The sequence below is a fragment of the Legionella quateirensis genome (assembly GCF_001467955.1).
In the GTDB taxonomy this organism is placed as follows: domain Bacteria; phylum Pseudomonadota; class Gammaproteobacteria; order Legionellales; family Legionellaceae; genus Legionella; species Legionella quateirensis.
On sequence record NZ_LNYR01000021.1, the window covers coordinates 135,253 to 217,660 of the forward strand.

Here is an 82,408-nt window from a genome sequence, read left to right on the forward strand (position 1 = left end):
CATCACGTGCTTTTTTAGGATTACATTCCATGCATGCTTTATTTAATTCAGCCAAAGCATTCCTGGCTTGTTTTTTATCTGTATGACGTGTACGTTTTTGCCATCCCCACAACACCAACGTTGCTATCCAGGCAAGAGCAAAGAGTATTGCAACAATCCAGGCCCAATTAACTGAAGATTTTGAATAGGTATCAATTCCCCGTCCCGTATTCTCTGTCACCTGATTTACCTTGCTATTCTGAGGTATGATCTTATCAGAGCTGGTTGATAGAGAAGGAGTGATTTCCATGCTGCGAGGAGCCAAAACGGCTACTTCATCCTTGCCTGTTTCAGTATTAAACCAGTGAAGACGTAATTCAGGGATGGTAATTTTTCCCGCTTTATTAAATAAATAGGTCACTTTAAATTCGGTGCTGCCTACCAACTCGCCTTGTTTCACCTGATTTTTATCAGCTCCTTTTTCGGGATACACACTAAACCCATCCCTTTCTTCAAAATCAAGACTGGGCAATAGTTGGGCTGGTATAGACACGCCTTCAAGCGTTACAGTTCGGGTTAAGGTACTTCCTTGTCCAATAGTCTGATTAGAGTTTTCATACTGCTCTGTTAATTTAACCTGTTTTGCAGGCAACCATAATTTACCTTTATATTGAGCTGGAATAGGCTGTACGTTCAACTTGATTGTTTTATCTGCAACTTTAATCCGCTGAGAATTTATATCGTAAATCAAAGCAGTAAACGTTGGAGAAATGATATTTATAATACCGCTTTTTTGTGGGAAAATAGCGTAATCCTGCTCTTCTACAACATAATTAATATTATTTTGTATTGTTTGATAACGCTTGGCATCTCCGAGAGGGATTAATAAAGCATTATCCACTTGAGGGCCTTGATATTCTGCATCCATGAGTCTTTTACTATTATATAATTTGACAGTATAAATTATCTGTTGATTAACATAAGGTTTCTTTTCATTAACACTCGCAGTCAAAACAACATCCTGTTGTTGCGCAGAATTTCCCTGAAAATCCTGATTTGTTTGATTGCTATCCACATTTATAGTAATAGGATTGCTCTTATCCAATCCAAGTTTTATTGCAGGTATAGTCAATATACCTGGCTTTAAGGCTTTTAATGAAATAATCCACTGACTGGCTGTTTGAGCCTGACCATTGATTAGTATGTAGTTAATATGACGTTCTGTCCCGTAAATGGTAAAGTCCTTTTGTAATACGGTCAGATCAGGAACACCTCCATTCTGTGGATTATTATCAGTAATGATTAATTTAAAAACATCTCCCATCGCCACTTGCGAAGGCTCAACCTGCACTTGGATTTCAGCTACAGCAAGTAGTGCATAACACCATAAAAATACCGATACTATTATTTTTTTCATTGGTACCACCCACGTTCTCTTCGTAAATGATCGCGTAAAAACTTTTCTCTCATCAAACCACCTGGATCGTCAGGAATCAATCGTAACCATTGCTGTTTTGCTTGTTGTTTCTCCTGCTCCGCTTCAGACTGAGCATCGCCTTCCTGTTGTTTCTCATTTTTTTTATTTTGATTTTGTTTGTTATTCTGCTGATTTTGTTTTTGTTGATTTTTGTTCTGTTGATCTTTGTTCTGCTGATCTTTGTTCTGTTGATCTTTGTTCTGCTGATCTTTGTTCTGCTGATCTTTGTTCTGCTGATCTTTGTTCTGTTGATCTTTGTTCTGTTGATCTTTGTTTTGTTGATCTTTGTTCTGTTGATCTTTGTTCTGTTGATCTTTGTTCTGTTGATCTTTGTTCTGTTGATCTTTGTTCTGCTGATCCTTGTTCTTCTGATCTTTATTTTTTTGATTCTTATCTTCTTTATCTTTATTCTGTTTTTGTTCTTTATCTTTCTTCAATAGTTCCTCTACCAATTTACGATTATACAATGCATCCTGATTATCAGGATTAATTTTTAAAGCTTTATTATATGCATCTATAGCTTGTTCATATTTTCCCATATGAGCTAAAGCATTTCCTTGATTGTAATACCCCTGCTCATTATTTAATTCTTTAAACAGTTCAGCTGCTCGTTCATAATCACCGGATCGATAAGCAGCTGATGCAATCCAGTCATTTCGCTCAAATGTCTCTTTTGCTTTCTTAAACTGGCCTTTTTCCATTAAATGTTGAGCCTGTTGATCCGGGGTGTACCACAAATCAGCCCAGCTAAAGGCTTGAGATTGCCAGGAGGTAAACGTAATTATTAAAAATATCAAACAGCGGATCATACGGCCACCCTCTGCAACCAGCCCCTTTGAAATACAGGCAATAATAACAATAAGGCAGGAATTAAAAACCATCTGCCCTCATCCCTCCACAGAGGGATGTCATCATCTTTGCTCAATGCATATTCCTCATTTCCAGTACTGTTTAACCATTGGTCCAAATCACTTGAATCAGATGAATACTTTAATAATTGACCCTTACCTGCATTAGCAAAATTCTGAAATAGTGGATTTAAGTTATTATCTGCTCTAACGGGTAAAATCGAGGTAATAATCCCTGATTGAGCCAGTTTTTTAGCTTTATTAATGGCATCTGCTGAAGGTGTATCGGCAGTTAACACTAAAATTTGGCCGTATTGATACCCGGCCTGACTAATCAATTGACTGGCCTCATTCAGAGCACTATCCAGTTGTTGTCCTCCTACCGGCATTACATCCGGAGTCAAAGAGGATAAAAGTGACGAAATGGTTTGCCCATCATCTGTTAGCGGAGATACTACAAACGGTTCCCCGGTAAAAACTATCAGTCCAAATTGCCCAACATCCTTCCGTGTAAATACATCATGCAATTTGAATTTAGCCCTGCTGAGACGGTTTGGGGTCAAATCAGCTGCCATCATATTATCGGACATATCCAATACCAGTACTCTGGGCTCAATGGGCTTATAGGTGGGTACCGGTAACTTAAACCAACTGGGGCCAGCAATGCTGATGATCATGAAAAAAACACTCAAAAATAAAAAGAACAAGGAGAACAGTCTCTTTCCCTGTCGTTTACTCTGGATTAAATGCTCCAGTAAGTGGCTGTCACATACCTCGCCCCAAGCATGCAATCGGGGAGTTTGCCGCCATAAAATAATGATCAAACCAATTAAAGGGAGTATCAACAATAGCCACCATGGCCTTAAAAAATGAAAATCAGCCATCATGACCTAAGTTCCTCTCGAGCGTGAAAAAATGCATTCAGGTTAAGAACTGATGCAGCTTTTCTACCTATCCAATAAAAACTTAATAATAACGCCAAACCCACAAACCAAGGGTAATATTCCTTCTGTGGCCGAACTGTAGCCTGCTCCTGCTTGACAGTTTCCAGTTGATTAATGGTTTGATAGATGGATTGTAATGACTCAGTATCTGTTGCTCGAAAATATCGTCCGCCCGTCATATCAGCCATTTTCTTTAAAGTGTCTTCATCAAGATCTGCTGTAACATTCTGATTAAAAAAGTCCATACTTAAAGCACGGGGATCTGCCTCAGAACCTAATCCAATAGTATAAATCTTGATTCCATCATCACGGGCTAATTCAGCTGCTTTTAATGGAGCAAGAACTCCCGAATTATTGGCACCATCAGTTAAAAGAATGATCACCCTGCCTTCTTTGGGCACTTCATCCAATCGTTTTACAGCCAAGCCCACAGCATCTCCGATTGAAGTCGTTTTTCCTGCTAAACCTGCCGTTGCATCTTCTATACGCATCAATACACTGTGTTTGTCATAAGTTAAAGGGGTTTGCAAATAGGCACGTGTTCCAAAAAGAATTAAGCCAATCCTATCACCGATTCGATCCTGTACAAATTGTTCTGCTGCTCGCTTTACTACCAATAAACGGCTGACTGGACGGCCATGTAATATCATGTCGTTAATTTCCATACTGCCTGATAAATCAAGCACCATCATGATGTTGTAACCTTCTCTGGCCACCGGTTTAGGTTCACCAACCCAACGCGGCCCGGAAAGAGCGAATACAAGCAGTAACCAAATCAAGGCAGGGATGATTAATAATTTTTGGGCAGATACAGAGCGTTTTTCCTGTTCCACTATACCTACCATTGCTTCAAAGAAGGGAACTTTCAATGCCGTCGGTAAGGTAGCTTTTACTCTGGGTAACAGATACCAGATCACCAAAGGTAAAGGCAACGCAATGAGCGCCCAGGGATTCACGAGTTCAAACATGGAGCCCCCCTTTGCCGAATCCATTGCTCTGCGCGAGTAAACAAGGGATTCAGATTCACGGTCTCACCTGTTTTAAATGGCGAATCCAAAAGCATGGCTTTAACCGGTTTAAAATCAATGTTTTTGCTGGTTTTGTTTAAAAACTCGACCCAGTCATCTCCATGGATACTGGCAACCTCTGTTCTCGGGAAATACACTAAAGCAACTCTTCGTAATAACTCTGAAACTCGGGCACTGGCTATTTGGACATTTCGATCCTTCATGTAATTTTCTTTATATATACTCAGTAAATTCAGTGCTTTTTGTTTTGCCAAACCATTAATATGCCGTTTATACACCCAATAGCACAGGCCAATAATGAGCAGAAATAACACGGTCATTACTACATACCATCCTGGGGCCAATGGCCACCAGCTAATGGGTTCTGGCAAATGAATATCTTTTAATTGTGCCAAGGGATCTGTTTTAGCCACGTGACCTCCTCGGAAAAGTCTGGCGAACCAATTGAGTCAAATTGCTCTCGGAAGTGGCCTGCACATATTGAATTTGCAAGCGTTTAAATTGATCGCTCAACTGTTCTATTCTTTGCCGGCAATACTGCTCATAGGCAGTACTTACCGCGGATAAACTGGTATCCAGTATTATTTCATGCTGTCCATTGGTAATCGCATATTGTTCGGGCTTTGGTGGTGCCAATTCAATACGGTCACAGATATGATACGCCAGAATATCATTATGGCCACGCAAGCGATTCAAATGTTTTTCACATTCTGCATCCATCGTATAAAAATCACTGATTAATACCACAATGCTTCCAGGCCTTACTACCCGACGCAATCTCACGAGAGCATCACTTAGCAGTCTGGGTTTTTCTTCCCGTTGGGCTTCAGTCTGAGCAGTATATTGACTGAGCGATGCCAATAAAGGAAGAACACCTGAATCACGACCACGAGGTATAAATTCACTGTGTTCTGTAGCGGAAAAAAAGAAACCGCCAACCCTGTCTCCTTGTTTAATTACAGTCCATGCCAGTATCGCAGCCAATCGTGCGGCAATTACTGATTTAAAGGCGACACGGGTACCAAAAATCATGGATGGATTAAAATCAACAAGAATAACTACGGGTCGTTCACGTTCTTCTTGATAAATTTTTACATGAGGCCTACCCGTTCGAGCAGTAACTCGCCATTCCATATGGCGAATTTCATCACCGGCCTGATAGTTTCTCACCTCGGCAAAATCCATTCCACGACCACGTAATTTGGACAAATGAGAACCAGAACGTAACGCCCTGCCTTCAGGTTTATAGTGAATCGATTGAGCATAACGCCTCAGTTCAATTAATTCATTTAGCTCAGCAACAACACCATCTGCCATATAAACCTCTAAGGAATAGCAACCAAGCGTAATAATGAGTCGATAAAATCATCACTGCTCACTCCTTCAGCCTCAGCTTCATAACTCAGCAGTATTCTATGCCGCAGAACATCATGGGCGATGACATGGATATCATCCGGAATCACATAATCTCGTCCAGCAAGCCAGGCATGTGCCTTCGAACATCGATCCAAAGCTATAGTGGCACGCGGACTAGCTCCAAACCGCAACCAGCGGCCCAGCTCTTCGCTATAGACCCCAGGATTTCGAGTTGCAATCACCAACTGTACCAGATAATTCTCCAATGCTTCGCTGGTATGTACGCGTAATACCTGCTTACGTGCTTCAAAAAGAGTGTTTTGCTGCAATTTAGGGAATTTTTCTTGTTTGACCACAGCCCCCCCCAATGCTTCTTTGCGAGTCAAAGCAAGAATATCGTGCTCTACCTGTGCATCAGGATACCCAATTTTAACGTACATTAAAAATCGATCTAACTGGGCTTCGGGCAGAGGATATGTGCCTTCCTGTTCAATTGGGTTTTGCGTCGCCATGACTAAAAATAACTCCGGCAACGGATAGGTTTTACCACCAATTGTAACCTGCCGCTCAGCCATTGCCTCAAGCAAGGCAGATTGTACTTTGGCGGGAGCACGGTTAATTTCATCCGCCAAAATAAGGTGATGAAATATGGGGCCTGGTTGAAATACAAAAGAACCATTTTGTGGATGATAGACATCCGTCCCTGTTAAATCTCCGGGCAAAAGATCGGGAGTAAATTGTATACGATGAAAATCACCTTCAACTCCGTCGGACAACTCTTTTACAGCCCTTGTTTTAGCTAAACCTGGTGCACCTTCAACTAATAAATGTCCATCTGCAAGCAAGGCAATTAAAAGTCGAGAGATAAGACCTTTTTGTCCTAAAATCCGCGAATTAAGATGATTACTTAATTGCAATATCTGATTTTGAACCGTATCTACACGTTTATCGTCCAGTTGCTCCATTACAATTACCTTTCGAAAAAAATCCTATCCTAACGTGATTCAAGCCAGATGCCAAGTAGTTGTCCATACCATGACATCACCAACCACATCCCCATAACACCACTTTAATGTCACTATGGACAAGCGCCATTCTATTGGCAATAAAATATACTGTAATCATTATTTATTAACAATAATAAACGCTCTAACCAAGATCACTCTCTGCAGCACCTGTCGCGTAATTTTAAATAGGGTCTGTTGACAATTGCTCTATAACCCCTGGTCAGATCTTAACATTTATGGATAAACCATCATTGATAATCACTATGAAGTTCAAGCGGCATCATCGTCTGAACCCGCTCGTATAAAGAAATTATTTTTTCGCAAAAGACATGAAGCTGTTGCTGATTTTCCCATAAATCATAATCTATCCCTTTATTGAACACCTGTTGTCTTGATAAGGTTTTTAACAGAAAAAGTTCCTGAGTAGAAAACCCCAGATGAACATTTAACTCCACCAGTTCCATCAAATTTTTATATTCCTTGATTGGTCGATGATCATGCAAACAATAGGCTTTAAGGGTCAGTTGAAACGCCTGATACATGAGTGAAGTTATAGGAGCCAATGAATCCAGAGACTCTCCATTCCTGATTATTCCCTGTGAAATCTGTTGCAACAAATAATCGGCAGAATAAGCATGTTGAGTTGCTATACTGAGTAATTCCAAAGGCGATAAATAACGCTTGTCCATCTGGAGTCTCTCCTGTTCCAAATAGTACGGATTAATCAAATCCATAAACTTTGATGATGACTACTTCTAAATGTTAGATATATGATAAAATTGAAGCTGATTATATCCTTTAATTTATTGCATGCACACTATTATTAATAGCCCATTACACATTGGCTCCCTTGAACTTCCTCATCGGTTAATTCAAGGCCCATTAGCCGGCTACAGTTGCGCCCCGTTCAGAGAATTGTTTTATCGATACACTCCTCCTGCATATTGCGTATCAGAAATGAGTTCCGCCATTGATGTCTTAAACAAACATGCGAAGAATTCACGTTACATTTATCGATCGCCAAAGGAAAAAATACTGGCTTATCAAATTTCCGGAAATGACCCCGATGTACTGGCTCAAGCTGCCATTAAATTACAAGCATACGGCGCAGACTTAATTGATATAAACTGCGGATGTCCCAAAACTAAAATTCGTAAAAAGGGAGCAGGCAGTGCCTTACTGGAAAATCCGGAAACGCTCATTAAAATCATCCAGAAAGTACGTGCATCAATTTCCATTCCTCTCACGATAAAAATTCGCATTCAAGGTAATGAAACCGATGTACTGCTGGCTCAACAAATTGAAAGAGCCGGCGCCGATGCACTAATCGTACACGGAAGACGATGGATTGATGATTATGATATTCAATGCAATGTACATCAAATCGCGCAAATAAAGCAGAACATCAACATTCCGGTCATAGCCAATGGAGACATCAATTCTCTAAGCAGCTTGCATCATGCACTGCAGATTAGTGGTTGTGATGGCTTCATGATTGCTCGCGCAGGCAGTGGGCGTCCATGGTTGTATCAGGAGTTACTGGAACAACGTGATTTGAATATTAACGCCTCTGAAAAAATACACATCTTTATGGCGCATTTGGAAGGCCTCAAAACCCTTGAAGATGCATATAAGTCGATTCTGCAGAGTAAATCGCTGGTACGTTATTATTTCAAACACCAGCTAGATAAACCTCAATTGAATCAATTTTATCAATTAAATTCGTTACCGGAAATTAATGAATTTTTGCTAGCAAACACCCTCTAAACTCAAAGTACGAACGAATTTTTTGACATCTAAGGAGCTAAAAATATGCGCAGCTCATCTAGCCCATCAGACTCCTTCCCCCATCTACATTTAAAATCTGTCCTGTAATAAAAGGATTTTCAGCCAAGGCCAAAATTGCCTGAGCAATAAACTCGGGATCCCCATGACATTTTAAAGGTGTTTTATCAATGATATTCTGCCGTTCCTTCTCATTTAAACTGTTCGCCTCTTCTGGCCAGGCAATGGCACCAGGAGCTACAGCATTAACCCTGATTGATGGTGCAAATTCGCGTGCCAAACTCCTGGTTTGCATCTCAAGCGCTGCCTTGCTCTGACAATATAATGAATAGCCTTTTAGAGGTTTTTGGGCATGAATATCGGTCACGTTAATTATGACGCCAGAGTGTTTGCTTAATAAGGGGTGCGCTGCGAGACTTAATAAAAATGGGGCTTTAACATTGGTATCAAACAACTTTTGCCAATCCTCTTCGCTGAATGTTTCCGAATCATTTCGGATAAAGACTGATGCGCTATTTACTAATAAATCCAAACGACCAGCCCATTCAGAAACTGTTGAGATCATCTCTACAGCTGCATTTTCTTCAGTTAATTCTCTTTGTAAAACAAAAGCACTATCTACCCGCTTATTATTTAATTCAACAGCTAAGGCATGGGCATCTTTCAGGGAAAAACGACAATGAATCACAACTTTATATCCTGCTCCATGCAGTTTTTTAACAATGGCAGCGCCTACACGTCTTGCGCCTCCGGTGATCAATGCGACCTTTGCTTCTTGTTTGTTGTTCTGATTCACGGTATGGTTTCCATTTTTTTAAACAGTTTAATCGATTATGAGCTTAATACATACACTGCATACTCAGCTTGAGGAGCAACAAGAACTACCGTTTATGGAATTCATGCAAATGGCTTTGTATGCACCAGGTGAGGGTTATTATAGTTCAGGATTACCCAAATTGGGAAAGCAGGGTGATTTTATTACTGCTCCTGAATTAACTCCTTTATTCGGCAAAACGCTGGCCAATCAATGCAAGCAGATTCTAACATCATTAGAAAATCCCGTTCTGTTTGAATTTGGAGCAGGTACTGGCGCCCTGTGTATTGATGTTTTAAATCAGCTCGAACAGCTGAATTGTTTGCCTGAAGCCTATTATATACTGGAAGTCAGTTCTAATTTACGGCATCGCCAACAGGAATTGTTTCAACAAAAAATTCCTCACCTCGCGCACAGGATTTTCTGGCTTGATCGTTGGCCAGAGACTCCATTCAATGGCGTAGTACTGGCTAATGAGGTTTTGGATGCCATGCCAGTAAACCGTTTCATGCTAAAGGACAATAATATACTGGAAAGTTATATAGGTCTGAACAAGGCCGGTGAATTGACGGAACTGTTTAAACCCTGCCAAAACGAACGTTTATCCAATTATATTAAAAAGAATCTACCGCAACAAACAACAGCATACATATCGGAGGTGAATCTATTCATCGAAGATTGGCTGGTCAATATTTATAAAATGATAAACCAGGGCGCCGTTTTTTTAATCGATTATGGCTTTCCACGGCACGAATACTATCACCCCGACCGAAATCAAGGGACATTAATGTGCCACTATCAGCATCATGCTCACCCGGATCCCTTACTTCATCCCGGTGAACAAGATATAACAGCACATGTTGATTTTACCCATGTTGCCGAAGCCGGGCAGCAGGCAGGATTTCATATTGCAGGTTATACTAATCAAGCCTCTTTTTTGCTGGCCAATGGTCTGCTAAGCTTTATCAACTCGCTGGATAATGAAAAAGACCAATTTCGAGCAAAACAGGCCATAAAGCAGTTGACCGATCCCAGTGAGATGGGAGAGTTATTTAAAGTCATCGCCTTAACTAAAAATCTGGACATCGATTTGAATGGATTTCTCCTAAATGATAAACGAGTGAGTTTATAAAATGAAAAAATACCTGACTACGGTGGAATTGCAAAAAGAATCCATGAAATTTTCCGCAGGGCACACCACGATATTCTCAGCTACGGAAAGAGAGCCCTTGCATGGCCATATGTATGGAGTGTATCTGGCTTTGTCTACCTGGGTTGAAGAAAATGGAATGACCTTTGATTACCGTTACTATAAAGAACGCATCCACAAATTATGCCGTCAATTGAATCAGACTTTTCTCATGCCACAATTCTCACCATTTCTGGAATATGCTGAGGATACGGAATACTATTATTTTACTTTTAATGGTAAGAAAATTCCCTTCCTGAAAGAAGATGTCACTCTCATGCCATTAACTAATATTACAGTCGAAGAATTGTCTCGCTGGTTTGTTAATGAGTTGATCAAGGAACATCAAGAACTGGACAAACATCGTATTGATAAGGTTGTTGTCAAAGTATTCTCCGCACCAGGACAATCAGCCAGTCATGAATGGCAAAGAGATTAGATGAAGGCCGTTTATCAAGTGTGTATCCCACATACCAGCCGTGATTTTTTTGACTATACAGCAGAGACGTTCAAGCCATGTATAGGCGCAAGGGTATGGGTACCATTTCGCAATCAAACAAAATTAGGAATAGTTGTTGACAGCAACCCCTCACAACACCCCTCAACTTCATTAAAGAATATCAGTGCAGTTATTGATGAATCTCCGATAATTGATCAGGAGATTCTCGAACTGTGCCGGTGGATAGGAAGTTATTATCAATCGCCTTTATCCGAAGTATTGCCTTTGGCTTTACCCAAAAAATATCGATTAGGTCAAGCCTGTCAACTGCCGACTGGAGATTTTTATCAATTAGCAGTACCGGTTGAACGTGCAAGAAATACAATTTCAGCACGTTCTCGCAAACAACTTGAATTGATCGAATTGCTCAATAAGCACCAAGATCCCGTTTCAAAACAGTATTTAACAAAGAAAGGTTTTAATTCAAGTCAATTATTGGCTTTGGTCGCTGCAGAACTTGTTGCATTATCACAACGCATTATTCTACCGGAGCAATCCGACCAAATGTGCTCACCTCCATTGTCTCTAAACCCCGAGCAAGCCGTTGCAGTTTCGACCCTATCAGATCATCTTCATTCTTTTCAGTGTTTTTTATTGCAGGGAATTACCGGGAGTGGGAAAACCGAGGTTTATTTGCAGGTAATAAAACAAGTCTTGACGCAAGGAAAACAGGTTCTGGTTTTAGTCCCCGAAATCGGATTGACTCCGCAATTATTATCGCGTTTTACGGCACGATTTAAAGAACCTATAGCGGTGATACATTCGAATTTGAATGAAACTGAACGACAAATTGCCTGGCAATTAGCAAAAGAAAATCATGTTAAAATGATTATTGGAACCAGAGCCGCGGTATTTACTCCCATGCCCGAATTGGGATTAATTATTATAGATGAAGAACATGACAGCTCATTAAAACAGATGGAGGGGGTACGTTATTCTGCCCGGGATACCGCATTAATGCGTGCCCATTTAGCCAATATCCCTATTATTCTCGGTTCCGCCACTCCAAGTTTGGAAAGCGTGCATAATTGCAGACAAAATAAATACACCTTACTGCGTTTGAATCATAAAGCTTTATCTACTACGCCCTTACACTATCAATTAATTGATCTGCGCTCTCAGACACTGCAGCATGGATTAGCAACGCCGACATTAAAAATAATTGAAGAACATTTAAATAATAATAATCAGGTTTTGGTATTCATTAATCGCCGAGGATTTGCTCCTGTATTACTGTGTCATGAATGCGGATGGATGGCAGATTGCAAAGCTTGTGACAGTCATCTCACTCTTCATAAACAGTCTGGCCAATTGCTATGTCATCATTGTGGATTAACGCAAAGAATGCCTGTTCAATGCAAAAAGTGTCACAGCAAAGAATTAATTCCCGTTGGTGCCGGCACACAAAGAGTTCACGAATTTCTAAGCTCCTGTTTTCCCAAAATCAATGTGTTACGTATTGATCGTGATGCCATTCGTAAGAAAAATTCTTTGGATGAGCATCTGGATAAAATAGCCAACGGAGAAGTTCAATTGATTGTGGGTACCCAGATGTTAGCTAAAGGTCATCACTTCCCACGCTTATCACTGGTAGTAGTTCTAGATGCTGATGCAGGATTATATAATCAGGATTTCAGGGCGGTGGAACATTTGGGGCAGCTATTAACCCAGGTTTCAGGACGGGCGGGTCGCGCGGAACATCCTGGACAGGTATTGATTCAAACCCATTTACCCAATCATCCGTTACTCAATTTACTCATCAAACAAGGTTACGATCACTTCGCTGATGCCTTACTTACCTCTCGTAAAGAAGCAGAATTACCACCTTTTCACTATCTGGCAGTCATTAGAGCTCAAGGTAAAACAATCAGTAGCGTATTAAAATTTTTACATGCCACTAAAGATCAGATTCAAATCAATCCTGTAACCGTAATGGGGCCAGCGCCGGCGCCGCTTCCTCGTAAAGCCAATCAGCATCGTATGCAATTATTAATTAAGTCTCCATCAAGAAAAGCATTAAAAAGTTCATTGACGCAATTACGCGAGTGGTTAACAATAAATAAACTAAGTAATGGCGTTCGCTGGAATGTGGACGTTGATCCTTTGGACTTATCATGACTGACTCTAAAGTTACTGTGCATAAAAAAACCTTTAATATCGCTTGGGGCGATATGGATGCATTAGGACACGTAAATAATGCCCGTTATTTTGATTATTTTCAGGAAGCACGTATTGAGTGGTTAAGAGACCTGGAAATTAAAATGACGGAGCAAACCGGACCGGTGGTAATACAGGTAGCCTGTACCTTTTTAAAACCCGTCATTTATCCTGCTACTGTCACCATAATCAGCAAGGTACACAGCCTCGGTAATTCCAGCATGATCATGGATCATGATCTGTATCAAGGGGACACTCTCATGGCTCAAGGTATGAGTAAAATAGTTTGGGTCGATTATTCTCTAAATAAATCCATAACCTTACCTGAAATATTCCGTACTTTTTCACGATAAGTCTCTCGAAGCCTTATTGCATAACCAACTGATTTTCTTTGGCGCAAGAGCATTGCATTTGGAAAAAGGAAGGTTAGAATCTCAATTCAGCGTTGGAGTTTGAACGTCTTATCTGTGGCTCTACATTTTGCGTACGTTCAAGGGGTAACGATTTAATGCCTCTACTAAATAGGCTTACATCTCCTGCCTTTGAAGTAAATACTCTATCAGTTGATTTTGTCTTATTTTGCGTTCCAGCCGTTCCTTCAATCTGCTCAATTTCGTGCAAATCCGCCTCAATTTCATCGTTTAGAAGATTTATGTTTTCAAGAGACAAATTGAGTGACGGTTCTATTTCAACAAAATCAGATGCAAATTTTACATCAATTTCCAAAGTTCCCACCTGGCTCTTTAAATGATTAATTTCAGATCGTTTTTGTTCTAAAGTATTATCGAATTTCGCCTCTATACTCCCTTGCAATTGAGTTAACCCATCAGTAAATTTATGAGTAAATAACTGAGTCTGCGACAACAAACCTAAAGTAATCAGTATCAAGCTAATAAAGGCTAATGCGATAGCAAAATATAGGGAAGGAAGCACTATTCCTGAAACAATAATAACTGCAGCAACCGCTAAAACAGGCAGTCCCACCATCACCCCGTACACTGCCAATGGTTTTAATATTGTGTAATTGCTCTCAAGACGCTCAAGATCGTGTTCCTGAACCTGTATTTTATTTTTTAAATCACGTATTTTATTATGAATAGTGTATAAAGTGGCATCATTCTGAACTATTTGAAGATATTTATTTTTTGCTTTTTGAATTTTATCACGCTGATTTGTTAAAATTTTTGATAAATTATGTTGTATTTCCTTTATATTTGAAATATTGACATCAAGTTCATCCACCCAATGAGTTAATTCAGACTTTTTTTGTTGGTCTTTTGAAAGTTCAATCTGATTTAATAAATAGTGTTTTAATTTAATCTCTTCTATTAGGGTAATTTTTAATAAGTCTTTTTTGATATGAGTAATCAACTGAGTGGTCTGAAATGGGGCGGGAATTGGAATAATCTCAGTACCAGTCAAATTCAGGAGTGATTTAGAGAGTAGAGACATATTCAGAATAAGATCTAAAAGGTTCTTGGCACTCTTTACAGAATTATGAAATGAGGCATTAGCGTATTGTGTTTTAGCATTCAGGACATCCTCCAATTTACCTAAGGAAGGAAATGGAGATGAAGAATATAAAACTGGATTCATACGCTCCATTAAAAGAACAGGTTCTTTAGACCATTGTAACTCAGTACATAAAGTCAAATCGGACTTAAGTTGAGCCAGAGTCACCTCATTGTTCTGCAAGTCAAAAAATCTTATGCTTGATTGATTTATTGATTCAGGTGATTCTTGTTTAAGGAATTTAAACACATCATCCAAAAAATAAATGTTATTATCATTTGCCTTTAAAAATTTGCTACCTAAATGCGGTGAAGTGGAAGATGTCATTTTTTGAAGGCCGTTATTTGTCTCTATTTCTAACAACCTTGATTTCTGCAAGCGTTTTATAAATTTATAAAAAGACTGGGAATTATTAAAGCGTAGCGGACTTAATATCATCTATAACTCCAGAGTAAAACAGCACTTTTTGCATTACATTAAAGAACTACATAAGTATAAAATGTACAACTTTAATACAATTGTCAAAATAAGTCAAATTTTATTTAGCTTGAGCATGATTGAAACGTAATGCCGATTTATCCATCCAATCGCGCTGGAACGATGAGCATGTTAAAAAACTTCTTTGCGAGCCTGGCGAAGCAATAGGTTTGGAGTAAGGCAGTGGATTACTTCGCTATGCTCGAAAAACGAAGATGGAGCTGTTATTAGGAATTCCATCCACTAAAAATCGACTGTGAACTCAGGAACTGTTTATAACGCTTCAAAATATGATCAGTTAACTCAAAGAATGAATCGAAACAATTTAAATTTGTGACACTCAATTCATCGTTAAATGAAATTAGCGATCATCACAAACGGTATAATATCCATGCTTGTATGGATTAGATCGTCCACGGAACTCATAATCTCGACACTGTTGGCCATGATTATCGGTATAGCGTTGCTGCAATCGAAATACAAAATCGCCGAAATTCATATCTTGCTGCCACTCCTGGGCATCCCTCTGTTTTTGCTCGTTATCCATTTTATTTAAAAATTTACTGAGTTTACTGGTATAACCAGGAGCACAACACATGAAAATTAACAGGATCATCAATATTTTCTTCACGATTTTGATTCTCATATAGTCACAAAAGAAAATATTAAACCATATGTGACAAATAAAATCCAATTATTTGGACAAATAAAAAACAACTTCATTGGACCCTTGTGCCAAGGGTCACCAACTAAACCATCGGACAAATACTTACACCGCAATAGGTGCTTTTATCGCGGGATGAAATTGATAATTCTCAAACTCAAAATCTTCAAACTGGTATTCAAACAAAGACTCTGGTTTCCGTTTAATATTTAAGGAAGGGAGCGGTAAAGGTTCTCTTGCTATTTGAGTGCGTGCTTGTTCCAAATGGTTAAGATATAAATGACAATCGCCGCCTGTCCATACAAAATCACCCACTCCAAGATGGCATTGTTGTGCGACCATGTGAGTTAATAACGCATAAGAAGCGATATTAAAAGGCACGCCTAAAAAGACATCCGCGGAGCGTTGATACAATTGACAGGATAACTTATTATCCGCCACATAAAACTGAAATAAGGCATGGCAAGGCATCAGCGCCATTTTATCCAACTCGCCAACATTCCAGGCACTGACAATTAAACGTCGAGAATCAGGATTGGTTTTAATCTGCTGTACCACTTCACTCAATTGGTCAATAGTCCGACCATCGGCAGTTGGCCAGCTGCGCCATTGTCTGCCATATACAGGACCCAAATCACCATTAGTGTCAGCCCATTCATCCCAAATCGTCACACCATTTTCGTTTAAATAGGCAATATTGGTATCACCTTGCAAAAACCATAATAATTCATGCACTATACTGCGCATATGAAGTTTTTTTGTAGTGACTAAAGGGAAGCCTTGTTGTAAATCAAAACGCATTTGATATCCAAAAACAGACAAAGTACCCGTTCCTGTTCTATCCGTTTTTTCACTACCATGCTGCAAAATATGCTCTAACAACTGTAAATAAGTTCTCATCGTTTAGCCCGCCACCATAACCAAAATCCTAATAATAGCATGGGAATAGATAAAATCTGCCCCATCGTCAACCAGCCAAAGGCTATATAACCCAATTGAGGATCGGGTTGTCGAAAACACTCTGCAATCAAGCGGCACACGGCATAACCCATTAAAAACACCGCAGATACTCGCCCTGTCGGGCGCGGCTTTGATGCATAGCACCATACTAAAATGAATAATCCAACGCCCTCAAGTCCAAACTCATAAATCTCTGATGGATGGCGTGGCTGATTATCTACATGACTGTATACCATAGCCCAAGGAACGTCCGTTACCCGCCCCCAAAGCTCTCCATTTATAAAGTTACCTACTCTTCCAGCTGCTAATCCTACTGGAACCAGAGGAGCGATAAAATCACCTACCTCCAGAAATGTTTTCTTGTATTTATGAGCAAATATCCAGACGGCGATGAATACGCCTATTAAGCCACCATGAAAGGACATTCCTCCTTCCCAAATTTTAAATAATATCCAGGGTTGGTGAATCAATTCCTGTGTATTATAAAAAAGCATATAACCTATTCGTCCACCAAGAATAACACCCAGTGCGCCATAAAATATCAAATCACTAAGCTGATCCGAGGTCCAATTCAGTTTATAGTGCTTTATGCGCCAATATCCCAGTAACCAGGCACTTATAAAACCGATCAGATACATCAATCCGTACCAATGAACTTTTACCGGCCCTAAAGAAAAGGCGACGGGATCAATATTTGGAAATGTGAACATTATTTTTTATATTCCTAGATAAATATCATTTTGATGGCCATTAACATTAATATTACGATAAAACCATACCTTAAGTGTTTCACTGGCAAAACATAATTCAATTTAGCACCAAAAGGTGCGATAAAACTACTGCTTATCCCCACTAATAGCACTGCTGGCCAGTATATATACCCTGTTGTATAAGGAATATCTGCCATTTCATGCTGACCGGTGATTGCCGATACTAAAGCACCTAGCACTCCGACAGTAAGAGTACATAAATTGGACACCGAAGAAATTTTTCGAATGGAGACACCACAATGTTCCAGATAAGGGACGATTAAACCACCACCTCCTATACCCAATGAACCTGAGATCATACCAATTAAATAATTAATTAATCCATTGACCCAATATCCTGGAAATTGTCCTGGCTTTGTTTCATGCTTCTTGGTTAGCATTCTTAAAGTAATAAATAATAAAAAAAAGCCAAATATCATTTTCAACCAACTCGTGGGTACAAAATTGGACGCTATTACTCCGGAAATAACCCCGAGAACCAGACCAGGCCATATCTTGGCGAATACAGACCAAAGGATTTCACCGATTTTATAATGAACCCTCATAGAAGATAAGGAAGCAAATACCATGATAGCTAATGAAGTAGCTGCGGCAACATGCATTATACTATTTTCAGGAATTAAATGATTCAATTGAAAAACTAAAACAAGCCCAGGGACAAGAATGATTCCCCCACCAACACCTAACGCCCCTGACATTAAGCCTGCAAATACACCAATCAAGATATAAACATATCCATATAAAATCATGATTTTCCAGCTCGGATTAAACCCCCTAAACCTTCTTCTTCCAAAGCTTTTTGCAAATGAAATCGTATTTCAGCTGGATGCTCAAACTCCAATACTTCAGCAAGAATCTTGCGGGCATTAGCAATGGCAAAATTCCGAATCACCCACTTTACTCGTGGTAAACTGGCTGAGTTCATACTTAACGTATCAAAACCCATAGCAATTAATAAAATTACAGCCAGAGGATCACTGGCCATTTCGCCACAGATGCTGACTTCGACCCCAGCAGCATGCCCGCCTTCAACCACCTTAAGCAACACTCGCAACATGGCGGGATGCAAGGCATCATATAATCCTGCAACTCGAGCATTATTTCGATCTACTGCCAATAGATATTGAGTCAAATCATTACTGCCGACGGAAATAAAGTCAACTCGCTTGGCCATTTCTCTTGCCAGATAAGCCGCAGCAGGCACCTCTATCATGACGCCCAATTTTGGTTTTTCTATCTCGCATCCTTCCTCTAACAACTCTTCAAAGGCCTGTTCAATCAAATACGTCGCCTCTTCCACTTCACTCAAATTGGTGACCATAGGCAACATAATTCGCAAATTATTCAATTCTTCACTGGCGCGCATCATGGCGCGAACCTGAACCAGAAAAACATCAGGATGATCCAGAGTAATACGAATACCCCGCCATCCCAAATAGGGGTTTTCTTCTTCTACTGGAAAATAGGGGAGCACCTTATCGCCACCGATATCCAAAGTGCGCATGGTTACAGAACGGGGAGCGAAGGCTTTCAGAGTCTGTCTGTAAATAATGGTTTGTTCGTCTTCAGATGGAAAGCGATCACGGCTCATAAAAGGTACTTCAGATCGATACAATCCGACTCCTTCTGCGCCAACGCTCATGGATAAACCTGCATCCATCGCCAAACCCGTATTCACTTGTAGAGAAACGCGATAACTGTCCGTAGTTTCTGCTGGTTTATCTCTTAAACTGACAAGGCTTTGATTTAATTCATGCTCTTCCTGTGCTAACTGTTTAAATTCAGCCAAGATTGCTTTGGACGGAGAGACATAAACATGGCCATAATAACCATCTACAATTAATGCCCGTCGAGAGACCAATTCAACCTTTAAACCACGCAGTCCCATTACGGTTGGAACACCCAAGGCCCGGGCTAAAATGGCTACGTGTGAATTGTTCGAACCTTTTGCAGATACCACCCCAGCCAGTTGCCCCTCAGGAACTTCAGCAAGAGCCGCAGCGGTAACTTCTTCACCAATTAAGACAGTACGTTTTGGATAGACAATTTCTTCTCGTTGAGACCATTGCAATTCAGCCAGTACCCGTCGACCCAAATCTCGGAAATCGCTGGCACGTTCGCGAAGATAATCATCTTCCATGCTTTCAAACTGAGATACATGCTTTTTAATGACTGTCGCCAAAGCGGCCTGAGCACTGATTTTCTCATCACGAATAACATGTTCTACTTCTGCACCCAGGCTGTCTTTGTCCAAAATACGCAAATAGACGTCAAATAAGGCATGTTCTTCTTCAGCAACAGTGGCCTTCATGCGCTTGCTTAACCGTCTCATGTCGTCTCTGGCAGATTCCAGAGCCTCATAAAAAGTGCTCACCTCGTCATCCAATTCCTCCACAGGATTACGAGGAACGGCATCAATATCTGCCTGAGGGTAAACAACTACGGCTGTTCCAATACCAATTCCCGGTACGCTTCCAATTCCAGAGAGCGCGGTCTGATTTACTTCAACCTTGCTCACTGCACCTAACGGTTTAGGCTGGGTCAATTCTGCTAATTCACCGGTTGCCTCTGCATGGGCAATAATTCCGCCAAGTTGCGCAGCCAACGTAATTAAAAAGGATTCCTCGGCATCATCAAAACAACGTTGTTCAACCTGCTGAACAATTAAAACGCCATAGAGTTTCCTGTGTTGGATAATGGGTACACCCAAAAAGGCATTCAGATGTTCTTCGCCTAACAAAGGATTATGATAAAAATCCGGGTGCGTTGGTGCATCTTTCATATTAATCGGCTCTTCACGTCGACCTATTAAACCAATAAGTCCACTATCAAGAGCGATACGCACACGAAATTCAGCCTGTTTATTTAATCCCTCTGTGGCAATTAAAACGTATTCAGCGTGTTTATTATCGATTAGGTAAACGGAAACGGCCTCAGCATTAATGGCTTTATGAATTCGTTGCACCAATATACCAAGAGCCTCGGTTAAATGATGGGCAGCGGTGACGTCTTGAACTATCCGTTTAAGTACTTTTAGCATCTAGGGCCTATGATTACCTCTTTTCCGTTTCATACCGTAAGGTGTACGGCGAATTTTTAATAAGGGTTCCAATTCCTTTAAAGCTTGAATATACACTTGTCTCTTAAAAAAGATAACCTGTTGCTCTGGCTCATGAAAATCAATCCAGCGCCAACTATCAAATTCTGGAGAATCGCTTAAATCCAATCTCACTTTTTGTTCACTGGAAACGAGCTTTAATAAATACCATTTTTGCTTCTGGCCGATAACCAAAGGTTCACTGCCATGCCGCAAGTATTGTTTCGGAAGTCGGTATTTAAGCCAACGCTTGGTTGAACCCATAACTTCTACATCATGCTTATCCAAACCCACTTCTTCATGCAGCTCTCGAAACATCGCCTGTAAAGACGTTTCTCCTGCTGCCAATCCACCTTGTGGAAATTGCCAGGCATCATGCCCGCTCCGTCTACCCCAAAAAACTCTATCCGAACTGTTGACCAGGATAATTCCTACATTCAACCTGTAACCGGCACGATCAATCACCATGATGTCACTGCTTAGACTAAACCGTTAATATCCTGATTTTTCCACAAAGTACAAGACCTTGGCAATTAATTCTGAAAATATTATTGGAGTCCGTAGTCAGAGCGTACATTTTGCACATAAGAATCGCCCCTTTTTTCTTGAAAACTATTAGGATTCGGGTATAGCAGATATAAATTACCACTACCATAATAGGCTGGCTTTTCCTCCGGAACTAAAACGATTTGATGAACTGCAGCCTGCCCCTGAATGTTGCGAATTAAATCGCCTAACTCTACATCAGCGTTCTTTAAAATTGCGAGCTTTAAATGCTCCATTTGATCCTGCATGGTTAATGAAAAAGTAGATAACTCCGTGGTTAAGACAAAAAAATAGTCTTGATTCAAAGACAATGAACCAGCAATCACGTAAGTATAGCTGTAATATCGGGCAACCAGTTCACTAAGCAAACCAATTACAAACGGACTCCAGCCATCACCAAGCCAGGTCTTATCCGGAAAAGCTGTCGTACTTTCAATTAATTTTAATCCTGTACACTTAATCGCTTGGCAAATAACAGCCAAGGCTTTTTGCAATTGATCCGCAAAGGGTTCTTTCCAGGCATTTACTTTGATATGTTGCTCTTTCAGTCTATTTTGAATAGACAATGCGCTCTGATAATATGCTCTTAAGTACTTACTGTAGTCCCCATCGGGTACAGGTCCGGCATAATATTTTTGGGCTAAATCTCTGACCTCAACAAGAAAATCTTCATATTCTTGAGTCTGAACATGTGGGTCTTGCAATAAAGTGCGATAAATTTGCTCCATACCAATACAGATTCTGCAGGCACTCAAGGCAATAGCCAGCTTATTCATGAATTCAACAGTTTCTGGCTTTAAACCCTCTGAATAATTAAATACAAAATAATCGCCATCTTGTTCTAACCCCAGACCTAAGCCACATTCTTGAATGGTTTGGGTAAATTGCACCAAATTATCAAATTTTTTCTGCAAAAATTGATTCATTACAGGTTCCTGCTCTACATTACCGGCTACATAATGTGTCACTTCCAGGATTTTATCTTTATTGGTTTCATTAAAAAAATGATTGGTTATACTCAGTAACATGTTTGCAGTAGCCGTCTTATAATGTTCATGCCTGGCCACTATTGGATCTACCGCTGCTTTTATTTGTTGTTTTAACACTTCCGCGCTTGTTGAATCCCATTTTTGCAGCATCATCATCTCCCTGACATCCACTGGCTTTAATTTCTACATTGCAGCACTAAAGCTGTCAAGTGTTCTAATAGTAAAATACTCAAATTTGTTTTTTTCGCTATCCCTAAGAAAGAGCGATATAATTGAAACAAATAACTTAAATCGATTTCCATGAATAAACGCATATTAATTATCAATACTGGCGGAACCATCAGCAGTGTCAAAACTCCCAATGGCTATGAACCATCACCTGGTTATGTAGAAACAGCCATGGCTCAAATACCCACATTGAAACATAAAGACATGCCCGAATACGTCGTTAAGGAATACCAACCCTTGCTTGACTCCTCCAATATGACCGTCCATGAATGGAATCGTATCGCCAACGATATTGCTCATGAATACGATCACTTCGATGGTTTTGTCGTTTTTCATGGCACCGATACCATGGCTTATACCGCATCTGCTTTGTCGTTCATGCTGGAGCATTTAGGCAAGCCAGTAATCGTAACGGGGTCGCAAATTCCTTTATCCGAAGTACGTAATGATGCCATTGATAACGTCATTACATCTCTATGGTTGTGCGCTCATCAGCCCATCCACGAGGTCTGCATCTATTTTAATCAGCATTTATTGCGTGGTAACCGTTCGCAAAAAATCAGCGCCCAGCGTTTTAATGCCTTTGACTCTCCCAATTTCCCTCACCTGGCGACTATTGGTATAGACATCGAACTGCATCAGCATCTTTTACAAAAACCGCCGCAAAAGCCATTTCGCCTGCAAACCATTACCCCACAATTTATAGCCAACTTTCGATTGTTCCCAGGTTTTGCAACGGATGTTTTAGCCTATATTTTAAATCAACCCTTACGAGGATTGATCCTGGAAACCTATGGCGCAGGAAATGCCCAAAACAATGATCCCCGTTTTTTAAAACTACTTACAGAGGCCTGTGAACGCGGTGTCATCATTATTAACTGCACGCAATGCCAGCAAGGTCATGTAGAAATGAGTCAGTATGCAACGGGACATACTTTAAAACAGGCAGGATTAATCAGCGGCCACGATATGACTCCTGAAGCCGCTCATTGCAAGTTATTGTATTTATTGAGTAAAAAACTCGGTATTCCTCAGGTCAAAGCATTGATGGAAACTGATTTATGCGGAGAATTGCATCATTCTTAACGGTGAAAAAAGAAATAATTAATTTCAAGCACGCGTCAGTACTCCGCATGGCGTAACGTGTCAATAGCCCTATAAAGCAACGCCATCCTGAACATTGCAAGGGATCTCCAAAACCAGACTCAGTACCGCTTCAAGGAGATCCCTCACGATGTTCGGGATGACGTTCCTATGACTAATTGCACATATTGGGTTTAATCCCAATTCTTTCAGCTACTTTCAATTATATCGTTGCTTTACTAATAGCACCTTCATCTAGCTCAGAAGGTCTAAATTCCAACTCGGTCATCTCTTTAACCAAGCTATCTGCTAAATTAAACAGTTTACCAAAACGCCCCTCACTGGGATTAAATAATGTAGTAGGCACTTTAACTGAAAAGATCCCCCCCAAGGACAGAAATGGAATACCAAAACTGGAACTTGATTTTGGAGTGATAATAGACAAATTATCCATGGATAAGTCTTTAAGAGCTTCTTCAGCTCTTTTCCTCCGTTCACTCAATCCATACTCTGGTCGAATTCGCTCGCTTAACGATTGAATTCTTGAAAGAACTGCCGCTTCTTTATCAGTTCGAATCTTTAAATCTATATTATTAGAAGGCTTAAAAATCTCTTCACCTAAATAACCTGCCGCAGTAAAATATATAATATCTTCGGGTGTGTTATAAAATCGATGGTTAATTAACCTTAATTTTCCCGAACTAGCTGACTCAGAACCCTCTGGCTTGTTATATTTATCCAGTTTGGCAAAAAAAGCATTGGTGTGAAAAATTAAATCGCTCATCATTTTCAGGGTTTCACCCTCGTCCCGAGGTTTATCATGTGCTTCTTGTTTGTTTTGAATCTGTACGCGAAAATCCTCTATCAATTTAGTAATGGTTTTAGAGTCGGCCTCATCATCTCCAGTCCCAACAAAGCTGACAATTTTAGTCTCTAGCCCATCAATGATGTATTTTTTCTCTAATGATAATGCTTGATTATAAATACTGGGATGATTCGATTGGTATTCCAATGTACTCGAAATTGAATTTAATTGCTCTTTGATTAATTTTATTAAAACTTTTAGAAATATTGTCATTGCTCTACTCCTTTAACGGCAACTTATTTATTATACTAATCCTGACATCATTAACTTTGAAACAGACTGGTTATTTCAACTCCTATTTATGTAACCTAACCTAGGAAATCACAAATCTCATGAATTTACAAATTATTATTTTAGCTGCAGGGAAAGGCAAAAGAATGTATTCCGATACACCTAAAGTCCTTCATCCGTTAGCGGGTAAAGCAATGCTTGCTCGGGTAGTAGAAACTGCGCAGCAGCTACATCCAGATGCAATCCATATTATTTATGGTCATGGTGGTGAACAAATAAAGAATTCACTCCCTGATTTACCTGTGAATTGGGTTTATCAGGCAGAACAACTGGGCACCGGCCATGCCGTGATGCAAGCTTTGCCTCATATACCACCTCAAGCACAAGTCATTGTGTTATCTGCTGACGTTCCACTCATACAAGTGGATACCCTTCAAGCTCTACTTGAATGCGGCAAATCAACACATTCACATCAATCTGTTCTGGCACTCCTGGTCGCAAACCTCGAAGACCCAAGCGGTCTTGGGCGTATCATTAGAAACAACCAAGGTGAAATTTATGCCATTGTAGAAGAAAAGGATGCAAATGAGCAAGAAAAGAAAATAAAAGAAATATATACGGGCATCTGTTGCGCTAAAGCCGCCGATTTAGAAGTATGGCTTCCGAAATTGGGCAATAATAATGCCCAAGGCGAGTATTATTTAACCGAGATCATCGCTTTGGCAGTACAAAATCAAACCCCTATAACCTCATTAACTGCCCGGAACAATTTTGAAGTCCAGGGTGTTAATAACCGTTTGCAATTACAGCAACTGGAGAGAATATGGCAAAAACGAATTGCTGAACAATTTTTGGAACAAGGTGTTGGGTTGGCAGACGCCAATCGCTTTGACCTGCGTGGTGATCTTGTTTGTGGTAAAGACGTATACATTGACATTAATTGTGTCTTCACAGGCACTGTAGTGCTGGGAGATGGCTGCATTATAGGGCCTAACTGCTGCTTAACGGATGTAACCCTGGGGGCTGGATGTACCGTCTATGCAAACAGTGTACTGGAGGGCTGCCAGATAGCGAATAATTGCGATATTGGACCGTTTGCACGACTTAGAACAGGCACGCAATTAGCAGCAGAGTGTAAAATAGGCAATTTTGTTGAAACTAAAAAAGCCGTATTTGATGAAGGCAGCAAAGCCAGTCATTTAAGTTATCTTGGTGATGTGAACATCGGTAAAAAAGTCAATATTGGAGCAGGGACTATTACTTGTAATTACGATGGGGTAAATAAACATCAAACCGTTATTGAGGATGGTGTTTTTGTTGGCTCTGATACTCAATTGGTTGCGCCTGTTACTGTTGGTAAAAATGCCACTATCGGTGCCGGAAGCACCATTCGCAAAAATGTTCCGCCAGAAGAACTCACTCTAACTGAGTCCAGGCAAAAAACATTGTATGGTTGGAAAAGACCTACGAAAAAAGAACCGTAACGCAGCACATCAGTGCTAAGGTCTCTTTTGCTTTTCAACCCGATAGGCAGTAAAAAACTATAAATAACTTTAGGTTGTGTACCTTCTCAATTTGTTCTGGCAACGTCATCTCGAACGAAGTGAGAGACCTCCTTCAAAGTGGCAGCATAATCACTTGGTGTCACAATCAGGAGATCCCTCGTTTCACTCGGGATGACGGTTGTTTTACTGATGTCAATTAATCCGGTTATCCATCACACGGCAAACGGGCGTAAAATTCTTTTTCAACACGTTACACAACCAAAAAATAAGAGGTAAAGAAATCAGAGTCATCATTAATTTATATTGCCACACGTTAATTGCTAAATTCAAAATCTGTTCATAGGAATAAATACCGCCAAACAACACACTGTAATCAACAAGACACAACAGAGAGCTGGCACAGATATTGGCAATCAAAATTCTTAAAGGACGATTCAGTTCCCATTTTAGGAATTTTAAATAATGCAATAACATGGCATTGCTAAGAAAAGTAACAAATAACGATAAAGATGCAGCAGGTAATCTTCTGGGTAAAATATAATAATAAAATGGATTCAAATTATAAAAGGGCGGCGATGGAAGAGCGACTATTCCCATTAGCAAAGTATCAAATACCAATTGTGCAGCAATCATAGCCAGGGCCAGTTTCAAATTCGCTCTATACCCCCATAGCTCACCAATTACCGTACTGACTATCATCGTTATTGGAAAAAAAATACAACTTGCTGCAAGGATACTGTCTTTCGTAAATGACACAATACGATACTCGCAGGCTAAACACATTAACATGACCGATACAGCAAAACAGAGCAAATAATGATAAACAGGCGAGGATTCATCTGGATTATCATTAATCTGCTCGGATACAGATTGACTCTCATCCAATACAAAAGACAAATAACTCACTCCAATGATCAGCAAAACCAAAGATGAGACCATGAATGAATCAATAAAAATCTGTTTGAAACTATGGGCATGAGGAGCTGAAAATAGCAAATAAAAATCCATAGTAAAAAATCCTACTCCTCCAAATATCGCAAGAATCACGCATTGTTTTGGTGAGTATAAAATGGTGTTCGTTTTAGAACAGAGTAATAAATGCGGCAAATAAAAACTTAAGGCAAAAGAGATTGTGGTTGCAAAAAATTTTTTGGGAATGTCTTCAAATACAATTTGATACACAGGATTATCGTGCATGAACTCCGCTGCGGGCAGATTTACCAGAACATAAACGCCAATACAGTACATGTATAAGGTCATTAAAGAGATGTTCAGCAGGTGACGCTGCTCTTTTAACGTGCAATTTCTTAATGCGAATAAATACAAGCCTGCGATTAAGGGGCAAAGCAAACTGCTAATAGAAAATACCAGTCCCTGAATAATAATTATTTTAAACGATACATTAATTAATAAGATCAGACAGGTAATCACACTGACCGACAGAAACAAGAACCCTGAGGTGTGTTGTGATGACAAGGATTGCTTCATTCTCAGAGTTTTTCCATTATATAACAGCGACCCTATCGTAACGGTCTCAACTGACCATACAGTAATTCATAACCCACTGCATTTACTGATTCCGAGAGGATAACCATAATCTATGTACTATAAAACGATTGCTTTTTATTAAGCTAAGCAGCTCGGCAATATAACACCATAGCCTTTGATATGGCAAGTAGAGCAAATTAAGTAAACTCATCTCCGTTCATTACAGGTCGACTACACCCTAAAAATCCTGCTAAGCTAATCAATACAATTGTAACTGCTCAAAAACCCAGAGAATTTCGTCATCCTGAACGCAGTGAAAGAACTCCAAATGCATGCACCTTGCCAGTTTCTGGAGATCTCTCACTACGTTCGAGATGCCGTTTCCAGGACTTATTGAGACATTACGTAAAATTCCGATATTTGCTAAACATTTTCTAAAGAGAGCATTACATGCGTCATCACAAAAAACATGCATCTTCAAAAACAGGATTATTACCAGGCACTGCAGTTTATGTAGGCGAACATCCACCGAAACCGACTCACATTAGTGTTCATATCTATGATACCCAGAGTTATGAAATGCTCAATAATTTTCATATTGAGAAAATCAATTCGGCTCTTAGTGATGGAAAGCACATCTGGATCGATGTGGCAGGTCTGGGAGACAGTAATAAAATTACCAAAATATGTAGTGAATACAAAATTCACCCCCTGGTTATTGAGGATTTACTCAATACCCGACAAAGACCCAAACTCGATATTATAGAAGATTATCTGTTCATTGTTTTTAAATTATTGGAAACACCATTAGACCAATTGACCTATTCAACAGAACAGTTCAGTTTAATAATCAAACACAATTTGTTAATCACTTTCAGAGAATCCGATAGTTATGACTTATCCCCCATCTACAAACGACTCAACGCGGAACACTCTCTGGTTCGTGAACACGGAAGTGATTATCTGACTTATCTTTTAATGGATTATATCGTTGATGATTATTTCAATTTTGTTGAAGAAACGTCAATTTTATTGGAAAAAATAGAAGATCAATTGATTAAAAAACCTGAAACCATAGAACTACAATCACTATATACCACCAAAAGACGCACCATCACCCTCAGAAAAACTATAGCTCCATTACGCGATATAGTGCATCTCTTGTTAACAGATGATGGTGGACTAATAAACGACCGCTATAATCTTTATTTCCGTGATCTCTATGATCATTGTATTCGGCTAGTAGAGTCTATTGACCTGCATCGTGAAATGTCGGCCAGTATGCTGGATATATACCTCTCTACTTTAAATAATCGAATGAATGAGACCATGAAAATTCTCACCATGTTTGCCAGTATCTTTATCCCATTAACTTTTATCGTTGGGGTCTATGGAATGAATTTCCAATTCATGCCAGAACTGGGGTGGCGCTATGGTTATCCGATGGTCATGACGGGAATGACTGTTTTGGCTGTTTTAATGTTGTATTATTTCAAACGTAAAAAATTATTTTGAAGCAGACTGCCCATTGCATTCTGCTTCAAACGACTAATCCAGGCGCTACATATAGTAGCCTACTGGTTGCACCTCGACTCGTGCATGATCTCCGCGACCTCTTCTAGAAAATAAACTTTCAGCAGATAGAGGTGTATTGGATGGAGTTTTTGCTTGTTTATTGGTAAGTAATTGCTCGGCAGGAATCACTTCCTGATGTTGTGATCGTGTCGAGATAAGTTGTTCTGAAGGCTCACTCGGCGGTAACTCCTGTTCTACTGGAGTAGGCTCCAGTTTTTTCTCTCCGGGTAAATCAACACCATTATGCGGGACCAATACTACTTCGCCCTTAATATTGTTCCGTTCCAACCAGGATTTTAAAGCTTCTACAAATTCCCAAAAATCGTCTTCTTTACTTAACATGATCAAGAATTGAGTTAATTTTTTAGGTATTCCAAATTTAAGATTAATAGCAACAGCCACTGCTTTGGGTGGAACCCATCCTAATGTTGTTTTAGTTTTACTTTCCTTATAGCTCAATATTATTTTGACCGTGTTTAAACTGCCCTGTTGAATTCCATGCCAATACGTTGAAATTATTGGGTCATTAATAAAATCGCGCCAACTCTTAAAAATAGGTGGCGCAGCCCAGGAGAGAGCCATATTAAATGATTTATTAAAGAATCCTGGAGCAGTTTTAATTTCACGCTCTTTATCGCTATTTAATAATTCAGTTCCAAATTTCAGCGCGGGGGATAAAGGTATTAAAGGAGGCGCGCCTTTCACTGGCTTAAAATCAATAGGTATTCTTTTCATTAACCCAGCAAAGATCACATCGGCTATAAAACGACAAACCCGCTCATAAATATTTAAAGGATCGATGATCAAAGTCGCATCTTTATCTTCTACTAGAGGTATGCTCATATGAGCCGCGAGATTAACATGTAATAAAAGCAATAAATGTTTCAAGGTTCTATGAAACAAAAAAGGGGGAAGTCCAACCGTGGATTCAAGTATGTAGTCCATAATCATCGTTGATGCTTCATAGGTCAAACCTAAAGCTAAAACAGACTCCTGCATCATGGCCTTGTGTCGTTCACAACGCTCCGGTGTTACCAGTCGAGTAATATAACGTCCATTAAAAAATATTCTAATTCCTTGGGCTGTTGTTTCTCCTACATAAGGAATAAAACTAATAGCCCAGGCAATTAAATCATTGGCGGCCAGTATAAAAGGTTCTCGTAACATACCTTTTGTTTTTCTCTTGAAATTGCAGTCTAAATCTTTACATAAAGTAGGTGGGGTAACTACCTTATTTGAATTGAACGCAGAAGGCCCCACTGAATCAAGAACGGTAATGCGCATCAAGGATTGCACCCCTTGACGGTAGGTATAGGCTTTAACTCCATAATGCACTAATGTTAATCCCGCTAAAAATGCGGAATAAGGAGCAAGCCAGGGATCAGCTTCATGACCTTCTCGAAAATAGCTTTGAACTGAATTATTTGCATAATTCAGGGCAACTATGGGGAGTACTTCGTTTTTAGCAATATAAGCCATTCCATTAACAATGTTCCTGGCCTGTACATTATTGATTAAGGTTGGAACTGCTTTACGCCAGGCCAGACCTTGTTCCAATACCTGAAAAAATGTGTTTGCTGGGTAGGTAAATAAACTTGTTGTAATTTTTGTTAAGGAAGCATTGTTCCAAACCCACTTAGCTCCATTACTTAATTTAGTACCTACTGACTTAACTCCATCTACTACCGATGACCACCAGCTCATAACGCTCTCCTTGCTACAGCAGAATTTCATTCTAGGGCTAATAAATCAGAAATACCAGAGTTTTAAAAGGACATTATGATGATAATTCAAAAAAAAAAGACTGCCCCACGAAGAAACACTCTATAAAAATCTTTTTCACTTTATAGAGTTCCCGTGGTTAAACAGGAATTAAGAAAGAACCAGGGTCTGTTGACAGTACAACTGCCATTTATGTGCCGCGGCTTGTCACTGAGAAATCACCTCATAATTCTAGCGAGGATAATTATCTACTATTCAGTATAAACGTTCGTCTTTGCGAGCAACGCGAAGCAATCCAGAACACAGCTCCAATAAGGCTCCGTTATGGATTGCTTCGCGTTGCTCGCAAAGACGGGTATTTATAGGACCATTGAGACGTAAATCAATACATTTTCGGTGTTATAAATTATGAGGGGATACATCAGGGCCTGTCTGCGGTACGTGGGCCTTTAAGGATAATTAAAAAAATGAATTATCAACAGACCATAGATGGTGTTAACAATTCACCACTTTATTTTCAACATCCCTCAAATCATTCAAACTGTCTTCTACGACACATTGACTGCGTGTTTTCTGCGTAGTAAATAATCGATTTTGACTTAATAAATGAGATCCCGATTCATCAATCAGCTGTTTATGCCATTGATGCATTGTTTTACTATAAGCTGTTTTGGTTTCAGGAGTTCGCGATAGTTGATTTGCCAAAATTTTAAATGCTTTTTGTTTTGGTGTCCTATCATCACTGATTAAGGGCCATGAACCTTTTGAGTGAATTTCCTGATTTATCGTTTTTCTTACTTTCTGACAGGTAAAAAAATTATCCAGATAATCACTGGGAGTCACACCTTTATTGATGTCCAGTAACCATTTGGTGTAATGAATAATACTCTGCATGTGCCCAAATCGATTCAAAGGCTGCATGTCATGTTCCATACGCTGTACTAGTGCCTCTAAGTCCACATCATTACTTTTTAATTCATTCAAATAGGGAGATAAGTTTCTGAATGAACGGGAAAAAAGGGAGTGCCATGGTTTATTATAGTGATCTAAAGCAGTAATCAAAAACAGCCGAAGGTTGATTTGTTCCTCTTTAGCTGCCAATGATTTTGATACTAAATCCTGTGTGATGTGATCTAGTTCAACCAAAGCTCGTTTATTAAGAATCAGATTACGCTTGGTTGCATCCTGTTTTACTTCTGAACTTAAGGTCAGACGTTGACCTATTTTGGGAATAACAACGGAATGAAGAATCATATCGCGCAGATTTTCATTGGATAAAGTCTCTCCGTTGGAGAATACCATGGTTCCAACTGTCGTTTTTATATTCGTGAACACTTCGTATTCATAGGGGGTCAGTTGAGTTTTCTGCCATTCGTCCCCTTCTCCAAGAGCAGCAATGATTCGATTAACACTGTAAAAAGTATCTCTAAGCCTCAAATTACCGAGTTTAAAAGTTGATGTATGATTATAAATGGTCTTAAAGGCTTTGCTGCGTTCAAGAAATTGCTCTAAATCCGGTTTCACATCCTGGGTATTCTGTTTTTGATACCATGCTAAAAGCATTTTAAAATGCATGAATAACGCATCAGCAGATGACTGATGGGTTGATTGCATGTCTTCCCTGACTTCATCGGGACCACCAGGCTGGATGGATGTTTGAACGTTAAAGAGTTCAAAAATGGGCGCTGAAATTTCTTCATCCATCAACGCAGTATCACCAGCAAAATAAATATCGCTGCTCATTGATGGTGCCTGCAGTACATAACCATTAAACGCAGAGCGATGGGCATCAGTTAAACCCCTGCCCGACCAATGCCTCGTAGGCACAGCCGTAATACGTAAAATTTCCTGATTTTTTTCTAAAATAGTAGCCTGTTCCCACCATTTAAGTTCCACGATCCGTTTAAAACCAAGGCGATTAAATAATGCAAAATCTCCTTCAGGAATCACGATCAATGGTTGTTGATTCACTAATCGTTTAAGTGTTTGGGTATCAACATGATCACGGTGATTATGAGAAATAATAATCACATCAACTTTGGGTAACATACTTTCATCCTGATTATTAACCGGGTTGGCAACCTTCGTCATACGCGGATAAAAAAGGGGATTTAAATCGCCTTCAACAGGATCTGTTAAAACAGTTAATGCGTTGTGTTCTGTAGGGATGGCAATCAAATTGGTAGCATGGCCATCAAAAAAATAACTGGCTTCCGCGGGCTGAAATGGATCAATAGCGAAGTCGTTCGCATAAATATCGGTGTGAATATAATCATGTTCTTCGTAGGGAGCATTTTCAAAGACGTAAATGCCTATAGTCGCCAACAACCGGTGAATAAATCCTTTAAGGCGCTCCCATTGTGTGGATATAAAGATTCGTAGCGCTTCGGTACCGTGTTGATGAGCCAAGTGATCGTCAGGTGAGGTATAAAGACCTGTACGTGGATCAAAATCTATGGAAACAAGATGATTATGCTGGCGCAAACTATTCTCTGTATCTGTCTGATACATTTTGGCAAAGGTAAGTTCTTTGCGTTTTAGCAGGTCTGGAATAGTTAAATTGAGATGTTCAATCAATCCATTTGGATTTAAATGAATGAATTTCAGTAATACTATAGGTAAATGAGGAGTATATTGCCTCTCATTTGATGCAGTCTGCAAATCCTGTGCAACACTGTTGATCAGGTTTTGTAACAAGTCTTTTAGTTTATGCGTCGTTCTGGATTTAAAAAACCAGTTAAGAGATAACTTTGCTTCTGAAGAACACTCAATAAAATCAATTGAAATACCCGAATGAGCTATTAAAAAATTCAGTTGCTCTATTGCTCTTTTTTCTACCCGACTAACGCTCATAACATGCCATAGCTGACTAAAAGTCGTACAATTATGCCATATTGTCAAATTTTATACAACATGAACCAATAGGAAACGATATGCTAGGATATATTTTTATCTTTATATTCACACAGATCATAAATAGGACAAATGCTGCATTGAGGATTACGGGCAGTACAGATGTAGCGACCATGTAAAATCAGCCAATGGTGTGCATCATGTAAGAACTCAGGATCAATATTTTTTAATAACCCCAATTCTACTGCCAAAGGAGTTTTACCCTTAGCCAAACCAGTTCGATTCGCTACTCTGAATATATGCGTATCTACTGCCATGGTCGGTTGTCCAAAAGCAGTATTAAGCACCACATTGGCGGTCTTACGACCCACTCCAGGTAATGACTCCAAGGCTTCTCGCTGATTTGGCACTTCACCTTGATATTGATTGATGAGTATGTCACAAGTTTTGATTATATTCTGCGCTTTACTGTTATATAACCCTATGGATTTGATATAACTTTTCAATTGCTCCAAGCCTAAATCAAAAATGGCCTGCGGCGTATTGGCCACAGAATATAACTGTTCTGTCGCTTTGTTCACGCTCACATCAGTCGCTTGGGCTGAAAGAATCACGGCAATTAATAATTCAAAGGGAGAATGATAATTCAGTTCTGTTGTTGGATGAGGATTTAAACTGCGAAAACGTTCAAAAATTTCACGTCGTTTTTGTTTATTCATCACATTCTTTTCGCTTTAACACGAGCCAGGGCCTGTTGAATATAATCCTGTTTCGCCTGAACATCATCCATACGATCCTTTGATTGCATAGCTAATTGGCGTTTTTCTCTGTACATTTGTTGCTGTTCATGCTCTTCTCGCAACAAACGTGCTTGCCGGGCATTATATCGATCCCGAGCTAAATCCTTATTGTATGCAGGCTCTTCCAACGGCATCATTTCAATACAGTCCACAGGACAGGGTTCAACACATAATCCACATCCTGTACATTCATGAGTAATCACCGCGTGCATTAATTTGCCACTACCAATAATTGCATCTACCGGACAAGCCTTGATGCATTTAGTGCAGCCAATACATTCTGCCTCACGAATCACCGCAACAGAAGGTTGGCGTGTACGTTCAATAGCCTCACCTAAATAAGGAGCAGGATCAACACGCAACAACGCGCCTAGTGCCTTGACTGTTTCGACACCTCCCGGGGGACATTTATTAATCAGAGCAGTGCCTTGGACCAAAGCTTCAGCATAAGGCATACACCCAGGATAATTGCACTCACCGCATTGCGTTTGTGGTAAAAGCGCATCAACCTCCTTTACTGTTGCCATCATTTCACCTTCATGCCTGGAAGCGCTCCTGCGTCGGGTTGTAATAAGAAAATCCCTTTACCATCACCTGCTGCCAAAACCATCCCTTCTGAAACACCAAACCGCATGGTTCGTGGTGCTAAATTAGCAACCATAACCGTCAATCGCCCAACTAAATCTTCGGGGTTATAAGCACTTTTTATCCCTGCAAAAACTTGTTTCTGGCAATCACCCAGATCAAGTTTCAAACACAGTAATTTATCTGCACCTTCAACAGGCTCTGCTGAGATTATTTTGGCTATCCGCAGATCTACTTTAGCAAACTCATCAATACTGATCGTATTCTCTTCCGCCACCTGCTTTTGTTCAACGACTGGTGTAGTCATCAAAGACTCCTTATTTTGCGCAAACATAGCGTCAATTTTTTCTTTCTCTACTCGAACCATCAATGGCTGGAACGTATTGATCCGATGATCCAATAATGGCTGATTAATGGATTCCCAGGTCAATGCGTCACAATTTAAAAACTGTTCTGCGGCCTGTGCCATCATCGGTACTACTGGTTTTAAATAAGTGATTAAAATACGGAACAAATTAATACCCATGGTGCAAATCGCGTGAACTTCCGACAAACGATCGTCTTCTTTAGCTAAAACCCAGGGTTTATTTGCATCAATGTATTGGTTGACTTTATCCGCGCAATCCATAATCTGTCTGATGGCACGTGCGTAATCTCTGGCAACAAAAGAATCAATCACTGACTCTCTGACTGCGACCAAATCGGCATATAACTGAGGTTCAGCCAAAGAATGACTTAAACAGTTATCAAAACGTTTATTGATAAACCCTGCACAACGGCTTGCAATATTGACCACTTTGCCGACCAAATCTGCATTGACTCTGTTAGTAAAATCATCAAAATTCAAATCCAGATCATCAACTCGTCCATTCAACTTTGCAGCAAAATAATACCGTAAATATTCGGGATGCAAATGCGTAAGATAAGTGCGGGCTTCCAGGAATGTTCCACGAGACTTGGACATTTTCTGTCCATCAACGGTTAAAAATCCATGTGTATAAACCGCTGTAGGCATACGGTGACCACTGGCAGCCAACATGGCGGGCCAGAACAGGGCATGAAAATAAACAATGTCCTTACCCACAAAATGATATAATTCGGTCTTAGAGTCTTTATCCCAGAACTCGTCAAAGGAAACACCTTGCTCATCACAATATTTTTTAAAACTGGCCATATATCCTATAGGCGCATCCAGCCAAACATAAAAATACTTATCTTGAGTTCCCGGGATAGGAAAGCCAAAATAAGGCGCGTCACGAGAGATATCCCATTGTTTTAAGCCAGCTGCAAACCATTCTTCCAGCTTATTGGCTACCTCTGTCTGCAAATGCCCATTAGCAGTCCAATCTTTTAATAGTGTTTCATATTTCGGCAAATCAAAAAAATAATGTTCTGAATCTTTTTCTATTGGTTTTGCACCGGAAATAGCCGATACGGCATCAATCAAATCGGTTGGGGAGTAGGTTGCACCACACACTTCACAGTTATCGCCATATTGATCCAGGGCACCGCATTTAGGACAAGTGCCTTTAACATAACGATCAGGTAAAAACATTTTTTTCTCAGGATCAAAAGCCTGACGAATCGTTTTTTTTATAATATCACCGCCGGCCTGTAGCTGTTCATAAATGGCTGAAGCCAGCATTTGATTTTCAGGAGAATGAGTGGTGTGATAACAATCGTAATCTATAGCAAAGGCTTTAAAATCGCGTTCATGACTTAACTTGATCTGGGCAGTCAATTCCTCTGGGGTAATGCCCATTTGCTCCGCTTTAAGCATGATAGGAGTCCCATGTGCATCATCGCCACAGACACTGATACACTGAACACCCAGCATTTTATGGGTACGCACCCAAATATCCGTTTGAATATGCTCTACCAAATGACCCAGATGTAAATGTCCATTAGCATAAGGAAGAGCGCTGGTCACCAGCATTTTGCGTTGTGTTAGCATAGATATAGAATACTCATAAGTAGAAAAACGGATAATTATAACGCAAAGACAGATTAAATGCTGCATACAAATAAGCAACAATGCAGGACTTCCGAAAAATTTCTTTTAATGAAAGACAGGTATTTTTAATAAGTCCTGTGAGTATGAATCTCATTAAGCAGACCGCTCGGAACGGGTTTTATTTTCAATAATTTGCTAATATCAAACTAATTTATTATGTAAAGTGACCTACCATGACCAATAAACCCCGCCTTATTATAGGAATCAGCGGTTCTTCCGGGATTATCTATGGCATCAGACTACTTCAGGTATTGCAAAAATTATCCATAGAAACCCATTTGGTAGTCAGTAAAGCTGGACAGTTAACTCGAGCCTATGAAACAGAACTGAGCTCTGCTGAACTTAAAGCCCTGGCTGATGTCTATCACCCGTGTACCGATATTAGCGCCAGTATTGCCAGCGGGTCATTTAAAACCATGGGGATGATTATCGCACCGTGTTCAATGAAAACCCTGGGAGAAATTGCGCATGGAATTAGCAGTTCGTTGCTCACCCGAGCGGCTGATGTTGTTCTGAAAGAACGCAGAAAATTGGTGCTTATTCCTCGTGAAGCACCTTTGCATCTCGGTCATCTGAACAATATGGTTAGCATTACGCAAATGGGGGGAATCATATACCCACCCGTACCGGCTTTTTATACGAAGCCCCAGAGCATCGCTGATGTGGTGGATGAAACTGTAGGCAGGGTATTGGATTTGTTTGATCTGGATAGTGGCTTGCTCAAACGTTGGGGTGAAGAATAAAAAAACGCGGCTTCAGCCGCGTTTCGTAACTTCTCAACGTTATTGAAAAGTTCCGGTATTTCTTACTCACTACATGATGAAGTATTTAGGGCGTGTTGACAACTGACCCAAATCGCCTACGTACCGCGCTTTAAGCGCGGTATCCAGTTAAACTACAGGTCTTGTGTTGTAATATGTTAATACAAGATGAGTGGATGCCGCGCATAAAGCGCGGCACGTAGGGAGGAGGAGTTGAATTGTCAACAGACACTAGCATCGTGCAATACTATTTGATGCATTATCGTCTCTATGCTCTTCAGTTAACTGAACAGTTGGTTGATCAGCCGTAGCTTCTGTTGTAAATAATGGTTTAGTAAATATTGGTTCTTCCTCAGAAGATGCTACTTTCAGTAAACTGGAATCTTGATTTGGTTGATTAGCCAGTAGACTGGTAAATTGATTGCCATTGGTTCTTTTTGAATCCAGATCAGTTAGTCCTTGATAAGAAGAATCGTCTCCTGGTCCTCTCGGTCCTCTTGTTTTAACAAAAAAATCTCTAATGCCTGTGATTGTATTAATAATGGCGGCACCCACGTAAACAACAGCGCTTGTCGCTACAGCAGCTACGCCACCTATAGCACAAAGTTGAGCAACATAAGCAGTACCCACTAGAGAGGCAATTGAAACACCACCAATAGCAAAATTAGCAACGGCAGAAAGAGCAGCAGGCCAAAACGCAACAGAAAGAACAGCAAGACCAGCGGTGGCTAATGAAGCCCAAAATGCAACAGCTATAGCTTTTTGATGATTACTAATAAAAGTTGAGATTCCTCTCGCGACAGCTTTGATTGCATCAAAAATGAAATTACCCACCATTTTGAATGCATCGATGATCACACTAAATAAGCCAGGGCGTTTTGCTTCTTCGCCATCATCATCTATATAGGTAGATCCTAATAATATGTTGGTCATACCAGAAAAAATACGGGCAGGAAGATAAAAAACCCCAGTTGCAATGTCCTTAAATGTCATTTTGTTACTCCAAAGTTATAAATCCAAACGGATTGTAGCAACCATGCTCTTTGTTGAGAATCTAAAACGCGCAAGATGTTGTAACAAAAGTGTAAATTGAACTGGTTTTTCTTTGATCTAATATTAGATATATTTACCTACAGGACTGAAGAAATTGTTTATAAATAATTTTTATTGGATAAATGATGTTATATACGTATATTTTATGCCATCAAGTACTCCGATGAGATCCCATTAGAAAAAACTTGAAAAAATATGCAGTTATGATTAAGCCGAATAATGTCTGATTTACCCCGGTAATTTCGTGATCGCAAACGTTGTGAACTATCTCCAAATTCAGGCACTATGCCTGTTTTTGGTGATCGCTCACTGTGTTCGATATGACGTCTTCCGAATGTATTAAGTAGCTACCAGGTGTGCTGACGAAAACCAGAATCAATCAACGCATAGTAAGGGGGCTGTTTGTTTCTACAGAATCGATAAATTGAGAATCAAAGGATGGAACACTGTCTTCGTCATCATCAGAAGAACTGTCAGAAACCAGCTCATGAAACTCCTCATCATCATCCTCTTCAACATATTCATACGTTTCTGGTTGAAGATATTTATTAAAATACTCATAAGAACCCGTTGCTAAATCCTCTGCGTCTTGATTTTCTTCACCAGCAAATAAGGAGTACAAATGCATGCCTATAGTAGTCAATTGTTTCACGACCATTATTCCTGATGCGATCACGCCAGCACTTATACCCATCATGATGGCGCTTAGGGTGAAAACGGCTAGCGGGGCATTTAATGTCGCCAAAAAAGCCAAGGGAGCGATGCCAAAGAGAGTAAGCGAGGAAAAGGTGACAATGACAGGTGGAAAGAGAATACTTAAACTGGCTACGAGCAAACCAACAGCCAATGAAGAAAGAAACAGCATCGTCAAATAAGGTTTATTTCTTTTAAACCATTCGTAAATTATGGACCACATAGCCAGACCTCAAAGCAAAATATGGGGGATTATATCATTTTTTTTACCTAAATGAACTAATTATGAACAGATCTTTGATAGATCGTCGGGTCATCTATTCCCGCTCCAGAAAATCCACGTTTTCTAAAGGTACAACTATCGCATGAACCACAAGCCTCACCCTGATTATTTGCCTGATAACAGGATACCGTCAACCGATATTCAACTCCTAATTGCATGCCCAATTGAATGGTTTCAATTTTACTTAAATACTGCAAGGGAGCATTAATACGAAATGAGTCCCCTTCAATACCCGCCTTGGTAGCCAAATTTGCCATATCTTGAAAAGCCTGAATAAATTCGGGCCGGCAGTCCGGGTAATGAGAAAAATCAACTGAACTGGCGCCTATAAAAATATCTCTTGCACCAATTGATTCAGCGAAGCCCAAAGCCATAGACAAAAATATCGTATTTCGAGCGGGAACATAGGTAACTGGTATTTTTGAATTGTCCTGAAAATCAGGAACGTCTATGCTTTGATCAGTAAGCGCAGAACCACCAAATAATTGAGTATCCAGAGTGACTGTCTTATGTTCGACCACACCCAGATGCTGCGCTATCCTCGCCGCAGCGAGTAATTCAGCAGAATGCCTCTGGCCATATGAAAAACTTAGAGCAAAACAGGCAAAGCCTTTGGATTTTGCCAGAGCCAGACAGGTAGTTGAATCCAATCCTCCAGATAACAACACGACTGCTTTTTTCATAAAATAGTACCTCATCTATCTTGAGCATTGCCTGCTCTTAAAATTTCCTGTTAAAATGCTGGCCAATTATGCCACAACTTGGAATGTGATGACGACAACTCTTTTTCCTGTAATTCTTGCCGGAGGCTCTGGTACACGGCTATGGCCACTATCTCGCCAGAACTTCCCAAAACAATTTCTTGCATTAAATGGTGAATATTCTCTGTTGCAACAAACAATGAAAAGAGCCACAAGTTTACACAGTGAGCGCTCAATCATAGTGAGTAACGATGCTCATTACTTTCTGTGCCAGGAACAATTGCAGGATTTTGATACTCAGACCACCTATTTATTGGAGCCTTGTGTACGCAATACCGCCCCTGCTATAGCTTGCGCAGCCCATCACCTGGTCCGTACAGCTGGAAAAGATGCAGTGATGTTGGTATTGCCATCAGATCACTGGATTGCTGATGATCGTGCATGGAAAGAGGCAATGGTTGCGGGAGCACAATATGCACTTGAGCATAAGGCAATAGTCACATTCGGCATAGAACCGGATAGTCCCAAGACTGGTTATGGGTACATCGAATCAGGATTGGAACTAACCCAAAAGGTAAAACAGGTTCTGAGCTTCAGAGAAAAACCAGACGCTCAAACTGCCGCTGAATTTATTGCTGACGGCAATTATTTTTGGAATAGCGGAATGTTTGTCTGTACAGCCGGTGTTTATCTTGATGAATTAAACACATTTGAACAAAGCATCTATCAATACAGTCAACAAGCCTTAATTCACGCCCAGCACCATCATGATTTTTTACGACTGGATCTGGATATGTTTTCGCAGTGCAAGGAAGAGTCTATAGATTATGCCATCATGGAAAAAACAGACAAGGCCGTTGTCATTCCTGTTTCCATGCAATGGAGTGATCTGGGTTGCTGGACTGCTGTTGCAGATGCCAATCAACAAGATGAACACGGAAATACCATTACTGGTAAAGTAATCGCTCAAGACAGCCACAATTGCTTGATTAATAGTGAACACTTATTAGTGACAACTGTTGGAATTCATAATCAAATCATTGTAGCGACCAGTGACGCCGTTCTGGTCGCGGATAAACGATACTCACAGCAAGTAAAAGAATTAGTTAATTCCTTGCGTAAAGATCACCACCACCTGACTCAAGATCACCAACGGGTAACACGACCTTGGGGTTACTACGAAATTTTAGCCGAGGGCGTCGCCTTTAAAGTAAAACGTCTCATGGTAAAGCCAGGAGCCAAATTATCCCTACAAATGCACCAACATCGTGCTGAACACTGGGTTGTTGTCGGTGGAGAAGCAGAAGTGGTCAACGGGAAACATAAAATTCAATTGTCTGTAAACCAATCAACCTATATCCCGCAAAATACGCTACATCGTCTGAGTAATCCTGGTGATGCCCCACTTTATGTAATCGAAGTACAAAGTGGCGCTTATTTGGGTGAAGATGATATAAAACGTTTTGATGATGTTTATTTAAGAAGAGGCGTTGAGCCGGTGCCGGCTTAATAGAGTTCGTGCATGTGATGTAAATAAATTATGTATCTGGCTGATACATATAGCCCCTAAAGGGCATAGTAATCCAATAGGAAGAACTGCCCTTAATGCATGCACAGCGCCACTTTGAGAAGATCCCTCATAATTCTAGCGAGGAACATGATCTACCATTCAGAATAAACGTTTGTCTTTACGAGCAAAGTGAAGTAATCCAGAACACAGTTCTAATAAGGCTCCCTTCTGGATTGTTTCGCGTTGCTCGCAAAGACCGGAATTAAATTGACCGCCAAGACTTAAATAAAAACATTTTTGCGTTATAAATTATGAGGGTATACCTCAGTTCGGGATGACGTCCGAGCTTAATGAGTTAACACGACACCGTATAAAATCCAAACGAACAAATAACCTTTTAAACATATTTGGCCATTGCAAGTCCGATCCATCAATATCGCGCTATTTTATGCAAAATTTAGTATCAATACTGTAAATCTGCAAATAATCACCTTGTTTTTAAATTAAATGCTATGTTATAAAAAAGTACACTTCTGTTCTATTTTTAGTATAATTAACAGGTAGTCACCAAAAAACTCATAATCATAGAGGTGATGTTATGGCAACAAGTAGCTTAATTCTCGAATCTTACCTTCAAACTTTTGATATGGATAAGATGGATGAGCTACGCCGTAACAAAATGGTTGATAACCTGATTGCCTATAATAAAAAACTAAGAGGAGTGGATTTTCTAACTCCACTTGGATATTTCCTTTCCATGCTGGAGAATACTGACGAAGTCATGTTTTTATTCATGAGTCAGGAAAAAAAAGACGTTCTTCTGCGCGATTTGCAAGTCACTTATTTGCTTTTACTCGCTCAAAAAAGGCATGAACAAACTCATCAGAAAACAGAAAATCTTAAATCTTATGACGCCAGCATTGCAAAATGCCAACAATTAATTGATGCCCTCAATTATCAAAAGGTGTGCGAAGAACAACACATCGTTCCATCACCAGAGCACGGGTATGCTACCGATGGCTACCCAATTAAATATGCATTTATTGAGTTAGGGCAATGGTTTGGTGAAAAAATCGAAGAAATTGCCAACCGACAAACCAAAACCATTAAGGAAGCAATGGGCTGGTTTAATGAGAAACGTCTCTACTGGGTATGGGGCGGTGGTCTTTTAAAAACAGTGCTTGATTTATTACCTCCTGATTTTTTTAATGTTACAGATGCTGCAAAACAAGTAAAAGCACCCGATCCTTATACCGGAGCGATTAGTTGGGGCTTATATTATTTTCGCGGCTCGCTTAATTTATTCTTATTGCTAAAACACACCATTCAAGGCCCATGGATGAGCAAAGAGGAGAGCGACACTCCATGGACAGAACGATTTCTTACTCAGTGGAGCCAAAGAAAGTTTACCCTGCTTAATGATTTTGTATGGGCAACAGGGAACTGTCTTTGCTACTTTGTGCTGACCGGAAAAGGAGCCTTGGGAACTTGGGGAGACTTTTTGACTTTAGCCCTGCTGGCTTTTGATATTGGGCTTGCTGTATGGGAATTTGAAGAAAAAAGAACGGAGTTCTTCAAGGAAATGCAGAATTATGATCGAGAAATCGAGGTAGTAAAGGAACTAATTAAAAAAATTGAAGACGATCCTGATGCTGATGAAACGGATAAAAAAAGGTTAAAGGAATGTTATCTGCAATTGCAGAGTTTAGAGAAAGCAAAAAGACAGTGTCAAAAAGACTGGGATTATCAAAATATAGGTTTGGCTACCAATATCAGTTACGCTGTAGGTTTAATGTTGGCCTTCGCATTGGTGGCATTACCTTTCTTGCCTATAACTGGCCCATTGTTAATCGCTTTAAGCGTGACTGGAACCGTGCTCTGCTTCGCATTTACCGTGATTAATAACGCGGTTAAAGGAGGCATTGAAATCTATAAAGCCTATGAATCCAAAAAAGAGGCCCTGCAAGATTACAAAACCAAATTAGCCGAGTTCCATGAATTGATGTTAAATAATCCTGATCTGGATGACAATGAAAAGAAATTATTGTTCCTGGAAATCAAAAAAACCCTGGCGGAAACAGAATATCAAAAACAAATGATCCTTTTTCAGACCATGCATCTTGTTCGATCATTGATCATGGAAACGTTCATTCCAGCCATTATTTTTGTAAATCTGGTATTTTTGCCTCTGGGCATTGGCTTTGCCCTTATTGGAGCAGCAATTGTATTGGCTGTTTGTACTAATTTATTGATCAATAAACTCTTTACACCTGAAAAAATGGCGATTAAAGAGTTTGATGAGCAGGAGTACAAAGCCTTTTGCGCCGATCCTGACCATTGGGGTATAAAATCATCCAAGGGGATGCAAAATTTCTTTAAACCAGCAGAAGCACTACCCCCTACTCCTGAGGTAAGCCAGCAAGATACTGACGAACAACAGGATGATCACACTGCAGAACAACAACCACTCCTGGAACCTCAATCCGGCCCCTGTAATGGCCTTACTTAAATTACAATTGTCCCAGTTAAAAAATGAATTTGGTTGGGACAATTGCTAAAAAAGTGTATAATTGCTCTTTTTGTTACACAATAAATGGTCAGACATGAATCTTCAACAGTTATATGATGTCATTGTAGTAGGTGGCGGACATGCGGGAACTGAAGCAGCTCTCGCTGCAGCACGTATGGGCATGCAAACCTTGTTACTCACACATAATATGGACTTGCTCGGTCAGATGTCATGTAATCCGGCAATTGGCGGAATCGGAAAAGGACATCTGGTTAAAGAAATTGATGCCCTGGATGGAGCGATGGCCAAAGCTGCAGATAAAGCAGGAATTCAATTCCGCATACTCAATGCGTCTAAGGGACCAGCGGTTCGAGCCACTCGTGCTCAGGCTGATCGAGTACTTTATCGACAAGCCATTCGAGAACAATTACAAAGCCAACCCAATCTGATCCTGTTTCAGCAGGCTGTTGACGATTTATTGATAGAAAGCGGAAGAGTAGCCGGAGTGGTAACACAAATGGGCTTTACCCTCCGCGCTCGCGCAGTAGTACTCACCGTAGGAACCTTTTTAGGCGGAAAAATTCATGTTGGGATGAGTCAGTATGCTGGTGGCCGTGCGGGTGATCCTCCATCTATAGAATTGGCAAACAGCTTGCGTGATCTGGATCTTCCTGTTGGCCGATTGAAAACAGGAACTCCTCCACGAATAGACCGACGCTCCCTTGATTTCAGTCAGATGACAGTGCAGCCTGGCGACAGTCCATTACCTGTATTTTCTTATATGGGTTCAATCAGCGATCATCCTCAACAAGTACCTTGTCATATCACACATACCACTGAAGCGACTCATGACATTATTCGTAACAACTTGCACCAATCACCGATGTACGCTGGAGTGATAGAGGGAGTTGGACCACGATATTGCCCTTCAATCGAAGATAAAGTAGTACGCTTTGCTGATAAATTATCACATCAGATTTTTGTCGAACCAGAAGGATTGACTACCGAGGAAATCTATCCAAATGGTATATCAACCAGTCTGCCCTTTGATGTCCAGGTTCAATTCGTAAGAACCATTAAAGGATTTGAAAACGCCCACATTACCAGGCCGGGCTACGCCATAGAATATGATTATTTTGATCCGCGTGGACTTACTTCGTTTTTACAGACTAAAGCCGTACCTAATTTATTTTTTGCAGGACAAATTAATGGGACTACTGGCTATGAGGAAGCGGCAGCTCAAGGTATTATTGCCGGGATGAACGCAGCCTTGCAAGTACAGGGAAAAGATTTATGGTGCCCACGTCGAGATGAGGCCTATATAGGTGTGCTCATTGATGATTTGGTTACTTTAGGTACTCAGGAACCCTATAGAATGTTTACCTCGCGAGCAGAATACCGTCTGCTTCTTCGTGAAGATAATGCGGACTTGCGTTTAACGGCCAAAGGTCGTGAATTAGGATTAGTCGGCGATGCTCGCTGGGAACGCTTTACCAATAAAAGAGAATCAATTGAAGCGACTCAAACTTTATTACATAACACTTGGGTACGTGTAAGTCATTATGACGCATTGAAAAATATTCTCGAAAAACCCATGCAGCATGATAATAGAGCGTCTGAATTTTTAAAACGCCCGGAAATCAATTACCAGCATTTATTGATGCTGGAAGATTTGAACTTACCTCCGTTACCTTTTGACGTATCCGAGCAAATTGAAATTCAAAACAAATACGCCGGATACATTGAACGACAAGAACAGGATATTGAGAAATTACGTAAATATGAACATACTGTTCTGCCTGAACATCTTGATTACACTGCGGTTACCGGCCTCTCAAGTGAAGTGATGCAAAAATTGGCTAAAATAAAACCCACATCATTAGCTCAGGCAGGTCGTATTTCGGGGGTAACTCCTGCGGCTTTATCGCTTTTATTGGTGCATTTGAAAAAGAATCGGCTCAGCGCATGAATGATGATTTGATCCTTAAAAGCATACTGGATAGTGGATTGAAACAATTTGGTTTAAATTCACTTTGTGACCCATTATGGCATTATTTACTTTTATTAAAGAAATGGAATGCGGCGTATAATCTGACTGCCGTTCGCGATCCTGAATCGATGATAAACAAACATCTATTGGATAGTCTGGCAATCATACCCTGGGTAAAAGGAAACCGAATTCTGGATGTCGGAACAGGGGCAGGATTGCCAGGTATCCCTTTAGCTATAGCCAAACCGGATATTCAGTTTGTTCTTTTAGACAGTAATGGCAAAAAAATCCGCTTTTTAAATGAAGTAAAACGCCAACTTGACTTAAAAAATCTTGAAATTGTACAATTTCGAGTCGAAAACTACCACCCGGCTCAAGGTTTTGATACAGTAACAAGTAGAGCGTTCAGCAGCCTGGAACAAATGATTTATTGGACTCAACATCTTATTGCCAATAATGGAATTTGGCTGGCAATGAAAGGACGTTATCCCGATACTGAATTAAACGAGATTCATCAAAAATACCAAGTCGAGAAGTATACTGTTGAAGGTGTTGATGGTGAACGCTGCTGTGTCATTATAGAAAACACAACCAAGGAATAATTATGGCGAAAGTCATAGCCATTGCCAATCAAAAAGGTGGAGTGGGTAAAACCACTACTGCCATTAATTTAGCCGCATCTTTAGCTGCGAATCGTCAGCAGGTATTGCTTATTGATTTAGATCCTCAAGGTAATGCTACTATGGGTAGCGGCGTTGACAAAAATCAATTGGTACATACGACAAATGATGTATTGTTGCGAGATTGTCTGGCAGAGCAAGCTTGCCTCTCCACTACTTGTGGTTATGATTTAATCCCGGGTAATGGCGATTTAACAGTAGCTGAAGTCAGCCTTATGGAACGTAATCATCGAGAAACGTTTTTATATAAAGCCCTGCAACCAATAAAAAGTAATTACGATTTTATACTTATTGACTGCCCACCCGCTTTAAATACATTAACAATAAATGCCTTTGTAGCAGCTGATTCAGTTTTAATTCCCATGCAATGTGAATATTATGCCTTGGAAGGCCTGGCAGCATTATTATCGACTATCGAACAAGTTAAATCTTCAGTAAATCCTCGTTTACATATTGAAGGGGTTCTTCGTACCATGTACGATGCCCGAAACCGCTTATGCGCTGAGGTATCCAAACAATTATTAGAGCACTTCCCGGCTAAAGTCTATAGAACAGTAATACCACGTAATGTCCGGCTGGCAGAAGCGCCAAGCCACGGATTGCCGGCTTTACATTATGATAAATCATCACCAGGCGCAGCAGCCTATATGGTGCTTGCCTCTGAAGTTATTAGTAAACAAACCGTAGCAGGCTAATTTGGGGTAATTTATGACAGTAAAACGCAGTAGCTTAGGACGTAATTTATCCGCATTATTAAGTCAATCTGGCAGTACTCTGCTCAATGACAAGCCGCAAACTGATAATCTTAAGTTAGCAGTTAACTGTCTACAACCTGGTAAATACCAACCTCGTGGTGAAATGGAGCAAGCCCCATTACAAGAATTGGCTGAATCCATAAAAAAGCAAGGTTTATTGCAACCTCTATTAGTGCGTGAATTAAGCAATGGTCGTTATGAGATAATTGCCGGAGAACGACGCTGGCGTGCCAGTCAAATTGCTGGACTTACTGAAGTACCCGTAGTATTAAAGCAGGTTGATGATGAAACCGCTATGGCTATGGCTTTAGTTGAAAACCTGCAACGTGAAGATTTAAATGCAATGGATCAAGCAAGAGCAATGCACCGGCTCACCAGTGAATTTGCTCTGACTCATCAACAAGTTGCAGATCTTCTGTGTAAATCACGAACTGCGGTCAGTAATTTTCTTCGTTTGCTCTCGCTATCGTCTTCGGTAAAAAAACTCCTTGAGCATGGTGATATCGATATGGGACACGCTCGTGCATTACTCATGCTGGACGAAGAACAACAAAGTCAGGTTGCTCAATTAATCATTGCGAAAAATTTATCGGTCCGCGAAACTGAAAAGTTGGTGGAACGAGTAAAAGCAGGAACAGTCGAACAAAAACCAAATGAAGAACCTGCCCCACTTTATAAAGAAAAATTAAGCTCCCTGGCTCAACATCTGCAAACGCAGGTCAAGCTAAAACCAGGTAAGGCAGGTAAAGGTTCATTGGTTATTCATTATGAAAACGCCAATACCTTACAAAAAATATTTGAGCAATTAATGAATTGATGTCATTAATCGTTCTGTGATCATTTTGATAATTGTACAACCCTTAAGAAAGTCAGTTTTCTCAAGGCTTTCCTGATATATCTTTATATTGTATATTCTTCGCATCTAAAATCCCTGATGAATCCACTCATCTAAATAAGCTTTAATATTACCTTAATGATCTACTATTATACTTGTCGGGGTAGTAAACCAACTGTCCTTGTAGGAGTGCTAAATGCCTAAAGTTTATAATTTTTTCCCTAAAACCAAGTTTTTTATTAACCAGAAGACACCGGATCCCAAAAAGAATTTCTTTGAAAATTACTCCGACCATCTTGATTTTCTTATCATGCATTTTGAGCAAAAGTTTAATAAATTAAGAAATTTTGAGGATATTGGCACAGCATTGGAATATATCGGTGACGAGGCTATCAAACGCCTTAAGTTGTTTGATCAACTTCGTGATGGACATGATTTTTTCGATGAAGTCGTTGGAGCAACGGCGCTTCCAGCGCTTGGCATAGTTGCCTCAATTGCCAGTTTGGGAACAGCCATATGGGAAAGTGCGCAAGCATTAGCCATTAAAGCGGGTATTGCACGAAACGATCATGAAGACCATCTGGATGTAGCTGCAGGTTATCTCATCCTTTCAGCGGCATCAATTATTTTAGCTATAGCCAGCTTTTTAAAGTCAGCCATTAGTATAATCACACGACCTATAGTTACTGCCTTGACAGGATTTGCTGAGCAGGATGAAGACCGTTTTCATAATGAAGATACTTTTGTTGGCAGAGCCTTTAGGTAATTTTCTTTATGACGCAGGACATTTTGAGACATCACCTGACTTGAATTAAGGTCAGGTGACAAATGAATAGCTAATACCCCAACTTAAAATATGCATTATTGAAATGTACCCTCTGTTTTATTTTTGGTTAGCACTAAAAAAGCAAAACCTAAAAACGGGATAATAAGATCAGTCCAAAATATAATTCCTGCATTACCAGGAGCAAAATTCCTGGCAACGATCATTTGAACAATGTGGCCACCTGCAGCACCTAAAAGAAACAGGGCGGGTGCTATAAATGCCGCGGCACGAAACGACCACGATGCCTTGAATGCCATCATATTCACCACTGCAAATCCCAAACTGGCAAATCCTACTTCCGTTTGAAAAGGACTATTTGCCCAACCTATAAATTGTGCGGCGAGATCCCCAAAAAATACATGCATCACAAAATTGTAAAACATTGAGAAGCCCATTCCAATCAACAAAAAATAGGCAAATAATGTTTCAGTAATAGTTGCTTTATGTACAGGTTTTCGCGCACACAGTAATGAAATAAAAGCGACCAGGATACCAATCATTAAAAATGTTAAGGTGAAATTACTTAATGCAAAGCGAATTATCTGTTCCATAATCAATTCTTTCCAAAGTCATTGTCAGATTTCATTATGAAATACAGATAGTGAATCTGTAAAGACTTCATCATGGCACAGTTCACCCTGTGCATAACCATACCAACAAGAAGAAAATACAATGTATCTCAATATTTGGTGAGTTCTTATTAAGATTATATGAGTCTATAATAATGATGATGAGTTATTGAATATATTTTATTCTACGTAAGAAGAAGCGTCTCTTCCTTGAGCACTGTATAAATACTGGCTGCACTCTATAACAAAAGATTTAGAGCACTTCTGTACTAGATTAGACGAGGTCCTTGAATCTCACTAGGAGTTCTACATTTACCGCTTGCATCTTGTTCATACGCAATTTGCATTGCATGATTAATATTTTGCATGTATTCCTGAGCTTTGGCCAAATTTCCTTCTGATCGAAATAAACGATACATATTCTGTGCTGTTTTTGCTGCGGATGTTTCAGACAGGGTCGATTGGTTTTTAGAACGAACAATCAGCTCACCGTCATCTGTCATCCAACGCGGTTCAATTTTACGTTGCATAATATACCTCTACTTTAAAAAGAACGCATTATATTTAAATTTGACATAAAGGTCGATATTTAATCTTGTAATACTAATTTTTTTCTATCATGTTGTTTTTTACTTATTTGCTCTATATTTATCTAATGGTCATTAATAAAAATTTTGATGATTACTTACTTTAAAAAAGGGTGGAATGGAGAATTAACTTTTTTCCAAATTATTTTTGGAAAGTACTCTAGCTCCTATCTCCTTGATGGAGGAATCATTTATATTGGTTTTTATGTGCTTCTCATTATTGCATTAGCAAATCATCAAATGAGTCTTAACACTATTTGGCTGTACCCATTATTACTGTATTCAATTTGTTTTTATATATGGCTGTTAAAAGCATTTTGGGGATCAGCGAATCAGACGTCTCATTTGTATAGCGCGATATTGATTCGTGTTTTTACAATTCTGCTTCCCTTATTTTCCATAATTTCATTCTTTGTGATACTCATTTACTATCTTGTTGCTGCTCTTTTGGATTTAATTAATTAAATCGGTAACGCGCAATGAAATGCCATGCACTTTTTAAATCGTTAGGTACCTGATTCGTTATAACTCCGAACAAGTCAATCTCTCATAAAACCAAAAAAATTAAATATAAGCTAGACTTATAGATATGATTAGCGTTTAGACAACTTGTTATTTTAATAACAGGTGCTAAATGAGGATGATAAGTAGTGAGTTGCAGTTAAAATAACTGAATCTATAAACCATCCTTAATATTATCTGGCGGAGATTGCGGTGTTAATTCAACCCGTACAACCTGTAAACGTTACCATCAAAATTGGCAAAAATATTTATGAATGCCAAATGATCAGCTTATCTGATACCGAATTGGTTTTAAACTGCAATGATTATTTAGAAAAGGACACCCAGGCTTTATTTATAGCTCGCTATTTCAGAGGAGTAGCAACTATACGCGAAATTGAATTTATAAAATTCTATTTCACGTATAAATTGGAGATTGAAAACATTCAATTTCAACCGGGATTGCTAATCAACACCCGGTTGTAACGCGAAGGCCGATAAATTAATTTATAGCCAATAGACAAATAGGAATAGAAACAGCCAGACTACGTCTACGAAATGCCAATACCAAGCAACTCCCTCAAATGCAAAATGACGTTCTGGGGTAAAATGACCACGCTTACACCGTACCAAAATAACAATCAACATAATGGTTCCGAGTGTTACGTGTAATCCGTGAAAGCCCGTCAACATAAAGAAGGTTGTACCGTAAATACCAGCAGCCAGAGTTAAGTTCATTTCGGTATAGGCTTCATGATATTCATAACCTTGTAGCAGCAAGAATAAAATACCCAAAGCAATAGTAAGAGACATTCCAACTAATAACTGGGTTCGCTTATTCAATTTTAAAGCCCAGTGAGCCCAGGTAATCGTTACCCCGGAAGTCAAAAGAATAAGGGTGTTGATTGCGGCAAGACCCCACGCACCCATGGCTTCATGAGCGCCTGAAAATATTTGATTATTCGGATTATCCAGTAATGGCCAAGCTGCTTTAAAATCAGACCACAAGGTATAATGAGTAATAGGATGAACCTCTCCACCCAATAGTGGTACAGCCCAGAAACGGGTAAAAAACAGAGCGCCAAAAAATGCCCCGAAAAAACAGACTTCCGAAAAGATGAACCAACACATTCCCCATCGAAAAGATCTATCGACTTGCATGTCATAAAGGCCTTTACCATTTTCGTAAATAACCTGGCCAAACCAGCCGAACATCATAAAGATAACAATACAAAGTCCCGCAGTAAATATGTACGGACCATACCAATCATGGTGAAGCCAGGAGGCGGCTCCTACCAAAGTAGTAGTCAATCCAATTGAGCCCACCAAAGGCCAGTGACTAGGCTTGGGGACATAATAAGTACCTTGTGCTCCCATTGTATTTTTATCTCCTGTGTCAATAAATCAGTCTACAAGTGCTGATTCCCGGGTCTGTTTACATTTCATGATTGCTCTCATTATTACATCCTCAACCAGCGTATTTGCTCCAGAGCGCTTTTTACTGGATTGGATTGACGATAAGCTCAACATGTTCTAATTCATTATTCTTCCTGACACATCAAACAAAGTGTAAGATAGTGTTACTGTCTTAACATTCTCAGGTAAATCCGTATCCAGATGAAATAATAACGGCATATTCATGGCCTCATGCCCATTCAACGTTTGTTGAGTGAAGCAAAAGCATTCCGTTTTTTTTAAGTATTTAGCAGCAATTCCTGGCGTTACACTGGGAATGGCCTGTACGGTCATTCGATGATCCGTTTTGTTTTCAGCATAAAAAGCCAGTTTAACTATTTCACCGGGGTGCACTCTAATCTTGGAAATTTTAGGATAAAACTCCCAAGGCACACCGCTGTTATTAGTCGCAACAAACTCAACCAATACTTCTCTGTTTTTTTCAATTTTTGCTTTACTTACATCATAAGCAATTGCTTCTGGATTTGTTTTGCCATTAATACCTAATGTTTTACATAAACTGTTATAAATAGGTACCAGAGCGAAGCCAAAAGCAAACATTCCTAAAACAACAAGAGTTAATATGATGAGTAATTTTTGTTGCTTTTTTGCATTATTCATTAAACCCCACCTTTAGTGAATCTCAGGTGGAGTTGTAAAGGTATGGTAAGGTGGTGGAGATGGCAATGTCCATTCCAGACCATGCGACCCTTCCCAAACTCTCGAGGTAACAACATCTTTTTTAGTGCCTTTTTTCCTTACAGTTCCAATAACGTTAAATAGAAACAGTAATTGTGAGAAACCAAAGATAAATGCACCAATAGTTGCAACCATATTAAAATTAGCGAACTGCAAGGCATAATCAGGGATTCTTCTTGGCATACCAGCCAATCCAAGGAAATGCATAGGGAAAAACGTTAAATTTACGGAAATAACTGACAACCAGAAATGCCATTTCCCCATACGCTCATTGTACATATGTCCCGTCCATTTGGGCAACCAGTAGTATGTTGCTGCAAGAAGAGCAAAAATCACACCAGGAACTAGTACATAATGGAAATGCGCAACCACAAAGTAACTGTCCTGATATTGATAGTCAGCAGGTACTAAAGCCAGCATCAAACCAGTAAAACCGCCTATGGTAAATAAGAACACAAATGCCAGAGCAAACAGCATGGGGGTTTCAAAAGTCATAGCCCCCTTGAACATGGTACTGACCCAGTTAAATACTTTAATCCCAGTTGGAACTGCAATAAGCATGGTGGTATACATGAAAAACAACTCAGCGCCTAAGGGAACGCCTGTTGTAAACATATGATGCACCCAAACGATGAAGGATAAGAGAGCAATACTGACCGTAGCGTAGACCATGAAATGGTAACCAAATAGAGGTTTACGGCTAAAAGTGGGAATAATTTCGGAAATAACTCCAAATGCGGGCAAGACCAATACATAAACTTCAGGATGTCCGAAAAACCAGAATATATGTTGAAACAGGATCGGGTCACCACCACCTGCCGCACTAAAGAAACTGGTACCAAAATGCCTGTCAGCCAACATCATTGTAACAGCACCAGCTAACACCGGCATAATTGCGATCAACAAAAATGCAGTAATTAGCCAGGTCCAGACAAACATGGGCATTTTCATCAAAGTCATGCCTGGGGCACGTAAATTCAGAATAGTTGCAATGATATTAATAGAACCCATGATCGATGAAAGTCCCATCATATGGATAGAGAAAATCATAAAATCGGTGCTGGGAGGAGCAAACTTTGTAGATAATGGAGCATACATTGTCCAACCAAAATTAGGACCGCCACCTGCATGAAACATAGTAGAAAATAACAGGCAGAATGCAAAAGGTAAAAGCCAAAAACTCCAGTTATTCAACCGGGGCAATGCCATATCAGGGGCACCGATCATCATAGGAATCTGCCAATTCGCCATACCGGTAAATGCTGGCATGACTACCCCAAAAAGCATGATCAGACCATGCATGGTGGTCATTTGGTTGAAAAAATTAGGGTCGACGAACCGATGTCCTGGCTGAAACAGTTCTGCCCTGATAACCAAGGCCATACCACCAGCAACAAAGAAGCTAATCATGGCCAACCATAAATACAGGCTGCCTATATCTTTATGGTTCGTGGTAAACAACCAGCGTTTTGCAAATCCCATCAATCCTTTACCCTGTTCTGGACCATGATCATCATGGGACTCTTCTGCATGCGCTAATGCCTTACTCATTGTAAACCTCCTGCTTTAGCTTTATTAACCATGGTAGGTTTTTGATTATTACTTTGTCGCAGTTTTGCAACATCTGAGGGTTGAATTTCATCGTCAGTATTATTACCCCAGGCATTTCGCTCATAGGTTGTAATTGCCGCAATCTCTTCATCATTCAATTGATTCTTATAAGGCATCATTCCAGCAGATCCCGGGATACCATTTAGAATCAGATCAATATGACGTGAAATAGGTTTTCCTACCGCAACTGAACTGCCTTTTAATGCAGGATACATGGGTGGAAGGCCTGTTCCATCCGCTTTATGACAAGCAGAACAAAACTGATCATATTTTTGTTTACCCAAAGTCATTAGCTCACTTCGGGACATTGTTTTTTGATCACCAGGCAGATTTTCTACTTTTGCATATTGATCTTCAACTTTATTCTGCTTGGCAACCCAGGCATTAAATTCATCTTCAGTTACAGCCTGAACAACAATCGGCATGAAGCCATGATTAATACCGCACAATTCGGCACATTGCCCTCTATATACACCAGGTTTTTCAATTCTCGCCCATGCTTCATACATATACCCGGGTATTGCATCACGTTTAATGCCAAGTTCCGGAACCCACCAGGAATGTATCACATCATTTGAAGTAACCAGAAAACGAATTTTCTTGTTAATTGGCAAAACCAGAGGCTTATCTACTTCTAGCAAATACCATTGTCCTTTTTTCTGTTTATTCTGTATTTGATCATAAGGTGTTGATAAATTACTGAAATAACTAATACCTTGATCGAGGTATTGATATTGCCAGCGCCACTGATAACCCACTACCTTAATTGTAACTTCGGATTCATTGGAATCATCCATTCTTATCAGTACTTGGGTTGCAGGAATTGCCAAACCAACCAGAATTAGAAAAGGTATAATGGACCATACTACTTCCAGGCGAGGATTATCGTGAAAAGATGCTGGCTTATACCCCTTGGATTTTCTATGGTGAATCAGGGAGTAAATCATTACGCCGAATACAATCACACCAATTACGGCGCATACAGCCATACACACCATATGCAAATAATACATATCATGGCTTAAAGGAGTAACTCCTTTATACATGTTTAACTGCCAATTATCTGCAGCTGCCCACACTGATTGTGCCGATGCGATGCTGCATAGCATTAGTACCAATCTACAGATCTTTAACCTGTTTAACATCCCAATCCCTCATCTCGTCAAGTAGTCGGGAGAACCCGACTCATTTTTAATCGATTAAACTATTACTAATTACCTTTCAATCTACCACAGAGAAAAATTTCCATCAGTTTTAGATTGACTGACCATATACTTGATTGCTTCTATCACTTCATCAGTAGTGCATTGCTCACAACCACCGTTTTTTACATGGTCCTTACCATTAACCGTATTTTCTATCAATACATCCATATTTTTTGCAATTAAAGGTGCCCAGACCTGTTTATCACCGATTTTTGGAGCACCCAATTTACCTTCATTATGACAAACAGCGCAATTTTCATTGTACGTATTTTCACCATTTGAAGGATATTTTTCTGCTCCACCAGTTTTCAAATCTATCCATTGAGAACGTGTCAGTGATTCGTTAAGAATATAATCTACAGAGGAGATAATATCGTTATCTGAACAAGTGACACAGGCTCCTTTGACAGGCATGGAGTTGTAACCATGAATCACATGTCGATACAAACCTGTTAAACCGCTGCTTTTTAATCGCATATACCAGTTTGCGGAATCACCAATCACTGGAGCGCTCATCTTATTATCCTGGTGGCAAATGGTACAAGCTTTCAAATAAACCTGTCTTCCTCGTGCCAGCGTGGGAGGCATATCTGAAGGAGAGACGCCATAGCGTTCCTCACTTTCTACTGTCTTAAGATACGTAGCGATAGCCAATCGGTCAGCTTCCGTTAAATGACTTAAACTGTTGTGATTTACTTCAGCCATTGGTCCTGCGACAGGGCCAGCTTTGTTAATCAGCTCATTGTCCTTAAATACGTCAGCAACCTGAGCATGTGAAGCGGACTCCAAACCATATTTAGTAATGTTCGGCGCCCAGTAACCATCAATGAAACTACCCGTTAAATAATATCTGTTTTTTGGTGCACCGAATACATTCAGCGGCGTATGGCACATGCTGCAATGACCTAAGGTGTCCACTATATATTTTCCACGATTCCATTCAGGTGATTGATCTGGTTGATACTCAATGGAGTTCTCTTCGGGAAAGAAAAACAGAATATTCCAGCCCCATAAGGAGAATCGTGCTCCAGGGACTCCGAAAGGAAAAGGTAATGCCTTATTTTTCAGATTGATAGCAGGGATGCTCATAAAATAAGCGTACAAAGCCCGCGCATCATCATCAGTCATCTTGGAAAAGTAAATGTAAGGGAATACAGGAAAGTAATTTCTTCCTTTGGGATCGCGACCATCTTTAAGCGCGCGGATAAAATCCTGCTCAGTCCAGTTACCAATTCCAGTTTCTTTATCTGGTGTGATGTTTGGACTATAGAAAGTACCAAAAGGTGTATCTATGGGTAATCCGCCCGCGTAAGCGCCTGTTCCACCTTTAACATCAGTATGACAGGCGATGCAATCACCCATCTTTGCCAAATATTCACCGCGCTTGATCAAATCCTGCTGCGCGCCAGTTGCCGGAGCAGTAGGAGGATAGCTCGGGTAATATCCATCAATGAGTGGTTCTATCGGTTTATTAGTGGCATCTTCCGCGTGTATCGTTTGACCAATGACACTAAGCATTGCTAATGCAATAGCAACAATAAACTTCTTTCTTAACAAAGAGCCCACGCTCCCTCCTATTTGTTCTTATTTTGTATGCTTCTCTTGAGGAGACAGAATAATTGTCGCATTTTATACTCCTCTATAGCCAAGATGCAATGTATTAAGGTTTTTAAATACCCCTTTATTCAGATAGAATCAATCAGGAAATCCCCTTGCATGTCATTACTTTATCAACATGTTCAAATTACTACCGACAAGAACTGCTGCACGGCAAATTTCTACTAACAGAATACCTACTTCACTGCTATAATGCTCCCTTTTTTAAACAAGGAATATACCCATGGCTTTCAAACCTGCAATGGAACTGACGAAGTTACAACAAGAAAATCGGCATGTAACTACTATTGATGGTCAAAAAATACTGTTCATTTGGCATAATGATCAAGTCCATGCAATCCAATCACAATGTCCTCATCTGAAACTGCCTTTAGTAAAAGGAACCATTACTGAAGATTGCGCTATTGTTTGCCCCTTTCACAAAAGTGAATTTGATTTAAATACCGGTGAAGCTAAATGTTGGTCTCCATGGCCTCCTGTTGTAGGAACGTTATTAGGAAAAATATCAAAAGAAAAACACTTGAAGGTATATCCTACACAAATCGACAATGGACAAATCATGGTTGATCTGTCGTAGGTATTTGTCGGAATTTACTGAATTGGCAATGATATAACATTGAGGAGCTCAGGATGAAAATTTTGAATGCGATGTTCTCCAAAGTTAACGGTGGATTGGAACAAGTATTTTTAAACTATATCCCAGCCCTCACCGCGCAGGGCAACCATGTCATTCCAGTCATTCACCCTAAGGCAGAGATCAAAAGCAATTGTCCCCAGGAGCATTTGATAACAATCCACAACTACAATCAGCATGATCTCGTTGCTATGTACCGACTGCGAAAACTCATTAAACGTGAAAATCCAGACTGCATCATTACCCACAGCTACAGAGCTGCTTATTTATTCAAAAAAACGAGAACCAAAGTTCCGAAAATCGCAGTATGCCATGTTCGTGGTCATTATGATTTTGGAACGGATGCAATCATTGCAATTACGGAACAGATGCGGCAGGACATTATAAACTCAGGAATACCGGCAAATACGGTTTATACTGTTCCCAATATGGTCCATATTCCTGAGGAATTAACGTTTAAAGAGCCAAAAGAATCCAATGTACCGATAATTGGCGTTTGTGCTCGACTGGCTAAAATAAAAGGGATAGACATTTTTATCGACGCTCTGGCTGAATTAAAAAAACGAAATGTTGCCTTCAAAGCAAAAATTGCAGGTGATGGCAAAGATAAGGAACAATACGTCCAATTAATTCAACATCACGGATTAACTGATGATATTGATTTACTAGGATGGATAGAAGACCGACACTCCTTTTACAAGAGTCTGGATATTTTTTGTCTTCCTTCTCGAGAAGAAGCCTTTGGCCTGGTAGTATTAGAAAGTATGATGCACTCTTTGCCCATGGTGCTTTGCAAATTATCTGGACCGATAGAGATTGTGGGTGATTCTCAAAGTGCACTTCTGGTACCACCTGAAGACCCAATCAGTATGGCCGACGCTCTAGAGCAAATTATTGCGGAGAAACATTTGGCAAAGCAGCTGGCATTTAATGCTTTTCAACGCGTACAACGTTATTCCAGCAAGAATGTTGCTCCCATATTGCATAATGTATTAAACACCGTGTGCAATACTTATCAAGCTCAATGACACAATACTGCCCTTAATTTTAGGATTTTTGTTCCTATTTTCCCTTGTTCCGTTCAGAATTCTTAACTGAATTGTAGTGCTTTGATGCGGAGATACCCTATACCGATAGGTAACTGTAAATATTTTTTACAGAGTTCAAATCACGCCCCTTGCCATAATCATGGTCTCATAGTTCAAAATAAAACCATAAGCGCGGGCGCAATTGGCAAATATATGGTATAATCACCTGCCTTTTTACTCTATTTTTCTTTAATTTATGTTTATTTATTTCAATGGATTACTCTTGGGCTTGTCTTTAATCATGGCACTGGGACCTCAGAATGTCTTTCTGATTAAACAAGGTGCGCGCAGGAATCATGCAGCATTATCCGCTATGGTATGTTTTATCTGCGATATTATTCTAGCCTGTGCCAGTGTAGCTGGTTTGCATCAAATACTACTCGTTCACCCCACCCTGCAAATTTGGCTGGTTTGGTTTGGCACCGCGTTTCTACTTTATTATGCAATAAAAGCGTTCCGAAGTGCGTTCACCCATCATAAAAAACAATCAGACAAGACACCTCAACCCCATAACAGAATTCAGATTGTCTTGTTTGCCTTGGGCTTCAGTTTATTGAATCCTCATGCCATTATCGATACGCTGGTCATCATCGGCAGTGGAAGCAGCCAATTTCCAGATCATAAAATGGCCTTTTTATTAGGAGTTATCACCTCAAGCCTGTTATGGTTTAGTTCGTTGACGATGACTACACGTTATTTTTCCAATATCCTGACCAAAACTACCGTATGGCAGGGTATTGAATTATTCAGTGGAGTATTGATGACATTTATTGGAATTAAACTCGCCTTGAGTAGTTTTTAATGGTGGATGGGATATAAATAGAAAGGGCCAATCAGTGTGTCGCCAATTGACCCAGTGGAATGACACATAGCAAGTCCAACCTCGCAGAGAGAATATCTCATATTATACCCAATAATGTCAATATTTTTACCTTATTTACCAAGACTGTCGCAAATCAAGGGTTATTAATTTGAGCTCTGGTTGAGAATTCAGGCCCAATTAGGCTCCCTTCTCCCTTTAAAAAGGGAGAAGGGCTGGGGATGAGGGTTTCTTATTTTCATATAAAAAAAACAGGATTGACTAGACCTTAGTCCAAAGCGATGATGAAAAAATGCAATTGGCTATCGCCTGGGGCGATTTAGAAATAATGAAGTTTTAAAAATATCTTAGATGTCATGGAACACATTATAACTTAATTCGAGATCATGCTATCTGATAAAAACCCTCATCCCCAACCCTTCTCCCTTTTTAAAGGGAGAAGGGAGCTGTCGGTCCGACCCGGACACATCGGTAACACAAATGACCGGACACATAGGTAACAGTTAACATTCATACAGACCAGAAAAAGGAGTGTCTGTAATGACCCGGTTTTATTTTAGGCGAGGAAAAAACATTGGAGTCGTTTTTTGATAATCAATATAAGCCTGGCCTCTTGATTTTATTGATCCCGCTTCAGTCATTGGACCAGTGATTTGAGTCATTATCAAATAGAGGGTTAAAGGCGAGATCAGGCCAATAAATCCGATACTGTGTGTTAATCCAAATAGAGTAAAAGCACACCAGACTAACCATTCAAAAAAATAATTTGGATGCCTGGAATAATACCAAAGGCCAAGAGTGCATACAGGTCCTGATGGGGCATGTTTGTATTTTTGAAGTTGCAGATCCGCCATGCTTTCACCAGTTAACCCTATAACAGCGAGTAAGATACCCAAATAATCAATACTACTTAGTGCATCTACAGCCGAAGCACCGCAAAAATACCATGGAATAACAATGATACCAATTAATAAACCTTGTAATTGGAAATTCAGGAAAAAACCCAAGGGCTTTGCTATTTTCCAATGATCACTTAAATTGATGTAGCGTTTATCCACATGTCCTATTCTGATTCGTGTATACCAAAGATAGAAACCTAAACGTCCTCCCCACAAAAGGAGTAAAGATCCTAAAATAAGAGCGCGTGTCGAAACGGGATTAGCGAACAGATAAATGAGCCCGCTAAGAGTTAATCCTGAGGCCCAGCCAACATCAACTATAGACGGATTTTTTAAATAACGATACAAACACCAAATCAAACACATATGAATAAACAAAATACAATAAACAATGAGTATCAGTGCCATAAAGTTAATCCCGTGTTATTTCATCATGGTTGCCAGGGCAACACTTCCTTTCCCTGCATGAAGACCTAAGGCAGTAGAAACAGATTCGATAAAAGCTGGAGGCTGTCCTAATGCTTCGGTGGTTAATTGGGCGAATGATTTAGCTTTTTCGGAAACGCCTGCATGCACTAAACCATAGGATTCCAAGCTCTGATGTGCACAAAGTGAGTCTACATGACGGATGAGCTTGGTTAACGCTTTGGTTTCACTAAAGGCTTTATCAAACATTGCCGCTTTTCCAGAGCTATCAAGACGAATAATGGGTTTAATATGAGCCAATTGAGCAATTCGTCCACTTATCCTGCCAATTCTTCCGCTACGGATCAATGAGTCAAACTGTTCAACGTAAACCACCATCTCAATTTTAGGTATTTTAAATATCAGCTCTTTTTTAATTTCTTCAATGGATAAACCTGCAGCTACCAATTGAGCAGCAAAACTTACCAGTAATCCTAAGCCTCCGGAAGTCTGACAAGAGTTCACCACATGCACATTATTTAAATGTTCTGTTGCCTTGATTATCGCATCATGAGTACCGCTTAATCCTTGTGAAATAGGCAAAATGAGTACTTGCTCATATTGATTTGATAAGTGTACAACTTGCTCTTCCAGTAATGCGGGAGAAGGGAAAGATGTTTTTGGATAGGTTTTCAAATTGCTTAAATGATCATAGAACGTATCTTGATTGACACAGATTCTATCCAATAAATTATGTCCATCCAAATGCATATTTAATTGAATAATATGAATTTGATTCTCGTCCAATACAGATTGAGGGATATCCGCACTGGAATCGGTCACTAAAGCAATAGGGTATTTACGCTGATGAATCATTTGAAATTGACGCAACATATCCTGTGCTTTGGCATGAGTAATAGTTCCGGCATGAAAGAGCGATTCAAATACCGCTGCAGGCTCGGTGCAGTGAACGTGAAATCGGCATAGGCTAGCGTTTCCACTACTTACAACGCTGTCGCCAAATTGTTCCAGTTGATTTGCAATTGATGTTCTATCAATGGATTCCCCTGAGAGAGTAATTTCAGTACAATACCTTTGTTCTGGGGGATAGCCTTTATCAGGCAATTCATGATTAGCTTTTAAACAGTCCTCATGATGATTATGAGTTATGGCACGAGGATTGATCAGGTATTCAGAAAATCCATTGATAAAATGGTAAAATCCCAAAGCTCCAGCATCCACAACATGTGCGTCTTTTAAAACAGGAAGGGTATTGGCGGTACTTTGCAGTGCTTGATTCACTTCAGATAAGGTATGTTTAATTAACTTTTTGAAGCAGATGAAATCCGTTGCTACTTTACTGATGCTGGCAGACCAGGCATCGATTACAGTAATAATAGTACCTTCTACTGGATGAAGAATGGCCGAACGGACACTTTGACTTGCTTGTGTAATTAATCTGGAGAACGTAACGGTATCTATTTGTTCGGAGGTCAATTCAGTTTCAGTAAGTCCATTAAAAAATTGAGAGAAAATCATTCCTGAATTACCACGAGCGCCTATCAGAGCAGAATCTGCCAGAGATTTGAATGTTTCATTAAGTGTAGTTTGGGTTTTGGAGTGCGTGATAACAGACAATGCAGTTGCAGACATATTATCACCGGTATCTCCATCTGCTACTGGAAACAAATTAATAGCATTGAGATTCTCACGATTAGAAATTATAGCGTCACATGCAGTTAAAAATGCTGAATGAATGGTTTTTGCATCAAGATGATGAATTTCCATGGCTGCTATTTTTTAATTAATGGTCTATCTTATTAGAATACACACATAAGTTATTAATTTAAAAGAGTGATTTATTTAAAAGTTAAAGATAAATAGAAATTGGTCGAAATTTAAAACCAGTAAATAATAATTATAAACCAGGGGAAGAGCTATGAAAAAATGGGGGCTCACGATAATAGTAGTGATGCTATTAAATCAAGTTGCTTTTGCAAATCAAAGTTGGAATGATTGGGTTGCGGGTGTTAGAGAGGAAGCCATACAACAAGGGATTGCTCCTAATGTCTTTGACGAAGCTTTTGCTGGAATTAAAGAACCCAGCCGGCAGATTAAAGGATTTATGCATTCACAACCGGAACATCGATTAACGTTTACAAAATACCTCAATACCCGAGCTGATAATTACAGAATTGCTATAGGTCGCAAGGAATATAAAAGAAATAAGGAAGTTTTGGACGAAGTAGCCAAGCAATATGGGGTTAATCCCTGTTTTATTGTGTCGTTTTGGGGCATGGAAACAAGCTACGGTACTTATATGGGAAATTTCCCTGTGATTAAAGCATTGGCTACTTTAGCTTATGATTCCAAACGCAAAGATTTTTTCCGAAAAGAGCTGTTGTTGGCATTGCACATACTGAATGATGGCCACGTCAGTCTGGCTGATTTTAAAGGAGAATGGGCTGGAGCCTCTGGCCAACCACAATTCCTGCCCTCCAGCTGGGTGAAATATGCTGTTGATTACGATGGTGATGGTCGAAAAGACATTTGGAAAAGCAAACCTGATGTATTTGCATCCATTGCAAATTATATGAAACAAAATGGATGGCAGACTGGCGAGCCATGGGCAATACAGGTCAAGTTACCCGCTAAATTTGATATGAAAATGGAAGGGAAAACGATAATCAAACCAGTCAGTGAGTGGAATGCATTAGGCGTGCGTACTGAAAATGGTCAGCCATTACCGTATCAAAATTTGCAAGCCAGTATCGTTCAACCTTTTGGCGGTCCTACATTTTTGGCTTTCTCCAATTATAAGATGATATTGCGTTATAACAATTCAATTTATTATGCGGGTGCCATAGGATATATGGCAGACAAAATCTGTCAGGCTCAATAATTAATAAAAGTCAAAAGACTTCAGAGCATTTTAAAAGCAACCCGGGACCAGACGAAGTCGAAACCCGGGTTGTTTTTGTTTAACATGAGAACCGTCATCCCGAATGCAAGAAAGGATCTCCTGAATGATGTACTGTGCCTGCATTTAGAGATGGTTCACTGCGTTCAGGATGACGAAATTTCGGGATTTAAGGATGAATAAAGTGAGCGAATATCTTGATAAAACAGCCAGCCTGACGCCAGCAGCGAGACGTATTGTATGCAACAAGGCAACAGAATATCCGCATACCGGTATCTACAATACGGTAAATACTCAAGGCACGTACTTATGTCGGCGTTGCGGGTTGGCTTTGTTTCGAGGAACCAGTCAATTCAGTTCAGGTTGTGGTTGGCCAAGTTTTGACGATAATATAGTCCATGCAGTAAAACAGGTGCCGGATAGAGACGGTATGCGAACTGAAATATTATGTACGCGATGCGATGCTCATTTAGGTCACGTATTTACTGGTGAGTCCTTCACTCATAAAAATCTTCGTCATTGTGTCAATTCAGCTTCTCTTGATTTTGTGAATGACATAAACGTCATGGATAGCGAGGAAGCGATAGTAGCTGGAGGCTGCTTTTGGGGTGTCGAGCATTTTTTAAAGCAAATTCCAGGTGTATTAAAGGTAGAATCCGGTTATACCGGAGGTCATAGCATGGACCCAGGTTATGATGAAGTATGTCAGGGTAATACCGGACATTACGAAGCGGTACGTGTAGTTTATGATTCAGCGAAATCGGATTATTATCAAATTATTAAACGATTTTTTGAAATACATGACCCCACACAAAGAACGGGCCAAGGACCCGATTTGGGTCAACAATATCAAAGTGCTGTATTTTATTATAATTCAGAACAGCAACAGATAGCAGCGTCTTTAATAGAAACATTACAAAATAAGGGATATCAGGTTGCAACCAAATTACTGGAAGTTCAGCCCTTCTGGCCAGCCGAAGAGTATCATCAGGATTATTATCTGAAACACCGCAAAACGCCATACTGCCATCAACCCGTGAATCGATTTGAAGACTGAGTTATTTAGGAGTAATTTAAAAATCCGCTGAACAGATAATTCTGTTCAGCGGATTTTAATACAGGAGTTACAGTTATTGATTAAAATTTATAAGACTGTATGGATGTGAAGGTGTTGAATCAACTTCATACTGAGGTGGATATCCTTGATAACCCGCTGATTGATCGCTTACATCATACTCTGGAGCGGAGGGTCTTATAGATAATTCACTTGCAGAAGGCATACTGCCAAAGAACTGGAACGCATCATTATGAAATTCACTCACATTTTGAGCTTTATTAAATAATTGTTTCATTGCAAATTGTTGTTCTTTCAGCTGATTCTCAATTCGGCGAATAGTCCGCTCTGATTCTTCAATGCTCATATTGAGACCAGGGATAGTGCTTGTCCGTAATTTATCAGACTCCGTATTATGTTTTGAGATCAATTCTTCATTGTCACGAATGGTATTTGCGTTCTTATTGATACGATCATCGGTGGCAGATTTTTGACAGTGATACACTACAGCCACGGTTAAGGAAATTATAGTAGCTAAAGCCAGTGCTCCTGATATTGCAAAAAACAGGGGACTTACCACAAGTGAACCAATTATCGCAGCGCTAATTAAGGTACTCGCTCCGCCAAAAAGAGAAGCGTACAGTGCATTGCTCCTCATAGATCCTGCTGATTCACTATCCAGTTTAAGTCTTCTATTGTCCTCTGCAAGTTCCTTATTGGTCTGTTTTAATTGTGGGTTAGAGGTTACATAATGTTGTAGTTTCGCTGTACATACACCCAAGCTTTTTTGCTGCTGTTGCAGGGCATTCCTGGCCTCATCCAGGGATTTAATAATGGATTGTTCTTGACCCATCATTTCAAGATAGTTTTTCATCATCCCGGTGATTGATTTTAACGCTTCACGCTCGAAGTGAGTTAATTTGAGTTCAACTCCGCCCTGAAGCGCTTCGTCAAGTTGAGCAACATATAATGAATAACTTGTATCGACAGCATTCTTTGACAATTTAGTTCTTAATTGATCAAGTTCATCGATTTTGGCAGTAATTTTCTGGGTCAGTGCTTCACGATTTTTAAAAGATAATTGCAACAGATTAGGATCATTACTACTGCGTGCATTTTCTCTGGCAAGTCGTTCCTGATTTCGAATATGCCGTTGTTGTTCTCGATTAGGTAGTTCAACATCCATTTGGTTTTTAATATCACGCAAACGTGCTTCAGCCTGCCTCTTCTCACCGTTGAGTGTTCCTAATAGATATCCTTCTTGATTAGATTCATTGCTCTTTAAACGAATGATATCTTTCAATCTTTGTCGTTCGTCAATCAGTCTGTTTTCTTCGCGAAGAAGACTATCCCAGGTAATTTGATCCTGCATGCTGAATAAAACCGGATATAAATTAGTAACTTGTGGGCCATTATGGGTATGCACATGCACATTAGGTTGTGGAAACCCCGGATTAACCACATATCTGGTTTGAATTACGTTTCGTTCAGTTCTTATACGTTCTATAGAGCGCTCAACCTGATTGAGGTTTATTTGGTATTCAGAAACCTGGCTCCGAATTTGAGAACTAAGACTATTTTGTTGATAAACTCTGGTTTCAAGCTGAGTCAATTTGCTTTGCAATGATGATAATTCTTGACCGTAATTCGATCTCAGCAGGGTATCACTATTTTTTTCTTGTTCATCTTTTCTGGCTTCTTGAGCATCATTTGTTTTTTGAGAGTCACAGGCTGCCTGGACTAGCTGTTCGATCACGATCTGTTTATCAGCTGTGTAGTGCTCATTTAAGAATGAGTCAATTTCATTGGTAACTGTTAATAAGGGTTTACGTTCCAAGAGATATTGGCGAAGAGTTTGGTAACTGGATTCGCTGATGACTGCATTTGTCTGATATTTAACTACATCGTTGATAATGATTTCTGATAACGCCATGATTCGTGACTCCTCAGGTAAATAAATTATTAACTAACTGGTATGTCTTAAACGCTTTTGGAATTACGTTGCTTATTTGCTGGGTCAATGATTCAATGCCTGGCACAATGTATTTGCTGTATTCCAAATCTCAGCTGTAGGTATTAGTGATCGCCTCCTGTTCTGTCTCGTTTATCACTTAATTGGAAGCATTATGTCAGATGAATGTTAAGGAATTGTTAAGTGAATGTTACAAAATTGTAAAAATTACGATTTTTAAGGGAGATTTTAATGGGGTGCGCCATTGATTTCAATAATGGGCTGTCACTATTTTATGCAATTTATGTTCGTATTGGTGATACGATCTTGAATCAAATGTCAGATTTGGACTCAGTTTTCTTATATTCTTCATCGCCAAGTTCTGCTTTACGCTGATTTTCTTGCAGTTGAATCTCGTTGAGTTGTTGCTGCCAAAATTCTGCGGCATGTGCTTTTAATTGATTCATTTTACGCATTAATAGACCGAGATGAGTGGCCAGCATGGGGAGTTTTGATGGCCCAAATACAATTACTGCTACAATGAACGTTAATAACAGTTCACCACTGCTCATAATGATTTATCATCATTTTTCGTTTCAGTAGAGCTATCATCGTTCATCGCTTTTCGAAAATTTTTTATGGCCTCACCCAGATCAGAACCAATCGTTTTCAATTTAGAGGTTCCAAATAATGCCACAATAATGCCAAATATTAACAATAATGATAAAGGACTGATGCCGCTTAATCCCATGCTAGCTCCTTATTTTACGATTGATGAGGACAAAAACTCCTGCAATAGCAGCTCCCGTTAAGGCAATCGGGGTAACCTGTTCATAGTCTAATAGATCCAAATAATTAATAACAGCCAACGACAGGAATGAGATAAAGACTCCAATCCCGATACTTTTCCATTGAATCAAGTGCTCCTTGTTATTTGTATCTGCACGGTTGAGATCTCTTTTTACCATTAATTCCGCTTTCTTCAACTCCAGCACATCAAAAATTAATTTGGGCATATGGGGTAATTGCTCGGTAAAAAATGGCAGATTTTCTTTTAATTGATTGAAGAAATTCTTAGGTCCAATTTGCTGGCGAAGCCATTTTTCCAGAAAGGGCTTTGCAGTTACCCACAGATCCAAATCAGGATAAAGTTGTCTCCCTAAACCTTCCACAGCCAATAAAGTTTTTTGCAGCAATACTAATTGAGGCTGCACTTCCATATGAAATCGTCTTGCGACCTGGAACAGGCGAAGTACAACCTGGGCAAATGATATATCTTTTATAGGCTTTTCAAATATGGGTTCGCATACAGTACGAATAGCGCTTTCAAATTCTTCAACACGCGTATCTCTCGAAACCCATCCTGATTCAACATGCAACTGAGCTACTTTTCGATAGTCGCGATTAAAGAAAGCCAATAAATTTTCTGCCAGGTACCGTTTATCACTTTCATTTAAAGTACCAATTATTCCAAAATCAATACAGATATATTGAGGCTCCTGAGGATGTTTATAGGAAACAAAAATATTTCCAGGGTGCATATCGGCATGAAAAAAACAGTCCCGAAAGACCTGGGTAAAGAAAATTTCAACACCACGCTCAGCGAGTTTTTTTATATCAATCTGGTGATCACGCAGACTGGCCACATCAGAGACCGGTATGCCATGAATTCGCTCCATAACCAGTACATTTTCCCGCGAATAATCCCAATAGATTTCAGGGATATACAATAATGGGGAGTTATTGAAATTACGACGTAATTGAGCGGCATTTGCAGCCTCTCTCAATAAATCAAGCTCATCAAGTAAGGTATGCTCAAATTCTTTAACGATTTCTTTAGGTTTCAGTCGCTTACCTTCGGGCCAATACCTATCGGCCAGTCTGGCTATGGTATACATGATGCTGATGTCTTGCTCAATAATTCGACGCATTTTCGGTCTGAGAATTTTGATAACAACTTCTTCGCCTGATTTCAGGGTTGCTGCATGAACCTGAGCCATGGAAGCCGATGCCAGAGCATTGGAATCAAACTGAGCAAAAATTTCGTAAGGAGATTTTCCATACGCTTGTTCGAGGATCGAAATCGCTATATCGCTGGCGAAAGGAGGAACCTTATCCTGCAGTTTACTCAATTCTTTAGCTATATCATCTGGAAGTATATCTGGACGTGTCGAAAGAGCCTGACCAAATTTAATAAAGATGGGACCCAATTCTTCCAGCGTTTTCCGCAGAGCTTGCCCTCGAGTCAGTTGATCTTTGCGGAACCAATTCCACGGATTTAAATAAACTATGAAGCGTAATGGCGCAAACAGTCTTAGTGAGACAACTACGTTATCCAATCCATTACTGGCAAGAATATAGTTGATATGAATGAGACGAATTAATTGTTTAATTGATTTCATGACAACTCATCAGTTAATAATCGTGATGTTCTATTCCATTTTAAACGGTATATAAAATGAAATCTGGGAATTAAATTGAGGATCGCCATAAATACAGCTGCAATAATAACAGGTACAATCAGTTCAATCTGAATCAACCAGTTCATTCGATTAATGAATTTCATCATCGTTCAACAATTGATTAACATGGGCCTGCAATCTCTCAACATTTAAAGATAGTTCATCTACATCATTATAAAAATCTTCAAGTTCATTTCTTGAAGGGATAATACGTAATTCTTCCTGAAGAAACTCTGTTACATTGTGACGCATGGATTCACTGAATTGATTTTTAAACTCCATACCCTTACGTATAAAAGAACCAATTTGGTGAGCAACGACATCTCCGGTAAAGTGAGCTAAATGCCCTTCCCAGTCGATATCCATCTCATCGAACAAAGTTTTAACCTGTTGCCCAAACTCGATATCACCAGACATCCGAATTTTATCATTAAATAAAGAGCGTGCTTTAGATGGGGGCAATAAACTAAGACGTATTAAACCTATGGGATTGCTGTGAATTACAGTATCCGCGTGTCCTTCGTACTGATCCAGTAATAGCATTTCACCATTCATAAATTGAATAAAAAAATGGACATTTAATGGAGTGATAACCATTTCCAGCACTTTTCCATTCAGAGCCAAAAGTTTTTCAGGCATTGCATCATCCAGGCTCATTGCCTGATTAATTGCTTTTTGTAGTGCTTTTAAGGAGTATTTTTTTAGCATATTAAACTCAATATTTATAGGCAACGTGCAACGCAACTATGCCTCCACTTAGATTATGGTATTGGCAATCTTCAAAACCTGCTTTTTCAATCATCTCTTTTAAATCGTTCTGATTCGGGTGCATTCGGATGGATTCTGCAAGATATTGATAACTGGCTTCATCCTGGGCGAAGAATTTACCTACTTTAGGCAATATATTAAACGAATACCAGTCATAAACTGGTTTTAACCCGGGAAAAGTCGGGGTTGAAAACTCAAGTACCATAAGCTTGCCTCCGGGTTTACAAACCCGATACATGGAGCGTAGCGCTTCTTCTTTATCCGTAACATTACGCAGGCCAAAACCTATAGTGATGCAATGAAACGTGTTATCAGCAAAAGGCAGACATTGAGCATTTCCTTGCACAAAACTAATGTTTTTAAATAGACCTTCATCAAGTAAGCGGTCCCGCCCCACATTGAGCATCGCCGAATTGATATCTGCAAGTATGACTTGACCACTATCGCCAACCTTCTTACTGAGCAAACGGGTTAAATCACCACTTCCCCCGGCCAAATCAAGAACTGTCTGTCCAGGTCGAACCTGGCTTAATTCTACAGTAAATCGTTTCCAAAGATGATGAATTCCAAGCGACATCAAGTCATTCATTAAATCGTAGTTTTTGGCTACTGAATGAAAAACTTCTGCAACTTTTTTTTCTTTTTCATCCCAGGCAACGGATTTGAAGCCAAAATGGGTGGATTTTTCCTGATTATTCATAAATAACCTGGTTGAATAGTAAAAAACTTATCTTAACTTATAATCATCAATATACCCAGACAATGCATTCAAATAATGCTGTTCATCAGGCGGCACATTATTTTTTTGAGAAAGCCATAAACACTCAGCCAATTGATCCATGATTAAATGTTCAACCGCCAGAGCATCTTTGTACTTATTGACCAAAGCATTATAAACAGCACTAATTCCATTGGGACGATCTGTGCTGATTTGTTCTCTTACCGCCAAATGCAGACCCATATGAAGAAAAGGGTTGGTTTCACCTAGTTCAGGATAATAAGCCTGCTCTTGAAATTTAGAACGTTGCTCAAGAATTTTATGGTATTCAGGATGAACCAATATCACCTGAACGATTTCATTTTCCAAAGGTGTCAGCAGTTGTTTCTGTTGGTATTTATCCCAACTGGTAAAAAACATCTGTCTGGTATCCTGAATTGTATCCCCGTATAACATACCGTACCAAATCAATTAAAAGACTGATTTTAACTGATTGAATTTATAACAACAATGGTGGACAGTAAATAGACTTTCTCCCGGATTTAAATGAAGTGACAATCCGGGAGATTCAAGAAGACAAAACGAATTAAAGGGCGAGCATAAACTCCGTCAGATCTGATTTTTCTGCATCAGTCAGTTTTAAGCCCAGTACCAGATTGAAAAACTCAACTGTATCCGCCAGAGTTAATAAACGGCCATCATGTAAATAAGGAGGGGAATCCTTTATTCCACGTAATGGGAAGGTTTTTATTGCCCCGTCTCCCACAACCTTCATTCCATTAACCATTTGTGGACTATAGAATTTCTCAGTTTGCAAATTATGCATGGTGTTATCTGTATAATAAGGTGGCGTATGGCAACTTGCACATTTAGCTTTACCAAAAAATAACTCCTGTCCTCGTAATTCTGCAGGTGTTGCTTTGGCTGGATCCAGCTTACCCTCCCAATTTAATTTAGGGGCAGGGGGGAAATCGAGGATTGATTGAAACTCGGCCATAAAATGAACCTGGCTTCCTCGTTCCAAAATATTAACCCCTTTCTTGGTCGCGATAACCGGATCGCCATCAAAGTAAGCTGCTCGTTGTTCAAACTCGGTAAAATCTTCTACAGTTTTCAAAGCGCGCTGCGATCCAAACAACCGTTGAATGTTTAAACCACGTAACGTTGGTGTATTGATGCGATGACGGAACTCCTGAGGACGAATATCACCGACCAAATGAGTTGCTTTATTGGTATGGCCATTCGCATGACAGTCAAAGCATGCGACTCCACGACTTGCCTTAACCGTGCGTCGATCTTCGGTCTGGTTAAATTGTTGTTGTGGAAACGGAGTAACTAACAAACGAAGACCTTCAATCTGTTTGGGATTCAATAGACCATTGAATAACTCATAATAATTTTCAATAGTTACCAGTTTGCCCTGCGATACATCGCCAAGATCGGGACGAGTAGTTAAATAAATTGGAGCAGGGTAAGGAGGAAGAAAATGATTTGGGATATCGAAATCCAAATCAAAACGGGTTAAATCTCTTGCTTCCTGTTTATTAATTTCATCAATCGCAAATTTAGGAAATAACATACCTCCTTCCTGATGATTTGGATGAGGTAGAGGTAAGAAACCTGCTGGAAATAATCCTTTGGTTTTAATCTCATCAGGAGTCATATTCGCCAACATATCCCAGGTTATTCCTGTAGGAAGTTTAACCCGAACACCTTCCTGAACAGGTTTTCCATTCGACATGGTCGCGGTTTTTGAGGGGGTATTACTTAAATCATATCGTTGTTGCAACAAGGCTTGCTGTCTGTCATTAATCGCTTGTTTTGCAGCACTCATTCGTTGCAGAATCGATTGAAATGTCTCATTAATAACAACCGGAGCATAACTTGAAGGCAGTGGGTTTGTTGATGGTGTAGTCGCTGTATCTGCAAAACTAAACGAAGAAATACCACCGAGCAAAACGGAAAGGACAACAGATTTTTTTTTCATTGGAAATTCCATTTATATTCGTATCATCATGAGCTGCATAATAAAATAGTTATAAAATCAATGCAATGAATCAATGAACTCGTCATCATCCAAGTGAAATTCATATTTTAATTATCATGCAGGCGCTATTTTTGCGTAGGCTTTTTGCTTTTCCAAATTACCCCATGCGTTTCATCCATTGTTGGTTGGGATAAATATTTTAATGGATTTATGATCTCCTCATCCGCCTGTCGGCACCTTCTCACTGAGGGCGAAGGCCATTCTGGTGAGATCTCAATAACATTTGAAATTGAATCAAATAAAATTTAAGGCTAATTGATGATGCAATCAGGGGTCCTGAAGGTGGTGCTGAGTCGGCTTCGGAAGACACCAATTCCGAGGGAATTAATATCAGTAGCTTATGAGGTACAGTACCGAATGCGTTTTGTATCTGGTAGCGTTATTCGCTGCGTAAGGATGCCATCGGTTCCAGTTTTGCCGCACGACGTGCCGGATAAAAACCAAAGAATATTCCTGTTGCCGCAGAGACTAAAAAACCAGCTATAGGAGGAAGCAAATAGACTGAGAATGACCAGTCACTAAAATAAGCCACTATGCGGGTAAATATTAGCCCTAATATCACACCAAGAACGCCCCCCAATAGCGAGAGCATCACGGACTCAGCCAAAAACAAAGCTTGAATCTCGCTGTTTTTTGCTCCTACAGCTTTTCTTATACCTATTTCTTTTTTTCGCTCACTTACTGAAACCAGCATCACATTCATCACACCAATACCGCCGACCAGCAGGGAGATACCGCCAATCACAGCAAGTAATAACGTGAATATGCGCCCCTGACTTTCCATACTGGCGATGATTTGTTTGGCGCTACGTGGAAAAATGCTTAATTTTGGGGCCATTGAACTGATTATATGTTTTATTTGATCAATAACCTCATCTATAGGGCTATCCGGTTTCAAAAGAACAACAGCATTATTTATTTTTGCATCTTTGCTCACCAGACTAATTCCTCCAATGGGAATTATTGCTGCCTGATTAATGTCTTCATTAAAAAAACCGTTTTCCTTCCAATGACGTGCAATACCAATAATGGTATATAAAGACTGGCCTATACGCAGCTGTTTCCCAATGGGGTCATCCATACTGATTTCTTTTATTTGCTGTGCCAATCCATCACCAATGACACAATAATGCTCAAACGACTCAACAAAGGATACAAAATGACCCTGAGCTAAATCAACGTGAACAATCTCGGCCAAGTGCTCATCGGCACCAATGACCACCCCCTGCATCAGTTTCCCTTGAAAACTAAGTTGTTGATAGGCAGTGCTGTATGGTGCGATTTTTACAATATAAGGAATTTGCTCCGCCAGTTTTTGCCATTGATCGACGGATAGAGAATCATCGCCACTGTGTGATTTACTGGGCATTTTTTGATAAACCGAAACGGCTAATAAATCAGTTCCCAAAGCCTTGAATTGCGCCAAGGCTTTTTCAGTAGCCAACTGGCCGCAACTGATTAAAGCGACAACAGCAGCCGTACCAACCAAAATACCAAGCACCGCTAAAAAAGAGCGTAGTTTTGAGGCGGTTAAATTAACTAAAGCTTGCTGGCAGTGGTTTAAGAAATTCATTGGCCTGACTCCGCCACGACTATACCATCAGCCAAAGTAATTCTACGTCTGCATTGTGCAGCGACATGTTCATCATGCGTGACCATGATTATAGTGCGGCCTTCGGCATGCAGGGCTAAAAACAGATTCATAACTTCCGATCCGGTGCGTGAATCAAGAGCACCTGTTGGCTCATCAGCGAGGATCACTTGAGGTTCTGTAACCAAGGCTCTGGCGATCGCGATTCGTTGTTGTTGACCACCAGATAACTGCATCGGTCGATGAGATGCAAATTGGGCCATCCCAACTTTTTCGAGTACCTGCATTACGTTTTCTTTAATTTCCGTTGCAGGCGTACCCCTATAAGTCAGCGGTAAGGCAACATTTTGCATGGCCGTAAATCGAGGCAACAAATTAAACTGCTGAAAAACAAAACCAATGCTTTGATTGCGAAGTTCAGCAGATTCATCATCACTTAAACCCGCAACATTCCTGTCCTTTAAGATATAAGATCCTGAATCCGGTTTATCCAGCAAGCCAATAATATTCATTAAGGTTGATTTTCCAGAACCGGAAGCGCCTACTATAGCGAGCAAATCACCCTGATGTACCGTCAAAGAAACTTCATTTAAAACGGTACTGCTAATCCCTTCAAGTTTATAAGTTTTTACCAAGTCCCTGAGTTGAATCAAGGGTTCATTAATCATAAACCACCACATCGCCGTCTTTAAGTCCAGACTCTATCACAACGGAATCTGCTTGAGCGGGTCCTGTTGTAATAACGCGTTTTTCAATAGATCCTTGAGCCAACCTCAAACTGACTATACTGTTTCCCTTCTCACGCTTCACAGCAGCAATAGGCACCAGTAATTGATTGTCACTATCGACATTGAGTTCTATAGCGGCACTCATTCCAACTTTAATCCAGGGTTGTTGTTCCGGGGTTAAGGATTTCACCTCCACCACAGCAGTAAATGAAGGCAACCCGCCACCACTGGTATTCGATGCTTGTGCGTTGACAGCTACCAATGTACCTTTTAATTGATGTTTACCGAATGCAACGCCGCTAATCGTCGCATTCATTCCGGGGCGGATCTTGTCGATATCAATTTCAGGAACATCGATTTCTACGCTTATCCCTTTCAAATCACCAATCAAAGCAATAACCTGTCCTGATTTAACTGAAGAACCCACTGTAACCCGTGCCGATTTATCTTCCCCGGATTTCGGCGGATAAAGCATGACTCCATCACTGGGGGCTTTTAAACGAATAATATTATGGTTTGACGTTAATATTTTTCTTACTTTATCAAAATCAGCCAGACTTAAAGCAGAAAAATTCTGTGAATTATTCTCATCCATTTTTTCCAATAACTCAGTAAGCTTTCGTGTCGCCTGCATCAAGGTAACTCGAGCAGTATCCACACCGGATTTTTCACTTAAAAAATTATTTTTAGATAACAGGCCAGCATCCCATAACTCCTGGGTTCCGATAAATTTGGCCTTGGCAATGGAGTAGCTGTCTTTAGCTTTAAGATAGTCAGTTAAGGTATCATTGTATTGTTTTTGCAGTTCATTGGAATTCAAAGTTAACACGACATCACCTTTCTTAACCATCTGACCGTAATGAAAGTTCATTGTTTCAACTACTGCTTCCATTGGACTGGTTAATGTACTTTCGCGCAAAGGCTGAATGGTTCCAGTAAAGTGCAATGTTTTATGCAAGGGTTTAGGTTTCACCGTATATGAATTTAATGTGACTGGCTTGGCCTTATCATGACTGCCACACGCTGATAAAAAACCTGTAAGTACCAAACTAATTATAATTTTTACGTTATTTTTCATCCGCCATACCTTAGTTTAATTTGCCAATAGTCCAGCGTAGTTCCTAAAGTCCTTTGCAGGGCTGATAACTGATTAAGATACGCAATCTTTGCGCCGATTAAGCCTGATTGCGCTTGTATTAACTGATTCTGTGTATTATTAACATCCAAAGCACTGGAAATACCAGCCTGTTGCTTTTTCTTTTCCAAAGCATATGATTTTTCAGCCAGTTTTACCTGCTTTTTAGCTAATTCATAGCGTTTTGCCAGACTTTGAATGCTATTAATAATATTCGTTATATTAGTAACCAGGGCTCGTTTGGCTGCAATCAAATTGATTCGATCTTTTTCCAATTTTAATTTCGCGCTGATTAATTGACTTCGACGGCCTATATCATGCAGCGGAACAGTAAGCGTTACACGAGCCGATTCGGTGATATTATTACCGTTATAAATACCACGAACTCCTGAGTTTGTACCGGTGACATCATTTACTGTGCCACTTTGTACGTTACCAGATAAATCCAATTGCCATAACTGTTGATTTTTTGCAACTTTATAAGCTCGTTCATCCGCACGTAAGGCCATTTTGTGTGCCAGATATTGCACATTATGGTTCAGAGCAAGGTCAATGGACTGTTGCAAATCAGGAACCACGAGTTCTTTTAAAGTGACATCACTCGGTACAGACAAATGCATTTCAGGATCAAGGCCAATAGTTTGTAATAAATCCTGGGCTGCCGTTTTAAAATCATTTTCACCTTGTTCTACCAACAAACTCAAGGACTCAATCTGATAGGATTGCTGAATATTTCCAGTAGGTTCCAATTGGCCGGCTTCAATTTTCTTTTCATTGATTTCAAATGATTTTTTAGCTTCTTTTAATTGTAATCGCTGATTTTGCAAATTATTTCCACTCAAGATGAGCGCACGATAAGCAATGATTACCTGGGTGATTTGATCAACGACTGATTGCTGTAAACTGAGTTTATTGATCCACTCATTATCGATGGCATCCAAAAGTCCTGCTTCATTGGCAGATGGACCAAAACCACGTAATAACGGCTGGGTAACTGACAGGTTTAACACTGGATTATAACTGTTATTCACCCCCACATTATTATCAATTGCTAATGAACCCTTGGTACCTAACTTTGTTTTCAGGCCCAACTCAGGACTAGCCAGGAATGTATTGGTAGTGGAACTGCCAACGCCATCAAAAGTACTTTTCTGGATCATGCCCTGAGCGCCAAGCGCGAATTGCAATTCAAATTCATTATTTGCCAGACGTAATTGATATCGTTGAATAATACGATCCAATTCAGCATTCTGGATATTGGGGTTATAGCGCAAAGCCAACAAGATTGCTTCTCTGATAGTCAAGCGCAAGATATTTTTTTTACGTGCAGCAGGGGATGTAGGTAACTCAATCCAGTTTTTTAACATAAATTCAGGATTTTTAATTGCCTCTCGCAAGCGAGCTCCTGCCAGATCAACTCGTTTTGCCTCAGCAGCTGGATCATCCACCCATTTATATAGAGATTGCGATACGATCGGAGTATTTTCTGACCAAGCCACTGAATCTGACAGGATAAACAACAGGATAACCTGTAATAACAATGTATTTTTAATTAAAAAGTTCACCAATGCCATCGCCCGTTGTTTTAAACATTTAACCTGAAACAGAAAATCTTTGTTTATCCTGAAGTCTCAATGCAGTTAACTCACCACCCCAAAGACATCCGGTATCTATTGCATGAATTCTGGGATTTGGGCATAGCCCCATGAGAGCCGCCCAATGACCAAAAACAATATCTGCCGTTATCTCTTTACGGCCAGGAGCCTCATACCAGGGGTGAAAATGTGCAGGCGCTTTGGAAATAGTACCTTTGTAATTTAATTCCAAGCGACCCTGGTCATCACAAAATCGCATTCGGGTAAAATAATTAGTAATGACCCTCAATCGATCCATGCCCGTTAAATCATCTGACCATATGTCCGGTTTATTACCGTACATATGTGCCAGAAAGTCTTTATAATTTACGCCAGAAAGAACGTCTTCCAATTCTTTTGCCAAAGATATGGCTTTAGGTAAATCCCATAAAGGCGAGATCCCGGCATGGCACATGACGACATTGAGTTCAGGTGAATAACAAAGCAACGACTGCTTTCTCAGCCAATGCCCAAGCTCCTCTCCATCAGAAGCATTCACGACGTCCTGAATGGTATCATCATGACCTTTCCAGGGACGTCCACCAAATAAGGAACCTAATAAATGTAAATCATGATTCCCCAAAGTGATTTTGGGCGTAATTGGCAGAGTACTGATAAACCGCAATACCGCTAGAGATTCTGGACCACGATTGACCAAATCACCAACAAACCATAAACGATCAACCCGTTCATTAAACTGAATTAACTCAAGCAATCGTTGTAAGGGTTCATAGCATCCTTGCACATCACCAATGGCATAATCAGACACCGCGCCGTACTCCCGGAACTAAAGTTGATACGTCACTTTCAACAGTCTGCCATTGTCCTGAGGCAGGTAATTTTTGCAACGGGGTAACCACGATTGTATTCTGTTGTTGGGTAAATTGACTGGTAAATTGCGCTTTATGAATTAGTTCGGTAGCAGACATGGATTCTATCTTACCGGTGTTCAATTGATGAACTTCTACAGTAGGTGGGAGGGCTACAGCAAATTCGCTAAAAACCACTCCGGTTTGCATATGTTGTGTATGTGCCTGTTCAAAACGACCAATAACACTTCCTGCTATTCCACGACTGTGTAATCCTAAAGATAAAAACCCGTTTTGAACTGCTTGCCAATTTTTATATTCGGGATGTTCTCTCACAAATAATTGAAACATTTCCTGTGACATTAACATGCCACCAGGCACCATGAATAATGGTGCCTTATTAATCATAATTCTGCCCTCATCCAATGATTTGGTAAGCCATTGAATAAATTCGACCCCCATCGCCTGTTCTTTTTCTGCAATAGTTGCCGGTACCCCACCAGCAAACGTTCCAGCTCGACCATAACGTCCACCGCGATTACCGCCGACTTTCACCATAAATTCGCTAATATACCGCTGTATGGCTATGGCGTCTGCACGTATTAAAATAGCTCCCAGGGTACCTGCCGAGCGAGTATCTTCATTCAATAAAGCCAACCAGACTGCCAGAACCTGAGGATCAGAGGCTATCCAGGTAAAACCGCTCACGGGCATTAAAGCTCTTGCCAACAATAAATTCAATCGACGACGAAAATCCTGATCGGGTTCTTTCAGGAACTCATAATCATAATAGGTTCCCGTATTAACCAAACTCTCTAACAACGGATTCCATTGCTTTAATAATTGACCATTGGCATCAAATAAATTAATACGGTAATCAACAAATAATTTACCTATTCCTTGCAAAACAGCCGCAGAATAAAGTGCATATTGCCAGAGTTTCTGTTCTTCAGATAATATCCCGGGTTTGTCCAGAACTATAAATTCCTTAAATAAACTCAATGCCGCCTCAGTTCTATTCAGGGCATGATCCACCAGCCCCCCAGGCTGAGAGTAATAACTGTTAGTCGTTTCAGGAAGATATTGGCAATAATTGACCAGGTTCTCGATAAGAACCTCACATAAACTCTCATATCGAGACTCTTCAAGGCCAGTCAATTCCCTCATTCTTTGTAACAATACCTGACGTTTATTGTCCAACAAAAATTGAGAAGCGCTCACATTACGCGTTAAATCTTTAATGGATTTGGATTGCGCAGACAAAGGACTTTTTCGTTGACGATGAAACAAAACAACCTCCACAATGCTATATCATTTATTTTACACTATTTGGAAATAAATTTCGCTAGTTGAACATATTCAGCGACAGAAATTTGTTCAGGTCTTCTACTTCCATCAATGCCTAGTGCACTTAATTCAGCTACAGAAATGATCCCTTTCAGATTATTAGTGAGTGTTTTGCGGCGCATTGCAAATGAACTGGCAACAATTCGCTCTAATTGTTCTACAGCAACTGGATCAAAAGGAGAAACACGATAAGGAATAAGCCTTACTACGGCCGAATCTACTTTGGGTTGTGGATCAAAGGCTTCTGGAGGTACATCAAATAAATGTTCCACCTCGCAATGATATTGCAACATAACACTCAGACGTCCATAAGCTTTAGTCCCTGGACCCGCAGCCATTCGATCGACAACTTCTTTTTGCAACATGAAATACATGTCCTCTATATAAGAGGTATATCGTAATAAATGAATCAGTAATGGCGTGGAAATATTATAAGGTAAATTTCCTACTACCCTTAAATGCGAACCGAACAGGCTGTAATCTATCGTTAAGGCATCAGCAGAAATTAACTTTAATTTGCCCTGAGCTATAGGAAGATTTGCCAGATAGTGTTGTAAATCCCTATCAATTTCTACTGCAGTCAGATGGTTCAACTGGCGCAACAAAGGCTGAGTTAATGCCCCAAGGCCTGGTCCAATTTCTAATACATTATCATCAGATTGAGGATTAATAGCGCGCAATAGTTCATCAATAATATGCTTGTTTTGCAGAAAATTTTGACCAAAACGCTTACGTGGGCTATGCCTCACTTTTATCACCTAAACAATTAAAAGGAAATTATAACGTGCTTAAGGAACTATTACTAATATCTCTCGGGTTATAAATACTATTATTCTCACTAATTGGCCTTTAATCTGGCAAACCCGGGGGGCACCGACTAATTAAAGATGAATTTGCGCACTAACATTTCTCAAAAAAGAAACGTCATTGACAAAAACAAGCCATCAAGATTAAAATTAGCCCTTTTTTTAAGGATACCCTCATGAGTTTTTTCCGTATTGAACAATTTGTAACTTATCCAGATGATGCAGAAAAGCTGCGAGAGCAAATTTTAAATGACGCAATTAACGGCCCTCAAAAAACACCTATGACTTATTTTCAAGATTATTTTTCTAAAGGTGGCCAGATAGAACACCCATTGCTGGGTAATTTATATGACTTCGCGTCGATTATTGAATCTAAATATGGTACAGATCGAGGGCAAAATCTGGTTTCAGGGATAATTCGATTCAATCTGAAACAAATCGAACCCAAACCTGATGCTCATGGTGCTTCCTCATCGACTACCAACATGAGTTTTCAATAGATCCATTGCCTGATCCCATTCAGGCAAAACCTGCCCCCCATCTCCGTCACCCTTCGCACCTAATTTTCGTCACCCTCAACACCCAATTTTCGTCACCCTCCGCACCCAATTCTCGTCACCCTCCGCACCCAATTCTCGTCACCCTCCACACCCAATTCTCGTCACCCTCCACACCCAATTCTCGTCACCCTCCACACCCAATTCT

Annotated in this window: 76 protein-coding genes and 1 pseudogene (1 of these 77 cut by a window edge); 25 read left to right on the forward strand and 52 right to left on the reverse strand. The window is 39.9% G+C overall.

All coding sequences use genetic code 11. From position 1 onward, the window contains the following. Positions 1-1,396: the 5' portion of a BatD family protein gene (locus Lqua_RS08645; RefSeq protein ID WP_058473878.1), read on the reverse strand. Its footprint begins 248 nt before the window's first position; 1,396 of the gene's 1,644 nt are visible here — the first part of the coding sequence; the start codon lies at positions 1,394-1,396; its stop codon lies beyond the left edge, outside the window. Between the two features lie 97 nt (positions 1,397-1,493). Between Lqua_RS08645 and Lqua_RS19020 the strand changes: the two genes are divergently transcribed. Beyond that, entirely contained in the window at positions 1,494-1,946 is a 453-nt protein-coding gene (locus tag Lqua_RS19020) for a Cys-every-fifth RiPP peptide CefA (RefSeq protein ID WP_420798058.1), read from the forward strand. A 13-nt stretch (positions 1,947-1,959) separates the two neighbouring features. Here Lqua_RS19020 and Lqua_RS19025 read toward each other — a convergent pair. From Lqua_RS19025 to Lqua_RS08680, 7 genes and pseudogenes are all read right to left on the reverse strand, one after another. Then, positions 1,960-2,337 (reverse strand): annotated as a pseudogene (locus tag Lqua_RS19025) (tetratricopeptide repeat protein); the annotation flags it as partial. Beyond that, positions 2,262-3,191, reverse strand: a complete 930-nt coding sequence (locus Lqua_RS08655; RefSeq protein ID WP_058473880.1) for a vWA domain-containing protein — start codon at positions 3,189-3,191, stop codon at positions 2,262-2,264. The pseudogene Lqua_RS19025 and the gene Lqua_RS08655, both read right to left, overlap by 76 nt. Next, positions 3,188-4,216: a vWA domain-containing protein gene (locus Lqua_RS08660; RefSeq protein WP_058473881.1), complete on the reverse strand. Its 1,029-nt coding sequence runs from the start codon at positions 4,214-4,216 to the stop codon at positions 3,188-3,190. The genes Lqua_RS08655 and Lqua_RS08660 overlap by 4 nt, the downstream gene beginning before the upstream one ends. Beyond that, complete coding sequence (locus tag Lqua_RS08665; protein WP_058473882.1) at positions 4,201-4,689, reverse strand: DUF4381 domain-containing protein; 489 nt, start codon at positions 4,687-4,689, stop codon at positions 4,201-4,203. The genes Lqua_RS08660 and Lqua_RS08665 overlap by 16 nt, the downstream gene beginning before the upstream one ends. Next, a complete protein-coding gene (locus tag Lqua_RS08670) occupies positions 4,682-5,593 on the reverse strand; it encodes a DUF58 domain-containing protein (RefSeq protein ID WP_058473883.1) in 912 nt (303 codons plus the stop codon). The genes Lqua_RS08665 and Lqua_RS08670 overlap by 8 nt, the downstream gene beginning before the upstream one ends. Positions 5,594-5,601: 8 nt before the next feature. Continuing rightward, a complete protein-coding gene (locus Lqua_RS08675; RefSeq protein WP_058473884.1) occupies positions 5,602-6,597 on the reverse strand; it encodes an AAA family ATPase in 996 nt (331 codons plus the stop codon). Positions 6,598-6,887: 290 nt separating this feature from the next. Further along, a complete protein-coding gene (locus Lqua_RS08680) occupies positions 6,888-7,328 on the reverse strand; it encodes a hypothetical protein (protein ID WP_058473885.1) in 441 nt (146 codons plus the stop codon). Between the two features lie 121 nt (positions 7,329-7,449). Here Lqua_RS08680 and Lqua_RS08685 point away from each other — a divergent pair, with 121 nt between their 5' ends. Next, on the forward strand, positions 7,450-8,406 hold the full coding sequence (locus tag Lqua_RS08685; RefSeq protein WP_058473886.1) for a tRNA dihydrouridine synthase: 957 nt from the start codon (positions 7,450-7,452) through the stop codon (positions 8,404-8,406). Between the two features lie 58 nt (positions 8,407-8,464). Here Lqua_RS08685 and Lqua_RS08690 read toward each other — a convergent pair whose 3' ends face one another. After that, complete coding sequence (locus tag Lqua_RS08690) at positions 8,465-9,220, reverse strand: pteridine reductase (protein ID WP_058473887.1); 756 nt, start codon at positions 9,218-9,220, stop codon at positions 8,465-8,467. 37 nt (positions 9,221-9,257) lie between these two features. On the opposite strand from Lqua_RS08690, the gene Lqua_RS08695 reads away from it, so the two are divergent. Genes Lqua_RS08695 through Lqua_RS08710 form a run of 4 tightly spaced genes read left to right on the forward strand, consistent with a single transcriptional unit; the run spans position 9,258 to position 13,436 of the window. Continuing rightward, the gene (locus tag Lqua_RS08695; RefSeq protein ID WP_058473888.1) at positions 9,258-10,370 is read left to right on the forward strand and encodes a class I SAM-dependent methyltransferase; all 1,113 of its coding nucleotides are present in this window, start codon (positions 9,258-9,260) and stop codon (positions 10,368-10,370) included. A gap of 1 nt (position 10,371) precedes the next feature. Beyond that, on the forward strand, positions 10,372-10,866 hold the full coding sequence (locus Lqua_RS08700) for a 6-pyruvoyl trahydropterin synthase family protein (protein WP_058473889.1): 495 nt from the start codon (positions 10,372-10,374) through the stop codon (positions 10,864-10,866). Next, entirely contained in the window at positions 10,867-13,044 is a 2,178-nt protein-coding gene (locus Lqua_RS08705) for a primosomal protein N' (protein WP_058473890.1), read from the forward strand. It begins immediately after the preceding gene. Next, positions 13,041-13,436 carry an acyl-CoA thioesterase gene (locus Lqua_RS08710; protein WP_058473891.1) on the forward strand — a complete coding sequence of 132 codons (396 nt, stop codon included), beginning with the start codon at positions 13,041-13,043 and terminating at the stop codon, positions 13,434-13,436. The genes Lqua_RS08705 and Lqua_RS08710 overlap by 4 nt, the downstream gene beginning before the upstream one ends. A 73-nt stretch (positions 13,437-13,509) precedes the next feature. On the opposite strand, the gene Lqua_RS08715 is transcribed toward Lqua_RS08710, so the two are convergent. The 8 genes from Lqua_RS08715 to Lqua_RS08750 form a co-directional block, all read right to left on the reverse strand. After that, positions 13,510-15,033, reverse strand: coding sequence for a hypothetical protein (locus Lqua_RS08715; protein ID WP_058473892.1), 1,524 nt, complete (start codon positions 15,031-15,033; stop codon positions 13,510-13,512). A 400-nt stretch (positions 15,034-15,433) separates the two neighbouring features. After that, entirely contained in the window at positions 15,434-15,688 is a 255-nt protein-coding gene (locus Lqua_RS08720; protein WP_420798057.1) for a hypothetical protein, read from the reverse strand. Positions 15,689-15,841: 153 nt separating this feature from the next. After that, positions 15,842-16,636 (reverse strand): thymidylate synthase, encoded by a 795-nt coding sequence (gene thyA / locus Lqua_RS08725; RefSeq protein WP_058473893.1) that lies wholly within the window; start codon positions 16,634-16,636, stop codon positions 15,842-15,844. Continuing rightward, positions 16,633-17,406, reverse strand: a complete 774-nt coding sequence (lgt, locus tag Lqua_RS08730; protein WP_058473894.1) for a prolipoprotein diacylglyceryl transferase — start codon at positions 17,404-17,406, stop codon at positions 16,633-16,635. Before lgt ends, thyA begins: the two co-directional genes overlap by 4 nt. Positions 17,407-17,420: 14 nt before the next feature. After that, positions 17,421-18,215 (reverse strand): sulfite exporter TauE/SafE family protein, encoded by a 795-nt coding sequence (locus tag Lqua_RS08735; protein WP_058473895.1) that lies wholly within the window; start codon positions 18,213-18,215, stop codon positions 17,421-17,423. Then, on the reverse strand, positions 18,212-20,506 hold the full coding sequence (gene ptsP / locus Lqua_RS08740; protein WP_058473896.1) for a phosphoenolpyruvate--protein phosphotransferase: 2,295 nt from the start codon (positions 20,504-20,506) through the stop codon (positions 18,212-18,214). The genes Lqua_RS08735 and ptsP overlap by 4 nt, the downstream gene beginning before the upstream one ends. Further along, positions 20,507-21,031, reverse strand: coding sequence for an RNA pyrophosphohydrolase (locus Lqua_RS08745; protein WP_058473897.1), 525 nt, complete (start codon positions 21,029-21,031; stop codon positions 20,507-20,509). Between the two features lie 80 nt (positions 21,032-21,111). Further along, positions 21,112-22,254 (reverse strand): hypothetical protein, encoded by a 1,143-nt coding sequence (locus Lqua_RS08750; protein WP_147279772.1) that lies wholly within the window; start codon positions 22,252-22,254, stop codon positions 21,112-21,114. Between the two features lie 144 nt (positions 22,255-22,398). Here Lqua_RS08750 and ansA point away from each other — a divergent pair, with 144 nt between their 5' ends. Beyond that, the gene (ansA, locus tag Lqua_RS08755) at positions 22,399-23,412 is read left to right on the forward strand and encodes an asparaginase (protein WP_058473899.1); all 1,014 of its coding nucleotides are present in this window, start codon (positions 22,399-22,401) and stop codon (positions 23,410-23,412) included. A gap of 220 nt (positions 23,413-23,632) precedes the next feature. On the opposite strand, the gene Lqua_RS08760 is transcribed toward ansA, so the two are convergent. Continuing rightward, positions 23,633-24,487, reverse strand: coding sequence for a hypothetical protein (locus Lqua_RS08760; protein ID WP_058473900.1), 855 nt, complete (start codon positions 24,485-24,487; stop codon positions 23,633-23,635). A gap of 119 nt (positions 24,488-24,606) precedes the next feature. Here Lqua_RS08760 and glmU point away from each other — a divergent pair, with 119 nt between their 5' ends. After that, complete coding sequence (gene glmU, locus Lqua_RS08765; protein ID WP_058473901.1) at positions 24,607-25,989, forward strand: bifunctional UDP-N-acetylglucosamine diphosphorylase/glucosamine-1-phosphate N-acetyltransferase GlmU; 1,383 nt, start codon at positions 24,607-24,609, stop codon at positions 25,987-25,989. 213 nt (positions 25,990-26,202) lie between these two features. On the opposite strand, the gene Lqua_RS08770 is transcribed toward glmU, so the two are convergent. After that, the gene (locus Lqua_RS08770) at positions 26,203-27,498 is read right to left on the reverse strand and encodes a VUT family protein (protein ID WP_058473902.1); all 1,296 of its coding nucleotides are present in this window, start codon (positions 27,496-27,498) and stop codon (positions 26,203-26,205) included. 450 nt (positions 27,499-27,948) lie between these two features. On the opposite strand from Lqua_RS08770, the gene corA reads away from it, so the two are divergent. Next, on the forward strand, positions 27,949-29,013 hold the full coding sequence (gene corA, locus Lqua_RS08775) for a magnesium/cobalt transporter CorA (RefSeq protein ID WP_058473903.1): 1,065 nt from the start codon (positions 27,949-27,951) through the stop codon (positions 29,011-29,013). A 45-nt stretch (positions 29,014-29,058) separates the two neighbouring features. Here corA and Lqua_RS08780 read toward each other — a convergent pair whose 3' ends face one another. The 5 genes from Lqua_RS08780 to metG all read right to left on the reverse strand — a co-directional run bounded on the left by Lqua_RS08780 (position 29,059) and on the right by metG (position 36,987). Further along, positions 29,059-30,777, reverse strand: a complete 1,719-nt coding sequence (locus tag Lqua_RS08780; protein WP_058473904.1) for a hypothetical protein — start codon at positions 30,775-30,777, stop codon at positions 29,059-29,061. Positions 30,778-31,290: 513 nt separating this feature from the next. Continuing rightward, positions 31,291-33,648, reverse strand: coding sequence for an MBL fold metallo-hydrolase (locus tag Lqua_RS08785; protein ID WP_058473905.1), 2,358 nt, complete (start codon positions 33,646-33,648; stop codon positions 31,291-31,293). 83 nt (positions 33,649-33,731) lie between these two features. Beyond that, positions 33,732-34,367 carry an endonuclease III gene (nth, locus tag Lqua_RS08790; RefSeq protein ID WP_058473906.1) on the reverse strand — a complete coding sequence of 212 codons (636 nt, stop codon included), beginning with the start codon at positions 34,365-34,367 and terminating at the stop codon, positions 33,732-33,734. Further along, complete coding sequence (locus Lqua_RS08795; protein ID WP_058473907.1) at positions 34,367-34,975, reverse strand: RnfABCDGE type electron transport complex subunit B; 609 nt, start codon at positions 34,973-34,975, stop codon at positions 34,367-34,369. Before Lqua_RS08795 ends, nth begins: the two co-directional genes overlap by 1 nt. Beyond that, on the reverse strand, positions 34,975-36,987 hold the full coding sequence (gene metG, locus Lqua_RS08800) for a methionine--tRNA ligase (RefSeq protein WP_058473908.1): 2,013 nt from the start codon (positions 36,985-36,987) through the stop codon (positions 34,975-34,977). Before metG ends, Lqua_RS08795 begins: the two co-directional genes overlap by 1 nt. Before the next feature lie 233 nt (positions 36,988-37,220). Here metG and Lqua_RS08805 point away from each other — a divergent pair, with 233 nt between their 5' ends. Continuing rightward, the gene (locus Lqua_RS08805; RefSeq protein WP_058473909.1) at positions 37,221-37,790 is read left to right on the forward strand and encodes a UbiX family flavin prenyltransferase; all 570 of its coding nucleotides are present in this window, start codon (positions 37,221-37,223) and stop codon (positions 37,788-37,790) included. Positions 37,791-38,039: 249 nt separating this feature from the next. Here the strand turns inward: Lqua_RS08805 and Lqua_RS08810 are convergent, their stop codons facing one another. The 3 genes from Lqua_RS08810 to queC form a co-directional block, all read right to left on the reverse strand. Next, on the reverse strand, positions 38,040-38,801 hold the full coding sequence (locus Lqua_RS08810) for a hypothetical protein (protein WP_058473910.1): 762 nt from the start codon (positions 38,799-38,801) through the stop codon (positions 38,040-38,042). A 439-nt stretch (positions 38,802-39,240) separates the two neighbouring features. After that, positions 39,241-39,777 (reverse strand): hypothetical protein, encoded by a 537-nt coding sequence (locus Lqua_RS18190; RefSeq protein WP_133141036.1) that lies wholly within the window; start codon positions 39,775-39,777, stop codon positions 39,241-39,243. Positions 39,778-39,833: 56 nt separating this feature from the next. Continuing rightward, positions 39,834-40,520, reverse strand: coding sequence for a 7-cyano-7-deazaguanine synthase QueC (gene queC / locus Lqua_RS08825; protein WP_058473913.1), 687 nt, complete (start codon positions 40,518-40,520; stop codon positions 39,834-39,836). Positions 40,521-40,608: 88 nt separating this feature from the next. Here queC and Lqua_RS08830 point away from each other — a divergent pair, with 88 nt between their 5' ends. From Lqua_RS08830 to Lqua_RS08860, 7 genes are all read left to right on the forward strand, one after another. Continuing rightward, positions 40,609-42,048 (forward strand): mannose-1-phosphate guanylyltransferase/mannose-6-phosphate isomerase, encoded by a 1,440-nt coding sequence (locus Lqua_RS08830; protein ID WP_058473960.1) that lies wholly within the window; start codon positions 40,609-40,611, stop codon positions 42,046-42,048. A gap of 598 nt (positions 42,049-42,646) precedes the next feature. Beyond that, the gene (locus Lqua_RS08835) at positions 42,647-44,557 is read left to right on the forward strand and encodes a hypothetical protein (RefSeq protein ID WP_058473914.1); all 1,911 of its coding nucleotides are present in this window, start codon (positions 42,647-42,649) and stop codon (positions 44,555-44,557) included. Between the two features lie 94 nt (positions 44,558-44,651). Next, the gene (mnmG, locus tag Lqua_RS08840; protein ID WP_058473915.1) at positions 44,652-46,526 is read left to right on the forward strand and encodes a tRNA uridine-5-carboxymethylaminomethyl(34) synthesis enzyme MnmG; all 1,875 of its coding nucleotides are present in this window, start codon (positions 44,652-44,654) and stop codon (positions 46,524-46,526) included. Then, positions 46,523-47,149 (forward strand): 16S rRNA (guanine(527)-N(7))-methyltransferase RsmG, encoded by a 627-nt coding sequence (gene rsmG, locus Lqua_RS08845; RefSeq protein ID WP_058473916.1) that lies wholly within the window; start codon positions 46,523-46,525, stop codon positions 47,147-47,149. Before mnmG ends, rsmG begins: the two co-directional genes overlap by 4 nt. 2 nt (positions 47,150-47,151) lie before the next feature. Further along, the gene (locus Lqua_RS08850) at positions 47,152-47,922 is read left to right on the forward strand and encodes a ParA family protein (RefSeq protein WP_058473917.1); all 771 of its coding nucleotides are present in this window, start codon (positions 47,152-47,154) and stop codon (positions 47,920-47,922) included. A gap of 13 nt (positions 47,923-47,935) precedes the next feature. Then, positions 47,936-48,799 (forward strand): ParB/RepB/Spo0J family partition protein, encoded by an 864-nt coding sequence (locus tag Lqua_RS08855; RefSeq protein WP_058473918.1) that lies wholly within the window; start codon positions 47,936-47,938, stop codon positions 48,797-48,799. A gap of 214 nt (positions 48,800-49,013) precedes the next feature. Beyond that, a complete protein-coding gene (locus tag Lqua_RS08860) occupies positions 49,014-49,583 on the forward strand; it encodes a hypothetical protein (RefSeq protein ID WP_058473919.1) in 570 nt (189 codons plus the stop codon). A gap of 95 nt (positions 49,584-49,678) precedes the next feature. Here the strand turns inward: Lqua_RS08860 and Lqua_RS08865 are convergent, their stop codons facing one another. Next, complete coding sequence (locus Lqua_RS08865) at positions 49,679-50,194, reverse strand: DUF6790 family protein (protein WP_058473920.1); 516 nt, start codon at positions 50,192-50,194, stop codon at positions 49,679-49,681. Positions 50,195-50,481: 287 nt separating this feature from the next. Continuing rightward, positions 50,482-50,742: a hypothetical protein gene (locus Lqua_RS08870; protein ID WP_058473921.1), complete on the reverse strand. Its 261-nt coding sequence runs from the start codon at positions 50,740-50,742 to the stop codon at positions 50,482-50,484. Positions 50,743-50,889: 147 nt separating this feature from the next. Here Lqua_RS08870 and Lqua_RS18510 point away from each other — a divergent pair, with 147 nt between their 5' ends. Then, positions 50,890-51,264, forward strand: a complete 375-nt coding sequence (locus Lqua_RS18510; protein WP_058473922.1) for a hypothetical protein — start codon at positions 50,890-50,892, stop codon at positions 51,262-51,264. Positions 51,265-51,513: 249 nt separating this feature from the next. Beyond that, complete coding sequence (locus tag Lqua_RS08880) at positions 51,514-51,786, forward strand: hypothetical protein (protein WP_058473923.1); 273 nt, start codon at positions 51,514-51,516, stop codon at positions 51,784-51,786. Positions 51,787-51,807: 21 nt separating this feature from the next. Here the strand turns inward: Lqua_RS08880 and Lqua_RS08885 are convergent, their stop codons facing one another. The 5 genes from Lqua_RS08885 to Lqua_RS08905 all read right to left on the reverse strand — a co-directional run bounded on the left by Lqua_RS08885 (position 51,808) and on the right by Lqua_RS08905 (position 57,788). Beyond that, positions 51,808-52,677, reverse strand: coding sequence for a cytochrome c oxidase subunit 3 (locus tag Lqua_RS08885; protein WP_058473924.1), 870 nt, complete (start codon positions 52,675-52,677; stop codon positions 51,808-51,810). 156 nt (positions 52,678-52,833) lie between these two features. Further along, complete coding sequence (locus Lqua_RS08890; protein ID WP_058473925.1) at positions 52,834-53,376, reverse strand: cytochrome c oxidase assembly protein; 543 nt, start codon at positions 53,374-53,376, stop codon at positions 52,834-52,836. Positions 53,377-53,388: 12 nt separating this feature from the next. After that, the gene (gene ctaD, locus Lqua_RS08895) at positions 53,389-55,005 is read right to left on the reverse strand and encodes a cytochrome c oxidase subunit I (RefSeq protein ID WP_058473926.1); all 1,617 of its coding nucleotides are present in this window, start codon (positions 55,003-55,005) and stop codon (positions 53,389-53,391) included. Then, positions 55,002-56,210, reverse strand: a complete 1,209-nt coding sequence (gene coxB / locus Lqua_RS08900) for a cytochrome c oxidase subunit II (RefSeq protein WP_058473927.1) — start codon at positions 56,208-56,210, stop codon at positions 55,002-55,004. Before coxB ends, ctaD begins: the two co-directional genes overlap by 4 nt. An 81-nt stretch (positions 56,211-56,291) precedes the next feature. Beyond that, the gene (locus Lqua_RS08905) at positions 56,292-57,788 is read right to left on the reverse strand and encodes a c-type cytochrome (RefSeq protein WP_420798059.1); all 1,497 of its coding nucleotides are present in this window, start codon (positions 57,786-57,788) and stop codon (positions 56,292-56,294) included. A 322-nt stretch (positions 57,789-58,110) separates the two neighbouring features. On the opposite strand from Lqua_RS08905, the gene Lqua_RS08910 reads away from it, so the two are divergent. The 3 genes from Lqua_RS08910 (at position 58,111) to Lqua_RS08920 (ending at position 60,411) form a co-directional block, all read left to right on the forward strand. Then, entirely contained in the window at positions 58,111-58,464 is a 354-nt protein-coding gene (locus tag Lqua_RS08910; protein WP_058473929.1) for a Rieske (2Fe-2S) protein, read from the forward strand. Between the two features lie 53 nt (positions 58,465-58,517). After that, positions 58,518-59,549, forward strand: a complete 1,032-nt coding sequence (locus Lqua_RS08915; RefSeq protein ID WP_058473930.1) for a glycosyltransferase family 4 protein — start codon at positions 58,518-58,520, stop codon at positions 59,547-59,549. Between the two features lie 256 nt (positions 59,550-59,805). Beyond that, positions 59,806-60,411: a LysE/ArgO family amino acid transporter gene (locus Lqua_RS08920; protein WP_058473931.1), complete on the forward strand. Its 606-nt coding sequence runs from the start codon at positions 59,806-59,808 to the stop codon at positions 60,409-60,411. Positions 60,412-60,980: 569 nt separating this feature from the next. On the opposite strand, the gene Lqua_RS08925 is transcribed toward Lqua_RS08920, so the two are convergent. Both Lqua_RS08925 and Lqua_RS08930 read right to left on the reverse strand, forming a co-directional pair. Next, positions 60,981-61,736, reverse strand: a complete 756-nt coding sequence (locus tag Lqua_RS08925; protein ID WP_058473932.1) for a DUF1295 domain-containing protein — start codon at positions 61,734-61,736, stop codon at positions 60,981-60,983. A gap of 15 nt (positions 61,737-61,751) precedes the next feature. Next, positions 61,752-63,521, reverse strand: a complete 1,770-nt coding sequence (locus tag Lqua_RS08930; protein ID WP_058473933.1) for a DegV family protein — start codon at positions 63,519-63,521, stop codon at positions 61,752-61,754. Between the two features lie 151 nt (positions 63,522-63,672). On the opposite strand from Lqua_RS08930, the gene Lqua_RS08935 reads away from it, so the two are divergent. Continuing rightward, positions 63,673-64,635 (forward strand): lytic murein transglycosylase, encoded by a 963-nt coding sequence (locus tag Lqua_RS08935; protein WP_058473934.1) that lies wholly within the window; start codon positions 63,673-63,675, stop codon positions 64,633-64,635. Between the two features lie 202 nt (positions 64,636-64,837). Further along, positions 64,838-65,710: a bifunctional methionine sulfoxide reductase B/A protein gene (locus tag Lqua_RS08940; protein ID WP_115148851.1), complete on the forward strand. Its 873-nt coding sequence runs from the start codon at positions 64,838-64,840 to the stop codon at positions 65,708-65,710. A 73-nt stretch (positions 65,711-65,783) separates the two neighbouring features. Here the strand turns inward: Lqua_RS08940 and Lqua_RS08945 are convergent, their stop codons facing one another. The 16 genes from Lqua_RS08945 to rsmA form a co-directional block, all read right to left on the reverse strand. Beyond that, complete coding sequence (locus Lqua_RS08945) at positions 65,784-67,640, reverse strand: hypothetical protein (RefSeq protein WP_058473936.1); 1,857 nt, start codon at positions 67,638-67,640, stop codon at positions 65,784-65,786. A gap of 350 nt (positions 67,641-67,990) precedes the next feature. After that, the gene (locus Lqua_RS08950; RefSeq protein ID WP_058473937.1) at positions 67,991-68,230 is read right to left on the reverse strand and encodes a Sec-independent protein translocase subunit TatA/TatB; all 240 of its coding nucleotides are present in this window, start codon (positions 68,228-68,230) and stop codon (positions 67,991-67,993) included. After that, positions 68,227-68,409, reverse strand: a complete 183-nt coding sequence (tatA, locus tag Lqua_RS08955) for a twin-arginine translocase TatA/TatE family subunit (RefSeq protein ID WP_058473938.1) — start codon at positions 68,407-68,409, stop codon at positions 68,227-68,229. Before tatA ends, Lqua_RS08950 begins: the two co-directional genes overlap by 4 nt. A 1-nt stretch (position 68,410) precedes the next feature. Next, entirely contained in the window at positions 68,411-70,060 is a 1,650-nt protein-coding gene (ubiB, locus tag Lqua_RS08960; protein ID WP_058473939.1) for a ubiquinone biosynthesis regulatory protein kinase UbiB, read from the reverse strand. Beyond that, positions 70,057-70,227 carry a hypothetical protein gene (locus tag Lqua_RS18195; protein ID WP_157076138.1) on the reverse strand — a complete coding sequence of 57 codons (171 nt, stop codon included), beginning with the start codon at positions 70,225-70,227 and terminating at the stop codon, positions 70,057-70,059. The genes ubiB and Lqua_RS18195 overlap by 4 nt, the downstream gene beginning before the upstream one ends. After that, complete coding sequence (locus Lqua_RS08965) at positions 70,211-70,828, reverse strand: ubiquinone biosynthesis accessory factor UbiJ (protein WP_058473940.1); 618 nt, start codon at positions 70,826-70,828, stop codon at positions 70,211-70,213. Before Lqua_RS08965 ends, Lqua_RS18195 begins: the two co-directional genes overlap by 17 nt. A 7-nt stretch (positions 70,829-70,835) precedes the next feature. Next, the gene (ubiE, locus tag Lqua_RS08970; protein ID WP_058473941.1) at positions 70,836-71,588 is read right to left on the reverse strand and encodes a bifunctional demethylmenaquinone methyltransferase/2-methoxy-6-polyprenyl-1,4-benzoquinol methylase UbiE; all 753 of its coding nucleotides are present in this window, start codon (positions 71,586-71,588) and stop codon (positions 70,836-70,838) included. 27 nt (positions 71,589-71,615) lie between these two features. Next, positions 71,616-72,062, reverse strand: coding sequence for a DUF1841 family protein (locus Lqua_RS08975; protein ID WP_058473942.1), 447 nt, complete (start codon positions 72,060-72,062; stop codon positions 71,616-71,618). Positions 72,063-72,192: 130 nt separating this feature from the next. Beyond that, positions 72,193-73,593, reverse strand: a complete 1,401-nt coding sequence (locus tag Lqua_RS08980; RefSeq protein ID WP_058473943.1) for a hypothetical protein — start codon at positions 73,591-73,593, stop codon at positions 72,193-72,195. Positions 73,594-74,032: 439 nt separating this feature from the next. Then, a complete protein-coding gene (locus tag Lqua_RS08985) occupies positions 74,033-75,226 on the reverse strand; it encodes an ABC transporter permease (RefSeq protein ID WP_058473944.1) in 1,194 nt (397 codons plus the stop codon). After that, positions 75,223-75,912, reverse strand: a complete 690-nt coding sequence (locus tag Lqua_RS08990) for an ABC transporter ATP-binding protein (protein WP_058473945.1) — start codon at positions 75,910-75,912, stop codon at positions 75,223-75,225. Before Lqua_RS08990 ends, Lqua_RS08985 begins: the two co-directional genes overlap by 4 nt. Continuing rightward, on the reverse strand, positions 75,905-77,050 hold the full coding sequence (locus Lqua_RS08995) for an efflux RND transporter periplasmic adaptor subunit (protein WP_058473946.1): 1,146 nt from the start codon (positions 77,048-77,050) through the stop codon (positions 75,905-75,907). Before Lqua_RS08995 ends, Lqua_RS08990 begins: the two co-directional genes overlap by 8 nt. After that, positions 77,047-78,672 (reverse strand): TolC family protein, encoded by a 1,626-nt coding sequence (locus Lqua_RS09000; RefSeq protein ID WP_058473961.1) that lies wholly within the window; start codon positions 78,670-78,672, stop codon positions 77,047-77,049. The genes Lqua_RS08995 and Lqua_RS09000 overlap by 4 nt, the downstream gene beginning before the upstream one ends. Positions 78,673-78,700: 28 nt before the next feature. Further along, positions 78,701-79,510, reverse strand: a complete 810-nt coding sequence (locus Lqua_RS09005) for a symmetrical bis(5'-nucleosyl)-tetraphosphatase (protein WP_058473947.1) — start codon at positions 79,508-79,510, stop codon at positions 78,701-78,703. After that, on the reverse strand, positions 79,503-80,840 hold the full coding sequence (locus Lqua_RS09010; protein ID WP_172459541.1) for a conjugal transfer nickase/helicase domain-containing protein: 1,338 nt from the start codon (positions 80,838-80,840) through the stop codon (positions 79,503-79,505). The genes Lqua_RS09005 and Lqua_RS09010 overlap by 8 nt, the downstream gene beginning before the upstream one ends. Before the next feature lie 35 nt (positions 80,841-80,875). Next, positions 80,876-81,646, reverse strand: coding sequence for a 16S rRNA (adenine(1518)-N(6)/adenine(1519)-N(6))-dimethyltransferase RsmA (gene rsmA, locus Lqua_RS09015; protein ID WP_058473949.1), 771 nt, complete (start codon positions 81,644-81,646; stop codon positions 80,876-80,878). A gap of 233 nt (positions 81,647-81,879) precedes the next feature. Here rsmA and Lqua_RS09020 point away from each other — a divergent pair, with 233 nt between their 5' ends. Continuing rightward, positions 81,880-82,203: a hypothetical protein gene (locus tag Lqua_RS09020; protein ID WP_058473950.1), complete on the forward strand. Its 324-nt coding sequence runs from the start codon at positions 81,880-81,882 to the stop codon at positions 82,201-82,203. The last annotated feature ends 205 nt before the right edge of the window (positions 82,204-82,408 follow it).

What these genes read in the sequence shown, in the direction of transcription:
- Lqua_RS08655 (WP_058473880.1), bottom strand. Translation starts at nt 3,191, where the DNA reads ATGATGGCTGATTTTCATTTTTTAAGGCCATGGTGGCTATTGTTGATA.
- Lqua_RS08660 (WP_058473881.1), bottom strand. Translation starts at nt 4,216, where the DNA reads ATGTTTGAACTCGTGAATCCCTGGGCGCTCATTGCGTTGCCTTTACCT.
- Lqua_RS08670 (WP_058473883.1), bottom strand. Translation starts at nt 5,593, where the DNA reads ATGGCAGATGGTGTTGTTGCTGAGCTAAATGAATTAATTGAACTGAGG.
- Lqua_RS08675 (WP_058473884.1), bottom strand. Translation starts at nt 6,597, where the DNA reads ATGGAGCAACTGGACGATAAACGTGTAGATACGGTTCAAAATCAGATA.
- Lqua_RS08680 (WP_058473885.1), bottom strand. Translation starts at nt 7,328, where the DNA reads ATGGACAAGCGTTATTTATCGCCTTTGGAATTACTCAGTATAGCAACT.
- Lqua_RS08685 (WP_058473886.1), top strand. Translation starts at nt 7,450, where the DNA reads ATGCACACTATTATTAATAGCCCATTACACATTGGCTCCCTTGAACTT.
- Lqua_RS08695 (WP_058473888.1), top strand. Translation starts at nt 9,258, where the DNA reads ATGAGCTTAATACATACACTGCATACTCAGCTTGAGGAGCAACAAGAA.
- Lqua_RS08700 (WP_058473889.1), top strand. Translation starts at nt 10,372, where the DNA reads ATGAAAAAATACCTGACTACGGTGGAATTGCAAAAAGAATCCATGAAA.
- Lqua_RS08705 (WP_058473890.1), top strand. Translation starts at nt 10,867, where the DNA reads ATGAAGGCCGTTTATCAAGTGTGTATCCCACATACCAGCCGTGATTTT.
- Lqua_RS08710 (WP_058473891.1), top strand. Translation starts at nt 13,041, where the DNA reads ATGACTGACTCTAAAGTTACTGTGCATAAAAAAACCTTTAATATCGCT.
- Lqua_RS08715 (WP_058473892.1), bottom strand. Translation starts at nt 15,033, where the DNA reads ATGATATTAAGTCCGCTACGCTTTAATAATTCCCAGTCTTTTTATAAA.
- Lqua_RS08720 (WP_420798057.1), bottom strand. Translation starts at nt 15,688, where the DNA reads ATGATCCTGTTAATTTTCATGTGTTGTGCTCCTGGTTATACCAGTAAA.
- thyA (WP_058473893.1), bottom strand. Translation starts at nt 16,636, where the DNA reads ATGAGAACTTATTTACAGTTGTTAGAGCATATTTTGCAGCATGGTAGT.
- lgt (WP_058473894.1), bottom strand. Translation starts at nt 17,406, where the DNA reads ATGTTCACATTTCCAAATATTGATCCCGTCGCCTTTTCTTTAGGGCCG.
- Lqua_RS08735 (WP_058473895.1), bottom strand. Translation starts at nt 18,215, where the DNA reads ATGATTTTATATGGATATGTTTATATCTTGATTGGTGTATTTGCAGGC.
- ptsP (WP_058473896.1), bottom strand. Translation starts at nt 20,506, where the DNA reads ATGCTAAAAGTACTTAAACGGATAGTTCAAGACGTCACCGCTGCCCAT.
- Lqua_RS08745 (WP_058473897.1), bottom strand. Translation starts at nt 21,031, where the DNA reads ATGGTGATTGATCGTGCCGGTTACAGGTTGAATGTAGGAATTATCCTG.
- Lqua_RS08750 (WP_147279772.1), bottom strand. Translation starts at nt 22,254, where the DNA reads ATGATGATGCTGCAAAAATGGGATTCAACAAGCGCGGAAGTGTTAAAA.
- ansA (WP_058473899.1), top strand. Translation starts at nt 22,399, where the DNA reads ATGAATAAACGCATATTAATTATCAATACTGGCGGAACCATCAGCAGT.
- Lqua_RS08760 (WP_058473900.1), bottom strand. Translation starts at nt 24,487, where the DNA reads ATGACAATATTTCTAAAAGTTTTAATAAAATTAATCAAAGAGCAATTA.
- glmU (WP_058473901.1), top strand. Translation starts at nt 24,607, where the DNA reads ATGAATTTACAAATTATTATTTTAGCTGCAGGGAAAGGCAAAAGAATG.
- Lqua_RS08770 (WP_058473902.1), bottom strand. Translation starts at nt 27,498, where the DNA reads ATGAAGCAATCCTTGTCATCACAACACACCTCAGGGTTCTTGTTTCTG.
- corA (WP_058473903.1), top strand. Translation starts at nt 27,949, where the DNA reads ATGCGTCATCACAAAAAACATGCATCTTCAAAAACAGGATTATTACCA.
- Lqua_RS08780 (WP_058473904.1), bottom strand. Translation starts at nt 30,777, where the DNA reads ATGAGCTGGTGGTCATCGGTAGTAGATGGAGTTAAGTCAGTAGGTACT.
- Lqua_RS08785 (WP_058473905.1), bottom strand. Translation starts at nt 33,648, where the DNA reads ATGAGCGTTAGTCGGGTAGAAAAAAGAGCAATAGAGCAACTGAATTTT.
- nth (WP_058473906.1), bottom strand. Translation starts at nt 34,367, where the DNA reads ATGAATAAACAAAAACGACGTGAAATTTTTGAACGTTTTCGCAGTTTA.
- Lqua_RS08795 (WP_058473907.1), bottom strand. Translation starts at nt 34,975, where the DNA reads ATGGCAACAGTAAAGGAGGTTGATGCGCTTTTACCACAAACGCAATGC.
- metG (WP_058473908.1), bottom strand. Translation starts at nt 36,987, where the DNA reads ATGCTAACACAACGCAAAATGCTGGTGACCAGCGCTCTTCCTTATGCT.
- Lqua_RS08805 (WP_058473909.1), top strand. Translation starts at nt 37,221, where the DNA reads ATGACCAATAAACCCCGCCTTATTATAGGAATCAGCGGTTCTTCCGGG.
- Lqua_RS08810 (WP_058473910.1), bottom strand. Translation starts at nt 38,801, where the DNA reads ATGACATTTAAGGACATTGCAACTGGGGTTTTTTATCTTCCTGCCCGT.
- Lqua_RS18190 (WP_133141036.1), bottom strand. Translation starts at nt 39,777, where the DNA reads ATGTGGTCCATAATTTACGAATGGTTTAAAAGAAATAAACCTTATTTG.
- queC (WP_058473913.1), bottom strand. Translation starts at nt 40,520, where the DNA reads ATGAAAAAAGCAGTCGTGTTGTTATCTGGAGGATTGGATTCAACTACC.
- Lqua_RS08830 (WP_058473960.1), top strand. Translation starts at nt 40,609, where the DNA reads ATGACGACAACTCTTTTTCCTGTAATTCTTGCCGGAGGCTCTGGTACA.
- Lqua_RS08835 (WP_058473914.1), top strand. Translation starts at nt 42,647, where the DNA reads ATGGCAACAAGTAGCTTAATTCTCGAATCTTACCTTCAAACTTTTGAT.
- mnmG (WP_058473915.1), top strand. Translation starts at nt 44,652, where the DNA reads ATGAATCTTCAACAGTTATATGATGTCATTGTAGTAGGTGGCGGACAT.
- rsmG (WP_058473916.1), top strand. Translation starts at nt 46,523, where the DNA reads ATGAATGATGATTTGATCCTTAAAAGCATACTGGATAGTGGATTGAAA.
- Lqua_RS08850 (WP_058473917.1), top strand. Translation starts at nt 47,152, where the DNA reads ATGGCGAAAGTCATAGCCATTGCCAATCAAAAAGGTGGAGTGGGTAAA.
- Lqua_RS08855 (WP_058473918.1), top strand. Translation starts at nt 47,936, where the DNA reads ATGACAGTAAAACGCAGTAGCTTAGGACGTAATTTATCCGCATTATTA.
- Lqua_RS08860 (WP_058473919.1), top strand. Translation starts at nt 49,014, where the DNA reads ATGCCTAAAGTTTATAATTTTTTCCCTAAAACCAAGTTTTTTATTAAC.
- Lqua_RS08865 (WP_058473920.1), bottom strand. Translation starts at nt 50,194, where the DNA reads ATGGAACAGATAATTCGCTTTGCATTAAGTAATTTCACCTTAACATTT.
- Lqua_RS08870 (WP_058473921.1), bottom strand. Translation starts at nt 50,742, where the DNA reads ATGCAACGTAAAATTGAACCGCGTTGGATGACAGATGACGGTGAGCTG.
- Lqua_RS18510 (WP_058473922.1), top strand. Translation starts at nt 50,890, where the DNA reads ATGATTACTTACTTTAAAAAAGGGTGGAATGGAGAATTAACTTTTTTC.
- Lqua_RS08885 (WP_058473924.1), bottom strand. Translation starts at nt 52,677, where the DNA reads ATGGGAGCACAAGGTACTTATTATGTCCCCAAGCCTAGTCACTGGCCT.
- Lqua_RS08890 (WP_058473925.1), bottom strand. Translation starts at nt 53,376, where the DNA reads ATGAATAATGCAAAAAAGCAACAAAAATTACTCATCATATTAACTCTT.
- ctaD (WP_058473926.1), bottom strand. Translation starts at nt 55,005, where the DNA reads ATGAGTAAGGCATTAGCGCATGCAGAAGAGTCCCATGATGATCATGGT.
- coxB (WP_058473927.1), bottom strand. Translation starts at nt 56,210, where the DNA reads ATGTTAAACAGGTTAAAGATCTGTAGATTGGTACTAATGCTATGCAGC.
- Lqua_RS08905 (WP_420798059.1), bottom strand. Translation starts at nt 57,788, where the DNA reads ATGCTTAGTGTCATTGGTCAAACGATACACGCGGAAGATGCCACTAAT.
- Lqua_RS08910 (WP_058473929.1), top strand. Translation starts at nt 58,111, where the DNA reads ATGGCTTTCAAACCTGCAATGGAACTGACGAAGTTACAACAAGAAAAT.
- Lqua_RS08915 (WP_058473930.1), top strand. Translation starts at nt 58,518, where the DNA reads ATGAAAATTTTGAATGCGATGTTCTCCAAAGTTAACGGTGGATTGGAA.
- Lqua_RS08920 (WP_058473931.1), top strand. Translation starts at nt 59,806, where the DNA reads ATGTTTATTTATTTCAATGGATTACTCTTGGGCTTGTCTTTAATCATG.
- Lqua_RS08925 (WP_058473932.1), bottom strand. Translation starts at nt 61,736, where the DNA reads ATGGCACTGATACTCATTGTTTATTGTATTTTGTTTATTCATATGTGT.
- Lqua_RS08930 (WP_058473933.1), bottom strand. Translation starts at nt 63,521, where the DNA reads ATGGAAATTCATCATCTTGATGCAAAAACCATTCATTCAGCATTTTTA.
- Lqua_RS08935 (WP_058473934.1), top strand. Translation starts at nt 63,673, where the DNA reads ATGAAAAAATGGGGGCTCACGATAATAGTAGTGATGCTATTAAATCAA.
- Lqua_RS08945 (WP_058473936.1), bottom strand. Translation starts at nt 67,640, where the DNA reads ATGGCGTTATCAGAAATCATTATCAACGATGTAGTTAAATATCAGACA.
- Lqua_RS08950 (WP_058473937.1), bottom strand. Translation starts at nt 68,230, where the DNA reads ATGAGCAGTGGTGAACTGTTATTAACGTTCATTGTAGCAGTAATTGTA.
- tatA (WP_058473938.1), bottom strand. Translation starts at nt 68,409, where the DNA reads ATGGGATTAAGCGGCATCAGTCCTTTATCATTATTGTTAATATTTGGC.
- ubiB (WP_058473939.1), bottom strand. Translation starts at nt 70,060, where the DNA reads ATGAAATCAATTAAACAATTAATTCGTCTCATTCATATCAACTATATT.
- Lqua_RS18195 (WP_157076138.1), bottom strand. Translation starts at nt 70,227, where the DNA reads ATGATGAAATTCATTAATCGAATGAACTGGTTGATTCAGATTGAACTG.
- Lqua_RS08965 (WP_058473940.1), bottom strand. Translation starts at nt 70,828, where the DNA reads ATGCTAAAAAAATACTCCTTAAAAGCACTACAAAAAGCAATTAATCAG.
- ubiE (WP_058473941.1), bottom strand. Translation starts at nt 71,588, where the DNA reads ATGAATAATCAGGAAAAATCCACCCATTTTGGCTTCAAATCCGTTGCC.
- Lqua_RS08975 (WP_058473942.1), bottom strand. Translation starts at nt 72,062, where the DNA reads ATGTTATACGGGGATACAATTCAGGATACCAGACAGATGTTTTTTACC.
- Lqua_RS08980 (WP_058473943.1), bottom strand. Translation starts at nt 73,593, where the DNA reads ATGAAAAAAAAATCTGTTGTCCTTTCCGTTTTGCTCGGTGGTATTTCT.
- Lqua_RS08985 (WP_058473944.1), bottom strand. Translation starts at nt 75,226, where the DNA reads ATGAATTTCTTAAACCACTGCCAGCAAGCTTTAGTTAATTTAACCGCC.
- Lqua_RS08990 (WP_058473945.1), bottom strand. Translation starts at nt 75,912, where the DNA reads ATGATTAATGAACCCTTGATTCAACTCAGGGACTTGGTAAAAACTTAT.
- Lqua_RS08995 (WP_058473946.1), bottom strand. Translation starts at nt 77,050, where the DNA reads ATGAAAAATAACGTAAAAATTATAATTAGTTTGGTACTTACAGGTTTT.
- Lqua_RS09020 (WP_058473950.1), top strand. Translation starts at nt 81,880, where the DNA reads ATGAGTTTTTTCCGTATTGAACAATTTGTAACTTATCCAGATGATGCA.